Consider the following 115,343-nt stretch of genomic DNA (forward strand, 5'->3'; position numbering starts at 1 on the left):
AAGCTGCATTCCTCTTTTATGATTCGTTCGCAATTTCATCCTTTTTCGAGGGAAAAACAAAAAAATCTCCTCCTGTTCTACAACGTATGAACAGGAGGAGCAAATTATACGACTCTCGTTGGCACTACATAATCGGTTTCAATACTATCAATTTTTACAGTTGGATAGTCCACTAAATTAATTTCATATGTCGCTGTAAGTAATTCATTACGCTCTTCAAAAATGCGAATCCAAGGCAAGGCAGCATCCAAAGTATTTTGTTTAGAAACAATGCCTCGGCGACCATCTGATAATTTTAAAATCAGCCCATTCGGATAATGGACAACCGATCTTTTTAATGCATTGACAATTCGTGCATCATAAATAGTGCCTGAGCCAGCTTCAACAATGGCAAGCCCTTGTGATGGTAGCATTTTTTCACGATATACACGATTTGTCGTCACTGCATCGAATACATCCGCTACACCAATAATTTTGGCAAATGGATGGATTTCGAAATCAACTAAGCCACGTGGATAGCCACTCCCATCAATGCGTTCATGATGTTGAAAAGCACAATGTGCAACCAGTAAGGAAATTGAGTGCAAATTACGTAATAAATCAAAGCCGTAACGCGTATGCATTTTCATCATTTCAAATTCCTCATGCGATAAGCGACCTGGTTTTTTTAATATCTCTTTCGGCACCATAAGCTTTCCAACATCATGCAATAAGGCACCAATACCAATTAAACGAAGATCTTCAGCAGAATGACCTAATTCTTTTGCAATCGCAATCGAGTATAAAGTCACATGAAAAGAATGCTGATATAAGTATTCATCAAATAAATAAGCATCTGTTAAAACCGTTAAAATTTCATTATTACCCGTAATAGCTGAGAGTAGTTCATCGACAATCGTAACAATCGCTTTCGACTGCTGATCTAGTACATAAGAGGCATTCACCGTACTTAAACCATTCAATGATTGGAAAGAATCTTTAATAGTTGAAATGGCTTTGTTCCGGACATCAGGAGGAACTGTCTCCTTGACTTCAATGCCTTCAGAAATTTTGTCATCAATATATAAATAATGCGTATTCAACTGTTGAAGTCTTTCAATAATACGTTCATTAATGACAACGTCTTTCTTTAAAAGTGGATGACCTGCCTCATTCCAAATGGTTCTTCCTAGTACCATTCCTTCTTTTAATACATCGATTGAAATTAATCGCATGACTTCTTCCCCAATCCATTCTTAAAGCATTTTATCTATCGCTTAAAGAAACTTTGCCCATAATCTAACATAATGTTTCGTAAAAAATCAGGTAAAATATATTTTTTCTTTGCATATTTAAAGCTAGGATAAAAATAACCGAACGTAAACAAATCCAGCGTCACTAATTTATAAGTTCGCTCATTATCTGCAATTTTTCCATTAATGAGCAATTGACGCTCCTCATTCATTGCAAAGCCATACGTCAGCATTTTACCAAAAACAACGCCCCTAAACCCTAATCCTTTAAGCTCCATATTGGGCCATTCTTCATTTTTCGATTGCTGAAAAATCTCTTTTATTTCGGATACCGACAATTCGATTGTACATAAATTAATTGGATGTGGAAAAATTTTATGTAAATCAAGCGCGGTTACTGTTCCTTTTGGAAGGCCCTCTAGAAAAATCCCTGCATTAAATAACGCACAGTCTGCACCACTTTTTTCTATAATTGCTTGCGCAAATAGGTGAGATAATTGTGAGTAATGGAACCATTCTTTATTGTACATTTTTTCTGTCGAAAATACAGGCTTGTCTAATAACCTTTTGCCTTCTTCTTCTAAAGTTAGCAAAAATTCATTTTCATTTTCAACAATTGGCAAGTCCTTATTATGAATTAAAGTATCCTTTTTTTCAACAATTTCTCTCGTTTTTCTATCATATTCTATCGCGAGATGTCCAGTATATTGGCCAAATTTCCCTCCACCAGTAAGCAATACACCGTTGATAAACTTCCCATTTGGCAACGTATGATGCGTATGAGACCCAAAGATAACATCGATTTCAGGACATTCCTCTGCTAGCAGTTCATCTTCAGTAATTCCTAAATGTGACAGACAAACAACAATGTCTACTTCTTTACGCAGTTGATGGGTTAATCGAATAAGGGAACTTCGTGCATCGTCTATTTGCCATTGCAATTCCTTATAATAAATTTCGAACATAGCTGTTGCTGCAATAACCGCGATTTTCGTGTCATTTTTTGTGGTTAACACAACGTAAGGCTTTAACCACATTGGGTTTTGTCCCTTCGAGGCATTAACATTCGCCACTACGACTTCAAATAGCGCGTCATCGTATAGATGAAACAACTCCTCATGAGACAGTGTAATGCCTTCATTGTTACCGATTGTCACAACATCATAACCGGCGTCGTTTAATAATTTGACATTTCCCTTACCAATCGTCGCGTCTGTATAAATATTTGACCTATCTAGATGATCTCCAACATCAACTAAAAAGCTAGTTTCCCCTAGAGCCGCATATTGAGCACGTTGCGCATTGACATAGTTTTGCATGCGTGGCCAATACTTAAAATGACTATGCAAATCATTTGTATGAAAAATATGAATTTTTTCCAGCATTCCAGCCACCTCTTCTTTACAATAAGCCCTCTATAATGGAACGAATTCCTAATAATAATAAAATAATTCGAAGTGCCAGGACAAGTGTATCTGATTTAATTTTTTTATTGAGTGCTGCTCCTAGCTTAGCTCCAATATAAGCTCCAGGAATAACTGGAATCGTATAAAGCCAAGGTATATGACCTAAATAAATATGGCTTGCGGAGTTCACAATGGATGTTAAGAAGACCATAAACATGGATGTTGCCACTGCCACATGTGGTGGAAATAAAAATAATATGATCATTGCAGGCACAACCATTGAGCCGCCACCAATACCAAATAATCCAGATGCAAAGCCAACTGCAAAGCAGAACAACAACGCAAACCAAATCGGATAGCCGTAAACATATGTTTGTCCAGATGCATCAATAAATTGGTGTTGTGTACCGTTTTTCACAAACCATTGTACAGGTTTCAATTTATCGCGTACAAGTAAAATAATCGATATAACAATTAACAATAACCCAAAATATAAATTAAATGAAGGTAAATCCAACCCTTTATTTACCCATGCACCCACCATTGTTCCTGGAACACTACCTAAAAAAAATATAAAACCACTTTTATAATCCACAGTTTTGGATTTCATGTAGCTTAATGTTGATGCTAGCCCGGTGAAAATCATCATCACAACAGATAGCCCAACCACCTTTTGCGGTGTTATATCTGGAAGCAACCCAAGATTTAAGCCAACAAATAAAGTAGCCGGTACTAAAATAATCCCTCCACCTAGCCCAACAAGAGAGCCGATTAGCCCCGATGCTAGTGCAATGATAACTAAAAGAATAAACTCCATTATATTTCTCCTTCAAACATATTTAATTGTTTTGGCGCTAAACCAACATCTCGTATTGCTAATAGCTCCTGAAGCTCCTTTGCATTTTTCGCAGCATGCAATCCTGAATTATTATTAAATAACACAAATAGCTCCTGTACCTTCGGCTGTATAGCTTGAATATGCTGACCGAGTTGTTGCAACTCTTCTTTATTATAATCATATAGAAAACGAACTTTGCGCCAGTTTTCCATATTGCCAGTATTACGCCAGCCATGAATATTGCGACCATGAATACGTACGAGTGCCCTATTAGCAGTTACTTCAGGGTAAAAGGGAACAGAGCCAATACCCGCTTGTGGTTCATCACAAATCGTATGAATAAATTGATGTTCCTTTAAGAAATCCATTGTTTGCTGGACAAGCTTGTCTGCATACCACGTGCGATTACGAAATTCAATTGCCACATTAAACTCTTTTAATTGTTGCCTAATATACAATAAATATTGGACATTTTTTGACTGACAATCAAACCATGGTGGAAACTGTGCGAGTACCATCGCTAATTTTCCATGACGTTTAAATTCATTGGCACATTCGATAAACGCGTTAAACATATCATTTTTGGATTCGAAGGGAATTTCCCCACGTAAATGACCGGTCATTCCTTGATAAGCTTTTATAACAAAACGAAATGAATCTGGTGTTAGTTCACACCATTTTCGCACATTGTCAACTGATGGAATAGCATAAAATGATGTATCTACTTCTACTGTCAAAAAATGACCTGCATAATCAAATAATTTGTCCTTTGAGGCAGTCACACCACTGTATAACGAAGGATGATCGCCCCAGCCTGTTAACCCAATTCGAATCATAAGACTCCCTCCCTATGTACCTAATGATAGCATACACTTTCTAGTGCAAATACTTACAAAAATCAGAACTACCAGTTGAGTACAATCAATAATGCAGAATTACTTAAAACGTTGAAAATCATTAATAGCTTTCGACGTTATTATCTAAATATTTTCAATATTCTAATTTATGATTTATAATAGATGCGATTTTAACAAAACATTCTAAAAAATGAAGGGAAGGAGAAAGGGAAGTGCCAAAAAAAATCATTTATTTCATAGTAGCTTTGGTTTTGGTTGTTTCATTTGGTTCAATTGTAATTCAGCCACAAGCAGTGACTAAAGGTGGGGTAAGTGTAGATTATACAAAAGAAAAAGTTGGTGATATGAGTGGAAATTTATACACAATAAATAAAGATGAGGTTACAACTTATGGGTGGCCTTGGACTGCAATAACTAAAACTGTAAAAAAAGAATATACTTCTGCTGCTGCAGTCCCAGATTCAATTTATTACGAAGAGTATATTGATGGTAAATGGTATCATGGCAAACTAAAAAGAACTGGAGAAGTAGAAAAGCTTCAATATACTTGGAGAGCAACTTTCACAGGTAAAATTAATTATTAAAAGGAGTATTATATATATGATTAATATTTTTAAAAAAGGTTTATTGATGTTTGGAGTTGCTGCGTTTATTTTACCATTTTCTAGTCCAACTGTTCAGGCAAGAGGAACAACAATACCCGTGACACAAGAAACATAAACCGAATTAACGCCATTTTGGGTATATGATCATGTTCAAACAATCACTTTGACTTTTCCTACACCTTCATTAATTCCTAAGGAAGTACCCTATGAGTATTATCATGAAGTTTACGGCGTAATGAGGGGTGTTTTAAAATATGTAAAACATGAGTATGTTAAAGGAGAATATAAAGCTACTTTTACAGGTAGGATGTATAGTAATCCTGTATAACTGGTCTTCAGTTAAAATAAAAAATATAGAGATGGGACAACCCCCTCTCAAATATAAAAAATTGTGTAGTGTGAGGGAGATGCAGGATTGCTTAAAATGCTAGGAATTTTTGTAGTACAAGTTTTTGACGAAAATTTATAAAACAACGCATAAACAATGTTCACAGACCATTGTTTTGCAACTAATTAAGAAATGGTCGATAATATAAATGGGCCTAACCCTGTGGACAACAATTAAAATAGCATTATCCAACCAGTTGTCGGTATTGAACCGGTGACTGGTTGTTTAGTTTTGTTTGGATTCGGGTTATTGTTATAATAATTAATCTAGTCTTTTACAGTTTGTTCTTCGATGGCCGTCGTAGTACTTTTCAAAATGTGTAAGTAGAATGTTTCAGACTTTAACACAGAATGAAACGATTCGATTGGGGCATTATCAGCGAACGTACCTTTACGGAACATCCTCATGGTAATGCCTTTTGCTTCTACAGCTTGTTGATATTGATAAAATGTATACACCGCGCCCTCACCTAGTTTTTGGTTTATTTTACCTATATAAACATATTCATCATAAGCCTCTCTGTGTTCTTTTCCTTTATCCTTCTAAAGCATAACTGTAGCTTTTTATTTCTCGGCTGTTTTTCTAAGCTATAATAGAGAAACCATGTCTTGGTCATAAATCAATATAAGTAACAGCAGATACTTATTTGTATACAACAAAAAGATCGAGCGCAACGCACTCGACTCTATGAAAAACATATAAATTTTTAATTTGTTTTTTTCTTACACCAACCATACAGAAACATTGATGTATCAAGTTTTATCGGACTTTTATCCAATACTTCCTTCCATCTCGAACTTGATAAATGGAGGCTTTTGAAATGTCATATATAATAGTAGAAACTCTATAAAATCAATGTTTTTGAATAAAAGCTACTCTATATTTGTTTATGCATTTGTACATTGTCGGCATGAAATCGGCACAAAGTCGGCATGAAAAATGGTAACACTGACCGTCCGAAAAAAGGCGGTCTTTTTATATTTTATCTCCTCACGATCTACCTTAAGAGTTACAATGAAACTCTTTTTACCAACAGCCTTACTATACGCCGACTACAAATACAACGTGATATTTCTAGAAAATTTAAATATAATTAATATCGGAGATAGATAAAATTAAAATGAGGTTTCAAAATGAACAAATTAGAAGAAACAACAAAGGAATTGCTTGAAAAAGGTTATACGATCGAGGAAATTAAAGCAGCTTTCGAGGAAGTAATTGAACAAGCTAAAGATTCCAAGGTAGATGATGAGACAGATAACTAATTACAGTTGTCTGTTTTTTGTATGTACTTTTAACTCAAAATTACCTAAAATGGAAATGTAAAGGAGAGGTTTTGAAATGAAAAAAATAATTTTTAGCGCTGCATTAGTATTAAGTTTAGGATTAGCTGGTTGTGGTGAAACGAAAAAAGAAAATGTTTCAGGTACAGCAGAAAGTGCATCTGCACAAAATGATACCGACACAGACAATAGTCAGGTAGAGAATGAAAAAGATGATACAGGAGTAGAAGAAATTAAAATAAATCAAGTAGTAGTTGATAACGAAAGTTATAAAGCTACTCTTGTTGAAATAGTAAAAAAAACAGATGATATATGGGGTAATTCCATCGATGTTATTTATGAAATCGAAAATAAACTTGATTATACTATCGGAGTACAGGCGCGCAGTGTATCAGCAGATGGGTATATGGTGGATGAAGCGATTTTGAATATGTCTCAAGAAGTAGGTGCTGGTAAGAAGGCTAAAGCAATCTTAACTATTAGTGATTTTGATGGACATGATTTCCCAGAACTAAAAAGCGATTTAGAAATGCAATTATATGTTTTTAACTATGATACGTTTATTGAGATTGCTGAACATGAAGTAAAAGTTTCATTTTAATAAATACTAACTATTTTGCCACTTTATCGAGTGGCTTTTTTTATTAATCAAATCAGTAATTTATTTCAATAAAAGCAAAATAAATACACAATAGCTGTTTACTTTTTTAAATAGGTATTGTATAATAAGAGTATAGAAAGGAGGTGAACAAGAACTGGATGAATTTGAGAAAGTCCTTGCAACAGTAGCGCTAGTCGCAACAACCTTTAAAGCTTTCACATCAGGCTTGAAAGACATTTACGACATGGTGCAAGGAACAAAGAAAAAGCGACGCCCTCCCGCAAAGAAGAAACGTCGCAAATAACACCTAGAAGGAGGTTGACGCCTCCTTCTCAATCAAATTATAACACATCCACTTATTATGTATGAAAAGAATGCTTAAACGAATTGGTTATGTAAACATCGCTTTATTAATCGCGAGTACTGCTGTAATACTCAAATATGTTGATTTTCAAAGTCCATCAACAATTGATTATGTATTATTAGCACTTTATGGAACAACTGTTTTAATTCACTTCACAAGGCTAATAATATTTATGTTACCAAAGGAAAGGTGATTACATGAAATATGAATTTTCCACAACTGAAGAACTTCTAGAATTTTTAAATGCTGAATTACTATCTGCTGCAGAAGCTGCTGAGGTATTAGAAATATCGAAAGCCCGTCTCGGACAATTGATGAAAGATGGAAAGTTAAAAGCAGCTAAAGACCAGCCTAAAATGTTTTTAAAAAGTGTACTGCTTGAGAAAAAAGATGAGCTTGAATCGCTTCGAAAAAAATATAGACCTTACGATGAATAAACAAAAAAAGCCCAGGCTCAAAATTAATTGAGATCCTGGGCTTTAAATCATTCAGCTACAATATTTGTTACCTGGGCTAACTTAGCTGTTTTAATTTTACTAGCTCCTGCTTGTGCTGCAGCCATTCCAGTAAATGTACCTGTTTTAACACGCCATTTAACACCATCTTGCTCACTATACGCAACCCAGCCGAAACGATGTTTTAATACATCTAAGACATTTTCAGCAGCTTGTCGTGTGGCGTATGTGCCAGTAAGTACACGGTATTTATTATTATCAATAACTGGTTTTTGTTGCTGTACATTACCACTTGCATTTTTAACCATTGTAATAAATTGTGACCATGTAATTTTACCTTCTCGTAAATTTCGAGGGCAATTTTTGCCACTAAAATAATTGTGCTGAACAACATTACTAATTGGAATGTTTTCATCCTTCATGATTTTAGCAACTAACTCTGCAGCATTTTGCATTGCCTTTGGATAGTTACCATCACCATTTACGCAAACTTCTACTTGTATACCTTGATTATTACCTGTCGTGCTTCCCGCAGCCCAACATCTCCAAGCATGTTCAAAAGATTGTACAGCCTCTTTGTCATCCACAGTATAATGCCACGATGCATTACGACTATTTCCATTGTATTGTAATCGTGCATGCGCGTCTGCATCAGCCCCTGAACGTGTATTATCTGTCTCATGAACAACAATGTATTTTTTAGCGTTCCCTTTGCCATAAGAGACCTTGTTAGCTAGTACATCAGGAACTAATTTTTTACGAATTGTACTCATTTTATTTCACCATCCTTTGGTTTGTTATAATCCATTGCTAGTTGGCTATCTGAAATTCCTTTTGTTGTTGGGTCGATGATAATACCAAGTAAACCTAAAATGCTTAAAATCGTTTCAGAAATAGCCGTGATTTGATCGTTGTAAATTGTAATATCGACATGAAAAATGCCCGCAATTTGATTAGCGAGCACAATAAGTAATGCGATTAAAGACACCCAAAATTGCTTGTGTTGCAGACGTACTTTCCAGTTAATTTTCATATTTAACACTCTCCTTTGTATTTCCCTGTATACCTGCTACTTTTTCAAGAACGACAATTCGTACTTCATGATTATTAATGCGTTGCACTGAATCCTTTGCAGTTTCATCAACTTCGTTCAAATGTTGGTTTAATCTATCGATACCATTAGTTAAACTAAGTAACGTTTTATTCAGATTGTTGGTAATGCGCCAAATAAATAAAAGTCCTGCAAATAATGCTGATACAATCGGCAACCAATTATTGATTGTTTCGACCAATGTCCTCACCTTCGTTTCTCCAATATAAAAGCCCTCCACAATTATCTATGGAAGGCATAAAAAATAACGCTAAGCTTACGCTTGCGTCTCTGGTTGAATAGCTGTAGCTGGTAATACACTCACAATGATGTGCTTATTAATAATAGCTCCACCAATATTAACGAAGTTTACTTTTTGGTCATTTAATATTACTGTAAATGCCGTAGCATCAAACTCTGCATTTGTTAAATTTATTGCTTTACCGTTGTTTAGTTGTACTTGATAATCCATTCTATCAATCTCCTTTTATTATGTTAGATTCACATAGCCCACATCAGAACCATTCATACGCACATATAAACGCCTTGCCCCAGAACTATATGCAATACCTAAACCTGCTGTATGTGCTAGGGCAAATTCATAGTGCCAGAAACCGTTCAGTTTATTAGCGTTGCCTACCGTAATGTTGCTGTAATTTGATGATGACATCCCACCAAAATCAATATTCCCACCACCAAAAACACTACCGAATCTTATAGTACTAGCGTTTAGTTGCACTTGGTTTGTATCCCAAATCGACAACCCTGAACCCACATTTGATGAGATGGATGCCATAGATTCCGTAAACTGAATAGCTCCACCTGATCCTTGGATATTCAAGCGATTACCAATACTCATTTGCTGTTGGATGTTGATATTACCAGCATGGATATTACCTAAATCCCCGTTTATATCCGAAAGTGCATATATCTCACCAACAAACTTTATCTTACTTGCTTTGATAAGTACTTCTGATGCCGTTTGATTTATCAGCGAAGATATAGTGTTTCCGTTATAGTCTGTGACTGAAACCTTTTGCGTAATTTGGTGAGCTTGTTGAGTAATAGATGATTCAGCACTAGCTACTCTTGTGTCTATCCCATGCAATTGAGTCGCTTGAGCCGTTACTGTAGATTGTATTTGATCGGCTCGAATGTTAATAGCAGCCATCTCATTAGTAATGCGATTATTCACCGATAGACTAATCTGGTCAGCTTTCACGTCGATAGCTGCTATTGATTTATTGAGTTGCTCTACTTCTATCGTTATACGGCTATCCGTTTGTGTGATGGACGACCTAAATTCCTTTTTATTTTCCTCAATTACTTCTTCTAGCTCTTCTTTTGTATCTTCAATAAGCTCTTCTGTATCAACTTCGTTATCTGACATTGTACGAGGTAAAGAGTTGCCTAGTGTAACCGCAATCGTCTTTAACTCGTCTGAAAGTTCGTCTACTATACAAATTCGTTTAAGTATTCGTGTCTGTAGCTCTAACCCCTCAATTGGCTCGTAAATCAACCATACTTTCTCACCTAATGCCTTATCCAATAATTCAATTGTATCCAGTTCAAACGACACTTCTGGATAGTCAATAAGTGAATCCTTAGCCTTTTTCAACAGGTTATCTGCAATTGTAAAACGTTCATCACTAATCGGATCAGCAACACGAATCCCCCATATTGTGTGATTAGGTGAAGTATAGGTAACGGTTAAATCTTCCTTACCGGTGGCTGTGATTTTTGTTCTAAGATGATTCGTATCGACCTTACGGCTAAGGGCTTTAATGTTATGGCCGTATCGATATTGTGCGCCATTATCAGGACCAAGTGACTTACTAAAGTGAACTCGGTTATTAGGCAATATCTCAAACTCACAATTAAAGGCATCACAGATTTGATTCGCGCATTGGACAATATTTTTGGATCCAAATTTATCGATGGTTTCAGTTTCTGTGAAATCACAGGTTGCTGTCCAACCACTACCAGTAAATAAGTAATTCACAAACTCTTGACTACTATGAGTGCCACCAAAGGTTTTATCTTTAAACTGATAAGCTAAATCGAAAAAAGTTGAGATGGCAAGGATGGTTTTGCGCCCCAGCTTATCATCAATTATTTGTTTTACTCGAAAATCATAATTAGCAGCCGTAACAATTGACTCTTCTTGGAGAAGGTTAAATCCTGCCACGTTATTAATTTTATTAACTGTAAATTCAAGCGTTAAATTCCCTTGGGTATCTTGCTCGAATACAGGTGCAGATGTTGTGAAAAAAGGCTCTGTCTGATTACCTGCGAAGTTTGTAACGATTAACATTCTTTATCACCAACTAACATGTATTTCATTAACTCACATCCTTTCAAGCAAAAGAAAAAGCATCCTTAAAAGAGGACACTTTGTTATAGTAATTATTTTGTCAGTGCTTCAATTTCACGTTCAGCTATTTCTAACTCAACATAAGGTTTTAAATCTGCAGGCACAACATCCTCAACCGTACGAACGTCACCCATAATTGTAGTTGCGTAGGCTTTCACAAGTCGTTTTTGCACCAATGATAAACTTTCTAAGTGTTTGTCCATTACTGGATAACCCCCATTTCCGTAAGCATCGTTATCATTTTTATTTCTAATTCAGCATCTTCGATTTCATTTTGAGAAGGTTTCAATGATTCTAGCATTTGCTGTGCTTCGCGTTCTGCTTTTTCCTCAGCCGTTTCACCTTCTACCCATTGTACGCCATCCCATCTACGTTTGTAGAAAGATATGTCATCTGGTTGTGGGACAGTAACTACATTACCTTCTACCCCTTCCTTTTCACAGGTAACTAATATTGAATCAACAATGTAACCATTTTCATCAATGATATGTCCAATTCTCTCTATTAGTTTATTAGATTCTTCCATTATTAAATCCACCTTTTAATTTGCATAGTATGTTACCATCCCTTGAATGGTAGTGTCTACAGGTATAATTACAGGCAAGCCATGTAAAAACATAGCTCCACTACTTACTATTATTGATAATGTATAAAATTTACCAGATACTGAACAATATCCGAATCCAACTACTCCCGACCTAGTTGGTTGGAATCCACTAGGTATTGATGTTGTTATAAAATAAGTAGTTGTAGTATTTAATTGTTGATTATTTTTTATTACAAAAGAAATAGTTGTAGTATTTCCTATTTTTTGAATAGTAAAGTCACTAGAAGCTCCGTTCGATTTAACGAATGGCGCATCTGGGGTTAGGACTAATGGACTTGCTGAAATTTTATCATTAACCTGTTTCAATGCCTTAGCTGTAGGAGCTGTGAAATCAGAATCACTAGTTACACTATCAGTTAACCTAATAGTATCATTAATCCAACCATTGATTTGTCCTGCTCCAGATACAACGCTAAAATTATAAGGAGCTTGTCCTGTTGCGCTATAACCTGTTCTTCTTAAAATTGCAGCATTATTGTTATTAGATAATGTTAAAAATTTTTGAACTACTATTTTATTGTCTAAAGATGTTAAAACTTCAACTATTCCCGGAGAGTTTGAAGGAGTATTTGCTGTAAAACTTGGTACTTCATATAATCCAGTTTTAGTTAAGTCATTCAAATTACCGCTGAAAGGTTTTACTTCATTAGTAACTAAAGATGATGCAACGCCGGTAACAGGGTCTACAGTAAACGTTGTACCATCAGGCCTAATGTGACCGAGTTTTTCATTAGTAGCTATTCCAGTTACATGTTCATTAACTTCAGTTTGTAATGTTGAGACCTGTTGATTGATTTCTGTTAAGTCCGCTGGTGGTCCAGGAGGCCCCATAGGACCTGGAGGACCTTGCTCGCCTTTTAATGACTCAATCCACTCTTCCATCGTCCCTTGAAACCCATTTTTTACAGCTAAATCATATGCAGATTTACCTTCTGGACCTTGAATCGGACCAACGTTCTTCCAAGTTTTCGTGTTATCCTGCCATACATAAAGATTACCTTCAATCATATATGCGTCTCCGGGAGCACCAACAGGAGGTAAATCTGTTTCACTTGGTAAACTGCCGATGATTGTGACCCCTGTACCGTCTTTACCTGGTGGTCCTTGTAATCCTGTGTTGCCTGTTGCTCCTTTTTCAGCAAACAGTGACCAATAAGCGTTCGATTGAGTAGGAAGTGTAGGCGGAGTCTTTCCTAAGTTATCCTGTAAGGCAATGAACGTTGAACCGTTAAAGACTGCAAAATTATTTTTGTAATACTGTGTAGTATCATTCCAAACGCCTTTTGAGCCCAAATTAGTAATGAGCGATTGCATTGAAGTTAGAGCTGTTTGCGCTTGTACTGTTGCCTCTAAAGCACCTTGTTTGGCTGTATTGGCTTGAGTTGTAGCAGTATTAGCATCAGCAATCGCCTTATTAACATCTACTAATGTTTGTGAAACTGTAGTAAGCGCCTCTTGCAAGGCTGTGTTATTAGCTTCTATTGCCTCTTGGGTTGCCGTATTGTTGGCATCAATGGCTTGTTGAACAGCTACATTTGCACCGTCTACAGCTTCATTTAAGCGTTGAATCAACTCATCAACTTCCGCACCACCAGCCAACACCTTGATTTGTTGTTGTAAATAAGAGTACCCCGAAATAATCCGTTGCCAGTTTTCGTTAATTTTCAACCGTTCTGTATTACTTATAGGGTTTTCTGTATTATGCAATTCTAAAGTCAATTCCCGCACATCCTTTCTATTTGTATAGGAATCTAAAATCAAATTCGATTGATTGAACAGTTCCACCGGACACCGAAAAAACATTGTTTCCTGGTGCAAGCGTTAGTAACTTTTTATTCGTATTCAAAATGGCATTCACTCCATTTTTATAAGAGTAAATGCCATTCAAAACGATTGTGTCAGATGCTGATAAAGCGCCATTAAACCTAAATATTTCGCCAGTAGATACATTTTTAATTTCTAAGTAAGTCGATGCTGATGCTCTAATGGTTATTTTCAATTCACTTTCGCGCGGATCAACTTTTACATTACCAAGGTTCTTTACTGTGAAATCATTGGTTGTAAACTTGTATTGCAAATCCTCGTCCCACGTTAACCCTTGGTTCCACTCCCACTTATTAACGTCCCATAACTTTAGCTCTTTAAGTGTTGCTGCGCTTTCACCGTATGGAAGTAAATAAGTTTCAAGTTCAACAGTGAAAATTCCTGTGAGGCCTTTCTGTTCAATTATAGACATATCACTATTAATAACGAGGTATCGTTTCCCCTGTAGAAAAGCAACCTCACTAGGCTTAAAATCAAGCTCTTTACCCCAATCCTTACCGGGTAGCTCGAACTCATACATAGTGGATTGCTTTGTTGGTATTGCTTTATATAAATAATATGGTTCTAAATCTGTAAACAAATCAAACGCTCTATCCTGGAGTATTTCAAAGTCCGAATGGTCTTTTGCAATAAACATTAGTTGTAGCTGTATGCTACGAGTGCCGTGTTTGATTAACTCATTCACGGCACCGGCGCGTCTTTCGACATCGGCTACATCTCGTTTAATTTCAATCGGCGAAACCACAATGTCCTTTGTAATGAATCGTTCATTAGACAAGACAATTTCAAGCCCATTATTTTTAACTATTTTCGCGTCCATTCATTCTCACCCTCTCATAGAACGTTTTAAATCTACTTTTCTTGCATTGCTTTCATCGACGTAGTTAGATAACAAGCGACCATCAAGCTCAAGAGATAGGTTTTTATCTGCAATGATTCGAAGGAGCTGTATTACATTATCCAGCATTGATGAATCTAGAACAGATTCGCTTGTAATACTTGTGTTCTGTGCACTACTGATTGCACTTTTCATCGATAGTCCGTCAGTTATCACGCTTAGATCAGCTCTTGCTGCTTCTGCTAATTGGGATGCTGCAAGCTTAATCTCTGCTTTTGTAGCAGCTAAACTTGAACTTATATCAGGAACAGCATTAGCTGCCATAATAGATGCAGCTTTCGTTACAACTTTTGCGCTACCTTTAATCCCTTTTGCAAGACCTGGTGGAATCCATTTACCGACAGCCATCATGATACGAGAAGGCGATTTAATACCTAAAGCTTTTCGTGTTGTTTTTTCAATCTCTGATGCCATTGCTTTTACTTCGGCCATCATATCAGGGATTTGAGATTTCATACCGTTACGCAAGCCTTGAATAACATTTCCACCGATTTGCTTCATAGATGCAGTCATCGCATTAAATTCACCAGTAGTGCCTGTTTTGATTGATTTAATTTGATTCAACCATTCATTTTTATAAGTTTCAAGCTGCTTCTTCGTATCATTTTTAAGCGTTTCAATCTGTTTGTTTGTATCTTCTCTCAAGCCGACTAATTCTGATTCAGCTTGACTTCTAGCAAGAGCTGTTTTCGTTTTCCATAAGTCGTTATAATAAGACAATTCCGTAGCTGTCATACTATTTAAAGCTTCGATTTCAGCGTAAGCGTTCGGTCCCATTGCCTGTAACTCTGCAAGTAACCCCTTATCTATACCTTTGCCTGCAAGCGCTTGAATGTCTCTAGCCCAGTTACCCATAACAGCCACTTGATCTTGTAAATTCTTAGTGAGCTGTTGACTTGTAACCTGTGCCTTTTCACCAATCTCATCAAATAAATTCTTGAATGAGTAGATACTATTAGCTCGATTATTAACAGCATCTTCATACGCTTTTTCGAGCTCTTTGATACCGTCTACTTCTTTTTGTTTTGCCTCGTTAAATTTAGTAATGTACTCATCATTAAGGGACGTAAGTTTTTCATGGATGGCTTGTTTCGTTTCAGCAATTTTATCTTCATAGTAAACTCGCTCTTCACTGCCGACTTTATATTGTTTCAAGTATTTTTGATAAGCAGCAAGTTCTTGCGTAAGAGACATTTGATTGTATTTCTTCTTACGATCAATGTAATCTTTCTCTTTATCAAATTTCTCTTTAGTCAGTTCAGACATTGCTTTATTGTAATTAATTTGAGCTTCAATACGCTCGTCTGTACCTTCTTTAAATGCTGTAGCTGCATACTGCCAATACTCGGCCAGTTGCTTAGTCGACCATTTCTCTAATCCTACTTGCTTGTCCGCGAAATCTTTTAGGGCATCAAACGTCTCTTTTTGTGACTTAGATTTCACCTTTGAAATAGCTTGTGCCTCTGCTTTAGCAAGTTTTTCTCTACTCGCTTTTGCGTCCTCTTGAATCTTCGTAATTTGACGCTCTTGTGCAGCAGTAAGCTTCTTCCCTTTATCAGCGGCTTTCGCTTTGATTTCTTTAATTTGAGCATCAGCCTTTTTAGTTGCTTCAGCTCGTTTTGCTTCGTAATCCTTTTGAATAGCAAGAACTTCTTTATTGGATTCTTTCAGTGAAGTACTAACTACTTTTTGCGTTTGTTGTACCATGTCTTTTGTGATGGATAGAGACTTACTGAAATCTGGAATGGCTTTATTAGTCATTTTGTTGACTGCATTTTTCACTACGCTAGTTGTGCTCTCAATCCCTTTAGCAACACCAATCGGAATCCATTTAGCAATCGCAATCATGACTCTCGATGGAGAGTGAATGCCTAATGCTTCTTTTACCCATTTAGGTATTTTATCTGTTAACGAGCTTAAAGCAGTAGCAACGGCACCGAATGAATCTGTAATTCCTTTGATTAAACCATTTATAATGTCTTTACCGATCTTTAATAGGTTGATACCTTCCAAGAATGTTTTAGCAGCATTCCATCCTGTTTCAATGGCTGATTTAACGCCATTCATTACTGTTTCGACAGTAGTTTTAATACTGTTCCAAACTGTCGTAATGGTTGTTTTTATACCGTTAACTACTGTAGTTACAACGGATTTAATCGCATTCCATATAGAAGTAACGACACTTTTAATGCCATTTAAAACTGTTGAGATTACACTTTTTATGGCATTCCATATAGTGGTTACAGCGATTCTGATATTGTTTAGCGCTGCACTAATGACGCTTTTAATACCATTCCAAATTGTTGTGACAACGGACTTTATAGCATTCAAGACAGTGGTTATCACTGATTTAATACCATTCCAAATTGTTGTGGTTGTGGTCTTAATACCATTTAACACAGTTGAAATGGTTGTTTTTATTCCATTAAAAATCGTTGTTACAACTGTTTTAATTGCATTAAGTGTATTTGTAAAAATGCCCTTAATTACATTCCAAACAGTTTGTACAATCGTTTTAGCTGTACTTCCAAATGCTTTTAGTGGACCAAGTAACTTACCTACAAAGTAAAGATTGATTACGCCCCAAACAGCCTGTAATGCCCCACCTAAAATTTGTTTAATGCCATCCCAAACGCCTTGCCAGTCACCTCTAAATAGTGAGGTGAACGTTTTAATGATTCCTAAAATGACATCGATGGCACCTTGGATAACATTTTTAATCGCTCCCCAAGTCGATACAATTAAAGCTTTAACAACAGGCCATATAAACTGCATGATTGCCCCGATTGCAGACATCACAGTTGTTACAATCTTTCCTATTACATTCCATATAGTCGATGCAGTCGCCATAATATTTTCTTGATTTTCAGCCCAGAAAGTCGTGATTTGTGTCCAAACTGACATGATTAAATCTTTAACTGCTGTTACTGCAATGGAAATTCCAGTTTTAATCGCTTCCCATACTGTTTGAACCTGACTACGAAATTTTTCATTTGTGCGGTACAACCCTACAAATACTGCGATTAAAGCTACTATTGCTGCAATAATCAACCCTGCTGTGCTTGTTATAGCGCCGAATGCCCTGACTATCACTTTTATTGCTGGTTTCAATTTAGCAAGTGTTCCACTAAAGTTAGTAAATAAAGATTTGATAAATTTAAAAGCCTTACCGAGCCCACTAGTCATAGAGGTGCCTAAACCTTTAAATAAGGTTCCAAATGCAATGATGTTAGGAACAACAGCTAATAAAATACCGCCAAACGAAATAAGCCCTGCTATGATGATTCCTATTGATCGATTATTTTCCATCAAACTATTAGCAAAATCAAAAAATTTATTTGCAATATTAATAATGGCCGCACCAAGAGGAGCCATTCCGATGCCTAAGTTCACAAGGAAAGTAATTAAGTTTCCGATGAGCTTCATGACACTAGGAGCTGTTTGTTGTACATAAGCTATAAACTGTTGGAATCCTTGATTCTGGCTTAAAGTTGCTGACCACTCTTTAAATCGAGCCATCATCGACACAAGACCATCCATCATCCCCGAAGATGATCCAGCAAAAGCGCTAAAGAAATACACAACTCCAGCTATCGCATCTCGGAAGATAGCACGAATCTTTGGCATGTTTGTATTCACGTAGTCCATGAACGCTTGGAGTTTTGCACTACTGCTTAATCCATTTGACCACTCGGCAAACCGTGCTGTCATTGCCTCGAATCCTTTAGCTGTACTTGCACTTAAAGGAGCAAATGCAGTAAGCATGGATAACAAGCCTTTAAAGACATTACCAAATGAACGGCCAAACGTCTCCAACATGGGGGCTCCACTAGTATTTAGATAGTCTAAAAACTTCTGTATAGGTGGTGACTCAATAGCTGTATTTAGCTGGGCCATCAAGTTAGCTACTGCTTGTGCACTTGAAATGAATAACGGTCTTAATTTTTTTAATATGGTATCTGTTGCTTGCATTGCACTTGTAAATGCTTTTAAGACTGGCGTTTCAGTCTCTTTAACAAGAGAACGATAGGTTTTCTTTACACTTTCAAACGTGTTCCACGCTTTCTTTTGTAATGCTGTGAATGGTGGACCCGTCTCGTTAAATAAATCTTTGATTGTTGGGATTGCTACTGCACCGAACCCAACTGCTGCGGCACCTGCTGCAGCAAAGGCACCAGCTAATGCAAATGTAGAGCCAGCGACAGTACCAATCATTGGACCTAAATTTGCAATAGCCACCGCGACATTCGCTAACAACGGTGAGATTGCTGGAAAGACTGCCATAAGTGTGCCCATTAAGGTGTGTTGCATTAACTCACCAAAAGCGCGAATATTCGTTGCAATCCGGTTTATTTTATTCTGAAACTCTTCTATTCGAGCTTCTATCTTTACAACTACTCGTTCACGAATTAAAGATGCAATGCGAGCTCGAATTTCGGCCATACGACGATTAAATTGACTAATATCTGCGCCAATATCAACACGTACATCGTTTGCAGTAGTGCGAATAGTATTTTGTACTTGGCGCATACGTGCCATAAACTCTGTAATACGAGCGCCAATTCGAGCTGAAAAGTTAGCGTTCATCTGCATCATCCCTTCATGTTTAATTTTTCTGCCCAAGCCTTCATATCAGCCTGTGCTTTCTTGTAAAGTGTCGTGTTCATTTTCTTAGATTCCTTCCAGTCTTTATCACCTTCTAGGATTCTCTTTCTAGCTTTATCAGCATCGAATAAATCAGTTAGCTTCAAACGTTTCTCATTATCAGCTTTGCGGATATACATCGCTTGAATTGCTAGATTTTCATAGTCACTCACCATTTTCATTTGTGCACCTTTTAAAAAGGCTTTGTACTCGTTTGGTGTCCATGACATAATTAAATCCACATCATGAACACCTAAGTACTCAGCAGCGTTTGCTAAGACATCTAGCCATTCTAGTCCGTCAACTCTGTTTCCTCGTCCGTCATTTCCTCGCCCAATAACTCTGCTCTCGCATCCAGCATTACCTGTACGCCCTTCGCGTTCTCTTCCTTTTCTTCCTCGGTTTTGCCCATTGTTTTGAATAACTCGAAGTTCTTCCAAAACATCTTCACATCTTTTTTGAAAAAACCCGAGTCATTAATCTCACGAAATGCTTCTTTGAATAAATCCGTTGTGTCTCCATCCACTTCAATTCGTGCCTCTAATGCTGCCTCAATTTGAGCGATAGATGGACGTTGCTTTAAATGAGCTAATCCACAATCCCAAAACGCTTTTAAAGCATCCAAATCATATTGCAATAAACTTGTATAGATGGCACTGAACCCACCTACATCGTTTCCATCTTTATCCGATTGATTGTAGTTTTTATCTGCTAGGTTTTTAAATGCGAAACCAAATTTTGCTTCGTGTTGTTTTTCACCAATTTTTAATGTAGCCATGTTATATAGCCCTCCCGTTAAATTAATCAAAAGAAAAGAGCGCATTTAGCGCCCTTAAAATTATGCTGTTACTGTTACTGCAACCGTTGCTGTTTTAGCTCCACTTACCGTTGTGACTGTCACCGTTGATGTACCCGCTGTTAATCCTGTTACAAGACCTGTAGGCGATACTTTCGCAACCGAAGTGTCACTAGATGTAAACGTCACATTTTGGTTTGATGCATTATCTGGAGCAACTACCACGCTTAATTGTTTGGTAGCATTAACTGCAATCGAAGTTGTTGCAGGTGTCACTGTCACACTTGTTACTGCAACAGCGTCGTCTTGCCCTTTACCAAATTCACCTGTTTTCTCTCCTGGTGCTTCGAAGCCATATGTTGCAAACTCAATCACCGAGTTAGGTAGTTTAGGCAATTGACCTGTTTTCGACTCTCCAATAACCTGTAAAGTACCTGATACCTCTTGGAAGTTATCACCTGGATTTGATTTCTCAACAGATTCAACTAGCGTGTAAGCAAAGATTGAATCATGCACATCCTCACCAGCATCATTTTTGACCGTATTTAAATCAACTTCCCAAACTTTTAATTGCACTTTATTACGGATTGCATCCAAGATCGCTTTTTGACCAGGATCAGTTTTGTCACCAAACATCGTTACCTCAAATGATTCACTAGATTGGCCATAAGCTACAATACGACCAAATTTCGTTTGTTCATCTACTAATTCGTTTTCCATCGAGTGGCTATTTTCTGTTAGATGCCCAATAAGGTAGCCATCTTCACCTAATGCATTTGTAGCAAGTTGTACAAGTAAAACTGTATCTTTACCGTTTTGCATTTGTATTTTCCCTCCTAAAATAAAAACAGCCCCGTATTAGGACTGTTAAATGTTCTGTATTTTATATTGCAGGACTGAGATGCCATGCTTTACACCCGGGCTATTGTCATCAATAACACGAGATTCACGTCTTGTGACACTTAATACCCTCGCATTTTGAATCATGTAATTTCGCGCCATGAGAGCCTGCTGACAAGCTGATAACATTTCATATGTTTTACGTTTGCCACTATAGTCATCGTTATCCATCCACCAAGCATGAATCGTAAACGTAATCGTCTCGATATTGCTTGTCTTAGTATCAAACGGGCTTGAGTAGGGTTCTGAAATTGTTACATAAGGATAAGGCGTATTTTCGTCTACTGCATCATATACACCTGAATCTTCATCACTTTTCTTAGTAATTGTTGTAAGTGCTTCACAAGCAGTTAACTTTTGAAAAATGACTTTTTGTAAATCAAAGAAAGGCAAGGCGTAGTAATTACTCATAAGCCCAATCGCCTCATTTCTCTTTCGAAGTATTCTCGGCCAGCATCTACAGCAGGACCCCAAAATGGTTGAGCTCGCATACCTTCGGTGGTTACATAACGACCTAGTTTTGTACTGAAATATGTCCACGGTGTTCTACGGCCATTTCCATTTTCAGCGTAAATGCCAGTGCCGTACTCTACGTAAATTGCATAATGAGCACCAACAGTAACTACCGCGTTGTATTTACCTAACATCTTCATTTCGATAGAGTCTTTCAAGCTCCCATCATCAAAAGGAGCAAGTGCCTTTGCTTGAGATTGGATAAGCCTTGCTGTTTCATATACAATGTCTGAAATCTTATCTAGTAAACCTTCTTCAAAACGTTGCGCTGCTCTTAAAAATTGGCGACCACTGAATGTGATTTTAGCCATTATACAGTCACCAACTTTAATGCTACCCGCATGATTTCATGTTGACCGCCTTGATCTTCAGGACGTCCAGCAAATTCGTATATTTCACCTTCATAACGCAATCGCATAGCTGATGTTAAATCTGTTCGATACGGATAATACATGTACCGTTGTAATGGATTACCAAGTTGTTGTGCATAATACTGCTCTTTGCTTGTTGGTGTATCTACAAATGCCTCAATGGTATCTACTGGCACCCAATCTGTTTTATGATCTCCTGCACCAACAGAAACTTTTTTCTTTTCAACTACTTCAACTTCATGAGGAAATTCATCGTACATACTACCACCTCAGCTTTCTATAAGGCTTTAACGGCTTATAGACAGTTGCTGGTATCTCATCGGTGTAAGAATAAGCAACCGTACCCATTGAACGACTAACAAGCCCTATTTTTAATTCAAAGAACTGACAAGCTTTAGCTATAAACAGTTTCATGGCACTCTGCTTTTGCCTGTGAGCATCCTCAGACATATCAAATATGTTATTAGTCCATGAACAGCCAACATCGTATAAAACAGGTGCTAGTGCTGTGTAATGTTCTATACGTTTGGCTGTAGCTTTTTCACCGTTTAGAATAATGATTCCGTTGATTTCGTCACTTGTCGGCTCCCACATCTTCTTTCACCTTCTTAGGTGCTCGTTTTGTTTGAGCTTTTGCCTTTTCTTCCTCTAACTCTTTGGCTTTTGCAAGCTCTCGTCTACGTCTTTGATAAGCTGTAGCACTCATACCATCACCCCTTTACTCAAAAATAAGAGGGGATGCCCCCTCTTGGATTAACCTAATGTAATTAATGCAACCATACGAATGTCTTTATCTTCATAGACTTTCGACCAGTTAGCAGCTAACTCTAATTCTGTATTTAATGGCGCAGTTCCAGTTACAGTAGCATTTGTAAATTTAATACCGCGTGGGTGTAATACAAAGTGTTTACGATTGATAAGAATATCTTCACCGGCTAACTTATCACGATCCGTCTCTGTTGGTACTTCTGGTGAACCTTCTGCGTAACCAATAGCACCAGCACCAAATAAATACGTCGTATACTTCGTATTTGGCCCCGTTCCTTCTGTTGGTACACCATCATCAATAATGATTCGTTTGCCTAAGTAAGCTTTATAAAGTACATTGCCGTTAGCATCTCGTACATCTTCCAGTAACCCTTGTTTCACAAGGTTGAAATATGGAACGCTATGCATAACTAAGCCTGTTAAGACTTCGTGTGCATCCCCTAACTTAGACATCGTATCAACGATTGATGCGCCTGAAATCTTCGCTGCTTCACCAGTGCCACCTGTAATGTCATTGACGTGGGTAGATGCAATAGTAGTGAAAGAACCTTTCAAAGTTGAGATTAATGCAGCTTGCATACGACGATTCCAATAACTGGCTACTAAATCACCAATTGCTTTCATTGGATCATCGCCTGATAATGTACGAGATAAATCTGTTGCTGACCATGCTTTACCACGGAACAATTGAGTAGCCATATCTTGTTCCGAAGTAATCTTGTCAGGAGTTAATGCCCAACCTGATTTATCCTCTAGTGATTCATCATCACCACTTAAATCATTCCAATAAGGCATGTTAAAGTAGCGATTCCCTTTACCTAAACCATCCTTCAATTCTGCCACCGGTGCCACAATACCTGATTGGTAAAGTGCTGATAATTCATTTGTACGTAGTACCGTGTAAGGGTTAAATACCTCTGGCACGATAACATCTGCAATGCGTGTTGTCATAAACTATTTCCTCCTACTGCCCTGCTAAGGCTTGTAATTGTTTTGCTTTTTCAGGTTCTTCGCGGAATAAGCGACCTTGCTCTGTAAGATTCCAGTAATCTTTACTAAATGGGTTCTTTACTGGCGGTGTACCTGGTGGGTTTGGTGGTGTTCTACCTGCTAATCCATCAGGTGTAAATAAGTAATCATCAGATGCTTTTAATGCTGTAAGTTGTTCGTCAAGTCCAAGTAATTTATCACCATCTAACTTTATAGCTTCTAAATTCAGATTCGCTCGAACAGCCTTAACATTTTTTGCCTTTGCATCACGCAACGCGCTATCTAATGCATGCTCAAAATCACGTTTTTGTAGCTCGGCTTCATGTTCTGCTTTTGTAGTTGCATTTTCTTGCTGTAAACGAGTGATTTCAGTTTGTAACTCTTCATTGCCTGCTGCCTTTGTCTGTAAAGTTTTTAACTGTGTATCACGTTCAGCAATAGTATCATTTGCTGTTTTAAGTTCCTGTATTTTGTCATCCAAACGCGATTTCGGCACCATCTGGCCATAACCTTCAATTACTTTATCTGCTTGTTCTTCATTTAAACCTAATGCAATTAAATCTTCTTTTTTCATGTGTTTATCCTCCTATTTCGCATTATCGTAGTACGCACGATAGGGTTAGAAACTTGTTCTTTAACGTCTGCAAGCTCGAAAAAGACGAAAAAGGCATAATAAAAAGCCGTCAGTGACGACTAGATTTCTTCGATATTTTCAGCCACGATTGCCATCGTAATGTCACTTTGGATATGCGACAACAGATATTGACGTTCACTTACATCAGCGCCAGCATAGCCAGTTAATACTTCTCCGTTAGAAGAATGTTCTGCAGCTAATGCTATGTTCTTGAGTTCACCGTTTTTAGCTAACTCAAGAACTTGTTCGATTACATCTACAATTTGGGCTTGTGGTGTGCTAATTCTTGTGATCTTCGCCATTTAATCAACTCTCTCCACTAAAATGTTTTCGCCACTCTTCATAACTCATAAACGGCACGGTAACAGAAGGTGGTTTTACTTGTTTGTACGCTTTGTTGAAAGCTTGCCTGTAAGTTAGCCCTAAGTCAGACATATAAGCATCAATACGAGCTGCTAATTTCTTTTGGTAAGTGTCATCCATATAGTCTTTGCCCCGCCTGTATTCAGGAAGCTTTCCATTAACCATAAAAATCGTATGGCAACGACATTGTATATCCATCGATGCAACACCCCAAAGTCTCGGAGCTTTCGATTTCCACTTACCATAGTGATAGTATCCATCTTTGTCTGCTTTCTGCCCGTCTAGCTTTCTATGAGACTTACGAACCCTTGTATCAAGTGAGGACATCCATATCTTTGTTAGTCGTGCTGTTTTACTTGCTTGTTCTTCTACAGCCAAATCAGCTTGTGACCTTACTCGGCCACCCTCTGTACGAGCAACAAGGATTGCTTTCTTCCTTGTCCATCCCATAGCATTTTCAATTCTAATAGCCATATCTGTGTAACTTTCACCAGCTTGTAAACTCTGCGCTATCTCGATGTTTAACCGCCTGATAATTTCATCCCGATGATCTTCAAATATCTTTGGAAGTGTTAAAAACTCAACTGGATTTGTTAACGCTGCTTGAATCACTTCAACGGAAGGTATTTTAAAGCCCATTTCTTCACCTGTAGACTGCTGCAATAAATATGCCATCATCAGATAACGCTCAATATACAAACGTTCCTCCGACTCTCGTATGAGTTTTATGATTGCTTTATAGTCAGCATTGAGCTGTTGGGCTATAAGCTTCATTTCTTGATTGAAACGATTGTACTTATTAACATCAGTCCAAGTAGCTTGACCGTTCTTACCAAACTTGCGATGCATCTCTAACATTTGAGCAAGTATCGACTTTAAACGCTTGTTAAAGACCACTTCAATGTCTTTCTCAGCCTTCGATTCCAACTCATCTAGGATTTTATTAATCTCTTGTTGATTCATGTTTCATCCTCTGCATCTTCATCCAATGGCTCTAAATCTTTACCATACAATTTCTCTTCACGTGCCATTCGTTCTTCTTCTTGAGCAGCATCTTTCACCCAAGGATGATTTTCACGAATTGTTGCCTTTGAAATGATACCGTCACTGTTACGTGCCATTTGAATGATTTCAGCTTCGTTAGTAAGAAGAAGTTTATTAAAAGTAAATGTCACGTCACGAGAATCAAATTGACCCTTCTTAGCAAGCTCACAATATGTTTGAATGAACCACATAAATTCACGCAATGACAATGTAGCTTTACGTTCAAACATTGATGCTTTCATGTCTAACAAAGAGTATAAATTCTCCAATGCCACTCCCGAAGGTGCATTTCCAATTATATCTGGTGAAGGGTTAACCCCTTGCCCGAACATAAAGACATTCTCTTTTAGTGTATCGCTCTGCGTCTTGTAAGCTTCAACTGGAACTTCTGCACGAATTGTATCAATACCACCGTTATCGTCTAAATTGACTGCTTTGTAACGTTTGAGGTTTAGCATAAATTCTGCCAAAGACTCACCTTCATACCCTCGTAAAGCAAAAATAAGTGCCTGCATATCCAGTAGCGTGTTTTGTGCATCTGACACAAGCAAGTCGTAATTATCAACAATCTCTTTATAAAAATGCAGATCACTTAATTCCTCATCGTTGTTCGAAAAACAAATAAACGGAACCTTTCCCCAACCCATTCCTGAAACACCTTCAGCATCAGTAAAATGCGGAGCTGGATTCACTTCAACATTTGCATCCAATGTTAATTCACCATTTATCATTTCGTAGTAAGTAACAGTTTCATCATTATATACTTCGAATTTAATAATTTTTTCACTCAATGGATAAAATCGAATGCCAACTATTAACCTCTTGCGTTTACTGTAATCATAAATAGGAATAAAGTTTTCGGCAGGCACAACCATGTAATCGAAATCGCCATCTTCATTCACAAACACATGCAGCCATTCTTTGCCCTTATTACTAGCGCCTTTGACAATCTCTGTGATTGTATCCTCCCACTGCTCTCCGATGATTTCCTCTAGCAATTTTAGCTGTTGTTTATTATCACTTTTACTACCAAACACCATTGGCTCTCCTACTAGGTAGGAAACCTTCTGGTCTACTAAAATTTTATGAAAACCTGAAGGGATTTTAGAGTTGATTGCATCCTCATCAACTACTTTCCTTTCGTCCTGATATGTGTAAATATTACGTTTGTTAATGTCATTATTGACTTGATAATACTTTACACCTTCAACCATTTTAGACGTATCAAAGTTATCGTATAACTCTTTGATTTCATCTGTGGCTTTAGGAGCATTATTGTTGATATGCTCATTTAACTCTTCTGTATGTGTTTTTTGAAACATTGTTTCACCTTCTTCTATTTCAATATTCTCATGCCTTTAGATGACTTCATATCACGCTCGAATGCATAACGAGTGGCATCGATTGCATGATTTTCCTTATCCTCTAATCGTGGAATCGGATTACCATCCTTATGTGTTTGATAGTCAATATTCTCAAACTCTCGTGCAATATTCGGTGTTCGTTTAGGATCAATGCAGATGAAGTCTAAATCATCTAACCATTCCTCACCATACTGGACACTATCAGGCCCTTTCTTAGCAGCCTTTATTCGTTTAATATCATGATCGTTTTTTAACTCTGCTATGGACTTAGGTTCAGCACTATCAGCATAAATTTCATCTGATTGATACCCTTTTCGTTGTAGTTGTTTCGCAAATTCTCTATTGCTTATTTTCACACCGTAAATTTCATCGACAGCATAAATACCATTTTTCTTTTTGTCATAATGCCAACGTACAAATGCCAGCGGATCAGTAGCATACCCAAAGTCAACACCATTACGGATATTGTCAAAGGCTGCAACCATTTCATCAGTAATCGAACCTTTTTCAATTTGTAGGTTATCAAACGGCACAACACCACTCCCTATCGCTTCACCAAGATATTCCCATCTATACCGTAATTCATTGCGCTGTTTGGCTGCCTCTGCTTCCTCGATAAACTGTTTTGAGATAAAAGGGTTATCAAGGTAAGTTGACTTATGAACAAATGTGTTATCAGGCTGAAATGAACTCTCATACTTTTTGTTCACCCAGGACTGTTTACGCTTCGGTGGGTTATATGTGTAAAAAAACTTATAAAAAAGACCATTCTCAAGCTCACCACGTAGTAATGAGTTGGTAATGGTCGTTACTTCTTCTTCTGTCTTAAATTCAGCTAATTCCTCTAGCCAAGCCAGCGCAAATGGAAAGTTGGCACTCTTTAATGATTTAATTCGAGTAGGATCTTGTGCACCACGGAAAATCATGTAGTTACCACGCGGAATATAAGTTATCCGCATAGGTGACTTATTGATTTTAAAGAGATGCGAAACACCTTGCTCGTTAATGGCCCACTTCATTTGCTCAAATATAGATGTCTCAATGGTATTATCCACTTTACGTATGCCTACAGCGTTAACAGCGTATCTCATAAGCAATTGTACAATGATATGCGCTATGTCTGATGATTTACCAGAACCACGACCGCCCTTACACACAACGTTTAAAATATCGGATGCAATGGAGGCTTTCCATACCGGATGAAATGCTGGTGGTATCAATTCAGATAGTTTTTTAACCGTCATTGTTATCACCACTTATGTCATCAACAAATACAGGAGTAACATTTGCGTTAATCTCTTGTTTATCAATCCATAGGCCATGTCGTTTCCCTATTAGTTCAGCAGCTCTTATTCGCTCGGTCATCGTAGGAGGCATATTTTCTTCAATCTTTTGTACCCCAACATCTATACTTCTCAACGTTGCAGCAGTTGCATCACCGCGAAGAATAGCCGTCAATGTTTCTAATACTTCTTGCTGGTCAGCTACTCGCTCGGATTTCAATTCCTCCATGCGTTCATCTATATAAGCTTTAACGTTAGCATTTGTTAGCAATCTACTTCCATTAGCTCTCGCTGTCGCTTCTTTCTTAACATTAGGATACGCCTTCAAATATGCATCTGTAGCATTTCCTAGTTCAATATAATAATCAGCAAACGCTTGTTGCTTTACTGTTAATTTACGTTCAATCAATGGCATCACCCCCATTATGCTAGTTGCTTTATAAATACTAAAAAGCCACACCTTGTTAGATGTGACCTTATTTTTTATTTATCAAGAATACTTTATTTCCTAATTTTTTCACTTGAACGTGCGATTTATTATTTATTTTATCTGCACCCTTCTTGGAAATTATAATTTTTTTATTCTCATCTTGATAAACGTTAAATCCTGTAAATTTAAAAAGAACGTTCAGATAGAATTGGTTCTCACTTACATAAAAAACTCCCATAACCACAAATAAAATCAAATTAACAATTATTGAATTAATATCATTCTCTTTAAGCGTAGTAAGGGGGACAATATACGTAATGAAGTAGGATAAAATTTCGCTATTAGCACTTTCTACGCTTCCAAAGTTTTCTTCTCTGTTCATTTTGCAAAATAAAAAATACAAGAAAGATACGATTGATACAACTATTAGCCCCATCAAAACAGAATATGCTATTCTGTGATCGACTATATTAGACTTTAAACTTTTATCGAAATCAGAAAATTGTACCATTAAAATAATATATAAGGGTAAAAAAGATGAAATGAACAGAAGACCTTTATAGGCGTTAGTTAACATTACTTCTCACCCTTTCCCCATTTAAGGCTTAATTATTATAATCATCGACACCCTTCCTATTTGCTAAGACTGTTTTATAATATGCGTCTCTTATCAACATGGTGATATCACTTAGTTGTTCTCGGCCCTCATAAATAATTTTATTACTACTTTCATCAAAATTAATGTTGAGGTCAAACTCTTCGATTACTTCAGGTACATTTTCGTAGTTTGCCTGAAATAATTGGAGGATAGCCGGATTATAATGTATTTTAGTTAACCTTCTAGTCACCCTCGCATCTTCTAAAGAATCATCAACAAATTCCTCAAAATTATCAAAAACGTTAAAGCCTCTAAGTTCTTCTAAAACCAATTGTGCATTTTCTGCAAATTTCTCTCTTAAGTTGAAAATACGCTCAGCTGAAATATGCGCAAAAAATGCAATCTCATCCTCATAAGCTATTGCGTCTATAAAATTATCAACTCCGATTAACTCTGAGTCTAAAACATCATACTCATTACGGATTTTTTGTAACCAAAATCCTTTTCTAAGTTTTTTCATTTTTGTATTTCTTCTAAAAAGATATAAGTATTTAACATCTTCGTTATCGTTATTTATGCGTAACCTATGGATTAAAAAACTTATATCCTCTATAGGTAATTCCTCTTGAACAACATTTTCAAACAGATCGATTACTTCATGGAAATTCCCAGTGTATTCTTGTGGACACACTGAAAAGGTACCAGGTTCCTGTCCACTAGGGTTAAAGTCCGCTGGTATCAATTCATCCTTTATAAAGCCTCTTACGGTATTTAAAAAAATGTCCATTAGTTTCTCTTGAACCTCATTTGAAACTGTTGGATTAAATGCTTCATAGTTTAGCCCTCTTTTACTGACAAACAAAACTGAAAGTCTCCCTTGAGGGTCAGGATGAGCCTCAATAATATTTTCAACATCTCTAAGATTCATAATTATATCCCCCTAAATTATCGACAATTTTATACAAAATTATACGCGATATTCCAAAGGAATCAACCAAATGCACTACAGAACTTACGTTCTCATTCTACCATATCATAATTGTGTAAGTAAACAGTAAGTTGAAAAAGCACTGATCAAGGGGAGATCAGTGCTTTTAATAAATTGTCGATACTAGCATATTAACACGGTCGTATTGCCCTTGGGAATGTCCTTAAATTGCCCTTACTCAATTTTTAGTCCGTACACCCCAAATAAAAGAGTCGCAAGTCTTTCTGCTGCTGTATCTATCAACTTATACACCGTACGATTATTTATTTCGTACTCATCTGCAATTATTGGTATTTGTAAACCTTCTACAAATCTCTTATGCAAAATTTCATAGTGTTTAGTTTCTTCACGTTCACAAATATAGGCTAGTGCATCCATAGCTCTATCCAAGTGCTTCACCATTTCCACTGTGCGCTCTGTTGTTGCTCTTACAGATTCAACGATATCTTTTTCATTCAAAATCAATTTTTGAATTGGTGTTTCTGGCTCTGCATCCTCCTTCACATCTTCGACGTATTTTCGGAAGGTGTGGTAATGCTTCAACAGCAGCTTTGTATTGTAAAGGCGCTTATCCTTTTCGCGTTGCAGTTCTTCTTCTTTCTGGGCATTGAACACTTCAATAGCCTTCAACGTTGCAATTTGCGTTACCTCTTCGATTAATTTAGCTTGTTTCATGTTCATCACATCACTTTCTTTTCGTTTCTGCGTACACATCTTCTAGCCACGAAAAAAGCATAACCATTTGTTTCTGCACTAATTTATTGTTATTGTACTTGTTCGCTATTTCGCCCATGGACCCAGAAACCCAATTCCAAAATTCAGTGCTATCCATTCCATGCTGCACAGCTACCTGATTTACTTGCATGATCCAATTGGCAATTTCTTCATAAAAAGCTTTATAGTCCATCAAATCTCCTCGATTCGAATATAAATACCAGGGATCCTTGCCCAGAACTTTTCAACAATCTCTGAAACTACTAAAGCATCATCTTTCCAGTAGCCCACGTCAGTCATGCAATCCTTAAGCAACTTTTGTAAGTTATCTGTATCAGGTCTTGTGTATTTGTATTCACCGTCCTGATGCTTGCCGGTTATCGGGAAACACCATTTCGCCATTAGCCTAATAGATTTGTCGTATTTATTTTTCGGAACATGCTGCCCTAAATAAGCCATTAACTTAGCACGTGCTGCTTTTAACTCCGCTGGCTCATAGAATACAGGTTTACCGTCACGAACCATTACCTGTTTTTGCTGATGGGTTGTTGTCGGTGGAATCATTGGCATGAAAAATTCAGTCAACATTATATTCAACCCCTGTCCATACACCGGTTGCAGGATTGTACTCAACATCATCTGAATTTTTAATATTGTTCCAAAGGTAATTCAAAATCTCTGGCTGTTTAATCAGCCAATTAATAACCTCACTATTTCTAATATCAAACACCTCTCCTGGTAATGTGTGATATGAGGGAGGTAAATTTCTAGCTACCTCTAAATTTTTGCTTCTCTTTTTGTACGCCATTTTATTCCGTCCCCTTTTTTTATTTTTAAAAATTTTGCATTGTCGTAGGATGAGAAAAATGGTGTGGCGGGCTGTGCTTAAGCCCACCACTTTTTTTCTCTACGACCTACGGGAGGGAAACCCATTTTTATATATTTATATATATAGCACTTTCCCTTCCCTCGGAAATTTTCGAAAATTATCGAGTTTTTCCCTCACAAGGAAAGTAGGGAAACTGTCGATAATTTCCCTTACAGAGAAACGTTTCCCTTCGAGTTTTTCCTTTGTGAAGGAAACTGTTTCCGTTCGAGAATTTCCCTCGTCATTTTCTACCTACATCTCCTTCAGCTACCCAAAAACCGCCATGCTCTTTAATACGATTTCTTACTGTTTTTTCTGAGATGCCCATGTATTCAGCTAAAGCACTAACTGTAATTTTTTCATCAATCCCACATGCTTCGTAAGCAGATTCAAGTGCTTCGATACGTTCTTGTTTTGCTTGCTGAGGTGATTTCTTATTACCTTTATCGAAATTCTTTTTCCATGTTGGTGTGTTTCCATCATCTAGCTTAATGTCCTTAAGTATCCCCGTTTCATCAACTCTGTGTACCGGATACTGGAACCACATATTAACGGCTTCAAACTTTGGATATTCACGCAACGTTCCTTCTACACGCCAAGCTGAACGCATTGAGATAATCTTCATAGCATTCGCAATCTCAACCTCAGCTTGAGCAGCAACTTCTGAAGTTAATGCACGTTTAGCATGATTGTACATTTGAGATAAGCTTTGCTCATCATCTGGACCTATATGTTCATCGTAATAGTTGAAATTAGTCTGTTTAATAGCATTTGTATATATGTCAGCAGTTACCTTAGCTTCTTGTTGTTTAATAAGTTCATCTGTTAAATCTAACTCTACTAAGTCAATTAAGGCATCTGGATCACGTGCGAATACTCCTGAACCCGAAGCACGATCCATTGACTTTTTGTTACCTTGTCCACCTTTTGAGTGATGGTGACAGTAAATAACGCTACTACCTAATTCAGTAGCAATTTTATCGAATTGATTGGTAAAGTGAGCCATCTGGTCAGCGCTGTTTTCATCCCCTGTTAACACCTTGTAAATCGGGTCAATGATGACAGCAATGTAGCCCTTTTTTTGAGCTCTACGAATCAACTTTGGAGCAAGCTTGTCCATTGGTACTGTCTTGCCTCGTAAATTCCAAATATCAATATTGTTAAAGTTTTTTGCAGGTAATCTTAATGCTTGATATACGTCTTTAAATCGATGTAATGCACTTGCTCTATCTAATTCTAAGTTGACATATAATACTTTCCCTTGGGTGCACGGCCAACCTAACCATTTAGAACCTTCCGCAATCGCTATTGATAACCCGATTAGCGCAAAAGATTTACCAGCTTTCGATGGTCCAGCAATTAACATTTTGTGACCTTGTCTAAGCACTCCGTCTATTAATGGAGGTGCTAAATCCGGAAGATTATCAAATACATCTTCTAAGCTTTCTATTTCAGGAAGGTCATCGTTTAAATCCTCAATCCATTCATGCCATTCATCCCAGTCGGCCTTACCAATATTGGTATCGATTATAAATTGCTTTTTGCCGTTCCGGACAATCCCTGGCAACCTACTTAACCGTGATGGATTTCGATTTTGGTTATCGATGTTTAATCCGTTTTTCTTACAGACGTTATACAGGTAATCAACGCGTTTGCGATATTCTTCATAGTTAGGAGCATCAACTCGAACAATTGCATGGATACTTCGTTTCCCACTGTGGACCATAATAGCAATGGGTAATTCTAATTCACGCATAATAGCGTTTTGCTTTTCAATCTCCATGTTGTCCGATTCAACTAATGCATAACGGAAATCAGAGACGTTATCGTTTTTTACACCTTTTCCGTCCAAAGGATTGAAACGAATCCATGCACCAGCCTCTTCTTTGTAGTCCCCGATGATTGAGCCGATATCCCCATCACATTTATTTAGTAATTCAATTAATTGTCCAGCTGTACGATCGTACGCCCCTGAAGTAGGTTTATAAATCGTATCACCTGTTTTTTCATCCATTAATTGATATGTTTCAGTTACATAGCCAACATTTTCAGTAGATTGAAAGAGTGTTTCCAAATAGCGAGTAATCTCACGAACCGGATTCCATACTACAGGTTCATGAATCTCTCGACCTTCAATCCAGTTTTTATCGATAATTTTATAATCGTCTACACTAATTTCGTCGTTCCAATCCAGCTCGTGAGCATCTAAATCATTAGACGATTTAGGTAGCCAACCACCATCTTTTGCCATCTGTGTGATAGTTGCCCCTGTTATCCCACTACCTTCGAACGTAGTCCATTTTTTGAAGCATTCGCCTGGTCGATAACGTGCCCCATCTCGCGTGCTCCAAGTATCCCAATCACTTGCCGTATAGCCCTCGTGTTTAAGAGCCATACCGATATTTAGCCATTCCTGATAGTCTAGACTGGATGGATCGATGTATTTTAGTAATGGGATTAAATCCATTTTATTTTCCAAGGGTCTCACCTACCTTGTTTCTTAGTTTTGAACAGAATTATTACTCATCATTGGCTCACCACCTGTAATGCTGAGTGTTTTTAAATGTACATTTTCTTCAAATTGTTCAGCTAGTTAATTCAGCTAAATTTTGAATTTTATCTAATAATTCTTGGTTTTTATTATCTTCCGCCCACTCAACTAAATCATCTAAAACTTCATTAGAAGGTCTTTCTCCTATATACACAGAAATAACTGCATTGGCTCCTTCATCCCCAAATATGTGATTTGCTTTAAAATGCGCTTGCCCCGCATTCAATGCTTTCGCTTGTCCATATAACACTTGGATTGTTTTTTTCATTAGTTTTTAACCCCTTTCACCTGAACAATATCTTTTCCAATGATCATTCATCCTCACCACGAATTAAATGCGGCTGCACTCTTGATTTAGGCAAACGTAGTAAAGTTACCACTCCAAAATCACGGAATGCATCTTCTCCTTTAATCGCATCCTCTGGAATCCATACCTCTAGTTTGATACGATGATACCCTTTGTGTTTACCTGTTTTACTTGGTGCATGTACCGAAATATTCCCAGAAGGAGGTGCTAAAACTGCAATGCTATCTGGATTGTTTTCGGTAATCTGTTCAGTTACCTTTTGAATAGTGTCTGGTGTTACGTCAAAAATTACTTTTCTCATTTAATTATTCCCCCTAATTACTAGATAATATTTGAAACACGTTCACCGAAATCTGATAGATCAATTTCTTCAGCGTATAATTCATCTGCTTCATTTTTGATTTTGTTTAGCATCTCAATATCCTTCATGAGTTCATTAAAATCAATAGGCTCTACTTTTAAATTGTTCGGATTACCAGTACCTCCCCAAAACATTTCCCCTGAACCAATGATGTAACATTCGCAAATTCCTTTTTCGTTACGGTACTCACTTTTAAATCCGTAAGTATCACCTCTTTTGAACATTTTCCCTGGCTGTAATTCGCCTAATTTAATTTGTTCTGGCATTATCTTTCTCCTCTCTAAATAAACCGTTTATTAAACTAATTCTGAACTAATATCGATGTTGAATAAGTCCATCTGTTTCCAACTCTCTCGAGGTAATTCCTTTATATTTTCTGTGCCAAACTCTTTTAAGTTTGTAAACCATTGAATGGGATACCTTCCTCTTACCTTTTGGAGCTTTGAATCATCGTAAAAATAGCAATCTTGCTCGTTTGCATAACAACCTTCAGTAGATGTGATGTAATACTTACCTAATGGAGCATAAGCGCCTTTACTTTTCCAAATCAGTTCTGCCTCGTATACCTTTCCTGATTTCAATACTGGCAACTTATCTGGTCTTTTTAGTTCTTGCACCATTACATCCTCTTCTACTATGATTTCAAAACGACTTTTTTGATAGGTACCAAAATGAGCACCTGGATGCGGAAATCTGCTTACGTTATAAGCTAATCCCCCATGTGGAAACAAATAGTATATTTCACCTTCCACAAGGTTTGATTTATCTGGAGCTTGTATACAGCGTCCTTGCATCTATAACACCTCCACTAAACTATTCCCCACGATAGGTGCTTGGAATAACGCCTTCAGGAATCCTCCATCCATTAGCAGCAATACGATCAATTAGCTTTTTAGCGTCTTCAAATGGCCATGTGCCAACATGCTCAAAGCCACGTCCTTCTAAGAATCGAATTTGCTTAGGTGTTGTTAATCCCTCTTCACGACGCTTGTCCAATCGTTCAAGGAGCTTTGTTGCTTTTCCAGCGTTCTCGATTTGGTCAGGGAATATGCCAAGCTTTTCGAGTTTCTTTATTTGTTTGTCACTTGCAGGTCCCATTTCCCACCCAAATGCAGGCACATAATTGGCTAAATCTTCTGCTTGAATGCTCATTTCAAATTGCACTGGATCAACAAGTGAGCGTTTACGTTTCTTCATTTCTGCAAGTTGTTTAGCTAGAGCTTCCTCGCGTTGAGCAACGACATCTTCAGTAGCTTGTTTTTCAACTGCCTCTATATCTAGTGGAATGCCAGCCTCTTCAATTTGCTTTGTCATAGCTTGAGCAATTTCATCATTAGAAGCTATAAGATGTGCAGGATGGCACAATTCATGTCGTTCTGTATGCCACAAAAAATCTAGTAATAGTAATTCGGTTTTACCAGGATGAAGTCGGGTACCACGCCCTACCATCTGACTGTATAAACTACGAACTTTTGTCGGTCTAAGAACTACAACACAATCTACTGAAGGACAATCCCAACCTTCTGTAAGAAGCATAGAGTTACAAAGCACGTTGTATTTATCATTATCGAAATCTTCCAAAATTTCAGCGCGGTCTTTTGAATCTCCATTAACTTCTGCAGCTCGGAATCCTTTTCGATTTAATATTTCAGTAAATTTTTGACTTGTTTTAACTAAAGGTAGAAAAACTACTATCTTTCGATCTTTTGCTACTTTACACATTTCTTCAGCAATAGAATCAAGATATGGATCAAGAGCGCTCCCTAAATCACTTGATTTAAAATCTCCTGCTTGTTGACCTACAGATGATAAGTCTAGTTTCAAAGGAATAGTTAAGGCTTTAATTGGGCTGAGGTAGCCACTTTTTATTGCTTTAGGCAATGTATATTCATAAGCAAGACTTTCAAAATAGGAGCCTAGATTCTTCATATCTCCTCGGTCAGGAGTGGCTGTTACACCTAATACATAAGCTTGTTCAAAATACTGCAGCACACGTTGGTAACTATCTGAGATACAATGGTGTGCTTCATCTATAATAATTGTGTCAAAAAAGTCTATCGGAAACCGTTCTAATCGGCTTTGTCGCATCATGGTTTGAACACTTCCAACAACTACTCTAAACCAACTACCTATTGAAGTTTGTTCAGCTTTTTCGGTAGCAGTTTTCAACCCTGTTGATTTCTCCAATTTGTCTGCAGCCTGTTCAAGTAATTCCCCCCTATGGGCAAGGACGAGAACACGCTCGCCCTTTTTTACTCGATCTTCGATAACTTTTGAAAATACAATTGTCTTCCCACACCCAGTAGGTAACACTAATAATGTTTTTTTAACACCGTTTTCCCATTCATTCTGAATACACTCACGGGCTTCTTGTTGGTAGTCTCTAAGTTCCATAATTACTTACCTCCTAAAACTGCCCTGGTGTGAATCCGCCCCCACCCTGTGGTGGATTAGATGTTGGGAATGGTGGCTGATGTTGTTGCTGTGTTGGCTGCTGATATGTTGGTTGTTGATATTGTGGTTGTTGTACAGGCTGTTGATAATTCGGTTGTTGCTGTTGTTGTCCTTGAATTTCTTCATAAGAGTAGAATTTTTTCACCTGGTTATTTGTTCCTTCTGATCCATCATTCTTTATAAATTTATTAATTTCTAACTTTAATCTTCCTCTAGCACCAATTACCGCATTCCAATTCATACGTAATTTTTCGCCTTTTTTCTTTTGGCCAATCCCTGCAAAAAAGTTAGATAGTAAGCCTTCTGTTTTGGTATGCAACAATAAGTTATGGAAGATTACTACATTGCCATGTTCTGGTGAATGAACTGTTAACTCTAACTTAGCTTGATTACAAGCTGGCATTTTTGCACTACCTTGGAATCGTCCACGTTCAAATTTTGCTACAGTGAAATCGTAATCTCCTTCAGGTAGTAATATAAAATCACTACCATCCTTTTCAATCTCATCGTCCCATCCTAATTCTCTTTCTTGATTCATTTAAAATTCCTCCAATTTATATTATTTTTATGCAAACGGTAAGCTTTCTCTAAACTCAACAACCATTCCATAGACTTGTTGCCATGCCCCTACTAATACACCTTCAACAAAGCTAGGATCATAGTTTGTAATTGGTGTATCTTGTGGGTAGTAACCTTTTTGGCCCACCACAACCTGTATTTCTTGTTCAGTTACGTTATTCTGCAGCATTAAATCTCTTAATGTTTGTGGTATTCCAGGACTTAATGGTAATACTGGTGGATTAGGAACATTCGGCACTGTTTGTGACGGCTCTGGTGTTTGTTGTGCTATTGGTTGCTCAATTGGTGCAGCTTGTGGTGCCTGTTGAGCTTGAACTGGCTCTTGATGTTCCAGTGGACGGCTTGACCACGTTTCTGTTACTTGTACCGGTTGTTGCGTTGGGCCAAAAATATGAGCAATATTTGCATAATCTAATGGAAACTCATCGGGTAAACCTTGTCGGTTTTTAGCATCCCACGCTGGATGATGTGTTGCGTAAACTGTACGAACTCCACCTTGACCTTTATGCTTTTTGCCCTTGTCATCTGTTGCAACACTGAATGTTTTGTAATTAATGAATAACACCATATCAGCCCACTCTTTAGTCAATGCAGCTGTTTTAGCAGTCGTTTTATTACCTAGTTTCAGTTCATAACGATCGTAAGCACCCATTTCGTCAGGCTGCTCAAATTTAGTTATTTTTGCATGAGCTGTTAGAACAACATTAATCCCCATTTCAACTAAATCAGATAATCTATTTAAAAACTTACCAAATTCCTCTTCAAGTTGAATAAAGCCTTCACCATACCCAAAATTGGTGATACTTTGTTTGTTTGATCTGCTAGTAACAAAATCAATAGTTAATCTCTCTGCCCAGTCAACAGTATCAATAACTAGCGTTTTGAAACGTCCAGCTTGTCCTTTTACCCACTCAACTTGTTGATTTAATTCAGTCCAACTAGACGGCTTTTTCAGACGATCTACTATTAATTCAGTAGTGGAGCCTTCTGTATCTATGAAAATAGGAGAAGGGAATTGTGCTGCTAATGAAGATTTGCCGATACCCTCTGGACCATACAACACGACCTTTTTGGCTTTTGCGATTTTCCCACTAATTACTTCCATTAAAATTCACCTGCTTTCCATGTCTTGTGTTGAATTTGTTCTACTGTTGGCACAGTATCCTGACCTGCCACATAACCATCTTCAATAATGATTGAACACTCTTCACCTGTACTTACTCGAGTAGCAATAGCCTGTAAACCTTCTTGTTCTAGCCATTTGCCAAATTCGTGCAGTGAATCCAAATCCATCTGTTCCAATTTGTCTAGTAGGATAAAACCGCAGTTAGGTTTCAATTTTCGTACAATAGCTGTAGATACTTTTAATTGATCAGCGCCACTCATGTTGTCCCATTTTTGACCGTTATAAATGAGCTCACCATCTTGCACAGATAACCCTACTAATGGTAAATTAGCGCTTTGTAATAAAGCCGATTTTTGATTACGAACCTCTTCAATCTTTACCGTTAATTGGTTGTATTGATTGTGATATTCATGAGCGTCCGATTCAGCTTTCTCTTTATCAAGATTAGCTCGTACTTTACGGTTAATATCCTCAATTTGTTGAATATTTGTTTCTAATTCAGCTGTTGATTCATCCAGTAAATCAAGTGCAGATTTTTTTGCAATCTCTAAATCTTGTGATGTTTGCAATAGAGCATTTTCTGCAATAGATAGTTGTTGTTTTAAGCGTTCCACTTCTTGTTGCTGTTGAATATGCTTTTGTTCGATAAATGCTAGTTGTTCGCGTTTACGTTGATTCTCGCCATTGCTTGCAAGAATTGACTGCTGTTGCTGAATTAAGTCTGAAATAGATATCAACTCTTTAGGCACATCAGGAAAATATGGTTGTTCTTTCGCATATTTTGTTTTTTGATCAGCAATCTGACCTATTGCTCTACGTTGGTTATATAGCTCGTTCTCCTGTTTTTCCAACCCGTATAATTGAGTGCCAACACCAATAATTTGTAATAGAATATTGGCTTTCTCTTTATTAGTTGAGTTCATAAATTTAGGTAGATTAATAGCTAATTCCTCTACAAAACTATCTAATAGCTGTTGACCTCCTTTTTTTCCGTTTGGATCAATTATTTTTAAATCAGAATTTTTCCCTTTACGTTCTACAATTAATCCATTTGAAAGGACAATACTTAAGTGTGGAGGAATAACTGATCCCTCACGTGTAGCTTGTGATGGTTTGTATTTATTACCTCCTAATCCCCATGCAATAGCATCTAATACACTTGTCTTTCCTTGATTGTTTTTGCCACCTACGATAGTTAAACCATTTGCTGTCGGCTCAATCTTTACTGCCTTAACTCGCTTTACATTTTCTATTTCAAGTTTATTAATTTTAATAGACATTTCCTTTTTCTCCTCCTTTTTCACGAAACCGTGTTATACTAGTCTCGTGGTATATTTCTTGGCTCACTGATTGCCCTCGGTGGGCCTTTTATTTTCAGCAAGTAATTTTCCATCAAATGTCCAATATTGTTGTATTTCTTCACCTTTAGCACCGACTGTTACAGTTAGGACAACTTGTACAACTTCAACCTTACTCGGCGTATTAACCACTACAGGCACCTTCCTTTCGTATCCAGCGAACCTTTTATTATTAAATTGTTCATGAGCTTTTTTAGCTTTTACACTTGTCTTTGTTCGATCTGCATGAATTGTTATCGCACCATTTTGCCGTAATTTAGTAATCTTCCTCGAAACGGATTGAACTGATTTTTCTAGAAAATTGGCCATTTCTTCTGTATTAGTCGTAAAACCATGTTCATCAAATTTAATATTATTTAATACATAGATTTCTTCATGCTGCTGCCATACTTCTTTTTTGCGTGATTCAATAACCCCCTTTTTTCTTAAATTAAATATCAAACTTTGTATTGCCGATTCAGTTCGATCAAGAGCATTAGCTATTTCCTTAACAGTGCTATCTTTTTGGAACATGTACTTAACTCTTTTAATTTCATCCTCGGTATATGGTCTATAAGAAGTATCGATTGCTTTATCACGTTCAATTTGAGGTAATTTTCCTGCTTTTCTTAATTTGGTAATTTGATTATTAATTGCTCCTGTACTACGCTTTAAATACTTGGACATCTGTTTTATATTGACCACTGCGTTAGTAGAATCAAGCAATGCTTTTTCAGCTACATAGTTGATTTCCCTGGGCGTCCAATGTTTATGGCCCACATATATTCACCCCTTCGTCATCACGATTGTTCCCAACTGCCATTCACGAATAAATTCATGAAACTCCCAACCTTTATTGGCTAGATTATGTTCAACAAAGTAATCACCTAGTACCTCTAACATGCTGTCGTTCATTAAAATACCTCGTATTTAGCGTTAGTGTCGTTGATGATTGTGTACCATGTTTCTGTTGGTAAATAACCACCTTCGGCATCTTGCCAATATCCGTTATCATCTTTGTATTTGACGTTGCCGAAGATATTTTCTAACGTTAATACTTCATATATAGTCATTCCTGAGTGAACTATTTGACCAACAGCTATTGTCGGTTGCACCGCCTGTTCAAACTCACTAACATCAAGACCTAGCGCTCGTCCTAGTGCAATGGCTTTACCAATGTGTTCGTTGAATACGTCATTTGGTGAACATTTTGCACGACCAACATTAGATGGTTCTGCAATTCTTTTTTCGTTAGATACCAACCAATACACAACAGCTGTTACTTTCCCTTCTTTTACAAAGAAATCTACTTCATAATAATTATCACGATATGTGCTATTACCTTTTTCCGCAGTGCGATTACTAGTTCTTCCATTCGCCAAATTTTCCTTAACAAACTTCTTCGCCTTCTCAATAATCTCAGCACGTTGTTGATTTGGTGTTAGTGGTTTGTCCTCCACAGTATTAGTTGTGGAAGGCTTAATCGATTTCTTACCACGTAATTCATGAACGATTAGCTTTAATTCAGCTACTTCGTTTTCTAATGTTGTGATACGCTCATTTTTCGTCTTTGTCATTTCGCATCCTCCTGTGGTACAATACCAGTGATTTGATTTTGATTTATTTTTTGTATCTGCTTGTCATCGGTTGCAGCCTTTGACAAGTTTTTTTGTGCCTCGATTTGGGCATTCTCTGCATCCTCAATGTCTTGCCAGTAATCTGATTCGCGGTCGTATACATCAGCGTGTGTGTAGCCTATACGCATGGTCTCACCTACCGAATTAATTTAATAGCACGTTCAATAACATCTATTACATTTGGATTTTTAGCACTTGAAGCCATCTTTTCTAAAGATGAAATTACATCTTCTTTTTCATCGTCTGGTAAATATTTTTTTAAGATGATTTTGTCTCCATCAATGTAGATTTCTACTGGATCCTTTTCCTCGATTCCTAAAGTACGTCTTAGCTCTTTTGGAATAACCACACGACCAAGTTCATCTACCTTACGTACAATACCTGTTGATTTCATTAAATTTCTCCACCTTCCAATGTTTTTCGTATTTCAGCACAAACCCCTGTAATTTCGCTATCATGTACTCTATCTAATCCTCTGATTGAAATTAATTGGCTTTGTGCACTTTCAAGTGCTTCTCGTAAAAGTTGATTTTCTTTCTCAACTTTTAATAATTTTTCTATATCAATTTCGTAAAAGACTTCACGGTTGTACTTTGTAGCTCCTGTAATTTTTACAAAAGGCTCTAATAATTTGCTATTCAAAGTGGCTACCCATTGCTTTGCATAAGCTAATTGCTTGTCCGGTTTCAAGTAGTTATAAAAATTTGATTGCCTACGAGATTGATGGAAACTTCCCTTCATTTACACTCACCTCCCTTCATAGCCTGGTAAACTTTCTTTGCATAAGCAACTTGTTGCTTAATGTATGGATCCGTTTCTTTACCACCACTTGCTAGCCAGTCACCTATTCGCTGTTTAACATCTGATAGAACGTTTAAAGGTAACTCGCAAGCAATTTGGTGTAGCTCATATAATGGCGTAACACTTGTTAAGGCTTCACCTACTAATGCAACTGGTACTGGTTTAATGTTCATTCACTTCACCACCCTTACTCGCTTGTTTAAAGCAGCTTGTTTTTCCTCATCCGACATCACTCGCCATTCAGCTACTTTGATTTTCAATTAACTCACCCTTTCCAAAATCCAATTCCGTAAAAACGCTTCAACTTCTTTTGCTGGGTAATACCATTTACCACCAATCTTTGCTTTCGGAAAATCTTTATCATGAAAGAAGTTATCTTGAATGCTACTCCAACTCATACACGTTCTACGCTTAAGTTCATTGGAATCCCAAAATACAAATGATGCATCGAATTCTTCTAATTTCTTTCCTATTGCATCTAAGTAGATTTGTTTAGCTTCTGCATCGTTTACTTGTACCTGCAACACGATTTCTCACCTACCTTAAATATCTAAAATCTTACGAATATGCTTTATATGTTCTTGTGCCTTTGGTCCGGTTTTATTACCACGAATAATATCTGATAAATAGACACTTGAAATGCCAATCATTTTGGCTAAATCCTTTTGACTCATCTTACGTTTGAATAATTCCGAACGTACTAGAGCACCTAACTCTTCTGACATACCTTAGCCTCCTTTCGAAATAACTTAACGTTGCTACCGTCACATCAGCTATAAGTCTGATTATGCTAGTTCATTGGCTACCAGCTCAGCGCTTTAAATATTTGGTATAATGTTCCTATCTTTAATAGATAGGTGGTGATACACATGTCAAAACACATTGATAAAAAAGATTTTGCTTTAGCAGTAGTATCTGGAAATCCTGTGTCGGGAAATTCACCAGAAGAAATTGCTAAAAAGGCTTTAGAACTTTATCAAACTGCTATTAAAGTTGCAGATGAACACAACAAGTTAAACAGATCAGGTATGAAAGTTCTGAAATAATCACACGTAATGGGCGAGGAGCATTTTAGCGATAATTGCAACTTGTTCCTCGTCAATTCCACTTTCAATAAAAAAGTTGATAACCTTCTTATAATTCTCGAAAGTTTCTGTCGGATGTAATACTAGAGAATTCCGCATTTGTTTCACCTTCTCTCCTTATAGATTTCATACCGTCATTGGCTCGGTATCACAGCGCTTTACTTAATTGGAAAAATTTTAAGCTAAATTATTCGCTAATCCGTTGACCTAAATTAGCGTACATGCTATTATAAATGCATAGCTAAATAAGACTTTTTAAAAGCCTTTAAACCAACATTTAAACCGTTCCCCAACGAAAATGTTTTTAAATAGGTCGTATTTTTTATTGTCTTTTTAGCCAATTAATTAGCTTATGAACATAGTATATTAATATTCGCGCTATTAGTCAACCACAAAATAGCGTGAACGCTAAAATATTTTTTTATAGGCTTCTGAAAGGTTGATATCAGTGAGTTTAGTAGAAAGAATAAAAATTCTGTGTAATGAAGGAAAAGTTACTTTTGCAGAAGTTGAAAGAAATGTTGGTATTTCTAATGGACAAATTCGAAGATGGGATACATCCTCACCTAAAATAGAAAACGTAGAAAAAGTAGCTAATTATTTCGATGTTAGCACTGACTACCTATTAGGTCGTACTAATAAGAAGCGATACTACGATTTAACTGAAAAAGATGAACTTGCTATACAAAGAGAACTTAAGAAAAGAATTAATGGTGAAGACGTAGATAATGCATTCGCAGCTTTTGATGGAAGAGTTTTAGAAGATTTAGACGAAGAAGACAGAGAACTATTAATTGCTTCTTGGGAAAATACTTTACGTTTAACTAAACGCATAGCAAAACAGAAGTTTACACCTAAAAAATATAGAGATTAAAGTACGGTGGTGTTTTTGGTGGATATTAAAAAGATTGTGGCACAGTTAGTTGAAAAATACGATACAAGAGATCCTTTTAAGTTGGCTGATCTACTAGGAGTAGTTGTTATTTTCGAATCATTAGGTTCTATATACGGCTATTATAGTAGATCCCACCGTACAAAAGTAATTCATATCAATGAGAATTTACCATCTGAAAAACAACTATTAACCGCCGCTCATGAACTTGGACATGTTGTTCAACATCCAGAAGCGAATACTGTATTCCTTAAGAAGAATACATTATTTTCTACGGATAAATTAGAAATAGAAGCTAACACTTTTGCTGTCGAGCTATTATTACCAGATGAATTATTTAATATTGAAAATTGTTCAGGCTTTACCATCTATGATGCAATTGAAGAAAAAGGAGTTCCAAGAGAGCTACTTTCTTTAAAAACTATAGATGGTAAAAAAATTTTACCATAAAAAGAACAAACATTCCCATAAAAGGTGGTGATTATTAGATTAGAGAAAAAATATAAATACGCACTAAAGAAAGGAGAAACTCTATGGCTACATTTAGAAAACTACCTAGTGGAAAATGGCAAGCAAGAGTATCAAACGAAGGAAAGGAACGAAGTATAGGTACATTTCGAACAAAAAAAGAGGCGGAGATAGAAGCAGCAAAAGTAGAAGAACGCATTTATTATGGTCAGACTCTTAATGATCGTAACATGATATTTGATGAAGTCGTAGAAGAATGGCTTAAATATAAAAGGAAAAATGTTAAGGAATCAACTTTTGAACAAATAGAAGTAATAACACGTTTACATATTAGACCTTTTTTCGGAAACAAACGTGTTATGAAAATTAGAAGAAATGATATAAAAGAATGGCTAGACCATTATGCTGAATTAAAAAATAAAAAAGGCGAAAGTGCTTATTCATTTGGAGCCCGTCTAAAATATTTATCCGTTATGAAAAGCTTATTACATTATGCAGTCCATGAATTAGAGGTTTTAGAAAAGAATCCTGCAGATAGACTTAAAGTGCCAGTGAAAGATAACGTTGAATTAAATAAAGATGACGTCAAATATTACAGTTTAAATGAACTGAAACAAATACTTGATTATATGAAAACGTACAAACACCAACGATATAAAGATTATCAATTGTACTATATGCTTATGTATTTTTTAAGCGAAACAGGATTGCGAATTAGTGAGGCTTTGGCGTTACGTTGGTCAGATATTGAAGATAATAAAATAAATATTGAAAGGCAAGTAAGACGTGATAACAATAATAAATTAACATTAACAACATTAAAAAATACATCATCATACCGTACCATAGGAATAGGTAATGCATTGCTGAAAGAGCTAAAAAAATTCAAACTAAAACAAAACGAAATGATTTTAAGCAATCAAACCTTTAAGAAAAATGATGATGACATAATTTTCCAAAACTATCTAGGAAATTATTTAACTCCATCCACTGTGAGAGAAAGTATCGAAAAGTATTGCAAGGCTGCTGGCGTGGATTATAAAGGAACTCACTGTTTCAGACATACACACGCTGTTTTACTTTTGGAATCTGGAGCAAGTATTAAATTTGTTTCAAATCGATTAGGCCATAAAACAATTAAGACTACTGCAGATACCTATTTAGATATAACTGAAAAAATAGAAGAAGACGAACTAAAAAAGTTCGCCTCCTACACTAAAGATAAAATCTGAATCGGCACGTTTTCGGCACGGCCGATTTTCATCGTTCTTTTAAAACCTCTTAAACCCATATATATCAGGCGTTTCGGACTTTTATCCAATACTTCCTTCCATCTCGAACTTGATAAGACGGTTCATTTCTACTGCGTATTCCATTGGTAATTCTTTCGTAAATGGTTCGATAAAGCCCATTACGATCATTTCTGTTGCTTCTTCTTCAGAAATACCACGAGACATTAAGTAGAATAATTGCTCTTCTGAAACTTTTGAAACTTTCGCTTCATGTTCTAAAGAAACATTATCATTTAAGATTTCGTTGTATGGAATTGTATCCGAAGTAGATTGATTATCCATGATTAACGTGTCACATTCAATGTTAGCACGTGCACCACTTGCTTTAGGACCAAAACGAACTTGACCCATATATGTTACTTTACCACCTTGTTTGGCAATCGATTTAGAAACGATTGTAGAAGATGTATTAGGTGCCATATGAATCATTTTTGCCCCAGCATGTTGGTGTTGTCCTTTACCAGCTAATGCAATTGATAATGTCATACCACGAGCGCCTTCACCTTTTAGGATACAAGCTGGATATTTCATCGTTAATTTTGAACCGATATTACCGTCAATCCATTCCATCGTACCGTTTTCTTCAACAACTGTACGTTTTGTTACTAGGTTGTAAACATTGTTTGCCCAGTTTTGAATTGTTGTATAACGGCAGTAGGCATTTTTTTCGACGATAATCTCTACAACTGCAGAGTGTAAAGAGTTTGTAGTATAAACTGGAGCTGTACATCCTTCAACATAATGTACGTGTGCGCCTTCATCAACGATGATTAACGTACGCTCAAACTGCCCCATGTTTTCAGAGTTAATACGGAAGTATGCTTGTAAAGGCGTTTCCACTTTTACACCTGGTGGCACGTAGATAAATGAACCACCTGACCAAACTGCTGAATTTAATGCAGCAAATTTGTTATCAGTGTATGGGATTACTTTGCCCCAATATTTTTTGAAAATCTCTTCGTTTTCACGTAAAGCTGAATCAGTATCTTTAAACACAATACCAAGGTCTTCAAGATCTTGTTTCATGTTGTGGTATACTACCTCAGATTCGTACTGAGCTGATACACCAGCAAGATATTTTTGCTCTGCTTCAGGAATACCTAATTTATCAAACGTTGCTTTAATTTCTTCAGGTACTTCATCCCAAGATTTTTGCGTCGCTTCAGATGGTTTTACGTAGTACGTAATCTCATCGAAATCTAAATCGCCAAGGTCGCCACCCCATTGTGGCATCGGTTTTGTATAGAAAGTTTCAAGCGCTTTTAAGCGGTATTCAAGCATCCACTCTGGCTCTTGCTTCATATTTGAAATTTCACGGACGATTTCTTCAGTCAAACCACGTTTTGAACGGAAAATTGATACGTCCTTGTCATGGAATCCGTATTTGTAATCGCCAATATCCGGCATTTTTTTAGCCATTATTTCTCCTCCGTTCACGAATTATTATTCTTTTACGCCTTTTTCCATTGCTTTCCAAGCCAATGTCGCACATTTTATGCGTGCGGGGAATTGTGAAACACCTTGCAATGCTTCGACATCCTCTAGGTCGTATTTGTCGCTATATTCTTCACCCATCATCATTTTTGAGAAAATATCAGCAAGTTCTAATGCTTCTTCTACTTTTTTCCCTTTGATAATTTGTGTCATCATCGATGCAGAAGACATTGAAATTGAACAGCCTTCACCGTCAAATTTCGCATCTTCTACAACACCATCATTCACTTTAAGCGTTAAGTGAATACGGTCACCACAAGTCGGATTGTTCATATCAATTGTTACAGCATCTGTTTCTAAAGATCCTTTGTTTCGAGGATTTTTATAATGATCCATGATTACTGAACGGTATAGTTGATCTAAATTATTAAAAGACATCGCCAAAATACTCCTTCGCAGAACGCAACCCAGCAACTAAGCGGTCAATATCTTCCTCCGTATTGTACAGATAAAAGCTTGCACGCGCTGTCGCTACTTGTTGGAGACATTTCATTAGTGGCTGCGCGCAATGATGTCCTGCACGAACAGCGATGCCATTCATGTCAAGAACAGTTGCAACATCATGCGGATGTACATCATCTAAGTTAAATGTAACAAGTCCACAACGCTTCATAGGATCGCGTGGGCCAAAAATTTTAAGTCCGTCAATTGTTTCGAGCTGATCCATCGCATAGCCTACAAGCTTATGCTCGTGCTGTGCAATATTGTCTAACCCTACTTCATTTAAGAAATCAATGGCAGCTCCTAAACCAATTGCACCTGCAATAATAGGCGTACCACCTTCAAATTTCCACGGTAATTCTTTCCACGTTGAATCATGCAGTCCAACAAAGTCGATCATTTCGCCACCAAATTCAATTGGCTCCATCTTTTCTAGGTGCTCTTTTTTACCATATAGTACACCTATTCCAGTCGGTCCGCACATTTTATGTCCTGAAAATCCTAAGAAATCGATATTTAAATCTTGCACATCAATTTTCATATGCGGCGCTGCTTGTGCACCATCTGCTACCATAACTGCACCATTGGCATGTGCGATTTTAGCAATTTCTTTAATCGGATTAATCGTACCGAGAACATTCGATGCCATTGATACAGACACGATTTTTGTTTTCGGCGTAATAGTTGCTCGAACTTTTTCTAGATCAAGCGTTCCATCTGCCTCAAGGTCGATGTACTTTAATGTTGCATTTTTTTCTTTTGCAAGCTGTTGCCAAGGAATAATATTGGAATGGTGTTCCATATGTGTGATGACAATTTCATCACCTTGTTCAACATTTGCACGACCATAACTAGAAGCTACTGTATTTAACGCAGTTGTTGTACCGCGAGTGAAAATAATTTCTTCTGTTGTTTTCGCATTAATGAAATTGCGAACCTTTTCACGAGCACCCTCGTATTTGTCAGTTGCACGATTTCCCAATGTATGCACACCTCGGTGAACATTGGAGTTATCAAATTCATAGTAATGCTTAATTGCTTCAATTACTTGAATAGGCTTTTGAGATGTTGCTGCACTATCAAGATAAACAAGCGGGTGACCATTCACCTGTTGATTTAATATTGGGAAATAGCTTTTAATGTCTTTATTGATCATTAGCGAACTTTCCTTTCAATAACCTCCGTCAGTTGCTTTTGAACGCCCTCAATTGGTAATTGCGTAACAACTGGCGCAAGGAATCCATGGATAACAAGGCGCTCTGCTTCTGCTTTCGAGATACCACGACTCATTAAGTAATAAAGTTGTAGTGGATCTACTCGTCCTACAGATGCTGCGTGTCCTGCTGTTACATCATCTTCGTCAATTAAAAGAATTGGGTTCGCATCGCCACGAGCTTTTTCAGAAAGCATTAGCACACGTGATTCTTGCTGTGCATCCGCTTTTGTAGCACCGTGTTCAATGTAACCAATACCATTAAAGATTGACTGTGCTGCATCTTTCATCACACCGTGTTTCAAGATGTGACCATTTGAGTTTTTACCCCAGTGACGAACTTCTGTAGTGAAGTTTAGCTTTTGCTCTCCGCGACCAACTACAACTGTTTTTGTATCAGCATGAGAACCATCACCGATAAGGTGAGTAATGTTTTCAGAGATTGTATCCGAATCATTCATTAAACCTAGTGCCCAGTCTACTTTTGCATCACGCGCTAAACGAGCACGACGATTTACATAAGTAGTATAACCTTTCGCAAGTACATCAACCGCACCGTAAATTACTTGCGCGTTATCTTGTACAATGACTTCGGAAATTATATTAGCCTGACCTTTCGCTTCTTCAACTGTAGAAATATATGTTTCTACGTATGTGACAGCTGCATTGGCTTCAGCAACAACTAATACATGGTTATATAGAGAAGCTTCGGCATTATCATTTAAAAATACTACTTGTAACGGTTGCTCAATAACGACATTTTTCGGTACGTAAACAAATACGCCACCATTTACAAGTGCTGCATGAAGTGCAGTTAATTTATGTTCATCGACTTTTACTGCTTCAGTCATGAAATACTTTTGTACAAGCTCACCATGTTCACGTACAGCTGTTAACATATCTGTAAAAATAACGCCTTTGTCAGCTAGCTCCTGTGACGTTTTAATAAACGCTGGTGTGTTGTTACGTTGAATATATAGGTTTTCTTGAGACTCAAGATTAATTAACCCTCTTGCCTCTTCTGGTAATTCATCTAATGAAGTTAATTCTTCACTGACAACTGTGTGAGTTGGGAAATTCATGAAATCCCATTTTGTAATATTTGTTCTATCTGGTTTTGGCATATCTAAACCAGCTGCTTTGTCTAGTGCTGCCGTACGAAGCTCTGCAAACCAAGTTGGTTCACCATTCGCCTCTGAGAACGAGCGCACGTCCTGTACTGTTACAGGCAAGTTAAGTTCCACTGTCATGCTAGTTCGTCCTCCTTCTTATGCTTCTTGTTCTTCTGTTTCTTCTTCGATTCCTAGTTCTTTTTTAATCCAATCATAACCTTCTGCTTCTAAACGTTGTGCTAATTCTTCGCCGCCTGATTTTACAACGCGACCTTGCATCATTACATGTACATGATCTGGTGTGATGTAGTTTAATAGACGTTGATAGTGCGTAATCATTAAGCATCCGAAGCCTTCGCCACGCATTGCATTAATACCTTTTGACACAACTTTAAGTGCATCAATATCGAGACCAGAGTCAATTTCATCTAAAATCGCAAAAGTTGGTTTAATCATCATTAATTGAAGAATCTCGTTACGTTTTTTCTCACCGCCAGAGAAACCTTCATTTAAATAACGTTGTGCCATGTCTTCATGCATTTCAAGGAATTCCATATTTTTATCTAATTCACGAATAAATTTCATTAGTGAAATTTCGTCGCCTTCTTCACGACGTGCATTAATAGCTGAACGTAAGAAATCAGCGTTCGTAACACCAGCGATTTCTGATGGATATTGCATCGCAAGGAATAAACCTGCTTGTGCACGCTCATCAACTTCCATTTCAAGTACGTTTTCACCATCAAGTTCAACTGTACCAGAAGTAACTTCATATTTAGGGTGTCCCATAATTGCAGAAGCTAGTGTTGATTTACCTGTTCCGTTTGGTCCCATAATTGCATGGATTTCATTTGTATTAATTGTAAGGTTTACGCCTTTTAAAATCTCTTTCCCGTCGATTTCAACGTGAAGATCTTTAATTACTAAAGTTGACATGAAAATACCTCCATAATGTGTTCTGTGAATGGGCAACCATTCCTTAATTATCATCATTCTAATCTTAACTGAAAATCGTTCTCTATGCAAACCATTTTAACCACTTTCAATTTCCAATGATAAAATCTTGAAATATAAAGACTTTGTAAGCATTTTCAGATTATTGGAAATCGAAACTGACAATGAGAATCAACAAAGTTTATTTTCAATGAATTATCTCTAATTGAGAATTGATTTCATCTAGCTACATAGTGGAAACCTCGCATAAAGCGTTAATTGTAACGGTTTTGTGACAAATACGCACAAACAACCCTATCTATACTATATCCTATTTCATTCGAATGGAATCACCTCATGAAATAAAATTATAGAGTACTAGCATAATAAACACGTTAAGCAAATTTACACTTTTTACTGTATGATAAAAATTTACTTTGCTTCCAGCAGAAGTCTCCATAAAATTTGTATGCAAATATAAAAAACAAGGATAAACTTGTTCGTAACTTTTAGCTAGGTTAAATGAATGGAAAACCTAGTGATTCCTTCCTGTACAATTATTTTACCAATGTAAAGAGCATACGAGTTGTAGCAAAGGACATAGCTCTAGTAGGAACAACATAGCCATGAAGGTCAACAAAACGTGGCATATAACGGGGTGCAGCTTACTGTGTGCCTGCGGAAGCATAGGCACGGTAACAGACCATTAGCAACATAGCAAAAAGCGTTAGATTGCTAGCAGCCAATCTAACGCTTTTTACTTAAATCTGTTCTTTACTATTTTTTATTTAGCTTATTTTATATGCCCATAAATAGCCCTTTGATTCAAGAAGGAATGAATCAGGCTCATTGGGCATTTGCAGCTCAACAGCATTATTTGTTTTTAACTCATAGCCATCATTGATACGTTCAATTTGGATTGGCACTTCTAATTCATTAAATAGCTGGCGCAAGCGATAAATCGTATTATAAAGGTTCGCCAATGCCTTTCGCTCATCAAGATTTGGCCAAATATCATCTAAAATACGATATTTAGAAACGACTACTCCTTCATTCAGCAACAAATAGTAAAACAGTTCCTCTGTAACTTTTGTGCGCCATTTAATCGCTTGACCATTCATACGTGTTCCAGCCTCACCTCGAAGGCGAACTTCAAGCTTCGCAATATTGTGCTGTTTCTGACGACCATAATATTTTGCAAGTCGTTCATCTAACTGTAGAACCGTATTCGGTGTCATCGGTTTTAAGACATAATCAAGCGCCTGTACGCGAAAAGCATCTACTGCATACTTCGTATAAGCTGTCGAAAAAATAATCGGTACATCAATCCCTTCCTCTACTAGCTTTAACGCAAGCTCTAAGCCATTTATTTTAGGCATTTCGATATCTAACAGAATCGCATCTGCCTGAATTGTTGAAAGCTCTTTGGCTGCTTCTATGGGCGACGCATAAGATGCAATAACCTTAAAAAGACCACTCTTCTCCAGTAAACGCTTATGCAAGTTTAGAATAGGTTCTTCATCTTCTACCATAATAATTTTCCACATTGGCATGCTCCTTTAAAGGTTGTTTTAAAATCATAGTTGTTCCTTCATCCAATTTAGATTGAATCATAAGCGAAGCTTTTGGTAACTCTTTAACACGGCGTAAGACATTCGTAAAACCAATGCCATTTGAACTGATATTTTTACCCATTGTTAAAGCGGCTACTTGTTCTGCTGTCATCCCAACGCCATCATCGACAATTTGAACTACAAGGAAATCTTCTTCTTTTTCTATTTTCACAATTACACAGCCATTTCCTTCTTTTTCAAAAATCCCATGACGAATCGCATTTTCGACAAGAGGCTGTATTAACAGGCTCGGCACCTCAACTTTTGCTGTATCAATTGTTTCATCAATTTCAATTACAACACTTAATCTACTACCAAAACGAGCTTGTTCAATTTCTACATAAGCCTGAATAATTTCCAGTTCTTTTTCAAGCGTTGCTCGATGGCCTTCCTTTCCAGAATCAAAGATATAACGTAAATACGTAGACAACATTGTTAATAAATGGCCTGCACGTTCTCCATCTGTATAGCAAAAGGAAATAATACTACTAAGTGCATTATATAAAAAGTGTGGCTTAATTTGCGCTTGTAAAAAGTTCATTTCATGCTCAATAGCATTCGTCATCGCTTCTTTCGTTAAAGAAATGGCAGAGAGTCGTGCCAATAATGATTCCTTGGATGCAGGCTTTCGAATATAATCGTTAGCGCCTGATTCAAGTACAAGTGAAATATTCGTAGGATATTCATTAGCTACTAGCATAATAATCGGTAGATCAATATAGCTATATTGACTTCTTATTTTTTGGGTTAGCACTAAGCCATCCATCACTGGCATCACTTCATCGATTAATAAATAATCCGGTTTTTTATGCTGAATAGTGTAAAGCGCTTCTTCAGCACTATGCGCTAAAGATATTGCGTAATGATTCTGAAGGAGACTTCGCAATACTTCCGCATGTATAACATCATCCTCCACAATCAATAAATTTGGTAAATTATCATTTAGTGTTGGAAGAGATAATGGCAGAATATAATCTGTTTTATTATGTAGTTTTTTCTCATATCCCCCAAAAGGCAATGTGATTAAAAACCTTATGCCATTATGTAAAATATCTACGGAATAGCTGCCACCCATTTGTTCAATTATTGCTTTTCCGATGGATTGGCCCGTTTCATCTGCAGCGATTTGCTTGATAACGTCAGGTCCAGTCCCTTCAACTACTATTCTTACATCTGCATCAAGATGCATAATTGTTAGGACGACTTCTCCATTGACCGCGTGAGCAATGGCTGTTTCCACTACACGATAAACAATTTGACTAATTCTTTGTTCATCTGCCTGTATTAGCAATTGACTATCTGCATGCGTATAAAATCGGATATTCGCTTTTTCCATCGTCCGTTCATGCATTTTCACAACATGCTGAAAAACCATTTGCACATTTACCGGATGAACATCAATTTGGAAATCTTGGAAACGAATTCTTGTAAAATCCTTTAGGTCATTTACTAAATATAATAAACGTTCAAGCTGTTGCTCAAGTAATTGATGCTCTATTAAAGTTCGATGTGCAGATAATGATTTTGTGACGTTCAGTGCATGATAAAGAGGTTGTTCGAGTTCTTTTGTTGTAACTTCTAAAAAAGAATCTTTACCTATTGTAGCCTTTTCCAATCTTTCGCTAAAAACTTCTGCTTCCGTCGTTCGATTAATTAGACGCATTGCAAGAAAGACATTCATGCCTAGAATAAAAAATAGTAATCCAGCTCGATTTAGAACATTTTTGCCAGAGAAAAAAAGCTGATCGACTGTGCCACTTATCGAAAAGATAAGGAGTGAAAACATCGAGGCACTTAAAATCATTAGTTCATTTCTAGGTATTTTCGTACTTTTAGTGATAAGTAAGTGGACCAATCTCCCAATAATGATTAAAGCCAAAACATTTATGTATCCAAAGAAGAAATATTGTAAAAATGATAATGACCTTGCAGGAAAGAGTAGCGTTCCTACTCCATAGAAAATAAGGGGCATCGCCAACGTAATAGCCGTTCGACGCTTCACTAGTGTTTCAACTGTATAGACAAAGAAAAAGAATAATGTAACGGCATTGATATAAGTTATAAAATCTTGCAATCGAAAGTACCATTCGAAGGAGATGGCAGGGTACTCCCGAATAAGCGTCCGTTCACCTCTTGTCGATACTAACAATGCCAGTGTGAAAAAGTACAGAGCACTGTAGAAAAAAGCTCGATCTTTTGTCCTCAATAAATACAAGCTAAAATGAAAGATTGAAAAAATAAATAGGATAATGATTGTCGTTTTTTCTAAATTAACATCCTTTACAACATCGTTGGCAATCGTTTCTGCATCACCAAGATCAATTGGGAAAATGACGCCATGCCGTGCATTATAGAAATCTGCTACTTGCAATGTAATGATCAGTGATTTTGTTTTAGGCTTAAAATATATTTCATACACTGGATTACTCGGTACTGCCCCTTCCTTTTTTGTTACAAGCGTTCCGTAAGACGCAAACTCTTCTCCGTTAATAAAGAGGCGATGTGCAGACCAAATATTTCGTACACGAATGCCTAGTTTATCGAAATGGGCAGGCAATTCAACTTGAAGCTGATAAGTACCATATTGGACGTTTTCTTTCCAAGGCCCTGGTACCATTTCCACCTTTGCATTTTGCAGAAAATCTGTTGGTTTTACGTATTCATTGCCAACAAACTTCCATTCACCTGACAAGGCAACTACTTTTTCATTTTTAGAAATACCCGTAAGATCTAATATGCCATCTTTTGCTTGCAAATCTGTATTGCTCGTATCTTGATCGTTAAATGTTAAACCAGCTAACATTGTAATGGCCAGTAGAATTAGTAGCCAGCTAATTCCTTTCTTTATCATAAATTTCCACCTCATATACATCTTATAAGACCCAACTCTCAAATTACTAACAGAATAAGTGTAATTTCCCTTTTTTAATATAATCATTAAAAGATTGTGTAAAATCTTTTAGTTTCAATTGTCTTTTCTGTAATTTATCATATTTTTATTTCGCACTATGCTATTTTTTCAGACTATTTATATATTAAATATTATATAATTAAAGTATAATCAATCGGATTTTTCGATTAATAGAGGTGAATATCCAGTGGAGTTACGTCAATTACGTTATTTTGTGGAGGTTGCAGAACGGGAACATATTTCTGAAGCTGCTGAACATCTTCATGTTGCTCAGTCAGCAATAAGTCGTCAAATTGCTAATTTAGAGGACGAATTAGGCACACCACTTTTTGAACGCGTCGGTCGAAATGTAAAATTAACACCGATCGGAAAAACTTTTCTCGAACATACCATTACTGCTTTAAAAGCCATAGATTTTGCAGCGAAGCAGGTAGAGGAATATTTAGACCCTGCAAAAGGCACTATTAAGATAGGCTTTCCTACAAGCTTAGCAAGCTATGTGCTGCCGACCGTTATTTCAGCCTTTAAGCGTGAATACCCAGATTTGCAATTCCAATTGCGTCAGGGCTCCTATCGCTTTTTAATTGATGCTGTTAAAAACCGTGAGTTAAACTTAGCATTTTTAGGACCGCTTCCACCAAAGGACGAGGCAATCCAATCAACTATACTATTTACAGAAAACATTGCAGCCTTATTGCCAGCAAACCATCCATTAGCTAAACGAAAAAGTATTCAACTGGCAGACTTACGTAATGACCTTTTCGTTCTATTTCCAGATGGCTATATATTGCATAAAGTTGCAATGGACGCCTGTCGTGCTGCTGGCTTTTTACCGAATGTAATATCGGAAGGTGAAGACTTAGATGCCTTAAAAGGTCTAGTTGCAGCTGGAATTGGCGTTAGCTTACTTCCTGAAAGCTCACTATATGATTCAGCTGCCCGCTTCACGATTAAGGTACCCATTGAATCACCTACAATTCCAAGAACTGTTGGCATTATTTCACCGATAAATCGTGAAATCGCTCCATCTGAAAAAATATTTTTAGAGTTCGTTACTAATTTCTATTCTCGACTTTCACAGTTTCAATGAACTAAATAATTGAGATGCGTCCGACGACGGTACGGATAACAACATTCACAGTAAAAAAGAGGATGGGACATAACCTTAAAATTTTGGCGGTGACTCCTGCTCAGAACGCCACACTGCGTAAGACGCTGGCATTCTGCGCGTTAGCGAGGGTTGCGGCTTTCGTGTGTGCCTGCGGAAAGCACCGCCGTAGAGGACAAAAACGGCGCAGTAAAAAAAGTGGATGGGGCATAACTTAAAAAATTTAAGGAACAGAGGAAAGGTGTCCATAAATTTTTGCTATATGGTGAACTTGGATAACTTAGCTATTCTTGCTTTTGCAATAAATAAAAAATTAGAAGGGTTCACTAGTTGTTGGTAGCGGAGGCGGTGACTCCTGCGGGAACGCACACAGCGTAAGACGCAACGAACCCGCGCGTTAGCGAGGGTTGCGGCTTACGTGTGTGCCCGCGGAAAGCACCGCCGAAGCGGACAACAACAGCGCAGTAAAAAAAGTGTTAGATTGATTGCAGTCAATCTAACACTTTTTCTGTTTATACAATGCTTCAAGTGTATACGTTAATCGTCCTTAAATACTTTTTGTAAAATATAATACGATTGTTTTAAACGTTCATTGTACTTCGGTTGTTGCCAAGTATCCCAACTATATGAATCTAATGCCGGTAATATATTATTCGTAGCCTTCGGTAAAGATTGGACTACTTTTCCTTCTTCATTAACAAATACTACACCTACAAAAATATTGTCCACTTTAACTGACGCTGTTTCACCATTCGCATATAAATCTCCCATAAACTCTCGCTGACTTGGATCTTTGGATTGTAGCAGAAGCCAAGGTATTCGTAGCTCAATCACATTATCATCTGTCCATGTGTAGTCAACGAGTGAATTATAGTTAGACGCTTCAGGATTTGCATTTCCTTGTAGCAATTTACCTGTTTCATAAAAGCTAAAGTCTGTCGTCTTTTTTTGTTCAGGTAAGTACAGTTGTTTATTTAAAACATAATAAATCGGCGCAAACTTACCGCTATTTTTTACCGCTGCTTTCATGCGTGGTGGAATCATGCTTAAACGATGTCCATAGAAATAATCATAGAAATCATAGTATTCATCAATGACAACTCGAGAATCGCCTTTTTTATTTAACTCAACAATAAAGTCAACACCATTTGAAAAAGTTATATTTTTAATAGTTGTTGCAGATGTATTGCCTTGCTCTGGTACTACGTCTAGTAAAATACGTGGTGATGCCGTTTTTATCTCATCACTTTTCAACTTCATGTACACATACTTTTCATCGTAATCCACAGCAAAATCAGTCGAGCTAGAAGGCGAAGTTTTATATAATTGTGTACCTTCTTCCCAATCATTTAGCTTTCCATCTACTTTCACTTTATTTCGATCAAAGCTCATTAGACCGAATTGCTGTTCATTGGTTTGAGCATTGGACCAAAACGGTCGACGATTCGGGTCGTCGTAATCCATTGTATTCCACGTGCGTTTAAACCACTCATCCTGCCATGTAAATACAAGCCCACCAAGCAAGCCTTCATGCATGATATCTTCATACAAATGCTGCAATGTTTCCCCTTGTTTCTTTTCGGACATGTGCCCCTGATTCCAACCGTAGACATTTTCATGGGTCATTCCACGCGATGCCGGAATGCCGAATTCCGCGATAAGTACAGGCATTGTATGCGCCTTATGCAATTCATTTAAATAACCTGCATAACTATTTTTTTGACCACGGAAATCTACATAATTTAAATAATCTTTATCGAAATTAAAGAAATCTGGGTAATAAGGATAAACATGATACGAAGCAAATTGTCCTGGTGCTTGCATGTCCCCTTTTGTAAAGATGACATTCGGGTTAACGCCTACTAAATCTTCATCTTCTGATGGTTCGGATGGATGCTCTAGTAAATCTGTTGTTACCCAGTTGGTAAAACTCATCGGTCGCATCCAATTGTATTTCTCTTTCTCATAAACTGTAATCATGTCCATCTGCTCAGCAAGCCAATGCTCAAAAGGTGTCGCATTTTTCGTTTCGAAATATGTTCCATTATATTGTCCTAAATTAGCATGCTTTTCATTTGTTCCGACGACCATATGTGGATACCACTCAATCCCAAGCACCCAACCAATTACATATTTTGAAATATCTACATCGTATAAGCCGGATGCATGTCCCGTAACAGGCTTCACATAGATATTACCGTGAATAACATCAACCATGCGCTTCATTTCATGTTGAAAATCCTTTAACGTAGTTGCATCATAGGCATCAAGTGATTCAGATAAGCCTTCTTCATTAATCCAAACACCATGTAAAACGTATAATGGTCGATTAGGATTTTCTTCGTTGTACTTTGCCAACGCTCGATAGAAGCCTGGCGGATGTAACGTATATACCCGTATCGTATTGGCATTCATAGCAGCAATTTGATTAAACCAACGATAGTACTCTTCTTCAGTGATTGCCGCTTCCCCAGGAAATGCACCTGGTTTCCCCATACCAATATTGACACCTTTGAATGTTATCGGCGCCCATTTTCCATCTTGTAACACTTCAAACGTTTCACCTTGAACACGTGCATTATAGTTTAATTTGTTTGCATGATTTGTTTCTTGCACTTCTTTTTTCTCAAATGTCTCAAATACTTTGTGCATAACTGGTATGTAAATAGACCAATAAAAAGAGCTGTCCGCAAACTTCTCAGCATATTTATAAAGAGTAGGTAAACCTTTGAATTTAGATAGCGTAGGTAAACGATCCATATCATTGAAGTCTCCCGCAAAATAATAGCTTGTTGTATAACGTTTATCCTGTGAGACAATCGCTGCAAATTGTTGTGGAATATGATTGTCATCTAAAATCTTGGACCCCTCTTTAGTTAAATCCCACTTATAGTTTGCTAAGGCATCTTCAGCATATTTCGGCGTAATAATATCAAACCAATACTCATATTTTGCACTGCTAGAGGTATTAAAAAATTGCTTACCCGCTTCCGTAAATTGAAGCTCAATCCCTGCCGTTTTAATATGTTTGTCCAACTCTAATACTACGAGCTTTTCTGTAATTTCATTAAATACGATAAATCCTCCGCCTTTATAGGACCAATCGTCTCCGTATTCATCTACTATCCATTGTGGTATTTCTAAATTTTTATGATAATCGAGCTCATCAAAATAACGCCCAATCCATCCTGACCATGAAATTCCCAAATAATCTTGAAGCTCTTTTCGGACAGCTTCCGTTGTTGGCGAAGCGAATGTATTGTACTCGGCTATTAACATACTTTTTTTATTACTAGCTAGTCGAGATACAATTGACTGCCACTCTTCCATCTCTAAACCACCGACAATTTTTTCTGAGCGTTGTCCTAGCCTTTTTTCTTGTCCCAAATCATCTTTATACACACCATACGTATCTGCTAAATAAATCACATCATAGTTACTGTAGTCTGTTGGGAATTTTTTTTCCGTTACACTTTTTAATTTGTCATCTGGTTGCGTACCGAAATAACTGTCAACTAAATCATAAGGCTGATTGTCCATCGTATACTTGTAATGATTTAAAAACCAATTCACGCCGAGATGTTCGCGATATGTTTCATTTGGAACTGTTTTATCTAAAATCGCTACGTTTAGCGGGGTATTATCATCCAAGTACCAAATAATAATCGGAGTAATAATGAGCATTAATGTAATGATAATCCCTATATATATTCGCTTCATACACTTTTCTCCTTTTCAGCAATCCCGACACGCTTCATATTTCCCCATTCACTCTTTCTACGTACAAATCGAATTAACCCTTCACAACGCCATAGCAGTGTAAGTGGGCGATACCAAAAAATTTCAGTAAACGCTAAAGTAATCATACGTAACAAGTCTCTCTTTCTTGGGTACGTATTCATGCTCCAAGCCTCAAATAATACGGAAGCAACGGAAAAAATAACACCATAAATAACAAAAAGTAATAATAACAAAATCGCCATTTCATAATAAATTTGCCCTAAGAAAAACGCGATAATAATATAGATATAGCCACCTAGTTCTACAACAGGTCCTAAACATTCTACTAACCAAAAATATGGAAACGAAACCATACCAATCAAACCGTATCGTGGATTTAACGTCATCTTCTTATGTTTCCAAAGACTTTCAAACATCCCTTGATGCCAACGTCTGCGTTGATTTCGCAAGACACTTAATGTATGTGGTGCTTCTGTCCAACAGACAGGGTCTGGTACAAATTCAATTCGTTTATTTACTTTTTTCTCTTTAATAAGTCGATGAACATTGACAACAAGCTCCATGTCTTCACCAATAATATTGGTCGAATAGCCTCCTGCTTCAACAGCCCATTTTTTTGAAAAGACACTAAATGCACCTGAAATAATCAACACAAGATTAAATTTACTTAATGCAATTCGCCCCATTAAAAAGGCTCGCAAATATTCAATTATTTGCATGATAACTAAATAATTACTAGGTAAGCGCATATCATAAATCGAGCCAAGCTGCATTTTCGCTCCGTTGGCGATACGTATATTCCCCCCTGCCGCAATCACTTCTCCATCAGATAAAACAATCGGCTTCATCACACGAAGCAATGCTTTTTCATCTAAAATGGAATCCCCATCAATGGAACAAAAATACGGATATTGTGATACGTTGATACCGACATTCAATGCATCAGCCTTGCCACCATTCACTTTATCTACCAATATACAATTCATATAAATTTCTGATTCATAAATTTGGATCACTTGCTTAGTATGAATATTTGTTTTTATAATTTTATTTACAGGTTTCATTTGAAAGTGCTCAATGACCGTTTGTAGTGTATTGTCAGTGGAACCATCATTAATAATAATAATTTCTGTTTGCGGATAACGTAAATTAAGCAATGAATAGACGGTATCTACTACACCTACTTCTTCATTATAGGCAGGAACTAGTAAGGACACAGGCTTGGAATAAAAGGCATCAATATGCGCATCGTCATACTCCGAAGGGTCTAAACGATATCGCTTACGCAAATCAAGCATTGCGATGATTAACATGGTGCAATACGAAACAATAACAAACAGCATATAAAATACAATTACGCCGCCAAAAAACAACATGGAGTAATGTAAAATTTTCATCTCGTTCCCTGCTTTCTCATTATTGTTTCTTGTGCCATCTCTACTGCATAATGATCAGTAGAATAAGAAATAAACTCTTTTAATTTCTCTAATCCGTCACGGTCTTCAGCAATCGTCTTCGCAGCTTGAGAGCGAACCCACCAATTTTCATCTTGAAGAAGCTGTTCTAAATATGGATAAGAATAGGACAAGGGGACATATTTAAAAATCTTCCCTACCATTAAGCGCACTTCCCATAAATCTGACGTTACAAAAGGAATATACGGATTAATATTTTCAATTACGCCGATTTCAAACAGGCCCTTTAGCGCGCGTATTTTAATTTCATCATTTTCATTCGTTAATAATTGCTCTAATTCCCCAATATATTTCATATTTTTTTTGGCAGCAGCTGTATCGATTACAGCAAATTGAATGCTTATTGACCAGCTCGTAAACTCATCAAAAAATCGCATAAATATATCTTCCTCTAATAAAACGAATAATCTTCTATACTCACTTTCAGAGTAATTTGCATTGGGAACCTTAATTTTTTGAATAAATAATTCTGGCTGAAATAAGGAATATATTTTAAGCAATTGAAAAAACTCTTCCTTAGAGTATTTCGTTGTCTCTAATTTTTTACAAGCATCGAGCAATTCATCGAGCTGCAAATCGGCGATACGATATAAAGCGTTCATGCGAATGCTCCAACGTTTATTCATTAAATCATTTTCATAAAATGTCTTTAAATACTGATTGGCAAAATTCTTCATTTTCCATCTCATATCATCATTCGTAATGTTCTTTAAATAGGATGAAAAAATCATTTCGATTGCCTGAACTTGGGGCTTGCCACGAGGTATAAGCACCACTGAAAAAATTTCATTATTAAAAAGATATTCATACCAAAGCTGTGAGTAGTCTTTTAAATAGATATCTCTCGATTTTTTAAAACGCACTTCACTTTGACGTTGATAAAATATATATATCATGAAGCCGCACAGAACAATGAACAGTATAGCTATTACTGATAAAAGAAAATCAAGCGATAAGTCTATCATAGCCAATACCTCGCAAAAGTTCGTTTAATTTTTGCTTCTAATAAACGTAAATTAAACGGTTTGACTATAAATTCATCTACGCCACCTTCATAAGCATTTAGTGCAGCGATCTCTGAGTTACGTTCAGACATCATGTAAATAAGGAATTTCTTTTCGTTCGGCATTGTTCGTAAGCTGTGTAAAATTTCTAAGCCATTATTGCGCGGTAAAATATCATTCATAATAATTAAATGCAGATGCCCAGATTGATAAGTATTAGATTGTAAAAAACTATAACCATCTTCATATGCTGTGACATCAAAGGTGAAATTAGCGATATCCATGGAATTTAAAGTCGTTTCTAGTACTTTTCTAAAAATTGCATTTTGTTCAATAATACTCACTTTTACAAGTTCAATGGATTGTAAACGATAATCCTCTATCTGTTCAATCCACCATGGCTGTTGATTGTTGTCAGCCAGCAATGCTTTATTTTTTTCTACTAGTATTTCAAAGTTGATCTGATTATTACGTATTTCTGTTATAGAAGCTTTTAAGGCAACGCGACTTTCTAGCGTTGTATCTTTCTTTAGTAACTGGAAGATTCTTTTTAAAAATGCATTCGCTTCAACATCACTACTTTGTAAAAAAATAATGCCCCAATGCTCTCCATCTTCCAATTGGAAGAGTAAATCTGTCTTCCGAATATTTTCCGTTAAAAAATCAGTAATTTGAGTATTTACATTGCTTTGATTTACTTCTGAAGAGGTACTGTGTACACACTTTAAAAAAATTGTGGTAATCGTCATATGTGAACGAATAGCACTTTCAAGCATAATTTCAAAATATTTTTTAACATCTTGTTCTAGCATTATATCTTTTGTGAAAATTACTTCATTCATTATTCCTACCTCCTTGTAGCTCTCCTCGAAATAATTCAAAGCCTTACTTGTTTAGTGCCCGATAGGAACAAAAATAAACCTTGTACTAACCGTACATTATGTTTGATAAACAAGGTAAACCCCACCAAATAAACTTTTATAGGAAAGCGAGTCAGACAAGCCCCCTCAATATGACACATGCCATATTGAGGATGCTCGATGCTCGCCCACAAAAAGTTAAATGGTGGGGCTTGTCATAATTAATCATTATATAGCTTTTCGCTATTTCAAACTACAGTAAAAAATACGTTTAATTGACTTATCTATCCTTCATTTGATAGATTGTTTGTCAATCCACTTTAATGTATCTGAACTTAAACCGCCAGCGCGCCATAATACTACCTCATGATAGCTTTTTTGTTGGACATAGCTAATCCATTTTTCAAGTGTCTCTTGATCCGCATACCATACCTCATAACGCACATTATTGTCATCTGAATAAGTGAAATAGGCAGCCCCGCTTGCTTGATCTCGTTGTTTCTTTACTTTCGTTTTGGCGAGTAGTTGCTCTGCCTCAATTTCCGTTAAAGCAACTGCTTTCCCTTGTGCAGGCCATTTAAATCCGCCCGTTGCAAAAGCAATGGCTAAGTCTTGATTAGACTTTTGTATTTTTTTTAGTAAGTCATCTAAAAATGAGAATGTTGCTTTCGCTCCCGGTCCACTATGATAACCATGGACATTGTACGCCATAACAGTATACTTTGGGCCATCGGGCAATTTCATATCAAATGGAAAACGCGGTTCTAATACAACATTTAGTGTGATATTTTTTTTGGATAATTGTTGATAAAGCTCTTCTAAAAAAAGTAGATATTTCGGAAGATCCTCTTTCGCTACCTTTTCATAATCAATTTCTATTCCCTTGACCTGATATTGCTCAACAATTTGCAATATATTATCGATATGCTTTTGTCTTGTTGAAGTATCTTGGAGCAGGCGATGTAATAACTTACTATCCTTCTGAACTGATGGGGCGTTATCTGTAACATAGTCATTGATTAACGTAAGTATCACAGAATGTGTTGCATGAAATTGTTGCTGTGTTTGTTGCAACATCTCTACCGCATTATCTGTTAATAATAATTGATCTTTACTGTTGAAATAAGCGCCAAATACACGAACATCCTGTAGACCCTGCTGTGAATTTTTCACATCTTCTATTGCTGATTTTTTTTGCCATTCGGGCAACCAAATAGATAATTGCAACTTATTTTTATTCTTTAGCTCTTCCTTTGCTTCAACCGGAACTTCTTTACTATTGCTACATGCTGTGATAATTAGTAGTGCCATACAGATAAACAAAATAAATTTTCTCACGTGAATCTAACTTCCCCTCGGTTTAGAAGGTTTCAATAAAGAAGTCTACAACGTTATTAAACAAAGTCGTTGTTTTATACTTCACTTTATCAAAATTCGTATATTGATTTGAAAAGAGTGTCGTCTTGTTTCCATCTGTTATTAATAGATCATCAATCAATGTATCGTAAATATCATCTGCATACTGTTCATGTGTCGTATCTTTTTTACTATACATTGCTCCGATTCCTAATTGTGTCCCATTAATAACTGGATTTACCTTTATTGTCTTCGATAATTCATCGTCGACATTTATCTCTATTTTATCTTTATTCACAGCGATATTAAATACTCTTTTTTGTGTTAAATTTCGTGGATATTCATCTTCATCAATTCTCGAACCTTTTTGTGTATCTTGATAGTTATAAACAGTTGCTTTATTAAATGCGTATTGTTTTTCATCCCACTTAATATCATTTAACTGCAAGCGTTCCTTTTCAACAACACTTGCTCCAGGTAATTTTTCTGACACAACGATCTCATTGTCTATTAATGCAATACGCATATAGCTATTGCTTTTTTCATCATAGTTCACATATAGAGATTGCTGCCCTACTACATTTCCTTTAAAAGCAAAATTGACATTATATTGATTAGGCAATTCATCCTTTAAAATAATGCGCCCTTCACTGGATGGTGCAGACGTTATAATGATTTCATTATTTTTAAATTCTGCAGCGCCATTAATAATGGACCATTTTTTTGCTTGTTCAGCATCCCCTACTTCAAATGCTACATTTTGTTTACTCGCTTGGCGGATTTTCATCATCACATGGTTTGTTGACCAATATGGCGATACTTGTAATCGGCTTAAGTTATAGAGATCTGCGTCTTTGTTATTATAGGCACCTAGCTCTAAATTGAAATGCATACCAAATGTATTTTTAATTTCGGTATCGTTGATACTCTCTACTAAAGGGTCCATGTTATTGTAAAGTGCATTGGCATGCATAATGGCATACGCCTTTGGCACTTCATCTAACTTTTCTTCATAAATATCGTGCATTAATTTATAATCCTTTTTAATTCGCGTCTCCATTTCTTTACGCGTTTCACTCGGAATCATAAACTGATTGCGAATAAAGTCCATTAAATAGTGATTATAATATTCGATTGTCGTTTTATTTGGCACATCATTCTCGTCGATCATGCCTAATGACTGTCCTTGATCATTATAAATATTAATATACGTCAGACGGTATCCATTGGAACCTAATTCCCAAAAGCCACTTTTTTGCATCAGTAATAAATCTTTAGGTTTTAAAAATTTATTGTCTCTCGTATCCATCTTATTGGCATACGTAAACATGGTTGCTTTATAATTCAACTCTTCCATAATGTTTTGAGCGAAAATACTTGAGTCTGTGCGTCCATCTTCAAATGATAAAAACAATGCTTTCTCTGGTAGAGGTTTGTTCTTTTCATAAAAATCTACTATATCTTGCTGGGTAATCGTTTTGTAACCTTGCCCTTCAAGTAACTCCAACTGTTTTTCCAAGTTCTTTCTGGACACGTATTTTGGAGAATCATTTCTACTTACGCCAAAGTAGGATAATGCAATAAAACCATCTTTATTAATTAGAGGAACTGTTTCCTCTTCTTTTTTTTCTGTTAAGAACACGACACGTATTAAAATCACCGCTAAAAATACAACGATAACGAATTGAGCAATAGAACGAAGTAATTTTCTGCGATTTTTTTTAGCTGGATCTAATACAACATTTTTTTCACTCATTCCTTCTCACCCATTTTTCTTATTTTCAGCATTGAAAATCGGGATTTCCGAATCTTTTGTTTTTCCAATTTCTTTTCCCTTGCCAATACATCTTGAGGTGTTTCTCTTGTGCCCCAAGTTGATTTCCAAAATGTCACCCACGCCACAGGCATTTGCCAAAGTAAAATAAATTCGTAGAAAAGGACAAATATAAAGCCAAACGTCCACAACTTACTTCGTCTAAAGAATAGGTGGGCCAAGCTCATCAGCATTGCCATTAACAATAGGCCCATTAAAAATGTTGTTGGAAATATCCCATGCATAATAGGCACATAGATTAAATTGTAAACTACGACAATCGGTGCTGCGATTGGTACAATTAAACCAATGATAAAGAACAAAAACATAAAAGGTTCTTTTTTCCACATAAATAAAAATGCTCGTAACGACTCTCGTAACCATGATCGTTTCCAGCGCATTTGTTGCGACAAAAAGACTTTTGTCTCTGAAGGTACAATTGTAGAACATACGGCATTATCTTGATAACCTGTGCGATGCGTCTTTAAAATATAGTTCGTCATACTACGATCATCACCAAAAGTTGCCGGTTGCCCTAAGAACTTTTGATTTAACCACGCTGTTTCATTTTTTAATATAAGTTCTTTTCGATAGCATGCCAGTGGCCCCGATAAGCATGTTACGGTGTCAAACCAAGACTCTGCCGCTTTCATTATACGAAAGGCTATATAATATCGAACCGTTTGTAGTTTTGTTAGCGCATTTGTAAACTTGTTTTCTACTTCTGTTCTTCCTGCTACACCGCCCATTTTAGGATCCTGGAAAGGTTGTACTAAATTTCGAATGGCGTGAGGCTCTAAGAAGCTATCTGAATCGACGAAAACGACTAAATCATGTTTGGCCAAATGCACTCCCGCTATTAACGCTTCACGCTTCCCCCCATTTTGAGGTAACTTATGAAATTTCAAACGTCCCTCTGTTTTAAAACGCCCACCTTCCCGATGAATCAGCTCAATCATGTTATTGGCGGCTTCCTCTGTTCTATCTGTAGAGTAATCATCTACGACAATAACTTCTAATTTATCCACAGGGTAATATTGATTGATACAGCTTAAAATGGTTCTATGAATCCATTGTTCTTCATTAAATACTGGAATAATAATAGAAACACCGGGTTCATATTGAGGATTGATTGGCACATTCCTATAGAAAATACCAAACAAATATCTACTTAGAAGAAATGTAGCTGCGATTATACTATATAAATATAAGAACTTATTAAACTTAAAATAGATGACACTTTCAGCACGCATTAAGACAACGATAAGTGAAACAATAAATAAAAATAAACTCGCTACAAAAATTGAAAGTCCCCAACGTTTTTTCGTTAAATACTCATTTAAAGGATTTAAAAATTCAAACGCATAGTAGTATCTCGTTTTTCCATCTACCTCTTTTGTAAATTGACGGACTACTTTAGCTTTTAACTTTACTTTTGATTCATAACCCTCTGGCATCGCTCCATCAGGTATTGTGAACTGCATCGTAACAATTTCATCAGCTAATAATTTATTTGCACTATCCGTATAAACAAGGATACCTGTCACCGAAATATCTTCAGCATAATATTGATAAGGATTCTTTTGTCTAGCTCTTTTAATGTTCACTTCAAATGCAGTTTCATAACGCAAACTTAATAACTGTAAACGATAAATTTCATTTACATTTGTAGGGTCAATATCCCCGCCTTCTGTTTGGTACGAAGCCCCTCGACGATTAACGAGGCTCCGCACATTTTCAGGATCAGGAATATTCGATAAAATACGTCGATCAGAGCGCGGCATTGTTAAAATCTCTTTTTTCTTTTTCATGATTATCAATTCACTTTCTTATTTGAATCTTCTTCAATCCAAGTCGACATTTTTGCAAAACTATAGCCTTGCTTTTGAAGTTGTTCAATAATTAATGGCAGTGCTTCGACTGTTTTTGTACCGTCTAATATATGCATCACCACTACCTTTCCTGGAGCAGCCCTACTCATAACCCGATCATAAATATCTTGTGCCGTATAATCTAAGTTCCAATCAAATGATGCAATATCGTACATGGCGATGGTTTGAACGCCAGTAGCGGCAATAATTTTAGCAGACTCCTCATTGATAACACCTTGATTTGGTCTAAAATACAATAACGGTGATTCCTGTAGAGCATACGTGAGTGCTTGGTGTGCCTTCAATACATCTTCTTGTAACTCCTCTGGTGTCATCGTTGTTACATCAACATGATTATAAGAATGACTCGCTACTTCGTGTCCTCGATCAACAATTAATCGTGCTAATTGAGGGTTTTTTTCTACACCCTTCCCGATTAAGAAAAATGTACATTGAATATTGTACTTATCTAAAACATCTAAAATTTCCTTCGTTCGTTCCTCACTTGCCCAGTCATCAAAGGATATAGCAATTTCTTTTTTTGTTGTATTTTTTCGATAATATACATGCGGTTGGACATTTTCGTATGCCGGATTTATTTTTATCGCATCATAGCCTTTAATATCTTCTAACGATTTAACCAAATATTCGTTTTCAAATACGTCCGTTAACGTAGAAAATATAAAGCCTTTTTCTTTGCCAAACTGTGCAAGTAACGGGACAACATCAATGACAGCCGGATTAATATACGTATTTAAATGGATGACTGAACCACTATCTACATACTTTCGAATATACGTCATCATTTCATCTGCACTTTGCATATTACGATCTTTCGGATTAACAGATGCCTCTACAACAGCTTTCATATTAAGAGCATTTGTAGCATAACGCATATTGTCTGTTGCGTCCCCTGAACGACTTCTCACATACTTCGGTGTATAACCTAATTGCTCTTCAAAAATTTGATTTGTTAAATATATTTCCTTATAAGTTTCTTCATAATCAATATCTGCCATATCAGGGAACGTTAATGTACCGTTTTCTACTTCATGGCCTTTGCTCAATATGTCCTTAACCAATTCAGGTTCTTGTGCTAGACGCATACCTTCGATAAAAAACGTTGCCTTGATATTCGATTGGTCCAATACCTTTAAAAGCTTTTGCATTGTCTCATTGTCCGCAAGTCCATTAAACGTTAATGCCACTTTCGGAGTAAGAATATTGGCATGACGTAAAATATCGCTCATCGTTCCATCATGTTCTTTTATTTCAATCGACGAATCTACTGGTGCAACTTGACTTTGTGTTTCGGATTGACATCCTGCTATGAACAAAGCGACTAGTAAACTACATAATTTTAGTCTTTTCATTTCCACACAGTTCTCCTTACAATTTATGATAGTTTTTATTGGCAAATAAAAAATGGGTATTCCGTGTATCAAAAATTAATGCAGCATATTGATCGAGCAATCCATAATCAATTTCTGCATGATTCGTTAAAATTAATACAGCTTCAGCTTCTTCAATTAATTGTTTCGATAATGCAACAGTATTAAGTGTGTATTGGTTGACAGAGAAAGTTTCGATAAATGGGTCCACAACCATGACATCATATTGCTTCTCCAATAATTCTTGGATGACTTGGAGCGCAGGAGATTCACGGAAATCATTAATATTTGGCTTATACGTGACACCAATAACAATAATCTTTCCTGCTCGAAGCTCTTTCTTCTGTGCCATTAGATAATTTTCCAATCTTTCGACCACAAAACTTGGCATTGAATCATTGATTTTATCTGCCGTCTCAATTAATGAAGCTGTAATACCATGTTGCTGTCCTGCCCATAATAAATATTTAGGGTCAACAGGGATGCAATGCCCGCCTACCCCCGGACCAGGTGTAAATGGCATAAATCCATATGGTTTTGTGGAAGCAGCTTCAATTACTTCCCAAATATCTACATTCATTTTGTAGCATACTTTACTTAGCTCATTAACAAGTGCGATATTGATTTGGCGAAATGTATTTTCCAGTAACTTCTCCATCTCAGCAACCTTTGGATTAGAAACAGGAAAAACATTGGTATTGATGATTGTTTCGTAAAATAGTTTTGCTATTTCTAAACATGCTTCTGTTACACCACCGACTACTTTCGGTGTATTTGAAACGGTAAAATTAATATTTCCAGGATCAACACGTTCAGGGGAATAAGTTAAAAAGATATCCTGCCCAATCACATAATTACTTTTTTCTAAAATTGGTTGAACGACCTCTTCTGTCGTTCCAGGGTACGTCGTGCTTTCAAGAATCACTAGTGTATTAGCAGAAATATATTGTGCGATTGATTCGGACGCATCTTCAATGTAAGTAATATTCGGCGTACCATCTGCTGATGTTGGAGTTGGAACACAAATAATCATGACATCTACATTTGCAAGCTTTGAAAAATCCGCAGTCGTTTCAAATTTCTCTTCTTTTAAGACCTCTTGGATAACAGCATTAGATAAATCTGCAATATAACTTTCTCCATTCGTTAACTTAGCGATTTTTTCGGTACTTTTATCAATACCGATTACTTGAAACCCTTTTTTAACCATTTCTATAGCGAGTGGTAATCCTACATATCCGAGCCCGATTACACCAATTTTCGCCTGTTTTGTTATGATTTTTTTCGATAAAGCTATTTTTGGTGAGTCAATTTTAATCCCCATAAACAAATTACCCCTTTACCTATTTTTAAACATTAAATACAAAAAAATCCTTTTTCGTGCAAAAAGCATTTATATTGATAATTCTCTTGCCACCACAAAAAAGCACACATTTCCAACATACCTATAGTACTAATATCAACTAAACAAATTCTAAACAATTTTTAAATAAATGTATAAATAACTATTTTAAATAAGTTAATTTCACCAAAAAATTCAATATAATCCTTTAGTATTATATCATTTTTGGTAAATTAATACATGCACTATTTTTCTAAATATAATTAACTAGATGCAAAGATAAAAATGATTAAACAAAAAAGTATCGTCCCACTCCGATTGCATGTAAACTTGCTATACAATCATTATGGAACAACATGTTTTATTGCATTACATTAAAATGGAAAGACCCTTTCAAAATTGTTCACCTTTTCACGCACCTCTTTTTAACTGTATTAATTAAAGTCCCGTTGTAACACTGAACAATGTTAATAATTCACATTTAACATGATAAATACTTTCTTTCTATCGTTTTTTAGAACCCGAATACGTACGTAAGAGGGTGATTACGGATAGTATTCTTACATAAAAAAAGAGTATGTAAGTTTTCACTTACATACTCTTTTTAAAAGCTACATATTATTTAACTGGTACTACTGCACCTTTCCATTCATCTAGAATGAAGTCTTGGATTTCTTTAGAAGTTAATACTTCTAATAATTTTTTAATTTCTGGTTTATTTTCATCCCCAGCACGTACCGCAATAATGTTCACATATGGAGATTCTTTGTCTTCTAGCGCAATTGCATCTTTGATTGGGTTTAGACCATTATCGATTGCGTAGTTAGAGTTGATAAGGACTGCGTCGCCTTCTTCATTTTCAAACATTTGAACAAGTAGTTCTGGTGCAGTATTCGCATCAAATTTAAAGTCTTTCGGATTATCTACAATATCTTTAATTTCAGCTGCAGTTTTATCGATACCATCTTTTAATTTAATTAAGCCTTTCGCTTCTAATAATGACAGCATACGACCATGGTCTGAAACAGAATTAGATAATAAGATTGTTGCACCTTTCGGAAGGTCTTCAAGAGTTTTATATTTTTTAGAGTAAATACCGATTGGCTCGATATGTACACCGCCAGCATTTACAAAGTCATAGCCATTATCTTTAATTTGTAAATTTAAATAAGGGATATGTTGGAAATAGTTTGCATCGATTGTTCCTGAATCTAAATCTTGGTTTGGTAATACATAATCTTGGTATGTTTCGATTTCTAAGTCAATGCCTTCTTTAGCTAAAATCGGTTTTGCTTTTTCTAAAATAACTGCGTGAGGTGTGTTAGAAGCACCTATTTTTAATGTTACTTTTTCTTCAGTTTTTGCACTGTCGTCTGCCTTATCTCCAGAGCCTGCTTCATCTTTGTTACCAGCACCACAAGCTGCTAAAGCTAGTACAAGTACTGATAAAAATAATCCTGCTAATAACTTCTTCATTTGTCTACACTCCCTTTATTTTGTTCAAACCATAATATGTTAGCGGTAAATAACCGGTATAACCTTTTTAACGTTTGTCTGTTTTCGAAGTAATCATATCGCCAATCCATTGGATGATAAATACGACTACTAAGATCAAAATAGTTGCCATTAATGTCACATCTTGGCGATTACGTTGGAAGCCATCTAAAAAGGCTAAGTTTCCTAGACCGCCAGCACCAATAATACCAGCCATCGCCGTATAGCCAACAAGGGCAACAGCCGTTACCGTAATCCCAGAAATAAGTGCTGGTAATGATTCTGGAATTAGTACTTTCCATATAATTGTGGACGTTTTAGCACCCATTGAGCGAGCTGCTTCTATAACGCCCTTATCAATTTCTCGTAGTGCAATTAATACCATTCGGGCATAGAATGGTGCTGCACCAATAATAAGTGCTGGTAAAGCTGCATCTGCTCCACGGATTGTCCCAAGTAAAAACTTTGTAAACGGTATTAGTAAAATAATTAACACGATAAATGGTATCGAACGGAATATATTGACGATCGACCCCGTTAAAAAGTTAACGATTTTATTTGCCCATAATTGGTTTGGGCTCGTTAAAAAGAGGATAATACCAATGGCTAAACCAAGTATGAATGTGATGACCGTTGAAATAGTGGTCATATAAAGTGTTTCGTATGTGGCAGACCACATTTTTTCCCAGTCGACATTCGGAAAGAGACTAGTTAGCATTTGCAATCACCTCCGTTTGTACTTCAACTGTATTCAAATAATTTAATGCAGCTGCTACATTTGTCTCTGAGCCATCAATTTGCACAACAAGTGTGCCGTATGCGCCGTTTTTAGTTTGTGAGATATTACCATGAACAATACTAATTTCTACATCAAACTGCTTCACTAAATGCGATATTACGGGTTGCTCGGTTTTTTCTCCTACAAAGACAAGTTTAACCAGTTGTCCTGTAGGATAATTTGCTCTAAGCTGTGCAACAGTCTCTTGCGTTTCCTTCGTATCAGTAATTTGAGAGACGAATTTTTTTGTAATAGCCGCTTGAGGTGCTTGGAACACTTGCAATACTTCTCCGCGTTCTACAATTTCTCCAGCCTCCATCACCGCCACGCGATGACAAATTTTGCGAATAACATGCATTTCATGCGTAATTAACACAATGGTTAAGCCTAATCGTTCATTAATATCAACAAGTAAATCGAGAATTGCATCTGTAGTTTCTGGATCAAGTGCAGATGTAGCTTCGTCACATAACAATACTTCAGGATTATTGGCAAGTGCTCGCGCTATACCAACCCGTTGCTTTTGACCACCTGATAGCTGTGATGGGTACGCTTTTTCGCGACCTTCTAAGCCAACGAGTGCAATTAGTTCTTTCACACGTGCTTCTCGCTCACGCTTAGAAACACCTGCAATTTCTAGTGGAAAGGCAATGTTTTCTGCCACTGTTCGAGACCAAAGTAAGTTAAAATGTTGGAAAATCATACTTACCTTTTGTCTAGCATCACGGAGCTTTTGCCCCTTAATAGATGAAAATTCTTGGTTGTTGACCTTCACTGTACCTGTCGTAGGTTTTTCTAAACCGTTTAATAAACGAATCATCGTACTTTTACCAGCACCACTGTAGCCGATAATGCCAAAAATTTCACCTTTGTTAATCGAAAGATTTACATCTTTGACAGCAGTCAATTCGCCATTTGCGGTTTTGTATTTCTTCGTAATATTTTGAAGCTGTATCATAGCGAATACTCCTTTTCTCATATAGAAAACCCCTTCTCTCAAGACAAGTAGAAGGGGTCACGTACTTTATACGCTAAACCGTTCTCTCATCTTTCAAAGATAAATCTTTGGGTGATTTGGCACCTTTTCACAAATGTGATGGTTGCCGGGCTTCATAGGGCACTTCCCTCCGCCGCTCTTTATAAGAGTTCGATATATTTAATAGTTTTTTAATATATTTGTTACTTTACCACGCTAGCAAAGTTCAGTCAATTGGTTTTTTTAACAATTCGTATAAAAATGGTACGGATTGAAAGGCATAAATCTTATCAATAACCTTTCCACCATCGCTAACGAGTAAACAAGGTACACTTTCAATTTGAAAATCAAAAGCTATTTGTTCTAGAAAATTGATGTTTGCCTTGCCTATTTTTACCTCTGGTAGTAACTGTTCAATGATATTCATCATTTTGGATGCAACGGCACAAGTTCCGCACATCGGTGTATATAAATAAAAGGCAGTTTTGTCTCCAGACTTTACAGCCGTTTCCCACTGCTCTTTTGACCATTCTTCCATGATTTCACGCAACCTTACAAAATATATTCATTATGGATTGAAAAATGTGCGCGCAATAAAATCGTCGCTAGCACTTTCCTCGGTGTTGTTTCTACTTCTTTATATGTTGGCATTGTCCGTAAATGCTCAGCCTCTGGATAATGTCTATCCATTAATGCTCGTAGTTTATCGCCCGATGTATCCGCATCAAAAAATGTATAGAGCTCACAGCCCTCATATGGGTCGAGTAATTCTTCTAATTGATGCACACCAATTGTACCATTTGTACAAAGGATTGTAACATCTTCACTCAGAATAGGTTCAATTTGAAGCTTATCCGAACGGCCTTCCACGATTAAACATTTCCCTTCGAACATAACGCCACCCCCATTTAGACAGTTATCTACTACAGCATACCATTTGAATAACCGAATTTCATACTATTGCATCGCAATTTCTGGCGTTTCCATGATAACTTATTGAGCTAGCAATTCCTATGATGCGCCGAAAAACTGTAGCATGATATAATAAAAAACGCCGGCAAATTTTCCGACGTTTTTCTATTACAGGCTTGTTTATTCTGCAATCAATTTTTCGTATTGCTCAGCTGTCATAAGGTTTTCAATCTCTGATGCATCAGCAGGCTCTACAACGATCATCCATGCTTTTTCATATGGTGATTCATTTACGAATTCTGGGCTATCTTCTAAGTCTGCATTTACTTCAACTACAGTACCTGAAATTGGTGCGTAAAGTTCAGAAACAGTTTTTACTGATTCTACACTTCCGAATGGATCATCTGTTTTAATTTCATCGCCAACTTGTGGAAGCTCAACGAAAACGATATCTCCTAGTTCTGATTGTGCGAAGTGAGAAATACCGATACGTACTTTACCATCTTCTAATTTTACCCATTCGTGTTCTTCAGAGTAACGTAAGTCTTTAGGTGTGCTCATGCCAAAAACCCCTCCATAAATATGTAATATATTCACTATCAGTGTGCCATACTTCTATCATAAAAACAAGGATAAAAGCAGTTATTTCCAAGCTTGCTCAAATTCTGTTTCTTTAAAACCTAACGTTACTTTTTTTCCATCTGTCACGATTGGTCGTTTCATTAGCATACCATCTGACGCAAGCAGTGTAAGTTGCTCATCTTCCGGCATTTCCGCCAATTTATCCTTCAATCCAAGTTCACGGTATTTCATGCCAGAAGTGTTAAAAAACTTCTTCAGTGGTAACCCGCTCGCTTGCCAATATTGCTTTAATTGTTCTTTCGTAGGTGCTTGTTCAACGATGTGTACCTCTTCGTATGAAACGCCATTGTCGTTTAACCACTTCTGTGCTTTTTTACAAGTTGTACATTTAGGATAATGGATAAATTGAATCATATTTGTAGGCTCCTCTACTATCATTTTCTGTAGTATACCATCATAACTAGTATGTGCCAAAATGAAACAATTATAATTGTTTGAGTGCCTGACACCAGTGGATTTCAGAATTGTTTCGGTGCCTGGCACTTCCGCGGGCAAATTGTGTAAGTGCCTGGCACCAAAACAGACTGTAGATTAAGGTATCTACAGTCTGTTCATAGCTAGTATTAGACGATGAATTTTTCAGCTTCGATAAGTTTAACTGAAGCTTCACGTTTTTTAGCAATAAGGTTATAAGGGTTGTTGCGAGTCAGTTTGCGAAGCGCTGACAATGTCATCCGTGCAGCATCTCCATCTGCTGAAGCAAGAATCGTATCCTTTGCCTCTTTTTCAATTTCTGCAAATGCTTCTTGGCAGAAAATTTGCGTGTAAAGTAATTTTTGTTGTGATTTTTCTGCACCCTCACGTGCAATCGCTTTGTCTGTACGTAACACAGCAGACTCCATAGCGAATAGTTGGTTTGCAATATTCGCGATATTTACCAATACTTCTTGCTCTTGGTCAAGCTTCGCACCGTAGCGTTGTGCTGCCATACCTGCTGCTAACACAGCGATCTTCTTAGCATTTTTCACAAGATATTTTTCTTGTGCTAGTGGTTCTGTACCTACTTCTTCTGGCATCATCATCAGCAATTCTTGTTGTAAATTTTGTGCAACTTGCAATAATGGCAATTCGCCTTTTAATGCTTTTTTCATAAATGTGCCAGGCACAATCATGCGGTTAATTTCATTTGTTCCTTCGAAAATGCGGTTAATTCGAGAGTCGCGATAAATGCGCTCTACCTCATATTCTGCCATAAAGCCATAGCCACCATGTAATTGTACCGCTTCATCAGCAATATAATCCAATGTTTCTGACCCAAACACTTTCGCAATCGAACATTCAATTGCATATTCTGCTATTGCATTGGCAATGACTTTCCCTTGCTTTTGTTCTTCAGGGCTTAATTGGCTTAGACGATCTTCGAATAATCCCACTGTACGATAATTTAATGATTCTGACGCATATAATTGAGACGCCATAGTCGATAGCTTTTCTTTTGTTAGGTTGAAATCAGAAAGCTTTGTTTTAAATTGTTGACGTTGGTTCGTATATTGAATCGCTAGCTCTAATGCACGTTTTGAGCCACCGATTGTACCGACACCTAATTTATAGCGACCGATATTTAAAATGTTAAAGGCAATGACGTGTCCACGACCTACTTCACCAAGCAGATTTTCAACAGGTACTTCTGCATCTTCAAGCACTAATGTACGAGTTGATGAAGATTTAATACCCATTTTCTTTTCTTCTGGCCCAACAGAAACACCATTATATGCACGTTCTACGATAAATGCCGAGAATTTATCGCCATCGATTTTTGCATACACTACAAATACGTCAGCAAATCCAGCATTTGTAATCCATTGTTTTTCACCATTTAAAACATAATGAGTACCAGCAGCATTTAGCTTGGCAGTCGTTTTAGCACCTAATGCATCTGAACCCGAACCTGGCTCTGTTAAAGCATACGCTGCAATTAACTCACCTGAAGCAAGCTTTGGTAAATACTTTTGCTTTTGCTCTTCGTTCCCAAAAAGCACGATTGGTAATGAACCAATCCCCACATGCGCACCATGTGTAATCGAGAAACCACCTGCTACAGACATTTTTTCTGCGATTAATGCCGAAGAAACTTTATCTAAACCAAGACCTTCATATTCTTCCGGTACATCCGCCGCTAATAGGCCTAGCTCACCAGCAGTTTTTAGTAAACGTACGGAATGTTCGAACTCATGATGTTCTAAGTTTTCAACGACAGGTAATACTTCATTCGCAACGTACTCTTCCGTTGTTTTGGCGATCATTTTTTGCTCATCTGTAAAATCTTCAGGTGTAAATACGCGATCTAACGCCACGTCCTCAATAATAAATCCGCCGCCTTTAATGATATCTGTAGTTTTTTCTGTCATGTCCAATTCCTCCTTATTTTTCGGTGCCAGGCACGCATACAATTCGCAATTCTTAAACAATTAATTTTTACACAATTTATAGAATCTCAAATACCCCAGCAGCGCCCATACCGCCGCCGATACACATTGTGACAACTCCGTATTTTTTACCTTGACGTTTCAGCTCATGAATAAGTTTTAATGTTAAAATTGCACCGGTTGCGCCAAGTGGATGTCCTAATGCAATTGCGCCACCATTGACATTAACCTTCTCTTGGTCGATGCCTAAATGACGTACAACTTGTAAAGACTGCGAAGCAAATGCTTCGTTAATTTCCCACAAATCGATATCCTCTATAGATAAACCTGCAATTTCAAGTGCTTTCGGTACTGCAACGATTGGACCGATGCCCATCACTTCTGGAGGAACACCGCCCACCGCAAAGCCTAAAAACTTCGCCATTGGTGTCATCCCTTGCTTTTCAGCTTCCTCACGATCCATCACCAAAACTGTTGCTGCACCATCAGAAGTTTGTGAAGCGTTACCTGCTGTCACACTACCTTTTACATGAAAGGCAGGACGAAGTTTCGCTAAACCTTCTACAGATGTGCCAGGGCGGACCCCCTCATCCATACTGAAAGTAAATTTTTTCACCTGTAGTTTATTATTAGCATCCACATAATGTTGTTCTACTTCAATTGGGACGATTTCATCATTAAATTTGCCTTCTTGAATTGCTTTTTCTGCAAGCACATGCGAGCGTACCGCAAATGCATCTTGATCTTCACGGCTAACATTATACTGTCGTGCGACTTCCTCGGCTGTATGTCCCATCCCCATATAATATTGAGGGGCTGTTTCAGCTAATGTTGGATTTAAGCGTGGTGTATTTCCTACCATTGGTACCATACTCATAGACTCAACACCGCCAGCAAGAATTGCCTTTGAATGACCAAGCATAATCCGTTCAGCTGCATACGCTATTGCCTGTAAACCCGATGAACAAAAACGGTTAATAGTCAAAGCAGGTGTCGTATCTGGCAGCCCTGCAAGCGCACCAATGCTACGTGCTACATTCATGCCTTGCTCTGCTTCAGGCATCGCACACCCTAAAATTAAGTCATCAATAGGACCTTCATAGCCCGCTCTTTTCAATGTCTCTTTGACAACTGCTGCTCCAAAATCATCTGGTCTTACTGTTGCTAATGAACCTTTTTTCGCTTTTCCAATAGGAGTTCGTGCTCCTGCTACAATAACGGCTTCACGCATCGTCTAAATCCCCCTTTGTTTCATGTGCAAATATAGTCATCTATCTAATTAGTTACGAAGTGGTTTGCCCTTTAACAACATATGTTGCATTCTTTGCTGCGATAGTGGATCTGCTACCAAACTTAAGAATGCTTCACGTTCTAAGTTTAATAGATATTGTTCATCTACTAATGTGCCGTATGGTACTTTTCCACCTGCGATAACATACGCTAACTTCTTGGCAATTTTTAAATCATGTTCACTGATGAAGCCTGATTCAAACATCCCTTGAGCACCGATTAGTAACGTACCGTAACCTGATGCACCGACAACAGGAACTTTTGTTGGCACCGGAGGTTGGTAGCCTGCCTCATAGAGTGCCAAAGCAGCCTGCTTTGCATCATAAATTTGGTGATCTGCATTGACTGAAATACCATCTGCAAAGTTTAGGAAGTTATTGTCTCGTGCTTCCTCACCTGAAGTTGATACTTTCGCCATGGCAATTGTTTCAAATACTTTATTGGCAATCTGTTGATAATCTACTTCCACACCATGCGGTAAACCTTTTAAGAATTTTTGGTAAAGTGCTTTGTTACCGCCACCCCCAGGAATTAAGCCAACACCGACTTCTACTAAGCCCATATAAGTTTCCATCGTCGCTTGGATATGTGCAGCAGGTAAGCATACTTCTGCGCCCCCACCTAATGTCATAGCGAACGGTGCAGCGACAACTGGTTTTCTTGAATATTTTATTTTTTGCATAGCATCTTGGAATGCTTTAATAACAAAATCTAATTCGAAAATGTTATCATCCTGTGCTTCTACTAAAATCATGCCTAAGTTCGCTCCGACACAGAAGTTTTTACCTTGGTTTCCGATTACCAAGCCTTTATAATTTGCTTCTACTTCGTCTATTGCGTAGTTAATCATTTGAATAATATCTAAACCGATGGCATTGGATTGGGAATGGAACTCTAGTAACGCAATACCGTCACCCAAATCTATTAGGCTAGCACCACTATTGGACTTAATAACACCATGTTTTTTCTTATAACGCTTTAAGTTAATTTCTTTTTCATTCACTGGAACTTTCACGTATTGTGAACCGTTATAATATGCTACATCACCGTCTATTTCTGAATAGAATGTAGTAAAGCCCTGTGCTAACATATCTTTCACAAATAGTGGAACTTCTCGACCTTCTGCCTCCATTTTCGCAACAGATTCTGTTACACCAATGGCATCCCAAATTTCAAATGGACCTTGCTGCCAGCCGAATCCCCACTTCATGGCATTGTCTATTGCGACGATATCATCAGCAATTTCACCATGTAACTGTGCAGAGTAAATTAGTGTAGGTGCAAAAATCCCCCATAATAGCTCACCTGTGCGGTCTTTCGCATATGTTAATGCTTTCACTTTGTTCGCTAATCCGCGCGTTTGTTTCGCCATTTCAATTGAAGGAGTTTGTAATTTTTTCGCGGGACTATATGCTAATGTAGTTGGATCAATTTCTAAAATTTCTTTCCCTTGCTTTTGGAAGAAACCTTGACCAGACTTTGCACCTAGCCAGCCGTTTGTCACCATTTTTTGTAGAAACTCAGGTACTGCAAATACTTGCTGTTCCTCTCCTGTCGTTTGGTCATATACATTTTTTGCCACATGAATAAATGTATCTAAGCCAACAACATCTAATGTACGGAAGGTAGCTGATTTTGGGCGACCAATGAGCGGCCCTGTCACTGAATCTACCTCTCCGACTGAATAACCACCTTGCATCATTTGCTGTAAAGTAATTAACAGACCGTATGTGCCGATGCGATTGGCAATAAAGTTTGGTGTATCCTTAGCCAATACAACACCTTTCCCAAGAATGTCCTCACCAAATTTTTTCATAAAGTCAACAACGTCTGGTGCAGTTGTCGTTGCCGGGATTACTTCAAGTAATTTTAAATAGCGTGGAGGGTTGAAGAAGTGTGTCCCTAAAAAATGTTGTTGGAAATCTTCTGAACGTCCTTCAGCCATCGCATTAATGCTAATGCCCGATGTATTAGAACTGATTATTGTACCTGGCGTACGAACAGCATCAATTTTTTCATACAAGCTTTGTTTAATCGCTAGATTTTCTACGACAACTTCAATAATCCAATCGACATCTTTCAGTTTGTCTAAATCGTCTTCAAAATTCCCCACCGTTAGAAGCGATAAGTTTTTCTTAGAAGTAAGTGGTGCTGGTTTTTGCTTTAATAACTTTTGAAGAGCTCCATTTACAAAGCGGTTTCTTACAGCTGGATGTGCTAACGTAAGCCCCTTTGCTTCCTCCTCTTTCGTTAGTTCCTTCGGTGCAATGTCTAATAATAATGTTGGAATACCGATGTTTGCTAAATGTGCTGCAATGCCAGAACCCATTACCCCAGAACCTAGAACAGCCGCTTTTTTAATGTTGTAAGTCACAAGCAATTCCCCCTTATTCTCCCATTGAATGAATGACCATTCATTTTTTGGTCAAAAAAAATCAAAATTGTGCTTCGGCGTTTTTGTGCATAGATTTTGGCCCATATAGCCTGAATGCGAAGTTTTCACACTAGCATCGCTCAAAATCTGTGACAGTCGCTAAACACTTATTTTCACTCAATTCACTTTCTTAAATTACGAGAAATGTCTTCCACTGAATGAAAATAAAACTACTTTTTCTGTTTTTAGTGTAGATTATTTTGTCTAAATTAGCAATCTTTTTTCTATAATTATTTTTGCGATATACAACTTTTTTTGTTTTTTACGAGCGAAAACAAGACAATAAGTAGCTTCCACATATCCCAAACAGATAACTTTCAGGTTGAAGAGAAAATGTGTAAAATGGAAAGCAAGGAGAGTGATTTACTAATGAAAACAATAACAACTGCAGAGCAATTTAATGAGCTTATTGCTGGTGAACAAAAAGTACTTGTAAAATTTTATGCTGGCTGGTGCCCAGATTGCACACGTATGAATATGTTCATCGATCCAATTATTGAAGAGTACAACCAATTTGATTGGTATGAGCTTAACCGTGACGAGCTACCTGAAATCGCTGATAAATACGATGTAATGGGTATTCCAAGTTTATTAATTTTCCAAAACGGTGAAAAATTAGCCCACTTACATAGTGCGAACGCTAAAACACCTCAACAAGTTACAGAGTTTTTAGCTGCTCAACAATAATACATCGTAACAAACGTAAAAATAGTATGCTGGGTATCCCTTGGCATACTATTTTTTCTTCTATATCAATCAAAAACAAACACCTTATTAAAAACACGTACATAATAAAGCGTATTTTGGAAGGGAGATAATAATGAAACAGCATTTGTCATTACAAGGCACATCACAATACGATACATCCATCGCAGCTCATTATCGTAACTCTGCCTGTGGACCGACAACAGTCCATGTCATCCTAAAGTACTTTGATCCTTTAGCTCCATCGGTAAATGACCTTTACCAAATCCTAGGTAGCACCAAAGTTGGTTTGTTTAAATGGCGTTTAATTACTAACCTTCGAAAGCTGTTACCAACATGGGATATACGCAATTGCACATTAAAAGAGGCGCTGCAAGAAATTGACGCAGGTCGCCCCGTAGCAATGCGCTTTGACCGTTATTTTAGCCTACAATGGTTTGATAAAAAATCAACCTTTGCCTACCATTGGGTACCACTTATTGGCTATGAAGTGCAAGCTGATAAGCTATTGTTAATTTTCCACGATAACGGAGGAAACAATCGCGACAGTCAAATCCGTAGTGCTCTATTTCATCAAAATAAAAACGTGTTACGCTTCGTTAAAATAGCGCCTAACTAAGGGCATACAATGAACGTGCTTGCTTCGCAATAAGTGTAAAGCCACGTTCCTCTATTGCATTAATTGTCTGGTGCTCATAGTTTGGTACTGCTAAATGGGCAAAGTCCGCTTCAATCTGTACATTCGTTTGTATCGTTGCAAGTTCGTGTGATAACTTCAACATATCCAGATTGTCTTTAATTTTGGTACGCTGACCAGGCTTTAAGTCCTCTAAGGAAGCGATCACATTATCAATCGAGCCATACATTTGTATAAGTGTCAGTGCCTGCTTAGGCCCAATTCCTTTAACTCCTGGGTAGCCATCACTCGTATCCCCCATAAACGCTTTTACTTGCGCAAATTGAATTGGCTCTATACCATATTCTTCTTTAAAGCGTGTATGTGTATAAAGATCATATTCAGTGTAACCTTTTTTTGTAAAAGCAATTTGCGTTGTCGGCGTGAGCAATTGTAATAAATCCTTATCCCCACTAATAACCGTAATATCAGCTTCATCCTGCCACTTCGTAATCATCGAGCCGATTACATCATCCGCCTCCATACCGACAACGCCAAAATTTTGCCATCCGATATGTTGAGCTAAATTTTTAGCCATATCAAATTGAGGAAGCATTTCCTCTGGCGGTGCTGGGCGGTTAGCTTTATAGCCATCATATAATTCATTGCGGAATGTTTGTGCCCCCATATCCCAGCAAATAGCTAAATGTGTTGGTTGCATAATAGATTGCGCCGTCAACACATGGCGCACAAATCCTTGCGCACCATTCGTTGGTGTGCCGTCCTTTAATCGAATAAAATGCCCCATTGCTGCTGATGCAAAAAAAGAACGAAATAACAACGCCATACCATCAACAATGAGTAATTTTGGTTTTGTAGTCATAATAAAAATCCTCTCTTATCTATTATTCTATTATAACAGTTTAAGGTGTCAGGCACCCAAACAATTTAGATGTGCCCGCAGAAAGCGTCCACCCGTAGCAAAACAGACTATGGAGTAGCTCCATAGCCTGCCTTTTCTTTCCTTGATATACGATTGCGATGATCCAATTGAATGCCAGTTAGCCATTGCAAAAATGCAGTAACCCCCGTTTTCACCGTTTCTAAGCGAAGTTCATTTTGTTTTGGATCAGGATAAATAAAGTCAATATGACGTACACCTTCATTTTCACCAATGAGCTTTAAAATATCAAATAATTCATAGGCCGTTAATCCACCAGGTGTAGCAGCAGGTACATCTGGGGCAAACGTAATATCCAATGCATCTAAATCCACGGATACATAAATTCTATCTACCTCATACATAAGCTGACGTAGCATTTCACGGATAGTCAACTGGATACCATCACGTCGCATCTGCTTTAACGTAATCATATGAATTCCTTGTTCACGAGCATAATAAATCATTTCTGGTGAATTAAAAAAGCCATGCAAGCCTACGTTATAAATATGTTTCCCTTCTACAACGCCTGATGCGATTAGTTGATGAATCGGTGAATTCATAGCTAAACCTATATCTTCTTGATTTCTTGCATCTAAATGCGTATCAAGTTGAATAATGCCAATTCGCTCATTCGGAAAAGCATTTTTAATCCCTCTTAATGAACAAGCCGTGATTGCATGGTCACCACCAATCAGGCAAGTGAAGCTTTTTTGATAAGCGATACTTAAGTTTTCAGCAGCTGCCTCAATAGCAGATTCCGAAAGCATACGATTGGTCGAGTCGATTGCCACGTCTCCAATATCAACAATTGCTAATGAACGCAAATCTACTTGTTCATCTAAATTATAGGATTGAAAGCTCGACCACGCTTTCCGAAAAGCAGTAGGATACTGTGCTTTTTTCATTGGATCGCTCGCATAAGATAATAAGGCGCCATAGACAATAATATCTACATCATTTGCATGTGGGTTTTGCTTTTGCTTAATCCACTGATGCATGCCTGAGCCGTTTTCTTGTTTCCATTGCCATTCAGGTTGGATAAACATCTTAACCTACCACCTTCACACCTTTTTTCCAAACCTTTTTCACATGATTTACACCAAAAATATAATGTAACTTTTGATGATTATGGACATCCCACAGCACTAAATCAGCTTGTTTTCCAATTTCGATAGAGCCTACGTAATCTTCAATTTGCAATGCACAAGCCGCATTATAGGTAGCAGCACATAAGCTTTCTGCCGGCGTCATTTTCATTGTGATGCATGCTAAGTTCATAACAAGTGGCAGCGAAATTGTTGGCGAAGAACCTGGATTACAATCAGTCGAAATCGCTACAGGTACACCTGCGTCAATAATAGCTCGGGCACGTGCTGGTTTTTCACCTAAATATAATGCTGTTGCTGGTAATAAGCATGCAATTACGCCCGATTTAGCAAGTTCTTCAATACCTTCATCCGACACTTTTAATAAATGCTCAGCAGAAATAGCACCTACTCTTGCCGCAACATGCGCACCTTGATTTTCTTCAATTTCATCGGCATGTATTTTAGGTATAAGCCCACGTGCCTTGCCAGCCAATAAAATACGTTCTGCTTGCTCGGGTGTAAAGACATCGACTTCACAAAATACATCAATGAATTTTGCAAGCTTTTCTTCCACCACCGCAGGAATCATCTCATTAATAACTAAGTTAACAAAGTGCTCTGGGTTTTCTCGATATTCTTCTGGTACTGCATGTGCGCCCATAAAGGTCGGCACAATGTCCATCGGATGCTTATTTTGCAATCGTTGCATAACCCGTAATTGTTTTAACTCGTTTTCTAAGTCTAAGCCATAGCCACTTTTACTTTCTAACGTCGTAACACCATGTTGTAAAAATAAGTCCAAGCGTCTCGTCGTCTGATTGAAAATATGTTCTTCTGTCAACGAGCGCATTTTTCGGGTTGTTGCATGGATGCCTCCCCCAGCATTCATAATGTCCATATAGCTCGCGCCTTCTAAACGCATCTCAAATTCATGTTCACGACTTCCACCAAAAACAACATGGGTATGGGGATCAATCAAACCGGGCGTGACAATTTTCCCTGTAGCATCCACAATCTCCGCTTCCTCTGCACGGGGTAAATATTTTAGTATCATTTCTCGTGTTGTACCAAGATCTTGAATCACACCATCTTCAAGCCAAACACTTCCGCCTTCAATAATAGCAAGCTCTCGCATTTCTTCTCGTACTCGCGGTCCTTTCTTGTCACTCGCAAGTGTTACTAATTGAGAAATATTTTGAATCCAAATTGGCTTTTGTTGCTTGTCCTTCATCCCTAACTCCCCTTTGTCTATGTATAACCCTGTCCGTTAAATGCACTTTTCATTACTATGATTCCTTCACTAAAATCGTGAACACGCATAGTCATTCTAAAGCAGTCCTATAGTAAGGTACTTACATCTTCGTCACGCCCCGCGCAATTCCCTCTTATTGTCTTAAAATTTCTATAAAACCTAACATCCAGCGAGTTAGTTTCAGCACGCTTAATGACCACGTAGAGTAGAGGCTAAATTTTGAACCAAGCCAAATAAAAAAGCAATAACACTCTATTCAGAAATGTTATTGCTTACATAGCATTGCTACCTCATACATGGAATAGCTTTGGAAATCATAGTCTCTTTGCAATTCTTGATAATATTGCAAAAGCTCCTCAAGCATCGCTAAATTTTTATCAATATGTCTTCCAAAATTATGCGGATGCCACCACAAATGATAAAAAGCCCCTTCCTTCGCAGCAGCAAGCATCCCTTCTTTGATTCGTTGTATCTTGCGATGCTCAAATGCACGTAAAATACTACTATAAGGCCTTAAAAATGCACTTGCTCGAACATTAATAAAGGCATCCTCTGTCATTTCTTCTAATCGGACCATATGATTGCCCGTTATATTAACATAGCTATCCAGCCATTTCATCGCACCTAATGATAGTCGATTTTTTGTTGTGAACTTTTTCGGATTGTATAAATCATGACGTTCATTTCCTCTATAGCAAACATATCCTGCTTGCTGACACGCCGCAAAATAGTTGTCGTTTACTTGATTACGTGGAAAAACAATCGACTTCATCGGTGCAATATATCCTTCACAAATCATGGCCATCGCTTGTAAATCCGATTCAAAATCCGATTCTATTTGTCCACTCTCTAAACAATAATAATGCGAAAACGTATGACTACCAATTTCCTGATAAGGTGTTTGAATAATTTGTTCTATTAACGATTTGCCAAAGTGTAAAAGATCTTCTTGCTCATTTTCACCTACTTTTGCAAGCTGTGAATGTGCGGCATATTTCATTTGCTCGTACTTCACTGGAATGCCTCGCAAGTAGTGCGCCATTTCTCCTTTCGATTCAGCAAATAATAAGCCTACAGTAGCCCATGTTGCATGAATTTCATATTCCTTAAACAGCATTAGAATTTTAGGTAGGGCCTGACGTACTCCATATAAGTTTTTATTATATTGCCCATGCCTAAATACATCATGGACACCCCAATTTAGCTCAAAGTCCAATGAAATAACAAAACCACCATGATTGACTTTGCTTGCTATTTTCTCCACTTTTGCACGCCCAATAACAACGCACTTATTCTCGAATGTGCGATGTAACCAGAATATACGTTTACAACTTGTCCACCAAAACTCAATTTAAATTGACGAACCGTTTCGATATCTGTTAGCTCACCCATATCATATAAAACGAACCCTTGCTGTTTTAAATACATGAAATTGTGCCATAACAAGAAACGATTCGCATAGCGCATAGGACGTTTTAAATGTGTAGGTAATGTGCAAGCATGACAGGTTGCTACATAATAGGACATCGCTTTTTGTGCATGGACAATATCCAGTCGATAGCATAAGGTTTGTCCACAAATACTTCGCACCTCTGACAATAACAAAGCATGTTGTTGATTTAACAGCATGATTGCTTCCATTTGAGGCTTATTTATTTGGTCGATTTTTTTCCTTTTGGCAAACTCATTATAAAACTGTTGAAATGCTCGTAAATTTTCCTCCGAAGGCTCTTTATATAAGAAAACTTGATAGGACTCTTCTTGTGCACGACGCAATAGTTTCCGAGTGTTTTTCGACAGTGCGCTCAACATCGTGTACTCATGATCTGTTAATCGAATATGAACCGCTTCACGCTTAATCAACTTACGACTTGGAACAAGTGAATGTGTGTGACAAACTAACTTCATCGGCTTTCTAGTATTTGCTAGCTTTTCTGCAAAGTAAATATGCTGCATCGCGATATTCCATCGCTTACTTCTAATGGATAGAATGAACATCGCCCCCACTCTCTGTGTAATTTTCTACATGATTGCGCTCATAACGAGCACATTTAAAATGCTTCATTCGAGAAATACGTTTATAGCCTATTTGTTGTAGACGTTTTCGCTTACGCCATTGCCAAAAACTTGCCGTTATCCACAGTGTTTTATCTGGTTTTACTTTTTGAATATATGCTGTGATAATGTCGATATTTTTATAGAGATCATAAGTTAAAAAATAGGTTTGCTTTGGCAACGGTTCAACAATTTGCAATGCATCCACACGTAAATTTTCCGTATGTAAAGCAAAAGCAGGCTTACTCGTTTGGGCAAAGGAATCTTTATAGATGGTATATCCCTTAGATAATAAGGAAATAAGCGCTTCCTGATCGATTTGTATCGCCTCTTGAATCGTCATTTCTTCAAACAACTCTCCTACTGGTTGCTGTGGTATTACCCGATCGTTTGGGGATAACTCGTACAATTCCACGCGCTTTAAACGAACAAACTTTTCAACGAATTGTTGTCCATATTCTAGCCAATCTTTCCCTTTCCCATACTTTACTAAATAGCGTAAATGACCAAGCGTATGACGTGTCCATTTGACAACGCGTTGATTACTGCGCAACATTTCCTTTATGCGTTCCTTCCATACTAATCGTCTAAATAATAACTTGGCACGCTTCGTGTTACTACTCACCGCTAGCCGCCTTGTAAAATCAATGCCAGAACGCCACGCTAATTTAGAGGGCTCATAACCAGCACTCATATCGTACAAAAGATAGTTTTCTGTAAAAATACGTTTTATTGTGGATTGATTCAGTAAGTGGTCTACTCCAAAACTTGTAAAGTTTGGCTCATAACCGCTTGCATACGTTACATAACGTCCCCGACAACAAATACCGTAATTAAAAGCGAGCCATTGATTGTCAAAAGCAAGAGCATCTACCTCTACTTGCATTGCTTCTCCTTTCAGGAGCATAAGCCTTTCAAAGAAATCTTTTTTCTTTCCTACCGTAAACCCACTAGTATCTATTTTTTTTACCCAACATCTATCGTATAACTGAAACAATCCTCTTAGGTCTTCTTGTACGGGGGATTTCTTGCGCAAATAGCCAAGTGTTCGCAGCTTATTTTTCCGAAGTTTGACATCATGCATTTTTTCTCTTTCCTTAAAATAGCTATCGAAATCAACTTCGCTAAAGGCGAGATACGGTGTGACATCTCGAAAAATACGAAGTTGTAATTGCTTTTCAACAAAATACTGTTCGATTACTTTGGATGATTCTTTACTTTCTAGTAATCCATGAAAAGAAAATAATACGTGGCGGTGCTTTTTCATAAGTTCATCAAATACGAACGTAATGGCAGAAAGTTGCCACTCTTTCCTTGCGACGATTCCTGTATAATGAGCTATTTTTTCACCTGTAAAAGCATATATGCGCACTCCCCAAAGCATTTTTACCGTAAATGGCAAAAACGCTATAATATCCTCATCCTTTTGAACAGCATATAGCTCCACTCGTTCTTTTCTTCCTATCGTAATCCACCAGTTATAAAACCATGCATATTCAATAAATGGATTATCATTTTGTTCATGCGCTAAAATGTCATCCCATATCTCCTTATAAAGCACAAGTTCATCGTCCGTTCGAATGCGAAGTAATTGCAATTTAATCACCCTTCTTAGCAAACTTTGAAATAGCTTGTTCATAAATATCGAGCGTCTTTTGATACATAGGCAAAAACGTAAAGTTTCGTAAAAAACGGCGTTCGCTTGCATCGCCCATTTTTACGCAAAGTGTTTTATCTGTTAAAAGCTGTTTTAGTTTTTTTATTAATAGACTCTGATTTTCATCGTCACGAGGAATTAAAAATCCATTTTCACCATCAGTCACTAACTCATTCACTCCACCAACATCCGTCGCAATAATGGGAAGCCCAGCTCTCATCGCTTCAATAATTGAAATAGGCAGGCCCTCCCAGTCGGATAACAAAACAAAAATTTGACTTTCAGCAAGTAATGTTGTGACATCCAATTGATTGCCTAAAAAGGTCACTCTCTCTGATAACCCTTTGTCTTTCACATAATTTTCTAATGGCAGACGTAAAGAACCATCCCCAATAAATTGAAGATGCCAAGGGATGTCACGTAACGCCAACAAAGCTTCTAGTAATTGATCCTGTCTTTTCGGTATCTCAAAGCGAGCAACCATAACAAGTTGAGGCTGCTCACTCCATACTCTATTTGGTGCCATTACGCTTTCTAAATGTTCTATACCATTGTGAATGGTCTGCATTTTATGAGCGGGTGCGATTCCCTTCGTTAGCGCTAACTTGCGATCATAATCAGAAACGGTAATAATTTTTGTTGTGAGTGGTTGGACAGTTTTTTCAAGCTGACGATACATTAATTGTTTTTTGGGCGGCACTCCCTCTGTAAAGCTCCAGCTATGCGCAGTAAAAATTGTTGGAATACGTAAAAGACGACCTGCAACACGTCCAATTGCACCCGCTTTAGAAGAATGTGCCGCAATTATGTCAGGCTGCATTTTTTTAAATGCTGCTCGTAATTGCCAAAGCGCTTGCATATCTTTTGTCAGATGAATTGCTCGCTGCATGGCTGGGATACTGATAACTTCAATTTGCGCCTCTTGTAAGCGCCATAATGATGCATCATAACTCCCTGTCACAATCGTCACTTCATGGGCATCTTGCTTTAATTTTATAGCAAGCGCCTCGACATGCTTTTGAGCGCCACCTACCTTATCCATACGTGTGATTAGTTGAACAATCTTCAGTATCCTCCACCTCCTGCTTTCAATAAGCACCTGTTCTAGCTAGCACGACATAAAGCGTTTTTACAACAATTTTTACATCCATCCAAAAAGTTACATGGTCCACATAGTGAATGTCATATGTGATTTTTTGTCCATGCGATATATTAGAGCGACCGTTAATTTGGGCAAGCCCTGTTAAACCTGGCTTTACTTCCAAACGACGTGCTTGTAATGCGCTATAGCTATTTGTAATTGCAGGAATTTCAGGCCTGGGCCCAACAATACTCATATCACCTTTTAATACGTTTAAAAGCTGTGGAATTTCATCAATACTTAACTTACGAAGGACTGCACCGATTTTTGTAATGCGCGTATCTTGGTCAGTTTTAAAATAGAAATCATCTGGTATACCATCTGTACATATCACAGGCATGTTGACAGGTGTTGCCTGTATGGACATGGTTCTTAATTTCCATATGATAAAACGTTGATGATCATATCCCGTTCGAATTTGTTTGAAAAAGATGGGGCGCCCTGTCGTAATGAGTAATAGGAGGAAAATAGCTATCATAAGAGGAATTGTTAAAAACAATAAAACAAGTGCCCCTACTATATCAAAAATTCGTTTTCCATACTGACCGTAAAATGTGAGTGTCTCGGCTGTCTGTACGTGCAATACATCACCCTTTTTTATTTTTTTAGTGCTTAACTTTATATATTCATTTCGCCCATTTATAGAACTATTTCAGTCCAAGTAAATACTATGTAAAAATGACAAAAGGAATTACGCTAGAAAAACTTCTAGCATAATTCCTTTCATCATTAAATCTTTGAGGTGGATGGTTGACCATCAGACGAATGATCAATTTGTAGGTGACATTCAATTAGCACATTTCCTTTTAAAGCTTTACTAATCATACAAGTTTGTTCTGCTTTATGTGCTAATCGATTAATACGTCTTTCCTCACGCTCCGTGAGATGAGCTACTTTGACATTCGGTTTGTGGATAATTTTTTCATATGTAAAAACACCATCCGTTACATCGACAAATCCTTCTGCCTCCATTGATAATGCCACGACAGGAATTTTAGAATTTTCAAGTAAAGCAGCAAATGTAATTAAATAACAAGTTGCGGAAGCACCCAATAACATCTCATCCGGATTTGTTCCTATTCCTGGCCCATTCATTTCCCGAGGAATAGATACATTTGTTTTCAAATGAGCGGCTGATAAATTGCCTGTACCATTTCTTCCTTGTGACCAAGATAAATTCATACTAAACTGATGTTGCATATTGAATTTGCCCCCTTCAACTCTAAAACTTTAAATTATAATACAATGTTGAAAATGCCCATCCTGCCATATGAATGAATAACAGAATCCCTAATACTTGGGCAGTAGAAAACTGCGTACCAAGAATCACTAAAAGGAGTAGCAGATAAATGGAGATAATCGTTATTTTCCAACCAGTCGCCAGTGAATGAACTGTAATTTTTTCATATCTTTCATCTAGCCCATTTTTACGTGCAGCCATTCTACGTCCCCACCATAGTCCAAAAAGACCACCTGAAAGTCCTAATACAATACCAAGTAAGCCTAGCATTTGTTCCAAAGTCATCATTCATCACTACCTTCCTCAAAAATAAATACCTCTTCAATACTTAGTTGAAATGATTTTGCAATCTTATACGCCAGTTCTAAAGACGGATTATAACGACCATTCTCTATCGAAATAATCGTTTGTCTAGAAACACCTAATTTTTCGGATAGCTGTTCCTGTGTCCACCCAAAGGAAGCCCTTAGCTCCTTTATGCGTTGTTCCATTTTTCACCACCCCTATGTAAAGCTTACTTTACGTAAAGTGTACTTTACTTTCTTTATTTTGTAAAGCATCCTTTACATATCTTCCTTGAATTGCTTGCATTTTTCATTCCTACGGTTATTGCAACAAGCATTCGAAAACAGCATTCCTAATTTTATGGTAAAATAGAAAAAACATTTTTTTAGGAGAATTAATAATGACTTTAACAAAGCAACAAGCACTACAAGCACTAAATAAAAACAAATTTATCGGTTTTACGATTACGACAGGAAACATTATTATGAAAAAGGTAAATAAAACTGACTATAATATTTTTGTCTATGAAGAAGGTAGCGACAAACCATTACATTATGTAGGCTCCATTATGAACGTAATGGCAACGATGAGCGATAAAGCTTCAAATAAAGATTTTATTGTCGTTGAACAACTTCCAGAGGAAAAGGAACCCGAAGCGCCTGCTCAAGAACAAAAACCTGTTGACAAAGCAGTTATTAAAACAACTAATTTAGATGAAGAAAGCCGTGCAATTGCAGGCTATGAAGGACTCTATGAAATAACAGCAAGCGGGCGCATTATAACAGTGCGAGAAAATCGTCCACTCGCTCGTTGTAATGACGAATACGGTTTCCATATTGTCCGCCTAACAAAAGACGGCACAGCGTCCAATCATAATGTCTTCGAACTATGGAAGCAGACATTCCCAGAGCTTGAACAAACACACTTTAAAGGTGCCTTAAAAGCGAAATACGGCACAGGCTGTAAGCTAATTGACAAACCTGGCATTCACTTTTAATTTGATTTTTGCTAATGCACTACGTTAACAAAATATCACCTGCATGATAGCATGACAGTTACAATTAAAATTAGACAAGCTAAAAAATCCTTAGCATCCATAAAAGGTGCTAAGGATTTTTTGTTATATAAGTAAAGAAAGTATGGCGAGATGCCAAATATGTTCTAATGTATGCCCTTGTTTTAAAAAATACTTTCCCCACTTATCCTGTTGACGATATATTTTTTTCCATTTTAAAAATTGAGTTATCCATACACGTTCTACCTTTTGAAATCCTAATGCTGACAACTTCTTACGTTTCCGCCATTCAAACCAATTGGCAGACGTACAAATTGCTCGCCCTTCTCGTTGCACTTCCCCGACTATTATTGGGAGATTCGGTAGTTCATAATTTTTAATATATGTAGTATTCGGTGGCAACTCCTGTATAAATCCAATTGCTTCCTCATGAATCAATTGATCATGTCGCAAATAAGCGATTTCCTGTTTGGTTTGTCCGTACAGTTTATAGCCTTTAAAATAATGTATAAGAAGCTCGGAACGCTTATCGTGTTCCAGCACGGATTGGATATAGATTTCGTGAAAGTTCGATTTGTTATGACCTCGTTTTGTCTGTAAATAATAAATATGAAATAGCCGTCCACTAAACACCCTACATTTTAGCATTGAAAACCACTCGTGCAAAGTTGCCTTTGTCAACCAGTATCGCACTTCTCCTAATGTATTGCGTTTCCATTCAACAATTCTGCGATTTGCTTTTACTATTGTTAAAACCGTTTCATAGAGCACCAATGCATTTCGAAAAAGTCGTTCCCTAATTCCTGTCGTACTCATAATGAATTTTCTTGTAAAATCTAAATGAGTATACCATTCAAACTTATAAGGTTCGTAGCCACTGCCAAAATCGTAAAGATGTAAGTTTGTACTATGTGCTTGCAGCATATTTTCCTTCTCAATCAATCGTCCAGGTCCGAACATATTGAAATCCGGCTCATGCCCCATTGTGTGACAAAAGTTTCTACCTCGACAGCAAATATCTACTGTAAAGCCAATCCAAATATTTTCAAATTGCAAACGATGAACTTGTAAACCCAATACTGCATCTTGTTGTTTTGCAAGCTGTTCAATAAATGTCCGCGTCCGCTCTTTTGTAAATCCACTCGTATCTACTTTCTTTTGCCATCTTCTTTCGAACAACTGAAACATAGTATCTAAATTTCCATCCTCAACTTTTTGAAACATAAGTTGACCATATGCTTTTAATCGTTTCTCTCGACGATGAATACTTTTAAATTTACGCTTATGCTTCTTTAAAAAATCCGATAATTCAATTGCTCTAAAATCTATATAAGGTGTGACCACACGAAAAATTGAATGAGGCAATTGCCGTTCTAAAGTATACTTTTCTAAAATCTGAGAAGTATCCTTACTTTCCAGCAAACCATGGAACAAGAAAAGAACCCGTTTATATTGGTTTGTCAGTTCTTTTAATAAATATTGCACCACTCGCTCTTTCCAAATTTTCTCGGAAATCACCTCCATATAAGAAGCAAGTCCTTGTCCTAAAAAGCTAAATTGATGAATGCCACCAAATCGAATAGCATGAACAAATGGAAAAAACGCAATCGGCTCTCCACTATGCTCAACTACGTAAATTTCCACATTTTCTTCGCACCCAAGTATCGTCCACCACGTCGACACCCAACCATACTCTATAAATGGATTATCGTTTTTTTCACGTTCAAGTATTTCAGACCAAGTTTCCTTATACGACTCAAGCTCGTCAATCGTTGTCACGAGTCTATACTCTAGCACGTGTGTAGTCACTCCTTTTTGCCTTCAATAACAAAGCATCACGTTCTTTGCCAAACGCTTATTTTCTAGTGTTACACTTCGCATCCTATTTCAGCACTTAGTAGCCACTATATTCATATAAGAACAAAATTAGAACAACTAGCACGGTCCTTGACCATAATCCAATGAATGAAAGAGACTGGGACAAAAGCGAAAAAGTGTTAGATTAACTACAATCAATCTAACACTTTTTGCTATGTCGTTGATGGCTGTTACCGTCAACTAGTTACTCTTTCCGCTTTCCTACAAAAATCCATATCAAGAGCACTATGCTATACAGTATAGGCATATAAAATAAACTTCCTGCATCCACTCCATTTTTGACAGCAATGCCGATAAAAGCCCAAATAATAACTAGTGGAAACACAACATCTACTTCTACAGTGCGTATATAAATGGCAAGACATGTAGCGACAAAGAGCAATAAATTTGCCCACCATATTTCAGAAATACCAAAACCATTCCATTGATAATATTTTAGTACAAAACTAATATTTGCCATTAAGGCTACACTAATCCAGCCTAAATAAATCGAGAATGGTAATCTTCCTGCAAAACGAGTATCCCCTTTTGGATAACTACTGTATATCAAGATTAAGCTTATAAGGAGACCTACCATCATTACAATGGATAATACGAAATATGCATAATGCCAACATAAAAGCCACGCAATATTAAACAAACACGTTAATGTAACTAGATTGATAATGGCGGTCTCCTGATTTTCTGCTTTCGAAAATAGATGAAGAAAAATCCATATACCCAAAACAATATAAATCACAATCCAAATGGCAAAAACATAGCCTGCTGGTGTGAAAAGCACTTCTAATTGATTGGATATTTCCGCTGTTGTTTTGCCATTAATACCAATTGTACTTGCTAAACCATTGATAATAATCATTGCTATATAACTTAACAGTGCAACCCATTTCATAGCCATCCCTCCTTATTTTTATCTATATAAGTTACTATATAGCCTTTTAATTATTGATATACATGTTTCCTTTAAAAACACGCTCTCCCCTTTTATACCTGTAGTGGCTACTTTTAAAACAGTCCATGATGAACAGAGACCGCTCGTTTCTACTCAAGGACATAAAAAAATAGAATGATCTACAGTTGGAGATCGTTCTATCTTAGTGAAAAATTTATCAGTATATGTGTTCTCTACAAATGCATGGCTGTCTGATATAAACTATCGGCTGTACTGGCAACAGTGCGTGTTTCGTTCCCAATAGAGCCAATTACCTTTTCTAAATTTTTTACATCCGTTTCTACCTGTACAATACATCGCTCATTTTCCACAATAGCTTGTAGGATATCGTGAAATTTCGATTGTGTTTCAACAGCAGCCTCCACACCATCTGCCACGCTTTCTTCAATACGATCAATCATTTCAACCGCACGCATCGTTAAAGTAGTAGATGTTTGAACAAGCTTCGTAATTTCCTCGACAGATTGTTTTGACTGTTCAGCTAAATTGCGTACCTCCTGAGCAACTACCGCGAATCCTTTACCATGTTCACCTGCTCTTGCCGCTTCAATAGAGGCATTTAAGGCAAGCAAATTGGTTTGATCTGCAATGGCTTTGACGAGCAAAACAATATCAATAATACGATCCGAAGACACTTTTAAGTTGCCGATTAATGCACCCATTTCTTCTGTCCGGTTATAAATATGGCGCATCTCTTGTTCCAACTTCATGACATGTTGATTACCAACATCTGCATCTTGATTAATATGATGAACAGTCTCGACATTTCTTTCAATTACTTGTGCAATCATCGTCGTTTGAACATCTACTTCATCAATAGACGAATTTGTTTCTTCCGTTAAATTAGCCAAATCTTGACTGATTAAAGATATCTTTTGTTTTAGCTCATTTTTAATGTGATTGTATTGATCATTTCTTATTTTAACGTTTTCCTTTTCGTATTCTTCCAACACAATTTGCATTTCAAGATTAATTAATTTTGAAATAGTTAGCATAATTTGCTCACGAAGAGCAGGTGCTGTCATCTCTTTCACAATCAAATTGATGATTGCTTCTTGGATATGTTGAAAAGTACCCATATACCACTTTGGTTCTAGGCCAATTTTAAAATGCATGCGAGCTAGCTTTCTTTTTCTTTCAATTGCTTCTACATTAAAAGCTCCATCAAACATTGCAATTAAATAGTTCCCTAATGTTTTTTTCAAGCGATCGATTTGGGTACGCTCCTCAATGATTTTACGCAACGATGGAACAGCGAGTATGTTTTGGTAAAATACAGCCGTTACTTCTTCGATACCGTCGCGAACAAATGGCTGACATGCTTTTATTATGTAGAGATCTTCTCGTTTAAGCCCTATTAATACCATCTGTTTTTCTAACTCTGGCATAGTAGACAATTCTATAACTGGTTCAAAGCCATCTTCCAAACTAAACAATTCATCTTTAGAAGCTTCTAACTTCCGTTTCCACCATTTCGCCACATTCTCCACCTCAATCACATAATTGTTTAGTACCTGTATATCATGAAAAATTAAACATTGTCAAACTATTAGTTATAATAGTTATACAAAAATTATACAAATTATGTGTTATCGTTTAAAATAGAGCTATAGGTTTAAATTTTCCACTTGATAAATCTACAGTATAATTGTTATGATAATTCGATACTTTTCAAACTGGAAAGAGGGTTGACGAACAATGACATCTGTCAATTCAACAACATGGCATTATAATATTAAACAAGTTTCTGAAGTAACGGGTCTTTCTAAGCAAGTCATTCGAAAATGGGAAGAACGCTATCAACTTGTTGAACCAAAGCGATTAGACAACGGCCATAGAGTTTACACAGAACAAGATATTCAAATACTGCTAAAGGTACGAAAACTATCCCAACAAGGATATTCTATAAAACAAGCAGCCACAGTTGTCAAAACAATGGAGCCAGAACAAGAATCAGATTCTAAACCAATTCCTGTTCCAACTATCCAACACGAAATGAACGATTATGTTTTTCTTCTACTAGAAAAAGGGGCGCATTGTGACGAAATTGAAATTAACCGAATTCTTCAAGATGCCCATTATGCGCTTGGCTTACCCAAATTTCTATCGACTGTAGTTATTCCTTTGTTACATGAAGTAGGTATGCGATGGGAAAAAGCGGAATGGTCAGAATATCAGGAAGCTGTTATCACGATGGTGATCCGAGATTATTTAGTACAGATTAGACGCAACTATCAATATAAAGACAACGCCCCGCTCATTATGGGGGCATGTTTACCAGGGGAATATCATGAAGTCCCACTCCATATTTTGCTTTTACAAGCGATGTTGCTCGGATGGAAGTCATTTTTAATAGGGAGCTCACCTGCACTAGGGGCAATTGAATCGCTCGTTTCGAAGTTTCAGCCTCAAATTGTTATATTGTCTGCTCTAACAACTATGCCTTTTGAAATGCACCCTGCTCTCTTACAGCAATTAGAGGATTTTGCTTCAAAGTATCCATCTATACAATTTTATTTAGGTGGAGCTGGCGCAATCGAATATACAAAAGATAAAGACTTACATTTCATTACCATTGCTCAAACGATTGAGGAAGTCTTCCAATAACCCTATACGGTCTACAGATGGAAGGGAAGCTTGATACTGCTCCTTTTCATTTGTACGAGCTGTAAGTTTATTTGCTAATTAGTGTTTTCCTGCTCTACATAGATAGCAAGATTGTATATTTTTAACAGCTTATCCTCATATAAACCCTTGAATTGCATATATTTTGTAAAACGGACTTCAGATTATAATGGGGCGGGGGAATTTCGCAGTTGAGTGCAATGATACTTGGAGGATTTCTTTTTTTCAGCGTGAGTATAGGAGGAACAATTGCTTGGGTTTTCTCTAAGCTTTTTCAACATACAACCCAGGGCTTATCATTATTATGTGGCGGATTTTTAGTGGGATTGCTTATACTAGACATCATTCCATCCTCATTTCAAATGTACAAGTCTTTTGGCATCATACTAGGCATTCTCATCGGCTATTTAGTTTTTCAACTACTTAGTAGTTTATTTCACCCGACTAATTATCAAAATCCCTCCGTTTCCTTGCTCGCCATTGCAATGGTCATTCATACAATCCCAATCAGTCTTACAGTAGGTAATTTACTAGGAAACTCTGCATTAAGTATAACGATCACAGCTTCCATTATTCTTCATCATCTTCCTGAAGGATTTGCACTTACAACAGCCTTTCTCTCACAAAGTGAAAAGCTATGGAAGCTATTTATTTATTTCATCGGATTCTCCATTTTCTTTATCATTTTTATTTTAATTGGTCAGTATTGGGATTTAACAATAAGAGCACAAGGAATATTAATGGGCTTATCAATCGGGTTAATCGGGACGGCTAGTATTTCAGAGTTTATTTTGCACCATGTACAAACAGTCACTTTAAAAGCCTTTCTCACCTATATATTATTAGGCTATTTTTTAAGCTATATGTTCCACGTACTTGCAGGATGAATTGTGTCAAAATTGTTTCGGTGACTGGCACGTAAAAAAAACCACTTTTGAAGTGACCCCTAAAAGTTAGACACGGTTATTTCATTTAGGCAGCTTGGATAAACTGAGTTCGGTATTGCACCGGACTCAGTTTTAATTTTGCCTTGATACGTTTTGTGTTGTAATAGTTCATATATTGTTCTAATTCTATTTTAAACTGCTCCACACTTTCGAATTCCTTTAAATAAAGGAATTCGGACTTCATTATGCCAAAGAAATTCTCCATTACGGAGTTATCATGACAATTCCCTTTACGTGACATACTTTGCACAACACCTTTTGCTTTTAGAGCGTGGCGATATTGCTTCATTTGATAATGCCAGCCTTGATCGGAATGCATGAGTAGTTTATGTTCTTCTGGCAAGCGTGCTAAAGCCTTCTCCAACATCTCTGAGACCAATGAATAGGTAGGTCTAGAGCCAATTGTATAGGTGATAATTTCTCCGTTAAACAAGTCTAAAACAGGCGATAAATAAAGCTTTTCGCCAAATAATTTAAACTCAGTAATATCCGTTACCCATTTCTCGTTTGGGGCATCGGCTTTAAAGTTACGATTTAAAATATTATCCGCAATTTTGCCAACTGTCCCTTTATAAGATTTATACTTTTTCATTCTTACTATGCACTTTAAACCAAGCTCTTTCATCATGCGTTGTACTTTCTTATGATTCACCTTTTGCCCACGATTCGCGAGCTCATCACGAATGCGACGGTAGCCGTAACGACCCTCATGTTCGTTATAAATTGCTTGAATTTCGGCCTTTAACTCGGCATCTGAATCTGGTCGATTCATCTTCTTCACTAAATCGTAGTACGTGCTACGTGGAATCTTTGCGAATGCCACGAGAGCCTTCACCGGGTATTTGTACCTTAGTTCATAGATGACCTTTACTTTGTCTTCTTTGGTGATTTTTCCTTGGCTTGAACTAAGGCATTCAACTTTTTTAAATAATCGTTTTCCATACGTAGTCGGTCGATTTCTGCTCGAAGTGCTTCCGGTGAGCCCTCTACTAGTACTTGTTTTGGTTGTTTGTTCGTTTCTTTTTTCATGGATGGACGCCCCTTTTTCCTTGACTGAAGGGCATCGAATCCTTTTGTTTCAAATTGTTTTCTCCAAACACATAGGGTTGAAGGAGCCACTATATGAAAAATAGCAGCTGTTTCAGTTAAGGATGTACCGTGTTCAATCATAAAATTTAGTACGTCTAGTTTAAACTGTGCAGAGTAATTTGTATATTGTTTTACAAAAGCATCAACACCACGTTGTTTATAATGTTTCACCCAAGTTAAAAGATTAGGGTGTAAAACGCCTATTTCTTTGGCAATTGATCTCGCACTTTCATTTCCATTTAAATATCTTAAAACAGCATTTAACTTTTCTTCTCCACTAAATTTAGCCATATAAAAACTGCACCTCCAATTGTTAGATGTGTCTAACAATTGGGGTGCAGTTCATTTTGCCTTAGCAAAGTGGTTTTTTACTCTTACTATTTATTTACTGTCATCAGTGTAAGCGATAAGATTTTCGTAAATTGCGCACGTGTCAAATTGCCTTTTGGATTAAACTTACCATTTGCGCCTTCAATAATTCCTAATTGCTGTAATAAGCCAATCGATGCTACCGCTTCCTGACGCATGTCACCTTTATCTGTAAAAGTATTATTTTTATTAGCCTTTTCTACATCGAATTCTACTGATTCCAAGTAGCTTGCCGTTACATGAGCCATTTCCTCACGTGTAGCCGGTTTATTTGGTTCGAAATTTTCACCATCAAAAATTTCGAGTAATCCATACTCTTGTAAAATCGCTACTTCCTTTGCCCCCCAGAAGCCTTGCATATCTTTGTATGTAGCTGGACCTTCATAATCTTCATTAACATCTAGTCCTGAAGCACGGAAAATCATCGCAGCTAATTGTCCACGTGTTACTTGACCATTCGGATTAAACGTTGTATCCGTAACACCTGTCACTATTCCAGCTTGATAAAGTAATTGGATATAGCTTTCAGCCCAGTGACCAATTGCATCTGTAAAATAACCACCTGGTTTAAGATCAAAATCTGCACGGTTTAATACTGTCAACCAATCATTCACATCTTCATTACTTGCAGTTTGCCATTTTCCCTCTGCATAAACTTCAGCCTTGTAACTATTACCAGATTGAATAAAGCGCATTTGCATAGCATCACCAAATAGCTTTTTAATTTCTTCGTAGTTTTCTTTAAACTCTTTTTCACCCTCAGGATATAAGTTTGTCCCATCTGAATAGCTATCCATTACTGCCTTTAGTGAAACTTTCAAAGTAATGCTATTTTTAGTTGTTACTACAGTCATATTATCAGGATTGTCAATACCTAATTCTGAAAGTAATAGCATTTTGTAGATATCTTGATAAGACATAGACTGCGCTTGGTTTGTTGCTACAACAACCTGATTTGGATGAATAATATTGGCAATATTGTCATTACCTTGAGCTTGTGCTTGTGTAGCAAAACCTCCTGTAAAACAAGCAATACTTAAAGCTCCAGCTAAAATCGTTTTCTTCATTTTTCTTTCCCCTTTCAATTCATAAATTTAGTGTACTAAATCATCTGTTAACAAATCTATAAATATATGTAAATTATTCAAAATTATAATAAAGTCCTATATTTTAAAAACTAAATTTACCGTCTAAATAATTAGTTACATAGGTCTAATTCATTAATACATTTATTCACAAAAGGGATAACTCCTCACCTCATATAGTCTTTTTGATTCACAACAACAACATTTGTACGGTACTCATCTAGTCTTAGAGACCTCCATCTAAAAACATGTAGATGTGCTGTTATTTTTATTCTCCATCAGCACATACTCATACTCTAAGAAGGTAAATTTAAATAGTAATCAGACATATTTTTATATCATTATAATAATTGAGTTTATTATTTGATTTTAGTTCATTGGAAGCAGTACTATGGGAGTGTAACAAAGAAGTCATTTCGCAACGAAACTATTATATTGATGTAACATTATCAGAGGAGGAAGTCAGATGAATTATCAAAACATTACTGTAGCAGGAAGCGGAGTTTTAGGAAGCCAGATTGCTTATCAGTCTGCATTTAAAGGATTTAACGTTACTGTATACGATATTAATGACGATGCTTTAAAAAATGCGCAAGAGCGTATTACAAAGTTAAAACCATTGTATCAGCACGATTTAGGTGCCACACAGGAAGAAGTAGATGCTGCTTACGCTCGTCTATCATTTAATAGTGATTTAGCAGATGCTGTAGCAAATGCTGATTTAGTTATCGAAGCTATTCCTGAAGTTGTAAAAATTAAAACTGAATTTTACACAAACCTTGGTAAAGTTGCACCTGCAAAAACAATTTTTGCTACAAACTCATCCACTTTATTACCTAGCCAATTTGCAGAAGCAACAGGTCGTCCAGAGAAATTTTTAGCATTACATTTTGCTAATACTATTTGGGTAAACAATACGGCTGAAATTATGAAACACCCAGGTACAGATATGAAAGTATTCGATGAAGTGGTGGAATTTGCACGTGCTATCGGCATGGTACCACTACCTTTATATAAAGAACAGCCTGGCTATATTTTAAACTCTTTACTAGTGCCATTTTTAGATGCTGCTGAAATGCTATTAGTAAAAGAAGTAGCTGACCCTGAAACAATTGATAAAACATGGATGATTGGTACTGGCGCTCCTCTTGGACCATTTGCTATTTTAGACGTTGTAGGTATTAATACAGCCCATAACATTGTAGAAGCAAAAGCTGCCGCTACAGGGGATGAAAACATGAAAAAATTAGCTAACCTATTGAAAACAGAGTATATCGATAAAGGTAAATTAGGACGAGCTACAGGTGAAGGCTTCTACCAATACCCTAACCCAAGCTTCGCTAAACCCGATTTCCTAAAAGGCTAGTGCCTGTCACTCATACAATTTAAGCCGCAACATGTCGCACTTAGCGCATGTTACGGCTTTTTTTTAGTGCCTGTCACCCAAACAATTTTATTGATTTAATACTTTTCCCTGAGCACTCACTATTTTAATGTCATATGTACTCTTTTGAGATTGCTCATTTCGGTTTTGAAAATTAATCATTTGATAAACCGTCTCTTCCATCTCCAGCGCTAATTTTTGCGCATCTTTCTCAGAACCATCTATTGTCGTTTGGATAGTAATGAAAGACTGGTGATCCGTCGTTACATGTTTGAATACTGTATAACTTTCAAGACTTTCCACAATCGTTTTAATAAAATTGGATACCCCATTATCGAGATTGATATCCTCTTCATCCCGTGAGGTTAGTTCCCACCGTTCAAAAACAACCGTATAGTCCATAAATGGAGAGGTTTCTATCACACTTTTGGCAATCGGCTCCATATCCTTTTTTACCAAATTAAAATAATCTTCGTCCGCAACAACTTGTAACACCAATTCTTTCTTTGGTGTCGTTTTCACATCTACTCCAACATAGATTGCACGCAACTTATCTTTCAATGTAGCCATACTTAATTGTTCTTGACTAACGAATGAATCCTGCCCCTCATTATTTTTTAAAGTATCATCTGCTAAAAGCCTATCGACAAAGTTAAAAGTAACTATAGTCACTAGTAACACACCAACAATCATTACTATCTTTCTCACCGTGCATTCCCCCCTAATTAGAAGGTATGACATAGAAAACATAAAAAATGCCATCATCCACACGATGTTTCTTGTTAATTTGCATTATTTCATTACTTTAAAAAAAGTTCTTGAGAAACATTTTTAATCATATTACCTTAGCTAAAGAAGGAGGACGATACAATGAAAATCACAATTGAAGAATTACCCGCTTCAAAAATTGCCTTTTTTAGAAACGTTGGTGAATATGGTGAACGACAAAACAAAGGGTTAATGGAGTCTTTTAAACAATGGGCACATTTAAATGACTTGTTGAATCAATCAGCCATATTCGGCATAGCGCAAGATAATCCCGAAATAACTCCTAAAGAGCAATGTCGATATGATGTGGGCATAATGATTCATGAAAATTTCCATGTGTCAAAACCTGCACATGTTGGTACATTTAGTGGCGGGAAATATGCTGTTTTCTTGCTCGACCATACTAAAGAAGCAATCAGCACATTTTGGAACACTGTCTTTTCAGAAATCGAACAACATCAGCTAATCATGAGACAAGAACCAATAATTGAAAGATATACATCGCAAATGATTGATAATCATTTATGCGAAATATTAGTTCCGGTTCAGTAAAGTTTACGAATTGATTTCTCAGAATTAACGCTTACTGCAAAATAAGAGGTTGGGACATAACTAAACAAATTTAAGGAACAGAGGAAAGGTGTTCATAAATTTTTGCTATTATAGGAACTTAGCCATTCTTGCTTTTGCAAAAATAAAAAATTAGAAGTGTTCACTAGTTGTTGATAGCGAAGGCGGTGAATCCTGCTCAGAACGCACACACCGTAAGACGCGGACAACAACAGCGCAGCAAAAAAGTGTTAGATTGAACCTAATCAATCTAACACTTTTTGTACATTTTATTAATTTACATTTTGCAAAATTTTACCGTCATTCATTTTAATGACTTGGTCTGTATACATAAGCATTTCTTCATCATGTGTAACCATTAACGTCGTTATATTTAATGATTTAGTAAGATTTCGAATTAACTCCATTACGTCCTTCGATCGTTTCGAATCCAGACTTGCTGTTGGCTCATCCGCAAAGAGCACTTTCGGTTTATGAATAATCGCTCGGGCAATAGCAACTCGCTGCTTCTCCCCACCTGATAATGAAGAAGGATAGGCATTTTTACGATGATCCATCCCTACTAAATTTAAAATACGCTCTACCTCTCTTTGCTGCTCGTGTTTCTTTAATGGCGATTCAGAAACTTCCAACATCAGCAGAAGCTGTTCTTCTACTGTAAGAAACGGCACTAAATGTGCAAATTGAAAGACAAAGCCAAATTTACTTGCCCGTACTTGACGAACTTGATCTGCACTCAATGTCGTCATGTTTTTCCCTTCAAAGATTACCTGCCCATCGGTTGTAGGTTGCAAACCTGCTGCAATCGTTAGTAGTGTACTTTTACCAGAACCTGAAGCGCCCACTAATGCTGTTACTTCTCCTTCTTTCAGGGTCAGGTTAATGCCTTTTAATATTTCTTCCTGCACTTCACCATTTGTAAACGTTTTTCTAACATTCTCCATTGTAAATTGTGTCATATTAGACCTCTCCTTGTTGTATCGCTTGTAATGGTTGAATTTTTTTAATTTGGATACCAGAAATAGTAGCTCCGATAAATCCAATAATAAGGAATACAATCGACAATTGTGTTATTGTAGCAAAACTTAAACTAAATGGCATTCCTTGTGGTGCAAACTGATTAAAAACTTGGCTTAGTGTAATTGATAGCACCAGAGAAATCGCAGTAATCACAATCATTTGCGTCCAAATCATTTTGAATAACTTACTTGTTTTTAAACCAATTGCTTTTAAAATACCATATAAGCCAATCTTCTGAACGTTCATCATATAGAAAAAGATTGCAAACAGCATGCCACTAATGACAACTAAAAACCAGACAATCATATTAAGAGACATTTGTTCTGCGCTATAACTCGGTATCGTATTTAAAAAATCACTTTTTGAAAAAGCTTGTAATCCTGTATACGCTTGTGAGGTATCCCCATCTGGTGTAAACACTAATTGCATTTCTTTAACTCGATAAATTTCTTGGTAATCTTCCATACTAATATAGGCTACTGGCGCATGGCTATATTTCTTTTGTTCAACAAAATCTTTTACAATAAACTTGCCACTAAACTGATTGTTTGTTACTGTATCGCCTATTTGTATTCCTTTTTCCTTTAATGAGCTATCTAAAATAATTTCTTCATGTTTGACATTTGCAAATAACGGCGAGTCGGTAGCTGTTACAAATGCCACGCTTTGCTGCTTCCCTGCCTTATCATTAATAAAGCCCATTTGAATAGAAAAGGCGACAGCATCTTTTTGTTTGCTTAAAATTTCATCTTGGGTACTGCTATCTATTCTAGAAAGATTATATGTTTCATCTGCATCTTCGTTCATGTAAAACTGCCCCGCTGGTAAATCTTTAATAAGCGCAGCATTGTCTTGCGATAATCCATTTGCCAAACCCGAAATAATAAAGGTTAATAAACTCACCAGAAAAACAATCGAACCTAAAATTACAAATCGTACTTTATTTTTCTTCATTTCTTTTAAAGCCAGGTTCATTTTAAACCCCTCCTATTTCTTTTTACATTCTTAGAATATAGAGTCAACATGAACACAACATGAACTGAACATGAACGGAAGATGAACTAAACATTACAGTTGAACATCGCTGCCGCTTCCTACTCAAACAAAAATAAAAAACCTTCTACGCATAATGACGTGGAAGATTTTGTAAATGGGGATAGAAGCTCGTTTACCGCAGTAAAGCTAAACGGCTAGAATAACGCTCCTAAAAGAATCGTTACAAGTAATGTTTTTGAATTACTTGCATTAATTTATTGGCATTTTCTTCGCTAATTGAGAACATCGTTTGTCTAAAGTTAAAACCTTGTCCACAAATAGTTTTCATTTCTGAAGCGCTTAATGGACGCTTTAATATACAAAAATCTTGTAAAGGTGTATTTGTCTCTGCATTAGCATAGCCATTATAATCTTGCTTGTTATATTTACCCGAACCTTTTCCGTATCCTACAATTCCAGCGCCGCTTTTATAAAGGAATACAATATCGCCCTTTTGAATCTTTTCTATTTTTTCTTGCCATCCTTTATGATAAGCCGCTGCTTTCATTCCAGTTAACATTTCATCTGTCGTTAGCGGATTATTGTTATGATTCGTGTTTAAAACGTAGGCGCTACTCTCATATTCTAAATAACTTTCAATTGGAGAATACATATTAAACTCAATATAATGTTCACCATTCACTTCAAATATCCAGTAGACAATGGCATCAATAGTCAAACCGTTCTTCTTCCAATAAATAATTGCTTCTACCGTTTGTTGGTCTAAGCCATTTGTCATAACAATGAAATGTTGCTTATTATTAAACATCTCTTGGGTAATTTGATTACTTGCGTCTTTACCAAAATACTCTTTATGAGCGTCCATTAACGATATATTGCCTTGGCTATATTTAAGGTATTTTTCATTGAGCTCATCGTAACTACTATTGCCGAATAATTGACCATATCTTAATACTTGTAACAAATTCTCTTGATTTGAACCCCATCTTTTCAATTCAAATATGTATAAATCGCCATCTTTATCAACAGCTAAAATATCGGGTTCTTCTTGTCTTGGACGCTCGTTAAATATTGTCATTAAATCTTTACTAGAAATAAAATCTTGCAGATGGTTAGATACTAACTTTTCTAAATCCTTCTCTTTCCAACCAATCGCATCAAGACTCACTCTTTTAACCTTTTCATAATCCCATGAGGACTTATTTAATTTATATAACATGTAGACCATTTCCTTTCATTAATAGTATCAAATATATTATTTCACCTATTGTAAATATTTTCAATATCAGTACCCATGACATAAGTAGTTTACTGATAAACAAAAATCAAGTAATACCGATTGCAGATTACAATCTTAAACAGGCAATTCAAGTTGTGGAAGTATCAAGCTTAACAGGTCCAATAGCGACGGTTGAGAACTTAGTAAAAGGTTTGGATGGGCAATACTTAAACCCTTATCAAATCGGTCTAAGAAATACGAAAACTATGAAAGAAATCTACGTAGATGTGGAACAACTTACACCAAATACAGACCACTTTACAATCGACCTTTCACAAGAAGAACAAGGCACATATATGCTCGTCATCGCTTATAAATTAAACGAAGACACACTAATCCAATTAACTTATTATGTAAAAAACTAAGCATTGTGCTGTAGATAAATAATCCTCTCTTATAAATAACGCCCACGGATTTTTCCGTGGGCGTTTTAGCTTATATACAGAGAACTGCACGTGGCATCGTTCAATAAACGCTAATTTGCGCTTCCAAATCCAACTCACTCATTTTAAAATACGTGGTGAATCGATTGGACAATGCCTCTGTTATTGTCTTACACTGTTCTTCATTCAGTGATTTGGCATAAATTAGAATAACCCCAATATTTTCGTTGTTGGGTTCCAACGGGTTCATCACGACATCTTCTTTCAAAATTAACGCATTGCTCATCGCAACAAAGTTTAACACCGTATTTTGCAACATTTTTCTTTCCCTTGGATTTAACCCCACAGTATCAATTATTTCGACCCTAACATAATTCATACTCTGCACCTCCATAAAATGCTGTAAAAAATTTATTTTTTATATTTTACTACTTTTATTTCAAACAGAAAATAATAGATTTTTAAATAAAAACGCATTAACCAAACCATTTTTCCTAATAAAATGGATAACACTCATTAGTATAGTCCATATTTACGATTTTATTTAAATAGTATTTACTACTATAAATTATTTATTTAAAATGAAATTATCCCGATTAATTCAAAAAAAAGTAAGTTTTTTAATAATTTTTACTACTAAAATAGGCATACAATAATCATAAAATTATTAAAATGGATGAAGCAAAACACGAAGGAGCATTTTTCAATGAGTACTGATTTTTTAGAAGAAAAACTAAGAGAAACTTTCTCATATTTACAATCAATAGAAGGTGTAAAGCCGGTCGACGATATTTTAGCAGTTTTAAACGATGCTACTATTTTTCCCGAAATTACGACATTAATACATAATTCAAAATTCGAATTAATTTACTTATATGAAGAGCAACAAGTACTTTTAAAGACGATGACGAACGGCATTACGATAGATTCATCTTTTATGCAGGAAGTCCATTTAATCTATCAATATAAAGAAATGATTGAATGTATCCTAACGGGTATTATTGCAACCGATAAAATTAAAAACTATTCATTAAACTTACTTTCCCTAAAATATAGCGAATTAATTCAAAGTATTTAATGGTGATTAGTCCTATAAAGAAGAACCGATGAACGGAAAATTCGCTCATCGGTTCTTTAGCTATTTTACAAAATCACCTTGAATCGGCTCTAAACCATCCGCAAAACGAATGCGTAAAGATTGGCAATTCAGAAAGTCTGGTGCGTCCATCACTTGAAAATGGATATGTGCCTCTGAGGAATTTCCTGAATTTCCACAAAGTGCTATCACATCACCTTGTTTAACAATATCTCCTTGTTGTACAAGACAAGAGTTCTTTTTTAAATGCGCCACCATACTATATTCATGATTGGTATGTTCGATAATAATTACATTTCCTGCTGGCTCCATTTCATACATTTCTCCAGGGATATTATCTTCTAGATGATTGACAACTTTAATTACCTTCCCATCTGCAGGTGCGGTAACTTCTTTATTAAAGGCATAATAGTTTTCATTGATGCTAGGAGAATCTTTGAAGGTCGCATCATTCTTCATGATCACCAAGTCATAAGCATATCTTTGAGCTTCATACGCGTAATGGTAATTGACAAACTCATTAACCCCTCCCCAAAATACAAACCACTCCTCTTTTATAGGCATTATATATGTATTTTGACTATACTTTTTATCGCTTTCTGGAAAAACCACATAAGGCTTAATTAATAAGCTATGAATAGTATTACTTGAATCCATCGTTACCTGAATCGCTTTCTCTTGTCGATTATCCAACCAAACATATTGATGATAATGAGCGATTGTTGATTCATTAAATAACTCATAGTTTTGTACATTGGCATTAAAAGATTTAGCTAATTCATTAAATTGCTCATTCGAAACCATGTCTTGAAACGTTGCATGACATTGGTTATAAATTTCATCAAATCTTTCTTGCAAAAAAAACATCCCGAAATTTTGAGGTGTTACTTCATTTGAACTAACTCGCATTCTAAACATCCCCTTTACGCTGACTATATTACCTATACGTTTGATTGGATAATAAGTTTCAATATTTACCATTTCAAATTCAGGTAAAGGACTATGTACGCATCGCCATCAAAAAATCGCAGACAAAATAAACAAGCAAAAAGATTGTAAGTCTCTTGCTTGTTTTATAAAAGAAAACTAAACGCAGGACAAGCTCCCATTTTTCGCTCTCTCGTTATTCGAAAATCCATTCATATAAAATATCAGGTAAATTTTCTTCATTTTCATGCCCTCTACCGATTACTTTAAATCCGTGTTTTTCATAAAAACGTTGTGCCTTTTCATTTACTTCAAATGTATATAAAGTTAATTTTCCACTTGATTGGGCTTTCGCTCTATCCAACAATGTTTGCCCGATACCAAGCCCTTGATAGTTTATATGAATATACAGTTGACTTATTTCACTATCGTTATAGGCAATCATACCAACAACTGTTTGATCAATAATCGCTAACTCAATTTGAAACTGTTCTGGTAATAGATGATTTAAAAAGTACACATGATTTTCAACGCTATGCATTTCTTTCTGACCAATAGCCTGTTCCTTGCTATCTCGCCACATCGCTACTGTTTGCTCAGCAAATGCAGGGCTGTACGGTATAATCATTATTTTTTGTTGCGTCATTATTGTGCCTCCTTTTTATAGTGATGGAATATGCTTATCCCACGGGAGATGCGCTGAAATCGCCATGTAATTTTGTGTTATCGCCACTAAATCCGCAGGCAATCACTCAATTTGGTACTTATTGTGATTTAACATCTTACATATTTGCGTTTAAAGCCAATTCTGCCTTTCTCTACATCCTTTTGAATACTTTCATAAGCGTTGAGGAAACTACTTTTTTTATTATTCTTTTTAAGTTCTACAGGCCCTATCTGTTGTGCTGTAGCTAACGCTTTGTCGTGTAACGGGACATACGAGACCCCTACCGTATAGAGGAAATTATTCATAGCAGATTTTGTTCGTTCAGGTGAATTATGAATCGCACTTTTCACCATTTCAAGCATATTAGCCATTTTACTTTCGGAAAATTCGACATCGGGACGATTTCCTAATAGCCAGCAGTAACAACTCCAGCCAGCAGACATTTTTAGTTCTTCCCCACTAGCAATCCATTTATCAGCAACCTGTTGCGCAATATCCGCTTCCGCCAACGTCACTGCCACCACATAATCAGACAACATATAAAAATACGCCCCATCAATCCAGCGCTCAAAATCCGACTCGGTCATAGCTTTTGGCTCCGCAATAATACCTGCAAAATACATTGCGTCATAATTTCCTGTGGCATAAAGCGCTTCCGCTAACGGTTGATTCAATTTGATTTTCTTAGCTATTGGCTTCATCGCCCCCGTAGCCACCCCAAAAAGTGGCTCCTGTGCACCATTTGACATATATATTTTTTTCGTACGCTCCTTACCAAGTGCTTCAAGCTCTTGCATCACCATTTCAACATTCATTTTCACTGCACTCTCCTTACGTTAGCATTGTTACAATTTTGCCCATCTTCAATTTATTTTCATTATGCTATATCACTAGGGCATTTGTCAGCTAGCTCTATATTGTAAAAAAAAGCATAATCCTTGCTTTTATTCCCTAGTGCCTATCAAAATTTCAGTTAAATAGATATTTTTTTGCTTTTTTAATAACTTTCTATTAATATCTCTATGTTACCTTTCTTCAACAAAGGGTATTTATATTAAATAAGTGCGGTTCTTTTTTAGTAATTTGGACAACATATTCAAGACAACACTCACAATTAATAAAGGTACTATGCGAAGGTAATTATCACATCATGGTTTCAACATCAGGAGGTTACATATGCAATACGTTATTTCTATTTTAGGTATTCTCATTGTATTGTTTTTCGCTTGGCTTGCTAGTTCCAATCGAAAAGAGATTAAATTCAAACCAATTATTACAATGATGATCATTCAAATTCTGTTCTCATTACTGTTGTTAAATACACAATTCGGCTTAATTATTATTAAGGGAATTGCTACTGTCTTTAACAAATTACTGGAATATGCAAGTGAAGGAGTTACCTTTGTATTTGGCGGCTTAGCCAATGAGGGAGAAACGCCGTTCTTTTTAACCGTATTGCTACCCATTATTTTTATTTCAGCATTAATTGGTATTCTTCAACATTTAAAAATCCTCCCCTTTATTATGAAAGGTATTGGCTGGGTTTTAAGTAAAGTAAACGGCATGGGGCAATTGGAATCTTATAATGCCGTTGCTTCATTAATGGTCGGTCAATCAGAAGTTTTCATCACATTAAAAAGACAACTTGGTCTGCTGTCAAAACAGCGCTTATATACACTTTGTGCGTCAGCGATGTCCACTGTATCCATGGCCATCGTTGGTGCATATATGACGATGCTAGAACCAAAATATGTTGTCACG

At 36.8% G+C, this 115,343-nt stretch carries 123 protein-coding genes, 1 pseudogene and 1 riboswitch (2 of these 125 cut by a window edge); of the genes and pseudogenes, 19 read left to right on the forward strand and 105 right to left on the reverse strand.

What is annotated here, in order from left to right; genetic code table 11:
* The 5 genes in view from yunB to MKY08_RS17445 are tightly spaced (at most 44 nt apart) and all read right to left on the reverse strand, a layout consistent with a single transcriptional unit that may run on beyond the window.
* Positions 1-60 carry the 5' end (the start) of a sporulation protein YunB gene (gene yunB, locus MKY08_RS17425; RefSeq protein WP_256093134.1) on the reverse strand. It extends 711 nt beyond the left edge of the window, so the window shows 60 of its 771 coding nt (coding positions 1-60); it begins with the start codon at positions 58-60; its stop codon lies off the left edge, out of view.
* 44 nt (positions 61-104) lie between these two features.
* Positions 105-1,214, reverse strand: coding sequence for an HD-GYP domain-containing protein (locus MKY08_RS17430; RefSeq protein ID WP_069509864.1), 1,110 nt, complete (start codon positions 1,212-1,214; stop codon positions 105-107).
* A gap of 35 nt (positions 1,215-1,249) precedes the next feature.
* Positions 1,250-2,617 carry a bifunctional UDP-sugar hydrolase/5'-nucleotidase gene (locus MKY08_RS17435; protein WP_069509866.1) on the reverse strand — a complete coding sequence of 456 codons (1,368 nt, stop codon included), beginning with the start codon at positions 2,615-2,617 and terminating at the stop codon, positions 1,250-1,252.
* Positions 2,618-2,633: 16 nt separating this feature from the next.
* A complete protein-coding gene (locus tag MKY08_RS17440; RefSeq protein ID WP_069509868.1) occupies positions 2,634-3,455 on the reverse strand; it encodes a sulfite exporter TauE/SafE family protein in 822 nt (273 codons plus the stop codon).
* On the reverse strand, positions 3,455-4,312 hold the full coding sequence (locus tag MKY08_RS17445) for a DUF72 domain-containing protein (RefSeq protein ID WP_069509870.1): 858 nt from the start codon (positions 4,310-4,312) through the stop codon (positions 3,455-3,457). The genes MKY08_RS17440 and MKY08_RS17445 overlap by 1 nt, the downstream gene beginning before the upstream one ends.
* 233 nt (positions 4,313-4,545) lie before the next feature.
* On the opposite strand from MKY08_RS17445, the gene MKY08_RS17450 reads away from it, so the two are divergent.
* Positions 4,546-4,917 (forward strand): hypothetical protein, encoded by a 372-nt coding sequence (locus MKY08_RS17450; protein WP_069509871.1) that lies wholly within the window; start codon positions 4,546-4,548, stop codon positions 4,915-4,917.
* A gap of 593 nt (positions 4,918-5,510) precedes the next feature.
* Here the strand turns inward: MKY08_RS17450 and MKY08_RS17455 are convergent.
* Positions 5,511-5,793 (reverse strand): annotated as a pseudogene (locus MKY08_RS17455) (IS3 family transposase); the annotation flags it as partial.
* Between the two features lie 666 nt (positions 5,794-6,459).
* Here MKY08_RS17455 and MKY08_RS17460 point away from each other — a divergent pair.
* The 3 genes from MKY08_RS17460 (at position 6,460) to MKY08_RS17470 (ending at position 8,011) form a co-directional block, all read left to right on the forward strand.
* Positions 6,460-6,591 carry a hypothetical protein gene (locus tag MKY08_RS17460; protein WP_256093135.1) on the forward strand — a complete coding sequence of 44 codons (132 nt, stop codon included), beginning with the start codon at positions 6,460-6,462 and terminating at the stop codon, positions 6,589-6,591.
* Positions 6,592-6,667: 76 nt separating this feature from the next.
* Complete coding sequence (locus tag MKY08_RS17465; protein WP_069509873.1) at positions 6,668-7,210, forward strand: hypothetical protein; 543 nt, start codon at positions 6,668-6,670, stop codon at positions 7,208-7,210.
* A 561-nt stretch (positions 7,211-7,771) separates the two neighbouring features.
* Positions 7,772-8,011 (forward strand): DNA-binding protein, encoded by a 240-nt coding sequence (locus MKY08_RS17470; RefSeq protein WP_069509875.1) that lies wholly within the window; start codon positions 7,772-7,774, stop codon positions 8,009-8,011.
* Positions 8,012-8,058: 47 nt separating this feature from the next.
* On the opposite strand, the gene MKY08_RS17475 is transcribed toward MKY08_RS17470, so the two are convergent.
* From MKY08_RS17475 to MKY08_RS17715, 49 genes are all read right to left on the reverse strand, one after another.
* Positions 8,059-8,802 carry an N-acetylmuramoyl-L-alanine amidase gene (locus tag MKY08_RS17475; protein WP_342533984.1) on the reverse strand — a complete coding sequence of 248 codons (744 nt, stop codon included), beginning with the start codon at positions 8,800-8,802 and terminating at the stop codon, positions 8,059-8,061.
* Positions 8,799-9,062, reverse strand: a complete 264-nt coding sequence (locus MKY08_RS17480) for a phage holin (RefSeq protein WP_069512191.1) — start codon at positions 9,060-9,062, stop codon at positions 8,799-8,801. The genes MKY08_RS17475 and MKY08_RS17480 overlap by 4 nt, the downstream gene beginning before the upstream one ends.
* Positions 9,052-9,330, reverse strand: coding sequence for a hypothetical protein (locus MKY08_RS17485; RefSeq protein ID WP_141705587.1), 279 nt, complete (start codon positions 9,328-9,330; stop codon positions 9,052-9,054). The genes MKY08_RS17480 and MKY08_RS17485 overlap by 11 nt, the downstream gene beginning before the upstream one ends.
* A gap of 66 nt (positions 9,331-9,396) precedes the next feature.
* Positions 9,397-9,591, reverse strand: coding sequence for a hypothetical protein (locus MKY08_RS17490; RefSeq protein WP_069512187.1), 195 nt, complete (start codon positions 9,589-9,591; stop codon positions 9,397-9,399).
* An 18-nt stretch (positions 9,592-9,609) separates the two neighbouring features.
* Positions 9,610-11,433, reverse strand: coding sequence for a phage tail protein (locus MKY08_RS17495; RefSeq protein ID WP_069512185.1), 1,824 nt, complete (start codon positions 11,431-11,433; stop codon positions 9,610-9,612).
* A gap of 92 nt (positions 11,434-11,525) precedes the next feature.
* Positions 11,526-11,696 carry a hypothetical protein gene (locus MKY08_RS17500; protein WP_176723196.1) on the reverse strand — a complete coding sequence of 57 codons (171 nt, stop codon included), beginning with the start codon at positions 11,694-11,696 and terminating at the stop codon, positions 11,526-11,528.
* Positions 11,696-12,019, reverse strand: a complete 324-nt coding sequence (locus tag MKY08_RS17505) for a hypothetical protein (RefSeq protein ID WP_069512183.1) — start codon at positions 12,017-12,019, stop codon at positions 11,696-11,698. Before MKY08_RS17505 ends, MKY08_RS17500 begins: the two co-directional genes overlap by 1 nt.
* Positions 12,020-12,034: 15 nt before the next feature.
* A complete protein-coding gene (locus MKY08_RS17510; RefSeq protein ID WP_342533989.1) occupies positions 12,035-13,903 on the reverse strand; it encodes a tail fiber protein in 1,869 nt (622 codons plus the stop codon).
* On the reverse strand, positions 13,836-14,744 hold the full coding sequence (locus tag MKY08_RS17515; RefSeq protein WP_342533991.1) for a phage tail domain-containing protein: 909 nt from the start codon (positions 14,742-14,744) through the stop codon (positions 13,836-13,838). Before MKY08_RS17515 ends, MKY08_RS17510 begins: the two co-directional genes overlap by 68 nt.
* Positions 14,745-14,750: 6 nt before the next feature.
* Positions 14,751-19,409: a hypothetical protein gene (locus MKY08_RS17520; RefSeq protein ID WP_342533993.1), complete on the reverse strand. Its 4,659-nt coding sequence runs from the start codon at positions 19,407-19,409 to the stop codon at positions 14,751-14,753.
* Between the two features lie 5 nt (positions 19,410-19,414).
* On the reverse strand, positions 19,415-19,708 hold the full coding sequence (locus MKY08_RS17525; RefSeq protein WP_342533994.1) for a hypothetical protein: 294 nt from the start codon (positions 19,706-19,708) through the stop codon (positions 19,415-19,417).
* 50 nt (positions 19,709-19,758) lie between these two features.
* The gene (locus MKY08_RS17530; protein ID WP_069512806.1) at positions 19,759-20,244 is read right to left on the reverse strand and encodes a tail assembly chaperone; all 486 of its coding nucleotides are present in this window, start codon (positions 20,242-20,244) and stop codon (positions 19,759-19,761) included.
* Between the two features lie 60 nt (positions 20,245-20,304).
* On the reverse strand, positions 20,305-21,084 hold the full coding sequence (locus MKY08_RS17535) for a phage major tail protein, TP901-1 family (RefSeq protein ID WP_342533997.1): 780 nt from the start codon (positions 21,082-21,084) through the stop codon (positions 20,305-20,307).
* Positions 21,085-21,129: 45 nt separating this feature from the next.
* Positions 21,130-21,573, reverse strand: a complete 444-nt coding sequence (locus tag MKY08_RS17540) for a DUF3168 domain-containing protein (protein WP_069513056.1) — start codon at positions 21,571-21,573, stop codon at positions 21,130-21,132.
* A complete protein-coding gene (locus MKY08_RS17545; RefSeq protein WP_069513057.1) occupies positions 21,570-21,986 on the reverse strand; it encodes an HK97-gp10 family putative phage morphogenesis protein in 417 nt (138 codons plus the stop codon). Before MKY08_RS17545 ends, MKY08_RS17540 begins: the two co-directional genes overlap by 4 nt.
* Positions 21,986-22,306 (reverse strand): phage head closure protein, encoded by a 321-nt coding sequence (locus MKY08_RS17550; protein WP_342533999.1) that lies wholly within the window; start codon positions 22,304-22,306, stop codon positions 21,986-21,988. The genes MKY08_RS17545 and MKY08_RS17550 overlap by 1 nt, the downstream gene beginning before the upstream one ends.
* Position 22,307: 1 nt before the next feature.
* Positions 22,308-22,640, reverse strand: a complete 333-nt coding sequence (locus MKY08_RS17555; RefSeq protein WP_342534001.1) for a hypothetical protein — start codon at positions 22,638-22,640, stop codon at positions 22,308-22,310.
* Positions 22,621-22,752, reverse strand: a complete 132-nt coding sequence (locus tag MKY08_RS17560; protein WP_342534003.1) for a hypothetical protein — start codon at positions 22,750-22,752, stop codon at positions 22,621-22,623. Before MKY08_RS17560 ends, MKY08_RS17555 begins: the two co-directional genes overlap by 20 nt.
* A gap of 47 nt (positions 22,753-22,799) precedes the next feature.
* Positions 22,800-23,765 carry a major capsid protein gene (locus MKY08_RS17565; protein ID WP_069512800.1) on the reverse strand — a complete coding sequence of 322 codons (966 nt, stop codon included), beginning with the start codon at positions 23,763-23,765 and terminating at the stop codon, positions 22,800-22,802.
* A gap of 13 nt (positions 23,766-23,778) precedes the next feature.
* A complete protein-coding gene (locus MKY08_RS17570; protein WP_342534005.1) occupies positions 23,779-24,378 on the reverse strand; it encodes a phage scaffolding protein in 600 nt (199 codons plus the stop codon).
* 119 nt (positions 24,379-24,497) lie between these two features.
* Positions 24,498-24,740 (reverse strand): hypothetical protein, encoded by a 243-nt coding sequence (locus tag MKY08_RS17575; RefSeq protein ID WP_069512803.1) that lies wholly within the window; start codon positions 24,738-24,740, stop codon positions 24,498-24,500.
* A 4-nt stretch (positions 24,741-24,744) separates the two neighbouring features.
* Positions 24,745-25,764 carry a phage minor head protein gene (locus MKY08_RS17580; protein ID WP_342534007.1) on the reverse strand — a complete coding sequence of 340 codons (1,020 nt, stop codon included), beginning with the start codon at positions 25,762-25,764 and terminating at the stop codon, positions 24,745-24,747.
* Entirely contained in the window at positions 25,761-27,167 is a 1,407-nt protein-coding gene (locus MKY08_RS17585; protein WP_342534009.1) for a phage portal protein, read from the reverse strand. The genes MKY08_RS17580 and MKY08_RS17585 overlap by 4 nt, the downstream gene beginning before the upstream one ends.
* A 14-nt stretch (positions 27,168-27,181) precedes the next feature.
* Complete coding sequence (locus tag MKY08_RS17590) at positions 27,182-28,453, reverse strand: PBSX family phage terminase large subunit (RefSeq protein ID WP_342534011.1); 1,272 nt, start codon at positions 28,451-28,453, stop codon at positions 27,182-27,184.
* Entirely contained in the window at positions 28,443-28,901 is a 459-nt protein-coding gene (locus MKY08_RS17595; RefSeq protein WP_256093121.1) for a terminase small subunit, read from the reverse strand. The genes MKY08_RS17590 and MKY08_RS17595 overlap by 11 nt, the downstream gene beginning before the upstream one ends.
* Positions 28,902-28,968: 67 nt before the next feature.
* The gene (locus tag MKY08_RS17600; RefSeq protein ID WP_069509223.1) at positions 28,969-29,499 is read right to left on the reverse strand and encodes a hypothetical protein; all 531 of its coding nucleotides are present in this window, start codon (positions 29,497-29,499) and stop codon (positions 28,969-28,971) included.
* A 28-nt stretch (positions 29,500-29,527) separates the two neighbouring features.
* Entirely contained in the window at positions 29,528-30,448 is a 921-nt protein-coding gene (locus MKY08_RS17605; RefSeq protein ID WP_069509226.1) for a Kiwa anti-phage protein KwaB-like domain-containing protein, read from the reverse strand.
* A gap of 234 nt (positions 30,449-30,682) precedes the next feature.
* Entirely contained in the window at positions 30,683-31,189 is a 507-nt protein-coding gene (locus MKY08_RS17610) for a hypothetical protein (protein WP_069509229.1), read from the reverse strand.
* Between the two features lie 4 nt (positions 31,190-31,193).
* Positions 31,194-31,415, reverse strand: coding sequence for a hypothetical protein (locus MKY08_RS17615; RefSeq protein WP_069509232.1), 222 nt, complete (start codon positions 31,413-31,415; stop codon positions 31,194-31,196).
* Entirely contained in the window at positions 31,415-31,810 is a 396-nt protein-coding gene (locus MKY08_RS17620) for a RusA family crossover junction endodeoxyribonuclease (RefSeq protein WP_069509234.1), read from the reverse strand. Before MKY08_RS17620 ends, MKY08_RS17615 begins: the two co-directional genes overlap by 1 nt.
* Positions 31,800-32,030, reverse strand: coding sequence for a hypothetical protein (locus MKY08_RS17625; RefSeq protein ID WP_069509237.1), 231 nt, complete (start codon positions 32,028-32,030; stop codon positions 31,800-31,802). Before MKY08_RS17625 ends, MKY08_RS17620 begins: the two co-directional genes overlap by 11 nt.
* A 301-nt stretch (positions 32,031-32,331) precedes the next feature.
* A complete protein-coding gene (locus MKY08_RS17630) occupies positions 32,332-34,578 on the reverse strand; it encodes an AAA family ATPase (protein WP_256093122.1) in 2,247 nt (748 codons plus the stop codon).
* 97 nt (positions 34,579-34,675) lie between these two features.
* Positions 34,676-34,909 carry a hypothetical protein gene (locus MKY08_RS17635; protein WP_069509242.1) on the reverse strand — a complete coding sequence of 78 codons (234 nt, stop codon included), beginning with the start codon at positions 34,907-34,909 and terminating at the stop codon, positions 34,676-34,678.
* 43 nt (positions 34,910-34,952) lie between these two features.
* Positions 34,953-35,249: a hypothetical protein gene (locus tag MKY08_RS17640; protein WP_069509246.1), complete on the reverse strand. Its 297-nt coding sequence runs from the start codon at positions 35,247-35,249 to the stop codon at positions 34,953-34,955.
* Positions 35,250-35,269: 20 nt separating this feature from the next.
* Entirely contained in the window at positions 35,270-35,575 is a 306-nt protein-coding gene (locus MKY08_RS17645) for a hypothetical protein (RefSeq protein WP_069509249.1), read from the reverse strand.
* Between the two features lie 30 nt (positions 35,576-35,605).
* Positions 35,606-36,103 (reverse strand): hypothetical protein, encoded by a 498-nt coding sequence (locus tag MKY08_RS17650; RefSeq protein WP_069509251.1) that lies wholly within the window; start codon positions 36,101-36,103, stop codon positions 35,606-35,608.
* A gap of 19 nt (positions 36,104-36,122) precedes the next feature.
* Entirely contained in the window at positions 36,123-37,703 is a 1,581-nt protein-coding gene (locus tag MKY08_RS17655; protein WP_069509254.1) for a DEAD/DEAH box helicase, read from the reverse strand.
* A gap of 13 nt (positions 37,704-37,716) precedes the next feature.
* Positions 37,717-38,301 carry a hypothetical protein gene (locus MKY08_RS17660; protein ID WP_069509257.1) on the reverse strand — a complete coding sequence of 195 codons (585 nt, stop codon included), beginning with the start codon at positions 38,299-38,301 and terminating at the stop codon, positions 37,717-37,719.
* A gap of 27 nt (positions 38,302-38,328) precedes the next feature.
* Positions 38,329-39,447 carry an ATP-binding protein gene (locus MKY08_RS17665; RefSeq protein ID WP_069509260.1) on the reverse strand — a complete coding sequence of 373 codons (1,119 nt, stop codon included), beginning with the start codon at positions 39,445-39,447 and terminating at the stop codon, positions 38,329-38,331.
* The gene (locus MKY08_RS17670; protein ID WP_069509263.1) at positions 39,447-40,748 is read right to left on the reverse strand and encodes an AAA family ATPase; all 1,302 of its coding nucleotides are present in this window, start codon (positions 40,746-40,748) and stop codon (positions 39,447-39,449) included. Before MKY08_RS17670 ends, MKY08_RS17665 begins: the two co-directional genes overlap by 1 nt.
* Before the next feature lie 63 nt (positions 40,749-40,811).
* Positions 40,812-41,585 carry a hypothetical protein gene (locus MKY08_RS17675; RefSeq protein WP_069509265.1) on the reverse strand — a complete coding sequence of 258 codons (774 nt, stop codon included), beginning with the start codon at positions 41,583-41,585 and terminating at the stop codon, positions 40,812-40,814.
* 6 nt (positions 41,586-41,591) lie between these two features.
* The gene (locus MKY08_RS17680; RefSeq protein ID WP_256093123.1) at positions 41,592-41,720 is read right to left on the reverse strand and encodes a hypothetical protein; all 129 of its coding nucleotides are present in this window, start codon (positions 41,718-41,720) and stop codon (positions 41,592-41,594) included.
* Positions 41,720-42,382, reverse strand: a complete 663-nt coding sequence (locus tag MKY08_RS17685) for a hypothetical protein (protein ID WP_069509267.1) — start codon at positions 42,380-42,382, stop codon at positions 41,720-41,722. The genes MKY08_RS17680 and MKY08_RS17685 overlap by 1 nt, the downstream gene beginning before the upstream one ends.
* Positions 42,379-42,570, reverse strand: a complete 192-nt coding sequence (locus MKY08_RS17690) for a hypothetical protein (RefSeq protein WP_069509269.1) — start codon at positions 42,568-42,570, stop codon at positions 42,379-42,381. The genes MKY08_RS17685 and MKY08_RS17690 overlap by 4 nt, the downstream gene beginning before the upstream one ends.
* Positions 42,571-42,578: 8 nt before the next feature.
* Positions 42,579-42,836: an AbrB/MazE/SpoVT family DNA-binding domain-containing protein gene (locus MKY08_RS17695; RefSeq protein WP_081327866.1), complete on the reverse strand. Its 258-nt coding sequence runs from the start codon at positions 42,834-42,836 to the stop codon at positions 42,579-42,581.
* Positions 42,836-43,183 carry a hypothetical protein gene (locus tag MKY08_RS17700; protein ID WP_069509271.1) on the reverse strand — a complete coding sequence of 116 codons (348 nt, stop codon included), beginning with the start codon at positions 43,181-43,183 and terminating at the stop codon, positions 42,836-42,838. The genes MKY08_RS17695 and MKY08_RS17700 overlap by 1 nt, the downstream gene beginning before the upstream one ends.
* Positions 43,180-43,416, reverse strand: coding sequence for a DUF6877 family protein (locus MKY08_RS17705; RefSeq protein ID WP_069509273.1), 237 nt, complete (start codon positions 43,414-43,416; stop codon positions 43,180-43,182). Before MKY08_RS17705 ends, MKY08_RS17700 begins: the two co-directional genes overlap by 4 nt.
* 87 nt (positions 43,417-43,503) lie before the next feature.
* Positions 43,504-43,770 carry a helix-turn-helix domain-containing protein gene (locus MKY08_RS17710; RefSeq protein ID WP_069509275.1) on the reverse strand — a complete coding sequence of 89 codons (267 nt, stop codon included), beginning with the start codon at positions 43,768-43,770 and terminating at the stop codon, positions 43,504-43,506.
* A 15-nt stretch (positions 43,771-43,785) separates the two neighbouring features.
* Positions 43,786-43,968 (reverse strand): helix-turn-helix transcriptional regulator, encoded by a 183-nt coding sequence (locus MKY08_RS17715; protein ID WP_069509277.1) that lies wholly within the window; start codon positions 43,966-43,968, stop codon positions 43,786-43,788.
* 144 nt (positions 43,969-44,112) lie between these two features.
* On the opposite strand from MKY08_RS17715, the gene MKY08_RS17720 reads away from it, so the two are divergent.
* The 4 genes from MKY08_RS17720 to MKY08_RS17735 all read left to right on the forward strand — a co-directional run bounded on the left by MKY08_RS17720 (position 44,113) and on the right by MKY08_RS17735 (position 46,920).
* Entirely contained in the window at positions 44,113-44,289 is a 177-nt protein-coding gene (locus tag MKY08_RS17720) for a hypothetical protein (RefSeq protein ID WP_176723135.1), read from the forward strand.
* Positions 44,290-44,776: 487 nt separating this feature from the next.
* Positions 44,777-45,202 carry a helix-turn-helix transcriptional regulator gene (locus MKY08_RS17725; RefSeq protein WP_069509280.1) on the forward strand — a complete coding sequence of 142 codons (426 nt, stop codon included), beginning with the start codon at positions 44,777-44,779 and terminating at the stop codon, positions 45,200-45,202.
* An 18-nt stretch (positions 45,203-45,220) separates the two neighbouring features.
* The gene (locus MKY08_RS17730; protein WP_081327867.1) at positions 45,221-45,670 is read left to right on the forward strand and encodes an ImmA/IrrE family metallo-endopeptidase; all 450 of its coding nucleotides are present in this window, start codon (positions 45,221-45,223) and stop codon (positions 45,668-45,670) included.
* An 83-nt stretch (positions 45,671-45,753) separates the two neighbouring features.
* On the forward strand, positions 45,754-46,920 hold the full coding sequence (locus MKY08_RS17735) for a tyrosine-type recombinase/integrase (RefSeq protein WP_069509288.1): 1,167 nt from the start codon (positions 45,754-45,756) through the stop codon (positions 46,918-46,920).
* An 81-nt stretch (positions 46,921-47,001) separates the two neighbouring features.
* On the opposite strand, the gene sufB is transcribed toward MKY08_RS17735, so the two are convergent.
* The 7 genes from sufB to MKY08_RS17770 form a co-directional block, all read right to left on the reverse strand.
* On the reverse strand, positions 47,002-48,399 hold the full coding sequence (sufB, locus tag MKY08_RS17740; protein WP_024362718.1) for a Fe-S cluster assembly protein SufB: 1,398 nt from the start codon (positions 48,397-48,399) through the stop codon (positions 47,002-47,004).
* A 24-nt stretch (positions 48,400-48,423) separates the two neighbouring features.
* Complete coding sequence (sufU, locus tag MKY08_RS17745) at positions 48,424-48,852, reverse strand: Fe-S cluster assembly sulfur transfer protein SufU (RefSeq protein WP_069509291.1); 429 nt, start codon at positions 48,850-48,852, stop codon at positions 48,424-48,426.
* Positions 48,842-50,071, reverse strand: coding sequence for a cysteine desulfurase (locus MKY08_RS17750; protein ID WP_069509294.1), 1,230 nt, complete (start codon positions 50,069-50,071; stop codon positions 48,842-48,844). The genes sufU and MKY08_RS17750 overlap by 11 nt, the downstream gene beginning before the upstream one ends.
* Positions 50,071-51,378 carry a Fe-S cluster assembly protein SufD gene (gene sufD / locus MKY08_RS17755; protein WP_024362715.1) on the reverse strand — a complete coding sequence of 436 codons (1,308 nt, stop codon included), beginning with the start codon at positions 51,376-51,378 and terminating at the stop codon, positions 50,071-50,073. Before sufD ends, MKY08_RS17750 begins: the two co-directional genes overlap by 1 nt.
* Positions 51,379-51,396: 18 nt before the next feature.
* On the reverse strand, positions 51,397-52,182 hold the full coding sequence (gene sufC, locus MKY08_RS17760; RefSeq protein ID WP_172583049.1) for a Fe-S cluster assembly ATPase SufC: 786 nt from the start codon (positions 52,180-52,182) through the stop codon (positions 51,397-51,399).
* A gap of 779 nt (positions 52,183-52,961) precedes the next feature.
* Entirely contained in the window at positions 52,962-53,720 is a 759-nt protein-coding gene (locus tag MKY08_RS17765; protein ID WP_069509297.1) for a response regulator, read from the reverse strand.
* Entirely contained in the window at positions 53,692-56,637 is a 2,946-nt protein-coding gene (locus tag MKY08_RS17770) for a histidine kinase (RefSeq protein ID WP_176723136.1), read from the reverse strand. The genes MKY08_RS17765 and MKY08_RS17770 overlap by 29 nt, the downstream gene beginning before the upstream one ends.
* Before the next feature lie 247 nt (positions 56,638-56,884).
* Here MKY08_RS17770 and MKY08_RS17775 point away from each other — a divergent pair, with 247 nt between their 5' ends.
* A complete protein-coding gene (locus tag MKY08_RS17775) occupies positions 56,885-57,787 on the forward strand; it encodes a LysR family transcriptional regulator (protein ID WP_069509300.1) in 903 nt (300 codons plus the stop codon).
* A 555-nt stretch (positions 57,788-58,342) separates the two neighbouring features.
* Here MKY08_RS17775 and MKY08_RS17780 read toward each other — a convergent pair.
* The 19 genes from MKY08_RS17780 to MKY08_RS17870 all read right to left on the reverse strand — a co-directional run bounded on the left by MKY08_RS17780 (position 58,343) and on the right by MKY08_RS17870 (position 83,490).
* On the reverse strand, positions 58,343-61,525 hold the full coding sequence (locus MKY08_RS17780; RefSeq protein ID WP_069509303.1) for a hypothetical protein: 3,183 nt from the start codon (positions 61,523-61,525) through the stop codon (positions 58,343-58,345).
* A complete protein-coding gene (locus tag MKY08_RS17785) occupies positions 61,522-62,943 on the reverse strand; it encodes a glycosyltransferase (RefSeq protein ID WP_069509305.1) in 1,422 nt (473 codons plus the stop codon). The genes MKY08_RS17780 and MKY08_RS17785 overlap by 4 nt, the downstream gene beginning before the upstream one ends.
* Positions 62,940-63,986, reverse strand: a complete 1,047-nt coding sequence (locus tag MKY08_RS17790; protein WP_069509308.1) for a HEAT repeat domain-containing protein — start codon at positions 63,984-63,986, stop codon at positions 62,940-62,942. The genes MKY08_RS17785 and MKY08_RS17790 overlap by 4 nt, the downstream gene beginning before the upstream one ends.
* A complete protein-coding gene (locus tag MKY08_RS17795; RefSeq protein ID WP_069509311.1) occupies positions 63,983-64,867 on the reverse strand; it encodes a response regulator in 885 nt (294 codons plus the stop codon). The genes MKY08_RS17790 and MKY08_RS17795 overlap by 4 nt, the downstream gene beginning before the upstream one ends.
* A 309-nt stretch (positions 64,868-65,176) precedes the next feature.
* The gene (locus MKY08_RS17800; RefSeq protein ID WP_069509314.1) at positions 65,177-66,223 is read right to left on the reverse strand and encodes a glycosyl hydrolase family 18 protein; all 1,047 of its coding nucleotides are present in this window, start codon (positions 66,221-66,223) and stop codon (positions 65,177-65,179) included.
* A 22-nt stretch (positions 66,224-66,245) separates the two neighbouring features.
* Positions 66,246-67,997 carry a polysaccharide deacetylase family protein gene (locus tag MKY08_RS17805; protein WP_069509317.1) on the reverse strand — a complete coding sequence of 584 codons (1,752 nt, stop codon included), beginning with the start codon at positions 67,995-67,997 and terminating at the stop codon, positions 66,246-66,248.
* Positions 67,994-69,865: a glycosyltransferase gene (locus MKY08_RS17810; protein ID WP_081327869.1), complete on the reverse strand. Its 1,872-nt coding sequence runs from the start codon at positions 69,863-69,865 to the stop codon at positions 67,994-67,996. Before MKY08_RS17810 ends, MKY08_RS17805 begins: the two co-directional genes overlap by 4 nt.
* A 5-nt stretch (positions 69,866-69,870) precedes the next feature.
* Positions 69,871-71,298 carry a polysaccharide deacetylase family protein gene (locus MKY08_RS17815; RefSeq protein ID WP_256093124.1) on the reverse strand — a complete coding sequence of 476 codons (1,428 nt, stop codon included), beginning with the start codon at positions 71,296-71,298 and terminating at the stop codon, positions 69,871-69,873.
* 16 nt (positions 71,299-71,314) lie between these two features.
* Positions 71,315-72,640 (reverse strand): nucleotide sugar dehydrogenase, encoded by a 1,326-nt coding sequence (locus MKY08_RS17820; protein WP_069509323.1) that lies wholly within the window; start codon positions 72,638-72,640, stop codon positions 71,315-71,317.
* A gap of 636 nt (positions 72,641-73,276) precedes the next feature.
* The gene (locus MKY08_RS17825) at positions 73,277-74,134 is read right to left on the reverse strand and encodes a MetQ/NlpA family ABC transporter substrate-binding protein (RefSeq protein WP_069509326.1); all 858 of its coding nucleotides are present in this window, start codon (positions 74,132-74,134) and stop codon (positions 73,277-73,279) included.
* Between the two features lie 67 nt (positions 74,135-74,201).
* Entirely contained in the window at positions 74,202-74,870 is a 669-nt protein-coding gene (locus MKY08_RS17830) for a methionine ABC transporter permease (protein ID WP_069509329.1), read from the reverse strand.
* Entirely contained in the window at positions 74,860-75,888 is a 1,029-nt protein-coding gene (locus MKY08_RS17835; RefSeq protein ID WP_069509332.1) for a methionine ABC transporter ATP-binding protein, read from the reverse strand. Before MKY08_RS17835 ends, MKY08_RS17830 begins: the two co-directional genes overlap by 11 nt.
* Positions 75,889-75,971: 83 nt before the next feature.
* Positions 75,972-76,076, reverse strand: a riboswitch (SAM riboswitch).
* A 56-nt stretch (positions 76,077-76,132) separates the two neighbouring features.
* Entirely contained in the window at positions 76,133-76,444 is a 312-nt protein-coding gene (locus tag MKY08_RS17840) for a thioredoxin family protein (RefSeq protein ID WP_069509335.1), read from the reverse strand.
* A 14-nt stretch (positions 76,445-76,458) separates the two neighbouring features.
* Entirely contained in the window at positions 76,459-76,800 is a 342-nt protein-coding gene (locus MKY08_RS17845; protein ID WP_024362697.1) for a hypothetical protein, read from the reverse strand.
* A 198-nt stretch (positions 76,801-76,998) separates the two neighbouring features.
* Positions 76,999-77,379 (reverse strand): glycine cleavage system protein GcvH, encoded by a 381-nt coding sequence (gene gcvH / locus MKY08_RS17850; RefSeq protein ID WP_024362696.1) that lies wholly within the window; start codon positions 77,377-77,379, stop codon positions 76,999-77,001.
* 81 nt (positions 77,380-77,460) lie between these two features.
* Complete coding sequence (locus tag MKY08_RS17855) at positions 77,461-77,814, reverse strand: arsenate reductase family protein (protein WP_069509339.1); 354 nt, start codon at positions 77,812-77,814, stop codon at positions 77,461-77,463.
* Between the two features lie 209 nt (positions 77,815-78,023).
* Positions 78,024-79,808, reverse strand: a complete 1,785-nt coding sequence (locus tag MKY08_RS17860; RefSeq protein ID WP_069509342.1) for an acyl-CoA dehydrogenase family protein — start codon at positions 79,806-79,808, stop codon at positions 78,024-78,026.
* Positions 79,809-79,884: 76 nt separating this feature from the next.
* On the reverse strand, positions 79,885-81,057 hold the full coding sequence (locus MKY08_RS17865; protein ID WP_069509344.1) for an acetyl-CoA C-acetyltransferase: 1,173 nt from the start codon (positions 81,055-81,057) through the stop codon (positions 79,885-79,887).
* 48 nt (positions 81,058-81,105) lie between these two features.
* Positions 81,106-83,490, reverse strand: coding sequence for a 3-hydroxyacyl-CoA dehydrogenase/enoyl-CoA hydratase family protein (locus MKY08_RS17870; RefSeq protein ID WP_069509347.1), 2,385 nt, complete (start codon positions 83,488-83,490; stop codon positions 81,106-81,108).
* Between the two features lie 402 nt (positions 83,491-83,892).
* On the opposite strand from MKY08_RS17870, the gene MKY08_RS17875 reads away from it, so the two are divergent.
* Positions 83,893-84,237: a thioredoxin family protein gene (locus tag MKY08_RS17875; protein ID WP_081327870.1), complete on the forward strand. Its 345-nt coding sequence runs from the start codon at positions 83,893-83,895 to the stop codon at positions 84,235-84,237.
* Positions 84,238-84,370: 133 nt separating this feature from the next.
* Positions 84,371-84,874 carry a C39 family peptidase gene (locus tag MKY08_RS17880; protein ID WP_069509353.1) on the forward strand — a complete coding sequence of 168 codons (504 nt, stop codon included), beginning with the start codon at positions 84,371-84,373 and terminating at the stop codon, positions 84,872-84,874.
* On the opposite strand, the gene MKY08_RS17885 is transcribed toward MKY08_RS17880, so the two are convergent.
* The 11 genes from MKY08_RS17885 to MKY08_RS17935 all read right to left on the reverse strand — a co-directional run bounded on the left by MKY08_RS17885 (position 84,867) and on the right by MKY08_RS17935 (position 94,738).
* A complete protein-coding gene (locus tag MKY08_RS17885) occupies positions 84,867-85,754 on the reverse strand; it encodes a 5'-3' exonuclease (RefSeq protein ID WP_069509357.1) in 888 nt (295 codons plus the stop codon). The genes MKY08_RS17880 and MKY08_RS17885 overlap by 8 nt on opposite strands.
* A 107-nt stretch (positions 85,755-85,861) precedes the next feature.
* Positions 85,862-86,860 (reverse strand): agmatinase family protein, encoded by a 999-nt coding sequence (locus tag MKY08_RS17890; protein ID WP_069509360.1) that lies wholly within the window; start codon positions 86,858-86,860, stop codon positions 85,862-85,864.
* 1 nt (position 86,861) lies between these two features.
* Positions 86,862-88,133 (reverse strand): imidazolonepropionase, encoded by a 1,272-nt coding sequence (gene hutI, locus MKY08_RS17895; protein ID WP_069509363.1) that lies wholly within the window; start codon positions 88,131-88,133, stop codon positions 86,862-86,864.
* Between the two features lie 286 nt (positions 88,134-88,419).
* Positions 88,420-89,418, reverse strand: coding sequence for a polysaccharide deacetylase family protein (locus MKY08_RS17900; protein WP_256093125.1), 999 nt, complete (start codon positions 89,416-89,418; stop codon positions 88,420-88,422).
* On the reverse strand, positions 89,406-90,152 hold the full coding sequence (locus MKY08_RS17905) for a hypothetical protein (RefSeq protein WP_256093126.1): 747 nt from the start codon (positions 90,150-90,152) through the stop codon (positions 89,406-89,408). Before MKY08_RS17905 ends, MKY08_RS17900 begins: the two co-directional genes overlap by 13 nt.
* The gene (locus tag MKY08_RS17910; protein WP_069509366.1) at positions 90,133-91,806 is read right to left on the reverse strand and encodes a GNAT family N-acetyltransferase; all 1,674 of its coding nucleotides are present in this window, start codon (positions 91,804-91,806) and stop codon (positions 90,133-90,135) included. Before MKY08_RS17910 ends, MKY08_RS17905 begins: the two co-directional genes overlap by 20 nt.
* Before the next feature lies 1 nt (position 91,807).
* The gene (locus MKY08_RS17915; protein WP_069509369.1) at positions 91,808-92,908 is read right to left on the reverse strand and encodes a glycosyltransferase family 4 protein; all 1,101 of its coding nucleotides are present in this window, start codon (positions 92,906-92,908) and stop codon (positions 91,808-91,810) included.
* A 46-nt stretch (positions 92,909-92,954) separates the two neighbouring features.
* Positions 92,955-93,590, reverse strand: coding sequence for a sugar transferase (locus MKY08_RS17920; protein ID WP_069509372.1), 636 nt, complete (start codon positions 93,588-93,590; stop codon positions 92,955-92,957).
* 146 nt (positions 93,591-93,736) lie between these two features.
* Positions 93,737-94,207, reverse strand: a complete 471-nt coding sequence (locus MKY08_RS17925) for an SACOL1771 family peroxiredoxin (RefSeq protein ID WP_069509375.1) — start codon at positions 94,205-94,207, stop codon at positions 93,737-93,739.
* Positions 94,208-94,229: 22 nt separating this feature from the next.
* Positions 94,230-94,535 (reverse strand): hypothetical protein, encoded by a 306-nt coding sequence (locus MKY08_RS17930; RefSeq protein WP_256093127.1) that lies wholly within the window; start codon positions 94,533-94,535, stop codon positions 94,230-94,232.
* Positions 94,532-94,738, reverse strand: a complete 207-nt coding sequence (locus MKY08_RS17935) for a helix-turn-helix transcriptional regulator (RefSeq protein ID WP_024364213.1) — start codon at positions 94,736-94,738, stop codon at positions 94,532-94,534. Before MKY08_RS17935 ends, MKY08_RS17930 begins: the two co-directional genes overlap by 4 nt.
* A 194-nt stretch (positions 94,739-94,932) precedes the next feature.
* On the opposite strand from MKY08_RS17935, the gene MKY08_RS17940 reads away from it, so the two are divergent.
* Positions 94,933-95,529 carry an NUMOD4 domain-containing protein gene (locus tag MKY08_RS17940; RefSeq protein WP_069509378.1) on the forward strand — a complete coding sequence of 199 codons (597 nt, stop codon included), beginning with the start codon at positions 94,933-94,935 and terminating at the stop codon, positions 95,527-95,529.
* 123 nt (positions 95,530-95,652) lie between these two features.
* On the opposite strand, the gene MKY08_RS17945 is transcribed toward MKY08_RS17940, so the two are convergent.
* The 3 genes from MKY08_RS17945 to MKY08_RS17955 all read right to left on the reverse strand — a co-directional run bounded on the left by MKY08_RS17945 (position 95,653) and on the right by MKY08_RS17955 (position 99,858).
* Positions 95,653-97,344: a GNAT family N-acetyltransferase gene (locus tag MKY08_RS17945; protein WP_069509382.1), complete on the reverse strand. Its 1,692-nt coding sequence runs from the start codon at positions 97,342-97,344 to the stop codon at positions 95,653-95,655.
* A 265-nt stretch (positions 97,345-97,609) separates the two neighbouring features.
* Positions 97,610-98,317, reverse strand: coding sequence for a tryptophan-rich sensory protein (locus tag MKY08_RS17950; RefSeq protein ID WP_069509385.1), 708 nt, complete (start codon positions 98,315-98,317; stop codon positions 97,610-97,612).
* 233 nt (positions 98,318-98,550) lie between these two features.
* Positions 98,551-99,858 carry a globin-coupled sensor protein gene (locus tag MKY08_RS17955; protein WP_069509388.1) on the reverse strand — a complete coding sequence of 436 codons (1,308 nt, stop codon included), beginning with the start codon at positions 99,856-99,858 and terminating at the stop codon, positions 98,551-98,553.
* A gap of 217 nt (positions 99,859-100,075) precedes the next feature.
* Here MKY08_RS17955 and MKY08_RS17960 point away from each other — a divergent pair, with 217 nt between their 5' ends.
* Both MKY08_RS17960 and MKY08_RS17965 read left to right on the forward strand, forming a co-directional pair.
* Positions 100,076-100,984 (forward strand): MerR family transcriptional regulator, encoded by a 909-nt coding sequence (locus MKY08_RS17960; RefSeq protein WP_069509390.1) that lies wholly within the window; start codon positions 100,076-100,078, stop codon positions 100,982-100,984.
* Between the two features lie 218 nt (positions 100,985-101,202).
* Positions 101,203-101,889, forward strand: coding sequence for a zinc transporter family protein (locus MKY08_RS17965; protein ID WP_256093128.1), 687 nt, complete (start codon positions 101,203-101,205; stop codon positions 101,887-101,889).
* An 85-nt stretch (positions 101,890-101,974) separates the two neighbouring features.
* Here MKY08_RS17965 and MKY08_RS17970 read toward each other — a convergent pair.
* Positions 101,975-103,329, reverse strand: a protein-coding gene (locus tag MKY08_RS17970) for an IS3 family transposase (RefSeq protein WP_141705601.1) whose coding sequence is annotated in 2 segments (ribosomal slippage) — positions 101,975-102,876 and positions 102,876-103,329 — 1,356 coding nt in all. Because the reading frame shifts where the segments join, the coding sequence is not laid out codon by codon here.
* Positions 103,330-103,415: 86 nt separating this feature from the next.
* The gene (locus MKY08_RS17975; protein ID WP_069514398.1) at positions 103,416-104,474 is read right to left on the reverse strand and encodes an S-layer homology domain-containing protein; all 1,059 of its coding nucleotides are present in this window, start codon (positions 104,472-104,474) and stop codon (positions 103,416-103,418) included.
* A 484-nt stretch (positions 104,475-104,958) separates the two neighbouring features.
* Here MKY08_RS17975 and MKY08_RS17980 point away from each other — a divergent pair, with 484 nt between their 5' ends.
* Positions 104,959-105,858: a 3-hydroxyacyl-CoA dehydrogenase gene (locus MKY08_RS17980; RefSeq protein WP_069514400.1), complete on the forward strand. Its 900-nt coding sequence runs from the start codon at positions 104,959-104,961 to the stop codon at positions 105,856-105,858.
* An 87-nt stretch (positions 105,859-105,945) separates the two neighbouring features.
* On the opposite strand, the gene MKY08_RS17985 is transcribed toward MKY08_RS17980, so the two are convergent.
* On the reverse strand, positions 105,946-106,584 hold the full coding sequence (locus MKY08_RS17985; protein ID WP_081328067.1) for a hypothetical protein: 639 nt from the start codon (positions 106,582-106,584) through the stop codon (positions 105,946-105,948).
* A 162-nt stretch (positions 106,585-106,746) separates the two neighbouring features.
* Here MKY08_RS17985 and MKY08_RS17990 point away from each other — a divergent pair, with 162 nt between their 5' ends.
* Positions 106,747-107,196: a GyrI-like domain-containing protein gene (locus tag MKY08_RS17990; RefSeq protein ID WP_069514403.1), complete on the forward strand. Its 450-nt coding sequence runs from the start codon at positions 106,747-106,749 to the stop codon at positions 107,194-107,196.
* 290 nt (positions 107,197-107,486) lie between these two features.
* Here MKY08_RS17990 and MKY08_RS17995 read toward each other — a convergent pair whose 3' ends face one another.
* The 3 genes from MKY08_RS17995 to MKY08_RS18005 all read right to left on the reverse strand — a co-directional run bounded on the left by MKY08_RS17995 (position 107,487) and on the right by MKY08_RS18005 (position 110,449).
* A complete protein-coding gene (locus MKY08_RS17995; protein WP_069514406.1) occupies positions 107,487-108,173 on the reverse strand; it encodes an ABC transporter ATP-binding protein in 687 nt (228 codons plus the stop codon).
* Between the two features lies 1 nt (position 108,174).
* On the reverse strand, positions 108,175-109,209 hold the full coding sequence (locus MKY08_RS18000; protein ID WP_069514409.1) for an ABC transporter permease: 1,035 nt from the start codon (positions 109,207-109,209) through the stop codon (positions 108,175-108,177).
* A 241-nt stretch (positions 109,210-109,450) separates the two neighbouring features.
* A complete protein-coding gene (locus tag MKY08_RS18005; RefSeq protein WP_069514412.1) occupies positions 109,451-110,449 on the reverse strand; it encodes a hypothetical protein in 999 nt (332 codons plus the stop codon).
* Positions 110,450-110,604: 155 nt separating this feature from the next.
* On the opposite strand from MKY08_RS18005, the gene MKY08_RS18010 reads away from it, so the two are divergent.
* The gene (locus tag MKY08_RS18010; RefSeq protein ID WP_069514415.1) at positions 110,605-110,874 is read left to right on the forward strand and encodes a hypothetical protein; all 270 of its coding nucleotides are present in this window, start codon (positions 110,605-110,607) and stop codon (positions 110,872-110,874) included.
* A gap of 100 nt (positions 110,875-110,974) precedes the next feature.
* Here MKY08_RS18010 and MKY08_RS18015 read toward each other — a convergent pair whose 3' ends face one another.
* Positions 110,975-111,271, reverse strand: coding sequence for a hypothetical protein (locus tag MKY08_RS18015; RefSeq protein WP_069514417.1), 297 nt, complete (start codon positions 111,269-111,271; stop codon positions 110,975-110,977).
* 327 nt (positions 111,272-111,598) lie between these two features.
* Between MKY08_RS18015 and MKY08_RS18020 the strand changes: the two genes are divergently transcribed.
* On the forward strand, positions 111,599-111,970 hold the full coding sequence (locus MKY08_RS18020) for a hypothetical protein (protein ID WP_069514420.1): 372 nt from the start codon (positions 111,599-111,601) through the stop codon (positions 111,968-111,970).
* Positions 111,971-112,030: 60 nt separating this feature from the next.
* Here the strand turns inward: MKY08_RS18020 and MKY08_RS18025 are convergent, their stop codons facing one another.
* From MKY08_RS18025 to MKY08_RS18035, 3 genes are all read right to left on the reverse strand, one after another.
* Positions 112,031-112,897: a M23 family metallopeptidase gene (locus MKY08_RS18025; protein WP_069514423.1), complete on the reverse strand. Its 867-nt coding sequence runs from the start codon at positions 112,895-112,897 to the stop codon at positions 112,031-112,033.
* A 214-nt stretch (positions 112,898-113,111) separates the two neighbouring features.
* On the reverse strand, positions 113,112-113,561 hold the full coding sequence (locus MKY08_RS18030) for a GNAT family N-acetyltransferase (RefSeq protein WP_069514426.1): 450 nt from the start codon (positions 113,559-113,561) through the stop codon (positions 113,112-113,114).
* Positions 113,562-113,689: 128 nt separating this feature from the next.
* On the reverse strand, positions 113,690-114,397 hold the full coding sequence (locus tag MKY08_RS18035; protein WP_069514429.1) for a DNA alkylation repair protein: 708 nt from the start codon (positions 114,395-114,397) through the stop codon (positions 113,690-113,692).
* A gap of 361 nt (positions 114,398-114,758) precedes the next feature.
* Between MKY08_RS18035 and MKY08_RS18040 the strand changes: the two genes are divergently transcribed.
* A protein-coding gene (locus tag MKY08_RS18040) for a nucleoside transporter C-terminal domain-containing protein (protein WP_069514431.1) crosses the window boundary here: on the forward strand, positions 114,759-115,343 show its beginning. The gene runs 594 nt beyond the window's last position; only the first 585 of its 1,179 coding nucleotides appear in the window; it begins with the start codon at positions 114,759-114,761; its stop codon lies beyond the right edge, outside the window.

The sequence above is a fragment of the Lysinibacillus sp. FSL M8-0337 genome, from assembly GCF_038593855.1.
In the GTDB taxonomy this organism is placed as follows: domain Bacteria; phylum Bacillota; class Bacilli; order Bacillales_A; family Planococcaceae; genus Lysinibacillus; species Lysinibacillus sphaericus_D.

Bases quoted from the DNA above. Each gene is read 5' to 3' on its own strand.
- MKY08_RS17430 (WP_069509864.1), bottom strand. From the start codon at position 1,214: ATGCGATTAATTTCAATCGATGTATTAAAAGAAGGAATGGTACTAGGA.
- MKY08_RS17435 (WP_069509866.1), bottom strand. From the start codon at position 2,617: ATGCTGGAAAAAATTCATATTTTTCATACAAATGATTTGCATAGTCAT.
- MKY08_RS17440 (WP_069509868.1), bottom strand. From the start codon at position 3,455: ATGGAGTTTATTCTTTTAGTTATCATTGCACTAGCATCGGGGCTAATC.
- MKY08_RS17445 (WP_069509870.1), bottom strand. From the start codon at position 4,312: ATGATTCGAATTGGGTTAACAGGCTGGGGCGATCATCCTTCGTTATAC.
- MKY08_RS17460 (WP_256093135.1), top strand. From the start codon at position 6,460: ATGAACAAATTAGAAGAAACAACAAAGGAATTGCTTGAAAAAGGTTAT.
- MKY08_RS17465 (WP_069509873.1), top strand. From the start codon at position 6,668: ATGAAAAAAATAATTTTTAGCGCTGCATTAGTATTAAGTTTAGGATTA.
- MKY08_RS17470 (WP_069509875.1), top strand. From the start codon at position 7,772: ATGAAATATGAATTTTCCACAACTGAAGAACTTCTAGAATTTTTAAAT.
- MKY08_RS17475 (WP_342533984.1), bottom strand. From the start codon at position 8,802: ATGAGTACAATTCGTAAAAAATTAGTTCCTGATGTACTAGCTAACAAG.
- MKY08_RS17480 (WP_069512191.1), bottom strand. From the start codon at position 9,062: ATGAAAATTAACTGGAAAGTACGTCTGCAACACAAGCAATTTTGGGTG.
- MKY08_RS17490 (WP_069512187.1), bottom strand. From the start codon at position 9,591: ATGGATTATCAAGTACAACTAAACAACGGTAAAGCAATAAATTTAACA.
- MKY08_RS17495 (WP_069512185.1), bottom strand. From the start codon at position 11,433: ATGTTAATCGTTACAAACTTCGCAGGTAATCAGACAGAGCCTTTTTTC.
- MKY08_RS17500 (WP_176723196.1), bottom strand. From the start codon at position 11,696: ATGGACAAACACTTAGAAAGTTTATCATTGGTGCAAAAACGACTTGTG.
- MKY08_RS17505 (WP_069512183.1), bottom strand. From the start codon at position 12,019: ATGGAAGAATCTAATAAACTAATAGAGAGAATTGGACATATCATTGAT.
- MKY08_RS17510 (WP_342533989.1), bottom strand. From the start codon at position 13,903: ATGTTTTTTCGGTGTCCGGTGGAACTGTTCAATCAATCGAATTTGATT.
- MKY08_RS17515 (WP_342533991.1), bottom strand. From the start codon at position 14,744: ATGGACGCGAAAATAGTTAAAAATAATGGGCTTGAAATTGTCTTGTCT.
- MKY08_RS17520 (WP_342533993.1), bottom strand. From the start codon at position 19,409: ATGAACGCTAACTTTTCAGCTCGAATTGGCGCTCGTATTACAGAGTTT.
- MKY08_RS17530 (WP_069512806.1), bottom strand. From the start codon at position 20,244: ATGGCTACATTAAAAATTGGTGAAAAACAACACGAAGCAAAATTTGGT.
- MKY08_RS17535 (WP_342533997.1), bottom strand. From the start codon at position 21,084: ATGCAAAACGGTAAAGATACAGTTTTACTTGTACAACTTGCTACAAAT.
- MKY08_RS17540 (WP_069513056.1), bottom strand. From the start codon at position 21,573: ATGAGTAATTACTACGCCTTGCCTTTCTTTGATTTACAAAAAGTCATT.
- MKY08_RS17545 (WP_069513057.1), bottom strand. From the start codon at position 21,986: ATGGCTAAAATCACATTCAGTGGTCGCCAATTTTTAAGAGCAGCGCAA.
- MKY08_RS17550 (WP_342533999.1), bottom strand. From the start codon at position 22,306: ATGTACGATGAATTTCCTCATGAAGTTGAAGTAGTTGAAAAGAAAAAA.
- MKY08_RS17555 (WP_342534001.1), bottom strand. From the start codon at position 22,640: ATGTGGGAGCCGACAAGTGACGAAATCAACGGAATCATTATTCTAAAC.
- MKY08_RS17560 (WP_342534003.1), bottom strand. From the start codon at position 22,752: ATGAGTGCTACAGCTTATCAAAGACGTAGACGAGAGCTTGCAAAAGCC.
- MKY08_RS17565 (WP_069512800.1), bottom strand. From the start codon at position 23,765: ATGACAACACGCATTGCAGATGTTATCGTGCCAGAGGTATTTAACCCT.
- MKY08_RS17570 (WP_342534005.1), bottom strand. From the start codon at position 24,378: ATGAAAAAAGAAGATTTAATTGCATTAGGTTTAAATGAAGAACAAGCA.
- MKY08_RS17575 (WP_069512803.1), bottom strand. From the start codon at position 24,740: ATGGCGAAGATCACAAGAATTAGCACACCACAAGCCCAAATTGTAGAT.
- MKY08_RS17580 (WP_342534007.1), bottom strand. From the start codon at position 25,764: ATGAATCAACAAGAGATTAATAAAATCCTAGATGAGTTGGAATCGAAG.
- MKY08_RS17585 (WP_342534009.1), bottom strand. From the start codon at position 27,167: ATGTTTCAAAAAACACATACAGAAGAGTTAAATGAGCATATCAACAAT.
- MKY08_RS17590 (WP_342534011.1), bottom strand. From the start codon at position 28,453: ATGACGGTTAAAAAACTATCTGAATTGATACCACCAGCATTTCATCCG.
- MKY08_RS17600 (WP_069509223.1), bottom strand. From the start codon at position 29,499: ATGTTAACTAACGCCTATAAAGGTCTTCTGTTCATTTCATCTTTTTTA.
- MKY08_RS17605 (WP_069509226.1), bottom strand. From the start codon at position 30,448: ATGAATCTTAGAGATGTTGAAAATATTATTGAGGCTCATCCTGACCCT.
- MKY08_RS17610 (WP_069509229.1), bottom strand. From the start codon at position 31,189: ATGAACATGAAACAAGCTAAATTAATCGAAGAGGTAACGCAAATTGCA.
- MKY08_RS17615 (WP_069509232.1), bottom strand. From the start codon at position 31,415: ATGGACTATAAAGCTTTTTATGAAGAAATTGCCAATTGGATCATGCAA.
- MKY08_RS17620 (WP_069509234.1), bottom strand. From the start codon at position 31,810: ATGTTGACTGAATTTTTCATGCCAATGATTCCACCGACAACAACCCAT.
- MKY08_RS17625 (WP_069509237.1), bottom strand. From the start codon at position 32,030: ATGGCGTACAAAAAGAGAAGCAAAAATTTAGAGGTAGCTAGAAATTTA.
- MKY08_RS17635 (WP_069509242.1), bottom strand. From the start codon at position 34,909: ATGAAAAAAACAATCCAAGTGTTATATGGACAAGCGAAAGCATTGAAT.
- MKY08_RS17640 (WP_069509246.1), bottom strand. From the start codon at position 35,249: ATGAGAAAAGTAATTTTTGACGTAACACCAGACACTATTCAAAAGGTA.
- MKY08_RS17645 (WP_069509249.1), bottom strand. From the start codon at position 35,575: ATGCCAGAACAAATTAAATTAGGCGAATTACAGCCAGGGAAAATGTTC.
- MKY08_RS17650 (WP_069509251.1), bottom strand. From the start codon at position 36,103: ATGCAAGGACGCTGTATACAAGCTCCAGATAAATCAAACCTTGTGGAA.
- MKY08_RS17655 (WP_069509254.1), bottom strand. From the start codon at position 37,703: ATGGAACTTAGAGACTACCAACAAGAAGCCCGTGAGTGTATTCAGAAT.
- MKY08_RS17660 (WP_069509257.1), bottom strand. From the start codon at position 38,301: ATGAATCAAGAAAGAGAATTAGGATGGGACGATGAGATTGAAAAGGAT.
- MKY08_RS17665 (WP_069509260.1), bottom strand. From the start codon at position 39,447: ATGGAAGTAATTAGTGGGAAAATCGCAAAAGCCAAAAAGGTCGTGTTG.
- MKY08_RS17670 (WP_069509263.1), bottom strand. From the start codon at position 40,748: ATGTCTATTAAAATTAATAAACTTGAAATAGAAAATGTAAAGCGAGTT.
- MKY08_RS17680 (WP_256093123.1), bottom strand. From the start codon at position 41,720: ATGAACGACAGCATGTTAGAGGTACTAGGTGATTACTTTGTTGAACAT.
- MKY08_RS17685 (WP_069509267.1), bottom strand. From the start codon at position 42,382: ATGACAAAGACGAAAAATGAGCGTATCACAACATTAGAAAACGAAGTA.
- MKY08_RS17690 (WP_069509269.1), bottom strand. From the start codon at position 42,570: ATGCGTATAGGCTACACACACGCTGATGTATACGACCGCGAATCAGAT.
- MKY08_RS17695 (WP_081327866.1), bottom strand. From the start codon at position 42,836: ATGAAATCAACAGGTATTGTACGTAAGGTAGATGAACTTGGTCGTGTG.
- MKY08_RS17700 (WP_069509271.1), bottom strand. From the start codon at position 43,183: ATGAAGGGAAGTTTCCATCAATCTCGTAGGCAATCAAATTTTTATAAC.
- MKY08_RS17705 (WP_069509273.1), bottom strand. From the start codon at position 43,416: ATGAACATTAAACCAGTACCAGTTGCATTAGTAGGTGAAGCCTTAACA.
- MKY08_RS17715 (WP_069509277.1), bottom strand. From the start codon at position 43,968: ATGTCAGAAGAGTTAGGTGCTCTAGTACGTTCGGAATTATTCAAACGT.
- MKY08_RS17720 (WP_176723135.1), top strand. From the start codon at position 44,113: ATGTCAAAACACATTGATAAAAAAGATTTTGCTTTAGCAGTAGTATCT.
- MKY08_RS17735 (WP_069509288.1), top strand. From the start codon at position 45,754: ATGGCTACATTTAGAAAACTACCTAGTGGAAAATGGCAAGCAAGAGTA.
- sufB (WP_024362718.1), bottom strand. From the start codon at position 48,399: ATGGCTAAAAAAATGCCGGATATTGGCGATTACAAATACGGATTCCAT.
- sufU (WP_069509291.1), bottom strand. From the start codon at position 48,852: ATGTCTTTTAATAATTTAGATCAACTATACCGTTCAGTAATCATGGAT.
- MKY08_RS17750 (WP_069509294.1), bottom strand. From the start codon at position 50,071: ATGATCAATAAAGACATTAAAAGCTATTTCCCAATATTAAATCAACAG.
- sufD (WP_024362715.1), bottom strand. From the start codon at position 51,378: ATGACAGTGGAACTTAACTTGCCTGTAACAGTACAGGACGTGCGCTCG.
- MKY08_RS17765 (WP_069509297.1), bottom strand. From the start codon at position 53,720: ATGTGGAAAATTATTATGGTAGAAGATGAAGAACCTATTCTAAACTTG.
- MKY08_RS17770 (WP_176723136.1), bottom strand. From the start codon at position 56,637: ATGATAAAGAAAGGAATTAGCTGGCTACTAATTCTACTGGCCATTACA.
- MKY08_RS17780 (WP_069509303.1), bottom strand. From the start codon at position 61,525: ATGAAGCGAATATATATAGGGATTATCATTACATTAATGCTCATTATT.
- MKY08_RS17785 (WP_069509305.1), bottom strand. From the start codon at position 62,943: ATGAAAATTTTACATTACTCCATGTTGTTTTTTGGCGGCGTAATTGTA.
- MKY08_RS17790 (WP_069509308.1), bottom strand. From the start codon at position 63,986: ATGATAGACTTATCGCTTGATTTTCTTTTATCAGTAATAGCTATACTG.
- MKY08_RS17795 (WP_069509311.1), bottom strand. From the start codon at position 64,867: ATGAATGAAGTAATTTTCACAAAAGATATAATGCTAGAACAAGATGTT.
- MKY08_RS17805 (WP_069509317.1), bottom strand. From the start codon at position 67,997: ATGAGTGAAAAAAATGTTGTATTAGATCCAGCTAAAAAAAATCGCAGA.
- MKY08_RS17810 (WP_081327869.1), bottom strand. From the start codon at position 69,865: ATGAAAAAGAAAAAAGAGATTTTAACAATGCCGCGCTCTGATCGACGT.
- MKY08_RS17815 (WP_256093124.1), bottom strand. From the start codon at position 71,298: ATGAAAAGACTAAAATTATGTAGTTTACTAGTCGCTTTGTTCATAGCA.
- MKY08_RS17820 (WP_069509323.1), bottom strand. From the start codon at position 72,640: ATGGGGATTAAAATTGACTCACCAAAAATAGCTTTATCGAAAAAAATC.
- MKY08_RS17825 (WP_069509326.1), bottom strand. From the start codon at position 74,134: ATGAAGAAGTTATTAGCAGGATTATTTTTATCAGTACTTGTACTAGCT.
- MKY08_RS17830 (WP_069509329.1), bottom strand. From the start codon at position 74,870: ATGCTAACTAGTCTCTTTCCGAATGTCGACTGGGAAAAAATGTGGTCT.
- MKY08_RS17835 (WP_069509332.1), bottom strand. From the start codon at position 75,888: ATGATACAGCTTCAAAATATTACGAAGAAATACAAAACCGCAAATGGC.
- MKY08_RS17840 (WP_069509335.1), bottom strand. From the start codon at position 76,444: ATGGAAGAATGGTCAAAAGAGCAGTGGGAAACGGCTGTAAAGTCTGGA.
- MKY08_RS17845 (WP_024362697.1), bottom strand. From the start codon at position 76,800: ATGTTCGAAGGGAAATGTTTAATCGTGGAAGGCCGTTCGGATAAGCTT.
- gcvH (WP_024362696.1), bottom strand. From the start codon at position 77,379: ATGAGCACACCTAAAGACTTACGTTACTCTGAAGAACACGAATGGGTA.
- MKY08_RS17855 (WP_069509339.1), bottom strand. From the start codon at position 77,814: ATGATTCAATTTATCCATTATCCTAAATGTACAACTTGTAAAAAAGCA.
- MKY08_RS17860 (WP_069509342.1), bottom strand. From the start codon at position 79,808: ATGACAGAAAAAACTACAGATATCATTAAAGGCGGCGGATTTATTATT.
- MKY08_RS17865 (WP_069509344.1), bottom strand. From the start codon at position 81,057: ATGCGTGAAGCCGTTATTGTAGCAGGAGCACGAACTCCTATTGGAAAA.
- MKY08_RS17875 (WP_081327870.1), top strand. From the start codon at position 83,893: ATGGAAAGCAAGGAGAGTGATTTACTAATGAAAACAATAACAACTGCA.
- MKY08_RS17880 (WP_069509353.1), top strand. From the start codon at position 84,371: ATGAAACAGCATTTGTCATTACAAGGCACATCACAATACGATACATCC.
- MKY08_RS17885 (WP_069509357.1), bottom strand. From the start codon at position 85,754: ATGACTACAAAACCAAAATTACTCATTGTTGATGGTATGGCGTTGTTA.
- MKY08_RS17890 (WP_069509360.1), bottom strand. From the start codon at position 86,860: ATGTTTATCCAACCTGAATGGCAATGGAAACAAGAAAACGGCTCAGGC.
- hutI (WP_069509363.1), bottom strand. From the start codon at position 88,133: ATGAAGGACAAGCAACAAAAGCCAATTTGGATTCAAAATATTTCTCAA.
- MKY08_RS17905 (WP_256093126.1), bottom strand. From the start codon at position 90,152: ATGTTCATTCTATCCATTAGAAGTAAGCGATGGAATATCGCGATGCAG.
- MKY08_RS17915 (WP_069509369.1), bottom strand. From the start codon at position 92,908: ATGGATAAGGTAGGTGGCGCTCAAAAGCATGTCGAGGCGCTTGCTATA.
- MKY08_RS17925 (WP_069509375.1), bottom strand. From the start codon at position 94,207: ATGCAACATCAGTTTAGTATGAATTTATCTTGGTCACAAGGAAGAAAT.
- MKY08_RS17930 (WP_256093127.1), bottom strand. From the start codon at position 94,535: ATGATGACTTTGGAACAAATGCTAGGCTTACTTGGTATTGTATTAGGA.
- MKY08_RS17935 (WP_024364213.1), bottom strand. From the start codon at position 94,738: ATGGAACAACGCATAAAGGAGCTAAGGGCTTCCTTTGGGTGGACACAG.
- MKY08_RS17940 (WP_069509378.1), top strand. From the start codon at position 94,933: ATGACTTTAACAAAGCAACAAGCACTACAAGCACTAAATAAAAACAAA.
- MKY08_RS17950 (WP_069509385.1), bottom strand. From the start codon at position 98,317: ATGAAATGGGTTGCACTGTTAAGTTATATAGCAATGATTATTATCAAT.
- MKY08_RS17960 (WP_069509390.1), top strand. From the start codon at position 100,076: ATGACATCTGTCAATTCAACAACATGGCATTATAATATTAAACAAGTT.
- MKY08_RS17965 (WP_256093128.1), top strand. From the start codon at position 101,203: ATGATACTTGGAGGATTTCTTTTTTTCAGCGTGAGTATAGGAGGAACA.
- MKY08_RS17975 (WP_069514398.1), bottom strand. From the start codon at position 104,474: ATGAAGAAAACGATTTTAGCTGGAGCTTTAAGTATTGCTTGTTTTACA.
- MKY08_RS17980 (WP_069514400.1), top strand. From the start codon at position 104,959: ATGAATTATCAAAACATTACTGTAGCAGGAAGCGGAGTTTTAGGAAGC.
- MKY08_RS17990 (WP_069514403.1), top strand. From the start codon at position 106,747: ATGAAAATCACAATTGAAGAATTACCCGCTTCAAAAATTGCCTTTTTT.
- MKY08_RS17995 (WP_069514406.1), bottom strand. From the start codon at position 108,173: ATGACACAATTTACAATGGAGAATGTTAGAAAAACGTTTACAAATGGT.
- MKY08_RS18000 (WP_069514409.1), bottom strand. From the start codon at position 109,209: ATGAACCTGGCTTTAAAAGAAATGAAGAAAAATAAAGTACGATTTGTA.
- MKY08_RS18005 (WP_069514412.1), bottom strand. From the start codon at position 110,449: ATGTTATATAAATTAAATAAGTCCTCATGGGATTATGAAAAGGTTAAA.
- MKY08_RS18015 (WP_069514417.1), bottom strand. From the start codon at position 111,271: ATGAATTATGTTAGGGTCGAAATAATTGATACTGTGGGGTTAAATCCA.
- MKY08_RS18020 (WP_069514420.1), top strand. From the start codon at position 111,599: ATGAGTACTGATTTTTTAGAAGAAAAACTAAGAGAAACTTTCTCATAT.
- MKY08_RS18025 (WP_069514423.1), bottom strand. From the start codon at position 112,897: ATGCGAGTTAGTTCAAATGAAGTAACACCTCAAAATTTCGGGATGTTT.
- MKY08_RS18030 (WP_069514426.1), bottom strand. From the start codon at position 113,561: ATGACGCAACAAAAAATAATGATTATACCGTACAGCCCTGCATTTGCT.
- MKY08_RS18035 (WP_069514429.1), bottom strand. From the start codon at position 114,397: ATGAATGTTGAAATGGTGATGCAAGAGCTTGAAGCACTTGGTAAGGAG.